The organism is Pseudomonas wenzhouensis (assembly GCF_021029445.1).
Classification (GTDB): domain Bacteria; phylum Pseudomonadota; class Gammaproteobacteria; order Pseudomonadales; family Pseudomonadaceae; genus Aquipseudomonas; species Aquipseudomonas wenzhouensis.
This window is the reverse complement of sequence record NZ_CP072610.1, coordinates 857,747-970,032: the sequence shown is the minus strand read 5'-3', so window position 1 is coordinate 970,032 and position 112,286 is coordinate 857,747. Positions and strand designations below refer to the sequence as shown.

At 63.1% G+C, this 112,286-nt stretch carries 110 protein-coding genes and 1 other RNA gene (2 of these 111 running past the window's edge); 47 read left to right on the top strand and 64 right to left on the bottom strand.

Annotated features, from left to right (window positions below):
* Nucleotides 1-124, top strand: the 3' end of a protein-coding gene (locus J7655_RS04390) for a DUF721 domain-containing protein (RefSeq protein ID WP_230926734.1). It extends 332 nt beyond the left edge of the window; the window shows 124 of its 456 coding nt (coding positions 333-456); the start codon falls outside the window, past its left edge; its stop codon occupies nt 122-124.
* Between the two features lie 154 nt (nt 125-278).
* Here J7655_RS04390 and lpxC read toward each other — a convergent pair whose 3' ends face one another.
* The 18 genes from lpxC to rsmI form a co-directional block, all read right to left on the bottom strand.
* Complete coding sequence (lpxC, locus tag J7655_RS04385; RefSeq protein ID WP_230926733.1) at nt 279-1,190, bottom strand: UDP-3-O-acyl-N-acetylglucosamine deacetylase; 912 nt, start codon at nt 1,188-1,190, stop codon at nt 279-281.
* 111 nt (nt 1,191-1,301) lie between these two features.
* Nucleotides 1,302-2,495 (bottom strand): cell division protein FtsZ, encoded by a 1,194-nt coding sequence (gene ftsZ / locus J7655_RS04380; RefSeq protein ID WP_230926732.1) that lies wholly within the window; start codon nt 2,493-2,495, stop codon nt 1,302-1,304.
* Nucleotides 2,496-2,540: 45 nt separating this feature from the next.
* On the bottom strand, nt 2,541-3,788 hold the full coding sequence (ftsA, locus tag J7655_RS04375) for a cell division protein FtsA (RefSeq protein WP_230926731.1): 1,248 nt from the start codon (nt 3,786-3,788) through the stop codon (nt 2,541-2,543).
* A 15-nt stretch (nt 3,789-3,803) separates the two neighbouring features.
* Nucleotides 3,804-4,670 carry a cell division protein FtsQ/DivIB gene (locus J7655_RS04370; RefSeq protein WP_230926730.1) on the bottom strand — a complete coding sequence of 289 codons (867 nt, stop codon included), beginning with the start codon at nt 4,668-4,670 and terminating at the stop codon, nt 3,804-3,806.
* Between the two features lie 3 nt (nt 4,671-4,673).
* The gene (locus J7655_RS04365) at nt 4,674-5,615 is read right to left on the bottom strand and encodes a D-alanine--D-alanine ligase (protein WP_230926729.1); all 942 of its coding nucleotides are present in this window, start codon (nt 5,613-5,615) and stop codon (nt 4,674-4,676) included.
* Complete coding sequence (gene murC / locus J7655_RS04360) at nt 5,612-7,012, bottom strand: UDP-N-acetylmuramate--L-alanine ligase (protein WP_230927667.1); 1,401 nt, start codon at nt 7,010-7,012, stop codon at nt 5,612-5,614. The genes J7655_RS04365 and murC overlap by 4 nt, the downstream gene beginning before the upstream one ends.
* 34 nt (nt 7,013-7,046) lie before the next feature.
* On the bottom strand, nt 7,047-8,117 hold the full coding sequence (gene murG, locus J7655_RS04355; protein WP_230926728.1) for an undecaprenyldiphospho-muramoylpentapeptide beta-N-acetylglucosaminyltransferase: 1,071 nt from the start codon (nt 8,115-8,117) through the stop codon (nt 7,047-7,049).
* Nucleotides 8,107-9,327 (bottom strand): putative lipid II flippase FtsW, encoded by a 1,221-nt coding sequence (ftsW, locus tag J7655_RS04350; RefSeq protein WP_230926727.1) that lies wholly within the window; start codon nt 9,325-9,327, stop codon nt 8,107-8,109. The genes murG and ftsW overlap by 11 nt, the downstream gene beginning before the upstream one ends.
* On the bottom strand, nt 9,321-10,670 hold the full coding sequence (gene murD / locus J7655_RS04345) for a UDP-N-acetylmuramoyl-L-alanine--D-glutamate ligase (protein WP_230926726.1): 1,350 nt from the start codon (nt 10,668-10,670) through the stop codon (nt 9,321-9,323). The genes ftsW and murD overlap by 7 nt, the downstream gene beginning before the upstream one ends.
* A 6-nt stretch (nt 10,671-10,676) precedes the next feature.
* The gene (gene mraY / locus J7655_RS04340) at nt 10,677-11,759 is read right to left on the bottom strand and encodes a phospho-N-acetylmuramoyl-pentapeptide-transferase (RefSeq protein ID WP_230926725.1); all 1,083 of its coding nucleotides are present in this window, start codon (nt 11,757-11,759) and stop codon (nt 10,677-10,679) included.
* Nucleotides 11,760-13,130, bottom strand: a complete 1,371-nt coding sequence (locus J7655_RS04335; protein ID WP_230926724.1) for a UDP-N-acetylmuramoyl-tripeptide--D-alanyl-D-alanine ligase — start codon at nt 13,128-13,130, stop codon at nt 11,760-11,762. It lies immediately after the preceding gene.
* Nucleotides 13,123-14,586: a UDP-N-acetylmuramoyl-L-alanyl-D-glutamate--2,6-diaminopimelate ligase gene (locus tag J7655_RS04330; protein ID WP_230926723.1), complete on the bottom strand. Its 1,464-nt coding sequence runs from the start codon at nt 14,584-14,586 to the stop codon at nt 13,123-13,125. The genes J7655_RS04335 and J7655_RS04330 overlap by 8 nt, the downstream gene beginning before the upstream one ends.
* The gene (locus J7655_RS04325; RefSeq protein WP_230926722.1) at nt 14,586-16,313 is read right to left on the bottom strand and encodes a peptidoglycan D,D-transpeptidase FtsI family protein; all 1,728 of its coding nucleotides are present in this window, start codon (nt 16,311-16,313) and stop codon (nt 14,586-14,588) included. Before J7655_RS04325 ends, J7655_RS04330 begins: the two co-directional genes overlap by 1 nt.
* Nucleotides 16,310-16,603 (bottom strand): cell division protein FtsL, encoded by a 294-nt coding sequence (gene ftsL, locus J7655_RS04320; protein WP_230926721.1) that lies wholly within the window; start codon nt 16,601-16,603, stop codon nt 16,310-16,312. The genes J7655_RS04325 and ftsL overlap by 4 nt, the downstream gene beginning before the upstream one ends.
* Entirely contained in the window at nt 16,600-17,541 is a 942-nt protein-coding gene (gene rsmH, locus J7655_RS04315) for a 16S rRNA (cytosine(1402)-N(4))-methyltransferase RsmH (RefSeq protein ID WP_230926720.1), read from the bottom strand. Before rsmH ends, ftsL begins: the two co-directional genes overlap by 4 nt.
* A gap of 2 nt (nt 17,542-17,543) precedes the next feature.
* Entirely contained in the window at nt 17,544-17,999 is a 456-nt protein-coding gene (mraZ, locus tag J7655_RS04310) for a division/cell wall cluster transcriptional repressor MraZ (RefSeq protein WP_230926719.1), read from the bottom strand.
* Nucleotides 18,000-18,307: 308 nt separating this feature from the next.
* An RNA gene (gene rnpB / locus J7655_RS04305) (RNase P RNA component class A) lies at nt 18,308-18,655 on the bottom strand.
* A gap of 255 nt (nt 18,656-18,910) precedes the next feature.
* Nucleotides 18,911-19,810, bottom strand: coding sequence for a 16S rRNA (cytidine(1402)-2'-O)-methyltransferase (gene rsmI, locus J7655_RS04300; RefSeq protein WP_108233542.1), 900 nt, complete (start codon nt 19,808-19,810; stop codon nt 18,911-18,913).
* 89 nt (nt 19,811-19,899) lie between these two features.
* Here rsmI and J7655_RS04295 point away from each other — a divergent pair, with 89 nt between their 5' ends.
* Genes J7655_RS04295 through J7655_RS04280 form a run of 4 tightly spaced genes read left to right on the top strand, consistent with a single transcriptional unit; the run spans nt 19,900 to nt 23,213 of the window.
* Nucleotides 19,900-21,708 carry a penicillin-binding protein activator gene (locus tag J7655_RS04295; RefSeq protein WP_230926718.1) on the top strand — a complete coding sequence of 603 codons (1,809 nt, stop codon included), beginning with the start codon at nt 19,900-19,902 and terminating at the stop codon, nt 21,706-21,708.
* Nucleotides 21,705-22,064, top strand: a complete 360-nt coding sequence (locus tag J7655_RS04290) for a YraN family protein (protein WP_074855477.1) — start codon at nt 21,705-21,707, stop codon at nt 22,062-22,064. Before J7655_RS04295 ends, J7655_RS04290 begins: the two co-directional genes overlap by 4 nt.
* A gap of 25 nt (nt 22,065-22,089) precedes the next feature.
* Nucleotides 22,090-22,683 (top strand): phosphoheptose isomerase, encoded by a 594-nt coding sequence (locus J7655_RS04285; RefSeq protein ID WP_230926717.1) that lies wholly within the window; start codon nt 22,090-22,092, stop codon nt 22,681-22,683.
* Nucleotides 22,680-23,213, top strand: coding sequence for a BON domain-containing protein (locus J7655_RS04280; protein ID WP_230926716.1), 534 nt, complete (start codon nt 22,680-22,682; stop codon nt 23,211-23,213). The genes J7655_RS04285 and J7655_RS04280 overlap by 4 nt, the downstream gene beginning before the upstream one ends.
* 135 nt (nt 23,214-23,348) lie before the next feature.
* Here J7655_RS04280 and J7655_RS04275 read toward each other — a convergent pair whose 3' ends face one another.
* From J7655_RS04275 to rplM, 8 genes are all read right to left on the bottom strand, one after another.
* The gene (locus J7655_RS04275) at nt 23,349-24,773 is read right to left on the bottom strand and encodes an IS1182 family transposase (protein ID WP_230926715.1); all 1,425 of its coding nucleotides are present in this window, start codon (nt 24,771-24,773) and stop codon (nt 23,349-23,351) included.
* 116 nt (nt 24,774-24,889) lie between these two features.
* Complete coding sequence (locus J7655_RS04270) at nt 24,890-25,303, bottom strand: ClpXP protease specificity-enhancing factor (RefSeq protein ID WP_230926714.1); 414 nt, start codon at nt 25,301-25,303, stop codon at nt 24,890-24,892.
* Between the two features lie 13 nt (nt 25,304-25,316).
* The gene (locus J7655_RS04265) at nt 25,317-25,934 is read right to left on the bottom strand and encodes a glutathione S-transferase N-terminal domain-containing protein (protein ID WP_147810573.1); all 618 of its coding nucleotides are present in this window, start codon (nt 25,932-25,934) and stop codon (nt 25,317-25,319) included.
* A gap of 159 nt (nt 25,935-26,093) precedes the next feature.
* The gene (locus tag J7655_RS04260) at nt 26,094-26,873 is read right to left on the bottom strand and encodes a cytochrome c1 (protein ID WP_230926713.1); all 780 of its coding nucleotides are present in this window, start codon (nt 26,871-26,873) and stop codon (nt 26,094-26,096) included.
* Nucleotides 26,873-28,084 (bottom strand): cytochrome b, encoded by a 1,212-nt coding sequence (locus J7655_RS04255; RefSeq protein ID WP_003459296.1) that lies wholly within the window; start codon nt 28,082-28,084, stop codon nt 26,873-26,875. Before J7655_RS04255 ends, J7655_RS04260 begins: the two co-directional genes overlap by 1 nt.
* Complete coding sequence (petA, locus tag J7655_RS04250; protein ID WP_108233539.1) at nt 28,084-28,677, bottom strand: ubiquinol-cytochrome c reductase iron-sulfur subunit; 594 nt, start codon at nt 28,675-28,677, stop codon at nt 28,084-28,086. The genes J7655_RS04255 and petA overlap by 1 nt, the downstream gene beginning before the upstream one ends.
* Before the next feature lie 255 nt (nt 28,678-28,932).
* On the bottom strand, nt 28,933-29,325 hold the full coding sequence (gene rpsI, locus J7655_RS04245) for a 30S ribosomal protein S9 (RefSeq protein WP_108233538.1): 393 nt from the start codon (nt 29,323-29,325) through the stop codon (nt 28,933-28,935).
* Between the two features lie 14 nt (nt 29,326-29,339).
* Entirely contained in the window at nt 29,340-29,768 is a 429-nt protein-coding gene (gene rplM / locus J7655_RS04240) for a 50S ribosomal protein L13 (protein ID WP_147810575.1), read from the bottom strand.
* 247 nt (nt 29,769-30,015) lie between these two features.
* Here rplM and J7655_RS04235 point away from each other — a divergent pair, with 247 nt between their 5' ends.
* Nucleotides 30,016-31,053 carry an NADP(H)-dependent aldo-keto reductase gene (locus J7655_RS04235; RefSeq protein WP_230926712.1) on the top strand — a complete coding sequence of 346 codons (1,038 nt, stop codon included), beginning with the start codon at nt 30,016-30,018 and terminating at the stop codon, nt 31,051-31,053.
* Nucleotides 31,054-31,128: 75 nt separating this feature from the next.
* On the opposite strand, the gene J7655_RS04230 is transcribed toward J7655_RS04235, so the two are convergent.
* Entirely contained in the window at nt 31,129-32,268 is a 1,140-nt protein-coding gene (locus tag J7655_RS04230; RefSeq protein WP_230926711.1) for an acyl-CoA dehydrogenase family protein, read from the bottom strand.
* Nucleotides 32,269-32,512: 244 nt separating this feature from the next.
* Here J7655_RS04230 and J7655_RS04225 point away from each other — a divergent pair, with 244 nt between their 5' ends.
* Nucleotides 32,513-33,418, top strand: coding sequence for a GlxA family transcriptional regulator (locus J7655_RS04225; RefSeq protein WP_230927666.1), 906 nt, complete (start codon nt 32,513-32,515; stop codon nt 33,416-33,418).
* 78 nt (nt 33,419-33,496) lie between these two features.
* On the opposite strand, the gene zapE is transcribed toward J7655_RS04225, so the two are convergent.
* From zapE to J7655_RS04210, 3 genes are all read right to left on the bottom strand, one after another.
* Nucleotides 33,497-34,591, bottom strand: coding sequence for a cell division protein ZapE (gene zapE, locus J7655_RS04220; RefSeq protein ID WP_230926710.1), 1,095 nt, complete (start codon nt 34,589-34,591; stop codon nt 33,497-33,499).
* A gap of 254 nt (nt 34,592-34,845) precedes the next feature.
* Entirely contained in the window at nt 34,846-36,192 is a 1,347-nt protein-coding gene (locus J7655_RS04215) for a tryptophan--tRNA ligase (RefSeq protein WP_230926709.1), read from the bottom strand.
* A gap of 119 nt (nt 36,193-36,311) precedes the next feature.
* A complete protein-coding gene (locus J7655_RS04210) occupies nt 36,312-36,941 on the bottom strand; it encodes an alpha/beta hydrolase (protein WP_230926708.1) in 630 nt (209 codons plus the stop codon).
* Between the two features lie 121 nt (nt 36,942-37,062).
* On the opposite strand from J7655_RS04210, the gene J7655_RS04205 reads away from it, so the two are divergent.
* Complete coding sequence (locus J7655_RS04205; RefSeq protein WP_104728237.1) at nt 37,063-37,494, top strand: Z-ring associated ZapG family protein; 432 nt, start codon at nt 37,063-37,065, stop codon at nt 37,492-37,494.
* Between the two features lie 242 nt (nt 37,495-37,736).
* On the opposite strand, the gene cysN is transcribed toward J7655_RS04205, so the two are convergent.
* The 3 genes from cysN to J7655_RS04190 all read right to left on the bottom strand — a co-directional run bounded on the left by cysN (nt 37,737) and on the right by J7655_RS04190 (nt 41,453).
* Nucleotides 37,737-39,632: a sulfate adenylyltransferase subunit CysN gene (gene cysN / locus J7655_RS04200; RefSeq protein ID WP_230926707.1), complete on the bottom strand. Its 1,896-nt coding sequence runs from the start codon at nt 39,630-39,632 to the stop codon at nt 37,737-37,739.
* Nucleotides 39,633-39,644: 12 nt separating this feature from the next.
* Nucleotides 39,645-40,562: a sulfate adenylyltransferase subunit CysD gene (gene cysD, locus J7655_RS04195; protein ID WP_230926706.1), complete on the bottom strand. Its 918-nt coding sequence runs from the start codon at nt 40,560-40,562 to the stop codon at nt 39,645-39,647.
* Nucleotides 40,563-40,694: 132 nt separating this feature from the next.
* A complete protein-coding gene (locus J7655_RS04190; protein WP_230926705.1) occupies nt 40,695-41,453 on the bottom strand; it encodes a Nif3-like dinuclear metal center hexameric protein in 759 nt (252 codons plus the stop codon).
* 110 nt (nt 41,454-41,563) lie between these two features.
* Here J7655_RS04190 and algW point away from each other — a divergent pair, with 110 nt between their 5' ends.
* Nucleotides 41,564-42,709, top strand: a complete 1,146-nt coding sequence (gene algW, locus J7655_RS04185) for a Do family serine endopeptidase AlgW (RefSeq protein WP_230926704.1) — start codon at nt 41,564-41,566, stop codon at nt 42,707-42,709.
* A 47-nt stretch (nt 42,710-42,756) separates the two neighbouring features.
* On the opposite strand, the gene hisC is transcribed toward algW, so the two are convergent.
* From hisC to J7655_RS04135, 10 genes are all read right to left on the bottom strand, one after another.
* A complete protein-coding gene (gene hisC, locus J7655_RS04180; RefSeq protein ID WP_230926703.1) occupies nt 42,757-43,815 on the bottom strand; it encodes a histidinol-phosphate transaminase in 1,059 nt (352 codons plus the stop codon).
* Between the two features lie 127 nt (nt 43,816-43,942).
* The gene (hisD, locus tag J7655_RS04175; RefSeq protein WP_230926702.1) at nt 43,943-45,250 is read right to left on the bottom strand and encodes a histidinol dehydrogenase; all 1,308 of its coding nucleotides are present in this window, start codon (nt 45,248-45,250) and stop codon (nt 43,943-43,945) included.
* A 122-nt stretch (nt 45,251-45,372) separates the two neighbouring features.
* The gene (gene hisG, locus J7655_RS04170; protein WP_147810588.1) at nt 45,373-46,008 is read right to left on the bottom strand and encodes an ATP phosphoribosyltransferase; all 636 of its coding nucleotides are present in this window, start codon (nt 46,006-46,008) and stop codon (nt 45,373-45,375) included.
* Between the two features lie 63 nt (nt 46,009-46,071).
* On the bottom strand, nt 46,072-47,337 hold the full coding sequence (murA, locus tag J7655_RS04165) for a UDP-N-acetylglucosamine 1-carboxyvinyltransferase (RefSeq protein WP_230926701.1): 1,266 nt from the start codon (nt 47,335-47,337) through the stop codon (nt 46,072-46,074).
* 22 nt (nt 47,338-47,359) lie between these two features.
* The gene (locus tag J7655_RS04160) at nt 47,360-47,599 is read right to left on the bottom strand and encodes a BolA family protein (RefSeq protein WP_220802712.1); all 240 of its coding nucleotides are present in this window, start codon (nt 47,597-47,599) and stop codon (nt 47,360-47,362) included.
* 118 nt (nt 47,600-47,717) lie between these two features.
* Nucleotides 47,718-48,026 carry an STAS domain-containing protein gene (locus tag J7655_RS04155; RefSeq protein ID WP_230926700.1) on the bottom strand — a complete coding sequence of 103 codons (309 nt, stop codon included), beginning with the start codon at nt 48,024-48,026 and terminating at the stop codon, nt 47,718-47,720.
* Nucleotides 48,023-48,655 carry an MlaC/ttg2D family ABC transporter substrate-binding protein gene (locus J7655_RS04150; RefSeq protein ID WP_230926699.1) on the bottom strand — a complete coding sequence of 211 codons (633 nt, stop codon included), beginning with the start codon at nt 48,653-48,655 and terminating at the stop codon, nt 48,023-48,025. Before J7655_RS04150 ends, J7655_RS04155 begins: the two co-directional genes overlap by 4 nt.
* Nucleotides 48,656-48,669: 14 nt before the next feature.
* Complete coding sequence (gene mlaD / locus J7655_RS04145; RefSeq protein ID WP_013714108.1) at nt 48,670-49,140, bottom strand: outer membrane lipid asymmetry maintenance protein MlaD; 471 nt, start codon at nt 49,138-49,140, stop codon at nt 48,670-48,672.
* Nucleotides 49,140-49,937, bottom strand: a complete 798-nt coding sequence (mlaE, locus tag J7655_RS04140) for a lipid asymmetry maintenance ABC transporter permease subunit MlaE (RefSeq protein ID WP_230926698.1) — start codon at nt 49,935-49,937, stop codon at nt 49,140-49,142. The genes mlaD and mlaE overlap by 1 nt, the downstream gene beginning before the upstream one ends.
* Nucleotides 49,937-50,746: an ATP-binding cassette domain-containing protein gene (locus J7655_RS04135; RefSeq protein ID WP_230926697.1), complete on the bottom strand. Its 810-nt coding sequence runs from the start codon at nt 50,744-50,746 to the stop codon at nt 49,937-49,939. The genes mlaE and J7655_RS04135 overlap by 1 nt, the downstream gene beginning before the upstream one ends.
* A gap of 243 nt (nt 50,747-50,989) precedes the next feature.
* On the opposite strand from J7655_RS04135, the gene J7655_RS04130 reads away from it, so the two are divergent.
* The 10 genes from J7655_RS04130 (at nt 50,990) to J7655_RS04085 (ending at nt 58,014) form a co-directional block, all read left to right on the top strand.
* Entirely contained in the window at nt 50,990-51,964 is a 975-nt protein-coding gene (locus tag J7655_RS04130; RefSeq protein ID WP_230926696.1) for a KpsF/GutQ family sugar-phosphate isomerase, read from the top strand.
* Nucleotides 51,964-52,485, top strand: coding sequence for a KdsC family phosphatase (locus tag J7655_RS04125; protein WP_230926695.1), 522 nt, complete (start codon nt 51,964-51,966; stop codon nt 52,483-52,485). The genes J7655_RS04130 and J7655_RS04125 overlap by 1 nt, the downstream gene beginning before the upstream one ends.
* 8 nt (nt 52,486-52,493) lie before the next feature.
* Nucleotides 52,494-53,060 carry an LPS export ABC transporter periplasmic protein LptC gene (lptC, locus tag J7655_RS04120; RefSeq protein WP_230926694.1) on the top strand — a complete coding sequence of 189 codons (567 nt, stop codon included), beginning with the start codon at nt 52,494-52,496 and terminating at the stop codon, nt 53,058-53,060.
* Nucleotides 53,047-53,586, top strand: a complete 540-nt coding sequence (lptA, locus tag J7655_RS04115; RefSeq protein ID WP_230926693.1) for a lipopolysaccharide transport periplasmic protein LptA — start codon at nt 53,047-53,049, stop codon at nt 53,584-53,586. The genes lptC and lptA overlap by 14 nt, the downstream gene beginning before the upstream one ends.
* Nucleotides 53,586-54,311, top strand: coding sequence for an LPS export ABC transporter ATP-binding protein (gene lptB / locus J7655_RS04110; protein ID WP_230926692.1), 726 nt, complete (start codon nt 53,586-53,588; stop codon nt 54,309-54,311). The genes lptA and lptB overlap by 1 nt, the downstream gene beginning before the upstream one ends.
* A 177-nt stretch (nt 54,312-54,488) precedes the next feature.
* On the top strand, nt 54,489-55,982 hold the full coding sequence (locus tag J7655_RS04105; protein WP_230926691.1) for an RNA polymerase factor sigma-54: 1,494 nt from the start codon (nt 54,489-54,491) through the stop codon (nt 55,980-55,982).
* Between the two features lie 99 nt (nt 55,983-56,081).
* Nucleotides 56,082-56,390: a ribosome hibernation-promoting factor, HPF/YfiA family gene (gene hpf, locus J7655_RS04100; RefSeq protein WP_230926690.1), complete on the top strand. Its 309-nt coding sequence runs from the start codon at nt 56,082-56,084 to the stop codon at nt 56,388-56,390.
* Nucleotides 56,391-56,402: 12 nt separating this feature from the next.
* Nucleotides 56,403-56,867, top strand: coding sequence for a PTS IIA-like nitrogen regulatory protein PtsN (gene ptsN / locus J7655_RS04095; protein ID WP_230926689.1), 465 nt, complete (start codon nt 56,403-56,405; stop codon nt 56,865-56,867).
* A 2-nt stretch (nt 56,868-56,869) separates the two neighbouring features.
* Entirely contained in the window at nt 56,870-57,727 is an 858-nt protein-coding gene (rapZ, locus tag J7655_RS04090) for an RNase adapter RapZ (protein WP_230926688.1), read from the top strand.
* A gap of 14 nt (nt 57,728-57,741) precedes the next feature.
* Entirely contained in the window at nt 57,742-58,014 is a 273-nt protein-coding gene (locus tag J7655_RS04085; RefSeq protein ID WP_230926687.1) for an HPr family phosphocarrier protein, read from the top strand.
* A gap of 42 nt (nt 58,015-58,056) precedes the next feature.
* Here the strand turns inward: J7655_RS04085 and pmbA are convergent, their stop codons facing one another.
* Nucleotides 58,057-59,403, bottom strand: a complete 1,347-nt coding sequence (gene pmbA / locus J7655_RS04080; protein ID WP_230926686.1) for a metalloprotease PmbA — start codon at nt 59,401-59,403, stop codon at nt 58,057-58,059.
* Between the two features lie 128 nt (nt 59,404-59,531).
* Here pmbA and yjgA point away from each other — a divergent pair, with 128 nt between their 5' ends.
* A complete protein-coding gene (gene yjgA, locus J7655_RS04075) occupies nt 59,532-60,050 on the top strand; it encodes a ribosome biogenesis factor YjgA (RefSeq protein WP_230926685.1) in 519 nt (172 codons plus the stop codon).
* A gap of 21 nt (nt 60,051-60,071) precedes the next feature.
* On the opposite strand, the gene tldD is transcribed toward yjgA, so the two are convergent.
* The 8 genes from tldD to mreB form a co-directional block, all read right to left on the bottom strand.
* A complete protein-coding gene (tldD, locus tag J7655_RS04070) occupies nt 60,072-61,514 on the bottom strand; it encodes a metalloprotease TldD (protein ID WP_230926684.1) in 1,443 nt (480 codons plus the stop codon).
* Between the two features lie 2 nt (nt 61,515-61,516).
* Nucleotides 61,517-62,362 (bottom strand): carbon-nitrogen hydrolase family protein, encoded by an 846-nt coding sequence (locus J7655_RS04065; RefSeq protein ID WP_230927665.1) that lies wholly within the window; start codon nt 62,360-62,362, stop codon nt 61,517-61,519.
* Between the two features lie 49 nt (nt 62,363-62,411).
* Nucleotides 62,412-66,233 (bottom strand): YhdP family protein, encoded by a 3,822-nt coding sequence (locus J7655_RS04060; protein WP_230927664.1) that lies wholly within the window; start codon nt 66,231-66,233, stop codon nt 62,412-62,414.
* Between the two features lie 17 nt (nt 66,234-66,250).
* Nucleotides 66,251-67,708, bottom strand: coding sequence for a ribonuclease G (gene rng / locus J7655_RS04055; RefSeq protein ID WP_230926683.1), 1,458 nt, complete (start codon nt 67,706-67,708; stop codon nt 66,251-66,253).
* A gap of 46 nt (nt 67,709-67,754) precedes the next feature.
* Complete coding sequence (locus J7655_RS04050; RefSeq protein ID WP_230926682.1) at nt 67,755-68,351, bottom strand: Maf family protein; 597 nt, start codon at nt 68,349-68,351, stop codon at nt 67,755-67,757.
* A gap of 49 nt (nt 68,352-68,400) precedes the next feature.
* Complete coding sequence (gene mreD / locus J7655_RS04045) at nt 68,401-68,889, bottom strand: rod shape-determining protein MreD (protein ID WP_230926681.1); 489 nt, start codon at nt 68,887-68,889, stop codon at nt 68,401-68,403.
* Nucleotides 68,889-69,845 carry a rod shape-determining protein MreC gene (mreC, locus tag J7655_RS04040; RefSeq protein ID WP_322939821.1) on the bottom strand — a complete coding sequence of 319 codons (957 nt, stop codon included), beginning with the start codon at nt 69,843-69,845 and terminating at the stop codon, nt 68,889-68,891. Before mreC ends, mreD begins: the two co-directional genes overlap by 1 nt.
* A gap of 149 nt (nt 69,846-69,994) precedes the next feature.
* Nucleotides 69,995-71,032 carry a rod shape-determining protein MreB gene (gene mreB / locus J7655_RS04035; RefSeq protein WP_045734124.1) on the bottom strand — a complete coding sequence of 346 codons (1,038 nt, stop codon included), beginning with the start codon at nt 71,030-71,032 and terminating at the stop codon, nt 69,995-69,997.
* Between the two features lie 225 nt (nt 71,033-71,257).
* Here mreB and gatC point away from each other — a divergent pair, with 225 nt between their 5' ends.
* The 6 genes from gatC to J7655_RS04005 all read left to right on the top strand — a co-directional run bounded on the left by gatC (nt 71,258) and on the right by J7655_RS04005 (nt 76,635).
* The gene (gene gatC, locus J7655_RS04030; RefSeq protein WP_045734123.1) at nt 71,258-71,545 is read left to right on the top strand and encodes an Asp-tRNA(Asn)/Glu-tRNA(Gln) amidotransferase subunit GatC; all 288 of its coding nucleotides are present in this window, start codon (nt 71,258-71,260) and stop codon (nt 71,543-71,545) included.
* 15 nt (nt 71,546-71,560) lie between these two features.
* Nucleotides 71,561-73,012, top strand: a complete 1,452-nt coding sequence (gene gatA, locus J7655_RS04025; protein WP_230926680.1) for an Asp-tRNA(Asn)/Glu-tRNA(Gln) amidotransferase subunit GatA — start codon at nt 71,561-71,563, stop codon at nt 73,010-73,012.
* A gap of 118 nt (nt 73,013-73,130) precedes the next feature.
* The gene (gene gatB / locus J7655_RS04020) at nt 73,131-74,579 is read left to right on the top strand and encodes an Asp-tRNA(Asn)/Glu-tRNA(Gln) amidotransferase subunit GatB (protein WP_230926679.1); all 1,449 of its coding nucleotides are present in this window, start codon (nt 73,131-73,133) and stop codon (nt 74,577-74,579) included.
* Between the two features lie 61 nt (nt 74,580-74,640).
* Entirely contained in the window at nt 74,641-75,063 is a 423-nt protein-coding gene (locus J7655_RS04015; RefSeq protein WP_230926678.1) for a septal ring lytic transglycosylase RlpA family protein, read from the top strand.
* Nucleotides 75,064-75,154: 91 nt separating this feature from the next.
* The gene (locus tag J7655_RS04010) at nt 75,155-76,249 is read left to right on the top strand and encodes a calcium/sodium antiporter (protein WP_230926677.1); all 1,095 of its coding nucleotides are present in this window, start codon (nt 75,155-75,157) and stop codon (nt 76,247-76,249) included.
* Nucleotides 76,250-76,251: 2 nt separating this feature from the next.
* The gene (locus tag J7655_RS04005) at nt 76,252-76,635 is read left to right on the top strand and encodes a carboxymuconolactone decarboxylase family protein (RefSeq protein WP_230926676.1); all 384 of its coding nucleotides are present in this window, start codon (nt 76,252-76,254) and stop codon (nt 76,633-76,635) included.
* A 47-nt stretch (nt 76,636-76,682) separates the two neighbouring features.
* On the opposite strand, the gene J7655_RS04000 is transcribed toward J7655_RS04005, so the two are convergent.
* The 3 genes from J7655_RS04000 to J7655_RS03990 form a co-directional block, all read right to left on the bottom strand.
* Complete coding sequence (locus tag J7655_RS04000; protein ID WP_230926675.1) at nt 76,683-77,624, bottom strand: AEC family transporter; 942 nt, start codon at nt 77,622-77,624, stop codon at nt 76,683-76,685.
* A 255-nt stretch (nt 77,625-77,879) separates the two neighbouring features.
* Nucleotides 77,880-78,440 carry a response regulator transcription factor gene (locus tag J7655_RS03995; protein WP_230926674.1) on the bottom strand — a complete coding sequence of 187 codons (561 nt, stop codon included), beginning with the start codon at nt 78,438-78,440 and terminating at the stop codon, nt 77,880-77,882.
* 14 nt (nt 78,441-78,454) lie between these two features.
* On the bottom strand, nt 78,455-79,708 hold the full coding sequence (locus J7655_RS03990; RefSeq protein WP_230926673.1) for an ATP-binding protein: 1,254 nt from the start codon (nt 79,706-79,708) through the stop codon (nt 78,455-78,457).
* Between the two features lie 186 nt (nt 79,709-79,894).
* Here J7655_RS03990 and J7655_RS03985 point away from each other — a divergent pair, with 186 nt between their 5' ends.
* From J7655_RS03985 to J7655_RS03960, 6 genes are all read left to right on the top strand, one after another.
* Entirely contained in the window at nt 79,895-80,608 is a 714-nt protein-coding gene (locus tag J7655_RS03985) for an SIMPL domain-containing protein (RefSeq protein WP_230926672.1), read from the top strand.
* Between the two features lie 224 nt (nt 80,609-80,832).
* A complete protein-coding gene (locus tag J7655_RS03980) occupies nt 80,833-82,431 on the top strand; it encodes an ABC transporter substrate-binding protein (protein WP_230927662.1) in 1,599 nt (532 codons plus the stop codon).
* Nucleotides 82,432-82,552: 121 nt separating this feature from the next.
* Entirely contained in the window at nt 82,553-83,563 is a 1,011-nt protein-coding gene (locus J7655_RS03975; protein WP_230926671.1) for an ABC transporter permease subunit, read from the top strand.
* 117 nt (nt 83,564-83,680) lie between these two features.
* The gene (locus tag J7655_RS03970; RefSeq protein WP_230926670.1) at nt 83,681-84,583 is read left to right on the top strand and encodes an ABC transporter permease subunit; all 903 of its coding nucleotides are present in this window, start codon (nt 83,681-83,683) and stop codon (nt 84,581-84,583) included.
* A gap of 10 nt (nt 84,584-84,593) precedes the next feature.
* Nucleotides 84,594-85,568: an ABC transporter ATP-binding protein gene (locus J7655_RS03965; RefSeq protein ID WP_230926669.1), complete on the top strand. Its 975-nt coding sequence runs from the start codon at nt 84,594-84,596 to the stop codon at nt 85,566-85,568.
* Complete coding sequence (locus J7655_RS03960; protein ID WP_230926668.1) at nt 85,568-86,539, top strand: peptide ABC transporter ATP-binding protein; 972 nt, start codon at nt 85,568-85,570, stop codon at nt 86,537-86,539. Before J7655_RS03965 ends, J7655_RS03960 begins: the two co-directional genes overlap by 1 nt.
* Before the next feature lie 257 nt (nt 86,540-86,796).
* On the opposite strand, the gene J7655_RS03955 is transcribed toward J7655_RS03960, so the two are convergent.
* Nucleotides 86,797-87,969: an HD domain-containing phosphohydrolase gene (locus J7655_RS03955; RefSeq protein ID WP_230927661.1), complete on the bottom strand. Its 1,173-nt coding sequence runs from the start codon at nt 87,967-87,969 to the stop codon at nt 86,797-86,799.
* A 172-nt stretch (nt 87,970-88,141) separates the two neighbouring features.
* Here J7655_RS03955 and ada point away from each other — a divergent pair, with 172 nt between their 5' ends.
* From ada to trmA, 3 genes are all read left to right on the top strand, one after another.
* Nucleotides 88,142-89,170, top strand: a complete 1,029-nt coding sequence (gene ada / locus J7655_RS03950) for a bifunctional DNA-binding transcriptional regulator/O6-methylguanine-DNA methyltransferase Ada (RefSeq protein ID WP_230926667.1) — start codon at nt 88,142-88,144, stop codon at nt 89,168-89,170.
* A gap of 229 nt (nt 89,171-89,399) precedes the next feature.
* On the top strand, nt 89,400-90,692 hold the full coding sequence (locus tag J7655_RS03945; protein ID WP_230926666.1) for an NCS2 family permease: 1,293 nt from the start codon (nt 89,400-89,402) through the stop codon (nt 90,690-90,692).
* 299 nt (nt 90,693-90,991) lie between these two features.
* A complete protein-coding gene (trmA, locus tag J7655_RS03940) occupies nt 90,992-92,080 on the top strand; it encodes a tRNA (uridine(54)-C5)-methyltransferase TrmA (RefSeq protein ID WP_230926665.1) in 1,089 nt (362 codons plus the stop codon).
* A gap of 74 nt (nt 92,081-92,154) precedes the next feature.
* Here trmA and J7655_RS03935 read toward each other — a convergent pair whose 3' ends face one another.
* Nucleotides 92,155-92,538, bottom strand: a complete 384-nt coding sequence (locus J7655_RS03935) for a DUF4345 family protein (RefSeq protein WP_230926664.1) — start codon at nt 92,536-92,538, stop codon at nt 92,155-92,157.
* A gap of 125 nt (nt 92,539-92,663) precedes the next feature.
* Between J7655_RS03935 and J7655_RS03930 the strand changes: the two genes are divergently transcribed.
* Nucleotides 92,664-93,098: a DUF411 domain-containing protein gene (locus J7655_RS03930; protein WP_230926663.1), complete on the top strand. Its 435-nt coding sequence runs from the start codon at nt 92,664-92,666 to the stop codon at nt 93,096-93,098.
* A 6-nt stretch (nt 93,099-93,104) separates the two neighbouring features.
* On the opposite strand, the gene J7655_RS03925 is transcribed toward J7655_RS03930, so the two are convergent.
* The gene (locus J7655_RS03925; protein ID WP_230926662.1) at nt 93,105-94,274 is read right to left on the bottom strand and encodes a Bcr/CflA family multidrug efflux MFS transporter; all 1,170 of its coding nucleotides are present in this window, start codon (nt 94,272-94,274) and stop codon (nt 93,105-93,107) included.
* A 217-nt stretch (nt 94,275-94,491) separates the two neighbouring features.
* Here J7655_RS03925 and J7655_RS03920 point away from each other — a divergent pair, with 217 nt between their 5' ends.
* The gene (locus tag J7655_RS03920; RefSeq protein ID WP_147812382.1) at nt 94,492-95,124 is read left to right on the top strand and encodes a TetR family transcriptional regulator; all 633 of its coding nucleotides are present in this window, start codon (nt 94,492-94,494) and stop codon (nt 95,122-95,124) included.
* Nucleotides 95,125-95,132: 8 nt separating this feature from the next.
* Here J7655_RS03920 and J7655_RS03915 read toward each other — a convergent pair whose 3' ends face one another.
* Nucleotides 95,133-95,330, bottom strand: a complete 198-nt coding sequence (locus tag J7655_RS03915) for a heavy-metal-associated domain-containing protein (RefSeq protein ID WP_147812383.1) — start codon at nt 95,328-95,330, stop codon at nt 95,133-95,135.
* A 113-nt stretch (nt 95,331-95,443) separates the two neighbouring features.
* Here J7655_RS03915 and J7655_RS03910 point away from each other — a divergent pair, with 113 nt between their 5' ends.
* The 3 genes from J7655_RS03910 (at nt 95,444) to cueR (ending at nt 98,699) form a co-directional block, all read left to right on the top strand.
* A complete protein-coding gene (locus tag J7655_RS03910; RefSeq protein WP_230926661.1) occupies nt 95,444-95,836 on the top strand; it encodes a hypothetical protein in 393 nt (130 codons plus the stop codon).
* A gap of 65 nt (nt 95,837-95,901) precedes the next feature.
* Nucleotides 95,902-98,271 (top strand): heavy metal translocating P-type ATPase, encoded by a 2,370-nt coding sequence (locus tag J7655_RS03905; RefSeq protein WP_230926660.1) that lies wholly within the window; start codon nt 95,902-95,904, stop codon nt 98,269-98,271.
* Complete coding sequence (cueR, locus tag J7655_RS03900) at nt 98,268-98,699, top strand: Cu(I)-responsive transcriptional regulator (RefSeq protein ID WP_230926659.1); 432 nt, start codon at nt 98,268-98,270, stop codon at nt 98,697-98,699. Before J7655_RS03905 ends, cueR begins: the two co-directional genes overlap by 4 nt.
* A gap of 85 nt (nt 98,700-98,784) precedes the next feature.
* On the opposite strand, the gene J7655_RS03895 is transcribed toward cueR, so the two are convergent.
* Together J7655_RS03895 and J7655_RS03890 are read right to left on the bottom strand one after the other, a co-directional pair.
* Nucleotides 98,785-99,672, bottom strand: a complete 888-nt coding sequence (locus tag J7655_RS03895) for a PA4780 family RIO1-like protein kinase (protein WP_230926658.1) — start codon at nt 99,670-99,672, stop codon at nt 98,785-98,787.
* Nucleotides 99,673-99,801: 129 nt separating this feature from the next.
* On the bottom strand, nt 99,802-100,689 hold the full coding sequence (locus tag J7655_RS03890; protein WP_230926657.1) for a LysR family transcriptional regulator: 888 nt from the start codon (nt 100,687-100,689) through the stop codon (nt 99,802-99,804).
* A gap of 97 nt (nt 100,690-100,786) precedes the next feature.
* Between J7655_RS03890 and J7655_RS03885 the strand changes: the two genes are divergently transcribed.
* From J7655_RS03885 to J7655_RS03855, 7 genes are all read left to right on the top strand, one after another.
* Nucleotides 100,787-101,428 carry an NAD(P)-dependent oxidoreductase gene (locus tag J7655_RS03885; RefSeq protein ID WP_230926656.1) on the top strand — a complete coding sequence of 214 codons (642 nt, stop codon included), beginning with the start codon at nt 100,787-100,789 and terminating at the stop codon, nt 101,426-101,428.
* A 53-nt stretch (nt 101,429-101,481) separates the two neighbouring features.
* Nucleotides 101,482-101,772 (top strand): DUF2218 domain-containing protein, encoded by a 291-nt coding sequence (locus J7655_RS03880; RefSeq protein ID WP_230926655.1) that lies wholly within the window; start codon nt 101,482-101,484, stop codon nt 101,770-101,772.
* A gap of 400 nt (nt 101,773-102,172) precedes the next feature.
* On the top strand, nt 102,173-104,404 hold the full coding sequence (locus J7655_RS03875; RefSeq protein WP_230926654.1) for a TonB-dependent receptor domain-containing protein: 2,232 nt from the start codon (nt 102,173-102,175) through the stop codon (nt 104,402-104,404).
* Nucleotides 104,405-104,546: 142 nt separating this feature from the next.
* Nucleotides 104,547-105,146, top strand: coding sequence for a PepSY-associated TM helix domain-containing protein (locus tag J7655_RS03870; RefSeq protein WP_230926653.1), 600 nt, complete (start codon nt 104,547-104,549; stop codon nt 105,144-105,146).
* Nucleotides 105,147-105,156: 10 nt separating this feature from the next.
* The gene (locus J7655_RS03865; protein WP_230926652.1) at nt 105,157-105,669 is read left to right on the top strand and encodes a DUF2271 domain-containing protein; all 513 of its coding nucleotides are present in this window, start codon (nt 105,157-105,159) and stop codon (nt 105,667-105,669) included.
* A gap of 10 nt (nt 105,670-105,679) precedes the next feature.
* Nucleotides 105,680-106,552: a DUF4198 domain-containing protein gene (locus J7655_RS03860; RefSeq protein ID WP_230926651.1), complete on the top strand. Its 873-nt coding sequence runs from the start codon at nt 105,680-105,682 to the stop codon at nt 106,550-106,552.
* A gap of 146 nt (nt 106,553-106,698) precedes the next feature.
* Nucleotides 106,699-108,270, top strand: coding sequence for a sulfite reductase subunit alpha (locus J7655_RS03855; protein WP_230926650.1), 1,572 nt, complete (start codon nt 106,699-106,701; stop codon nt 108,268-108,270).
* Nucleotides 108,271-108,378: 108 nt separating this feature from the next.
* Here J7655_RS03855 and J7655_RS03850 read toward each other — a convergent pair whose 3' ends face one another.
* From J7655_RS03850 to J7655_RS03840, 3 genes are all read right to left on the bottom strand, one after another.
* Nucleotides 108,379-110,589 carry a TonB-dependent receptor gene (locus J7655_RS03850; RefSeq protein WP_230926649.1) on the bottom strand — a complete coding sequence of 737 codons (2,211 nt, stop codon included), beginning with the start codon at nt 110,587-110,589 and terminating at the stop codon, nt 108,379-108,381.
* Between the two features lie 216 nt (nt 110,590-110,805).
* Complete coding sequence (locus J7655_RS03845; protein ID WP_230926648.1) at nt 110,806-111,918, bottom strand: alpha-hydroxy acid oxidase; 1,113 nt, start codon at nt 111,916-111,918, stop codon at nt 110,806-110,808.
* 82 nt (nt 111,919-112,000) lie between these two features.
* Nucleotides 112,001-112,286: the 3' end of a Fe2+-dependent dioxygenase gene (locus J7655_RS03840; protein ID WP_230926647.1), read on the bottom strand. Its footprint extends 395 nt past the window's final position; the window shows 286 of its 681 coding nt (coding positions 396-681); its start codon lies beyond the right edge, outside the window — the gene reads right to left on this strand; its stop codon occupies nt 112,001-112,003.

Sequence of the window (112,286 nt, the reverse complement as noted above, 5' to 3'; positions counted from 1 at the left end):
TCGCACCTTGCACCTCTCCGACAGCGCCGCACATAGCATCCAGGCCACCGCCGAAGGCATCAGCGACCCCAGACTACGCGCCGCACTTGAGCGCCTGGCCAGCCACACTCGCAAGGACGAATGACGCCTCGTCCGTTCGTCGGCAAAGGTCATCCGGGCACGACCAGCAGAAAAACGTCGCCGGAGAACCGTCTCAACGCAGCACGCCATGGCTGCAGCAAGACATAAAAAAGGCCACCCGAAGGTGGCCTAAAATTGAAGCAGGAAAGAGAGTAGGTTTACACCGCCGCAACCGGACGCATGTAAGAGATCGGCGCGAGGTTGGCGTCTTCGAAGGTCACCATTTCCCAGGCATCGGCCTGCTCGATCAGGGTACGCAGCAAACGGTTGTTCAATGCGTGACCGGACTTGAAGCCCTTGAACTCGCCGATCAGGCTATTGCCCAGCAGGTACAGGTCACCGATGGCATCGAGAATCTTGTGTTTGACGAATTCGTCCTCGTAACGCAGGCCGTCTTCATTGAGCACGCGATACTCGTCGACCACGATGGCGTTTTCCACACTGCCACCAAGCGCCAGGTTCTGTGAACGCAGGAACTCGATGTCACGCATGAAGCCGAAGGTGCGGGCCCGGCTGACTTCCTTGACGAAAGACGTGCTGGAGAAATCCACACTGGCGCTCTGCGTGCGATTGCGGAACACGGGGTGATCGAAGTCGATCTCGAAGCTCACCTTGAAACCGTCGAAAGGCACGAAGGTGGCGCGCTTGTCGCCCTCCTCCACCGTCACCTCACGCAGGATACGGATGAACTTCTTCGGCGCTTCCTGCTCCTGCAGGCCAGCGGATTGAATCAGGAATACAAAGGGACCAGCGCTGCCATCCATGATCGGCACTTCGGACGCGGAGAGCTCAACGTAGGCGTTATCGATGCCCAGGCCAGCCATGGCCGAAAGCAGGTGCTCTACCGTGTCCACCTTGACGTCGCCATTGATCAACGTGGTCGACATGGTGGTTTCACCGACATTCCCGGCCAGTGCGCGGATTTCCACGACAGGATCGAGGTCGGTGCGACGAAACACGATACCGGTGTCCACCGGAGCCGGCTTCAGGGTCAGGTAAACCTTTTCCCCCGAATGCAGGCCAACGCCGGTGGCACGGATGATGTTCTTCAGGGTGCGTTGTCTGATCATGGCTTGGCCGCTATATCGCTAGTTGCGAACTGTTTTCAACAATGGTCGGAAATAATAGCAGAACCGACCTTTGCTGAACACCAATCACCCATATACTCCTGATAAATTCCATCAATCAGCCTGGCGACGCAGGAACGCCGGAATATCCAGGTAATCGAGATCGTCCTGGGTATTGAGCTTGGCTGCAGTGGCCGCGCCGCCATGGCTCTGACGCTGCACGGTCGGGCGTTCGTAGTCCTTGTAGTTGACCGACTGCTCGCTGCGCGCAGGCGCGGCAGGCTGCTGGGCAACCGACTGAGTGACGGCGACCTGTACGGTGTTGTCGACCACCTTGACCGGTTTTTCCATGCGCGCACCCAGGCCGGTAGCGACCACGGTGACGTGCAGTTCGTCGCGCATGTCGGCGTCGATCACGGTGCCGACCTTGACGGTGGCCTGATCGGAGGCGAACTGCTCGATGATGTTACCCACGTCGGAGTATTCACCCAGCGACAGATCGGGACCTGCGGTGATGTTCACCAGGATGCCGCGCGCGCCCTGCAGGTTGACGTCTTCCAGCAGCGGGTTGCGGATGGCCGCCTCGGTCGCTTCACGCGCACGGTTCGGACCGCTGGCGCAGCCGGTGCCCATCATGGCCATGCCCATTTCGCTCATCACGGTTTTCACGTCGGCGAAGTCGACGTTGATCATGCCCGGACGCTTGATGATGTCGGAGATACCGCGTACGGCACCGGCCAGTACGTCGTCAGCCTTGGCGAAGGCAGACAGCAGGCTGGCGTCCTTGCCGAGGATGGTCAGCAGTTTTTCGTTGGGGATGGTGATCAGCGAGTCGACGCTCTCGGCCAATGCACGGATGCCTTCATCGGCGATGACCATGCGCTTCTTGCCTTCGAACGGGAACGGACGGGTGACCACGGCCACGGTGAGGATACCCAGTTCCTTAGCCACTTCGGCGATCACCGGAGCAGCGCCGGTACCGGTGCCACCGCCCATACCGGTGGTGATGAACACCATGTCGGTGCCGGCCAGCACTTCGGCGATACGCTCACGGTCTTCCAGCGCGGCCTGACGACCGACTTCGGGATTGGCGCCAGCACCCAGGCCCTTGGTCACGCCCGGGCCGAGCTGCAGCACGGTGCGCGCACCGATGTTCTTCAGCGCCTGCGCATCGGTGTTGGCGCAGATGAACTCGACGCCCTCGATGTTGCTGACGGCCATGTGATTGACTGCGTTACCGCCGCCACCACCGACACCAATGACCTTGATCACTGCGCTTTGTGGAATGTTGTCTACTAGTTCGAACATGATCCCTCTCCTTCCTTTCTAGTTGTGTAACGCCTACCGCAAAATTCAGAAATTGCCTTGTACCCAACGCTTGATGCGTTCGAGTACCGGGGGTTTGCTCTCGTCCTGATAAGGACTGCCCACCGACATGGAAATGCCGTCGTTCTGCTTCTGCAGCCCGTACATCAGCAGCCCCACACCGGTGGAATAAATCGGGTTGCGCACGACGTCGCCCATGCCCTTGACGCTATGCGGCACACCAAGGCGTACCGGCATATGAAAGATTTCCTCGGCCAGTTCGACCGCGCCTTCCATCTTCGCCGTACCGCCGGTCATGACGATCCCGGCCGGAATCAGATCTTCGTAGCCACTGCGACGCAGCTCGGCCTGTACCAGGGTAAACAGCTCGTCGTAGCGCGGCTCGACCACCTCGGCCAGGGACTGGCGCGACAGGTCGCGCGGCGGACGATCACCGACGCTCGGCACCTTGATGGTTTCACCGGCACCGGCCAGCTTGGCCAGGGCGCAGGCGTAGCGAATCTTGATTTCCTCGGCGTACTGGGTCGGCGTACGCAGGGCCATGGCGATATCGTTGGTGACCTGATCACCGGCAATCGGGATCACCGCCGTGTGACGAATCGCACCTTCGGTGAAGATGGCGATATCGGTGGTGCCACCGCCGATGTCCACCAGGCACACGCCCAGCTCTTTCTCGTCCTCGGTCAGTACCGAATAGGCCGAGGCCAGCTGTTCGAGGATGATGTCGTCGACTTCCAGGCCGCAGCGGCGCACGCATTTCTCGATGTTCTGCGCCGCATTCACGGCGCAGGTGACCACGTGCACCTTGGCTTCCAGGCGCACGCCGGACATGCCCAGCGGCTCGCGCACGCCTTCCTGGTTGTCGATCACGTAATCCTGCGCCAGGGTGTGCAGCACGCGCTGGTCTGCCGGAATCGCCACGGCCTGCGCGGCGTCGAGCACGCGCTCGATATCGGCCGGGCTCACTTCACGATCACGGATGGCGACGATGCCGTGGCTGTTCAGGCTGCGGATGTGATTGCCGGCCACGCCAACGAATGCCGAATGGATGCGGCAACCGGCCATCAGTTGCGCTTCTTCCACGGCACGCTGGATCGAAGCCACGGTGGACTCGATATTGACCACCACGCCCTTCTTCAGCCCGCGCGACGGATGGGTACCGATGCCGACGATTTCCAGCTGGCCGTCGGCCGTCACCTCGCCCACCAGCGCCACCACCTTGGAGGTGCCGATGTCCAGGCCAACGATCATCTTGCCGCTCTGCGCGCTATTCATTAGTCCAGCCTCTCCTCAATTCACTTTCTGCTCGGCCGCAGCCGGCTCCACCGGCTCACGCCAGGCCACGGCCAGGCCGTTGGCATAACGCAGGTCGATGCGCGCGATGTTCGCGCTCTGATCGATCAGTTCCCGCTCATAGATGGCGGCGAAACGACGCATTTTTTCCACCACGTGATCACGTCCCAGCAGGATGTCGATGCGCTGGCCGCTGGCGTTCTCGGTGGCCGAGAGGAACCAGCTGCCGCGCTCGCGCAACTGCAGCCCGACCACGGTAAAGCCCATCGGCCGCAGCAACTGGCTGAGCATCTGGTATTGCTGCATCACCTTGGGCTGCGCACGCTGAGGACCATAGAGCTGCGGCAGGTGCTGATAGTTGTCCAGCTCCTGCGGGGCGAAGGCCTGGCCCTGGTTGTTGAGCAGCGCCTCGTCGCCCCAACGAGCAATGGGCAGCTGTTCTTCCAGGCGTACGTCAATCTGATCCGGCCAGACGCGACGCACTTCGGCATGGGCAATCCAGGGCATACGCTCCAGTTCTTCACGCATGCCGCGCAGATCGACGCTGAAAAAACTCGCCTCGATAAATGGCGCGATGCGCCGCTGCACTGCCTGCTGGCTGATATAGGCCAGGTCGCCCTGCACGCTGATGCGTGCAATCGGGCGGTCGGCATAGGGCAGCAGACGCTGCGCACCTTCATAGGCGCCGAAACCCAGAGCGACCAGCAGCAACGGCCAAAGCAAACGGCCTACCCAGGAGAAATCAGCCTTGGGCAAACGCAGGCGCATCGGCTCCTTGGCCACCAGACGGCTGGCGCCACGCGGCGCGGGCTTGCCGCGCAGCGGAGCCCTCAGCGTGTCCTGATGACGCAGAGCGATGCTCATCGCTTAACCCCTCGCCTCGACGCTGTCAGCCAGGATCGCCAGCACCAGTTGCTGGAAATCCAGGCCGGCAGCACGCGCAGCCATTGGCACCAGGCTGTGATCGGTCATGCCCGGTACCGTGTTCACTTCCAGCAGCCAGAACTGGCCGTTGGCATCTTGCATCACATCGGCGCGCGCCCAGCCCTGAGTGCCCACGGCCTCGCAGGCACGCGCGATCAGCTCTTTCAGTTCCGCCTCTTTCTCGGCCGAGAGGCCGCAGGGGATGCGGTACTGGGTGTCATCGGCCAGATACTTGGCGTCGTAGTCGTAGAAGGTGTGCGGGGTGCCGAGGCCAATGGGCGGCAGCACCTCGCCACGCAGCACGGCGATGGTGTATTCGAGGCCGGCGATCCACTGTTCGACCAGCACCTGGCTGTCGTAGCGTGCGGCGTCCTGCCAGGCAGCGATCAGCGCCTCGACGCTGTCGACCTTGGCCATGCCGATGCTTGAGCCTTCATGCGCCGGTTTGACGATCAGCGGGAAGCCCAATTCGGCAGCTGCCGCTTCGCAGTCGGCCTGCGAAGTCAGCACGGCATGACGCGGCGTCGGCAGGCCAAGGCTGTGCCAGACCTGTTTGGTGCGCAGCTTGTCCATCGCCAGCGCCGAGGCGAGGATGCCGCTGCCGGTGTAGGGAATGCCGGCGCACTCGAGCAGCCCCTGCATGGAGCCATCCTCGCCACCACGGCCGTGCAGCACGATGAAGGCACGGTCGATCTTCTCGCTGTTCAGGCGCTGCAGGAAATCATCCCCCACGTCGATGCCGAAGGCGTCCACGCCAGCCGCCTGCAGGGCGCTGAGCACGGCATTACCGGATTTCAGCGACACCTCGCGCTCGGCGCTCTTGCCACCGAACAGTACGGCGACGCGACCGAAAGCCTTGGGATCGAGGGTACTGTGCAAACTCATTTCGACTCCCCCACGAACAGCGGGTGTTTGATCAGTTGCGGTGCCACCGCGCCGATATCGCCCGCGCCCTGGCACAGCAGGATGTCGCCGGCACGCAGCAGCGGTTTGAGCAGCGGCGCCAGATCGGCGCCACGCTCGACGTAGATCGGGTCGAGCTGGCCACGCTGGCGGATGCTGTGGCACAGCTGGCGGCTGTCGGCGCCGGGAATCGGCTCTTCGCCGGCCGGGTAGACCTCCACCAGCAGCAGTACATTGGCTTCACCCAGCACCTGCACGAAGTCGTCGTACAGATCGCGGGTGCGGCTGTAGCGGTGCGGCTGGTAGACCATCACCAGACGACGCTCCGGCCAGCCGCCACGCACGGCTTTGATCACGGCAGCGACTTCGCGCGGGTGATGGCCGTAGTCGTCGACCAGCATCACGCTGCCATCGTCCACCGGCAGTTCGCCGTAGACCTGGAAGCGCCGACCGACACCCTGGAAGCCCGACAGGCCGCTGACGATGGCGGCATCGTCGATGCCTTCGTCGGTGGCGATGGCGATGGTCGCCAGGGCATTGAGGACGTTGTGGTTGCCCGGCATGTTCACCGACACGTCGAGCGGCTCGCAGTCCGGGCGCAGTACGGTGAAGTAGGTGCGCATGCCTTCCTGACGCACGTTGATCGCGCGCACGTCGGCATCCTCGGCAAAGCCGTAGGTCACGGTCGGGCGGCCGACCTGCGGCAGCAGCTCGCGCACCACCGGGTCATCCACGCAGAGCACGGCCAGGCCGTAGAACGGCAGGTTGTGCAGGAACTCGATGAAGGTCTTCTTCAGTCGGTTGAAGTCGCCGCCATAGGTGCTCATGTGGTCGGCGTCGATATTGGTGACCACCGAAACCATCGGCTGCAGGTGCAGGAAGCTGGCGTCGCTCTCGTCGGCTTCGGCGATCAGGAAGCGGCTGGAGCCGAGCTGGGCATTGGTGCCGGCAGCGTTCAGGCGGCCACCGATGACGAAGGTCGGATCAAGGCCGCCAGCGGCGAACACCGAGGCCAGCAGGCTGGTGGTGGTGGTCTTGCCATGGGTGCCGGCCACGGCGATGCCGTGGCGGTAGCGCATCAGCTCGGCGAGCATCTCGGCACGTGGCACCACCGGGATACGACGCTCCAGCGCAGTGGCGACCTCCGGGTTGCTGGTGTTGACGGCGCTGGATACCACCAGCACGTCAGCCTGCTCGGCGTTCTCCGCACGGTGACCGATAAAAATGGTCGCACCGAAGTTTTCCAGGCGCTCGGTCACAGCCGAGGCCTTGAGGTCGGAGCCGGAGACTTCGTAACCCAGGTTGAGCAGCACCTCGGCGATGCCGCACATGCCCACGCCGCCGATACCGACGAAGTGAATACGGCGGATACGGCGCATGCGCCGCACTTCGGCCTTGACCGCAGCGGGAGACTTAGCCACGCATCACCTCCTGGCAAATGTCGACCACCGTGCGGGTGGCATCAGGCTTGGCCAGGCGACGCGCGGTGGCGCCCATGACGTTGAGTTTTTCCAGGTGCATCAGAACCTCGGTAAGCTGCGCGGCAAGCGTGGCCGCGTCAGTGGCATGTTGCGCAAGCAGGACGGCAGCGCCCTCCTTCGCCAGGTATTCGGCATTGCGGCTCTGGTGGTCGTCGATCGCGTGCGGCAGCGGCACCAGGAACGACGGCAGACCGGCTGCGGCCAGCTCGCTGACGGTCAGCGCACCGGCACGGCACACCACCAGATCGGCCCAGCCATAGGCGCGCGCCATATCCTTGATGAACGGCGCGACCTCGGCTTCGACCGCAGCTTCGCGATAACGCTCCGCAGTGATCTCGGCATGTTGTTTACCGGCCTGGTGGAACACCTGTGGGCGCAACTCGGCAGGGATTTGCTGCAGCGCCGCCGGCAGCAGTTTGTTCAGCGGCTCGGCGCCCAGGCTGCCGCCGAGGACCAGCAATTTCGGCTTGCGCCCGGCCAGCGGCTCGCGCGAGGTTTCCAGGAACAGCTCCTCACGCACCGGGTTGCCGGTGGTGCGGCGCTTGTCGGAAGCCGCGAAGGTGTTCGGGAAGGCTTCGCAGATGCGCGTGGCAATACGCGACAGCAGGCGATTGGCAGTGCCGGCCACGGCGTTTTGTTCATGGATGATCAACGGCACGCCAGCCAGGCGCGCAGCCAGGCCGCCAGGCCCGGTGACATAACCGCCCATGCCCAGCACGCACACCGGCTGCAGCTCACGCACGATACGCCGCGCCTGCAGCAGCGAACGCAGCAACTGGAATGGCGCCTTGAGCAGGGACAGCTTGCCCTTGCCACGCAGGCCGCTGACGTTGATCAGATGCAGCGGTAAACCGGCCTGAGGCACCAGCTCGTTCTCGATGCCACGCGGCGTGCCCAGCCAGTGCACGGCGTAACCGCGTGCCTGGAATTCACGCGCGCAGGCCAGCGCCGGGAATACGTGACCGCCGGTGCCGCCGGCCATGATCAGCACATTACCGCGCATGGGCGACCTCCTTGCTCGGCTCGGCGAAATCCGCTTCGCTGAACTCGATATCCTCGTTACCCAACACGTTGCGCCGCTCCCATTCGATACGCAGCAGCAGCGCCAGGCTGACGCAGCAGATCACCAGCGACGAGCCGCCGTAGCTGAGGAATGGCAGGGTCAGCCCCTTGGTCGGCAGCAGGCCGGTGTTCACGCCGATATTGATCAGGAACTGACCGATCCACAGGAAGGACAGGCCATAGGCGACGTAGGCGGAGAAGAACTGCTTGGCCTTTTCCGCCCACAGGCCGATATACAGACCACGCACGCAGACGAAAACGAACAGCCCCAAAGTGGTCAGCGCACCGACCAGCCCCAGCTCCTCGGCCAGTACCGAAAAAACGAAGTCGGTGTGCGCTTCCGGCAGGTAGAACTGCTTCTGGATGCTGTTGCCCAGGCCAACGCCAAACCATTCACCGCGACCAAAGGCAATCAGCGCCTGGGTCAGTTGGTAACCAGCGCCATATTGATCGGCCCAGGGGTCGGTAAAGGTGATCAGACGCTGCAGGCGATATTCCTGGGTCTGTACCAGAACGAACACGGCACCGACCGCCAGCGCCACCATCAAACCGAAGCGCAGCATGCCGACGCCGCCGAGGAACAGCATGGCCATGGCCGAGCCCATCATCACCACGGTGGCACCGAAGTCCGGCTCCAACAGCAGCAGACCGGCCATCGGCAGCAACACCACAAAGGGTTTGAAGAAGCCCATCCAGCTCTCGCGCACCTCTTCCTGACGGCGCACCAGATAACCGGCCAGGTAGACCACGACGAACACCTTGGCGATTTCCGACGGCTGCACGTTGAACGCGCCGAAGCCGATCCAGCGTCGCGCACCGTTGACCTCGCGGCCGATACCGGGGATCAGCACCAACACCAGCAGACCGAACGCCGCCAGCAGGAGCATCCAGCCATAACGCTGCCAGAAACTCATCGGGATCATCAGCACGACACCGGCAGCACCCAGGCCGATGACCAGGTAAATCAGATGGCGAATCATGTGGTACAGCGGATTACCGGACAGCGCCGCCGCCACTTCCGAGGAAGCCGAGGTGATCATCACCAGGCCCAGGCCGAGCAGAGCGAGACAGCCGGCCAGCATCGGGAAATCGACATCGAAGCCGCGCCCGAGCAGCGGCGAAGGCCGAACGTGGAGGAAGTCCGTCAACATGACAAACCTCCCACCGCCTGGGCGAACAGACGCCCGCGCTCTTCGAAGTTCTTGAACATATCCAGGCTGGCGCAGGCCGGCGACAGCAGCACGGCATCACCCGCCTCGGCCAGTTCGCTGCAGCGCTGCACCGCCTCGTCCAGGGTTTGCACGCGCACCAGCGGCGCCGCATCACCCAAGGCCTCGGCCAGGCGCTCGGCATCACGACCGAGCAGCACCACGGCGCGGCAGAAGCGTGCCACCGGCGCCTTGAGCGCGGAGAAGTCGGCGCCCTTGCCATCGCCACCGGCGATCAACACCAGCTTGCCGGCAATATCGCCACCCAGGCCGTCGATAGCCGCCAGCGCCGCGCCGACATTGGTGGCCTTGGAATCGTCGTAGTAGTTCACACCGGCGCGCTCACCGACCCACTGGCAACGATGCGGCAGCCCGGCGAACTGGCGCAGGGTGGCCAGCATGGCGTCCATCGGCAGGCCCACGGCATGACCGAGCGCCAGCGCCGCCAGGGCGTTGGACTGGTTGTGCGCGCCACGGATCTTCAGTTCGCTCACCGGCAGCAGCGCCTCGAAGCGAAACGCCAGGGATTTCTCGCCATTCTCTTCGAGCAGACCGAAGCGTTTGAAATCTGGTTTGCCCAGGCCGAATTCCCAGCAGGTCACCTGATCTGCAATCAAAGGGCGCGACAGCGCGTCGTCGCGGTTGATCACCACCTGGCGGGCGCCACGGAAAATCCGGTGCTTGGCCAGGTGATAGGCCGGCAGCCCGCTGTAGCGATCCATGTGGTCTTCGCTGATGTTCAGACAGGTGGCCACTTCGGCATTGAGCTGATCGGTGGTTTCCAGCTGGAAGCTGGACAGCTCCAGCACGTACAGCTCGACGTCGTCCGCCAGCAGATCCAGTGCCGGCGTACCGAGGTTGCCGCCCACGGCGACACGCTTACCGGCGGCGGCCGCCATCTCGCCGACCAGGGTGGTGACGGTGCTCTTGGCGTTGGAGCCGGTGATGGCGATGATCGGCGCCTTGGCGTGACGGGCGAACAGGTCGATATCGCCGGACAGCTTCACCCCGCGCGCAGCCGCTGCCGCCAACGCCGGAGTGGCCACGGCCAGGCCCGGGCTCACGTACAGCTCCGAGGCGCGGCAGAGGAACTCCACGTCCAGCTCGCCACAACGCACTTCCACCTGCGGGTAGTCACGCTTGAGCGTCTCCAGCTCCGGCGGGTTCGCGCGCGTATCGGCCACGGCGAAGCGCACGCCCTGCTGCGCCAGGAAGCGCACCAGGGACATGCCGCTCTTGCCGAGGCCGACAACGATGCGGAACTGGTCGGAAGCGATCAGGGTCACGCTCAATTACCTCAGTTTCAGGGTGGCCAGGCCGATCAGCACGAGAATCACGGTGATGATCCAGAAACGGACGATCACACGCGGCTCGGGCCAGCCCTTGAGTTCGAAATGGTGGTGAATCGGCGCCATGCGGAACACACGCTTGCCGGTCAGCTTGAAGCTGGCCACCTGGATCATCACCGACAGGGTTTCCATGACGAACACGCCGCCCATGATGAACAGCACGATTTCCTGGCGAACGATCACGGCGATGGTGCCCAGCGCAGCACCAAGCGCCAGCGCGCCGACGTCGCCCATGAACACCTGCGCCGGATAGGTGTTGAACCACAGAAAGCCCAGACCGGCACCGACCAGCGCAGCGCAGAACACGATCAGCTCACCGGAGCCCGGCACGTACGGAATCAGCAGGTATTCGGCGAAGTTCACGTTGCCCGACAGGTAGCAGAAGATGCCCAGCGCACCACCGACCATCACGGTCGGCAGAATGGCCAGACCGTCGAGACCGTCGGTGAGGTTCACCGCATTGCTGGTGCCGACGATAACGAAGTAGGTCAGCACCACGAAGCCGACGCCCAGGGGAATGGCGACATCCTTGAGCAGCGGCACGATCAGGGTGGTCTCCACCGGGCTCTGCGCCGTCATATAAAGGAAGACCGCCGCTGCCAGGCCGAACACCGACTGCCAGAAATACTTCCAGCGGCTCGGCAGGCCGCGCGAGTTCTTCTCGATCACCTTGCGGTAGTCGTCGACCCAGCCGATGGCGCCGAATGCCAGGGTCACGGCCAGCACCACCCACACGTAACGGTTGGACAGGTCGGCCCAGAGCAGGGTGCTGACGGCGATGGCGGTGAGAATCAGCGCACCGCCCATGGTCGGCGTGCCCTTCTTCGACAGGTGCGATTGCGGGCCATCGTTACGCACCGACTGGCCGATCTGGCGCACCTGCAGGGTGCGGATCATCCACGGGCCGAGCCACAGCGACAGCGCCAGGGCGGTAAGCACGCCGAGAATGCCGCGCAGGGTCAGGTACTGAAAGACCGCGAAGCCCTTGTGGAACTGTTGCAGGTACTCCGCCAGCAGCAGCAGCATTTAGTGATTCTCCCCAGCTACGTCGCACAGCGCTGCCACGACCTTGTCCATGGCGGCGCTGCGTGAACCCTTGATTAGTAGTGTGCTGCCGGCCTGTTCGGCACGAAGCGCGGCGATCAGCTCGGCATGGTCGACGAAATGACGCCCCTTGGCGCCGAACTCCTCGACCGCGAAGCGCATCAGCGGGCCAACGGCATACAGTGCGTCGACCTTGCCGGCGGCATGACGGCCAACATCGCGATGGCCCTGCTCGGCCCACTCGCCCAGCTCGCCCATGTCTCCGAGCACCAGAACGGTGCGCCCGGAAAAGCCGGCGAGTATATCCACCGCAGCGCACATGGCTACAGGATTGGCGTTGTAACTGTCATCGATCACCCGCACGCCATTCGGCGCCAGTTGCGCGACAGCACGGCCCTTGACCGGTTGCAGATTTTGCAAGCCTTCGACCATGGCAGACAGCGGCATGCCCAGCGCATGAGCGGCAGCGCAGGCCGCCAGGGCATTGGCGACGTTGTGCTCACCGAGCAGATTGAGCTGGATATGCGCACTGCCAAGCGGGCTGCGCAGGGTGAAGCCCTGGCAGCCGCCCGCATCACGGGCCAGATCGCTGCCGTGGAAATCGGCGCGGGTGTCGCGCAGGGCGAAGCTGAGCACCTTGCGTCCGGCGGCGCGGCGCTGCCAGGTAAGGAAGGCCTTGTCATCCAGATTGAGCACGGCCACGCCATCGTTCGGCAGACCTTCGAGAATCTCGCCCTTAGCTTCGATGATTTTCTCCGGGCCGCCGAACTCACCGACATGGGCATTGCCGGCATTGGTGATGATCGCCACCTGCGGCCGGGTCAGGCTGACGGTGTAGGCGATCTCGCCGACATGGTTGGCGCCCAGCTCGATCACCCCGGCGCGATGCTCAGGCGCCAGCTCCAGCAGGGTCAGCGGCGCGCCAAGATCGTTATTGAGGTTGCCGCGCGTGGCCAGCACCGCGCCGTTCAGGGCGGCGCGCAGAATGGACGCGAGCATTTCCTTGACGCTGGTCTTGCCACTGGAGCCGGTCACGGCAGCCAGCGGGCCGGTAAAGGCCTGACGATTGAGCGCGCCCAGCTGACCGAGCGCCAGACGCGTGTCAGCCACCAGCAACTGCGGCAACGGTGCATTGGCCACCTCACGCTCGACCAGCGCGGCAACGGCGCCCTTGGCAGCGACGTCGGCCAGATAATCATGACCGTCGAACCGCGGCCCGGTGAGCGCCACGAACAGTTGCCCGGCAGCGATGGTACGGCTGTCGGTGCCAACGGCGGAGAACGCCACATCGGCACCGATCAGGCGCGCACTGAGGTCGGCGGCGACGTCGCTGAGCAGCCAGGATTTAAGCATGCGTGGCCTCCCAGGCCGCCAGGGCCTTGCTTGCTTCGATCAGATCGGAGAACGGCTGACGCACGCCCATGATTTCCTGGTAATCCTCGTGCCCCTTGCCAGCCAGTACCAGCACATCGGCGGGCTCGGCCTGAGCGATCAGCCGGGCGATGGCATCGCCACGACCGTGAATGAACTGCACCTGCTCCGGCGCCGTGAAACCAGCACGAATATCGGCAACGATCTGCGCCGGCTCTTCCGTGCGCGGATTGTCATCGGTCACCCAAACCAGATCCGCCAGACGTTCGGCCACCGCAGCCATCAGCGGGCGCTTGCCGCGATCACGGTCACCACCACAGCCGAACAGGCAAATCAGGCGCCCTTCGACGTGCGGCCGCATGGCTTCGAGCACTTTTTCCAGCGCATCGGGGGTGTGCGCGTAGTCGACCACCACCAGCGGCTTGTCGCCGCCACCGAGACGCTGCATGCGGCCCGCTGGCCCCTGCAGTTGCGGCAGCACCTTGAGAATCTCGTCGAGGGCGTAATCCATCCCCAGCAGCGCACCAACCACCGCCAGCAGGTTGCTCAGATTGAAACGACCGAGCAGATTGCTGCGCAGCATGCCTTCGCCACGCGGCGTCACCAGGCGTGCACGCACGCCGTGATCATCGAACTGCGCATCGCGGCAATAAAGGAAGGCACTGGCATCGCTGAGGCTGTAGCCGATCAGGCGCGACTCGTGCGCCTGCGCAGCCAGCTCACGACCGAAGGCATCATCGAGGTTGACCACCCGGCAACGCAGGTTCGGCCAGGCGAACAGCTTGGCCTTGGCTGCGCCATAGGCCTGCATGCTGCCGTGGTAATCGAGGTGATCGCGCGACAGGTTGGTGAATACCGCCACGTCGAACTCCAGCGCGGCGACGCGCCCCTGATCCAGACCATGGGAGGACACTTCCATGGCCACAGCGCGCGCACCAGCCTGCTTGAGCGAGGCCAGGGTGGCCTGCACCCCGACCGGATCGGGTGTGGTGTGCTTACCCTGCTCCAGCGCGCCATGGAAACCGGTACCCAGGGTACCGACGATGCCACAACGCTGACCGAGCAGATCCAGCGCCTGCGCCAGCAACTGGCTGACACTGGTCTTGCCGTTGGTGCCGGTGACACCGATCAGATGCAATGCGCGGCTTGGCTCACCATAGAAGCGCCCGGCGATGGCTGAAAGCTGTCCGGCCAGCCCCTTGACCGGCACCAGCACAGCACTTTCAGCATGCATGGGCGCAGCGCCTTCGGCTTCAAAGGCGACAGCGGCAGCACCGCGAGCAATGGCATCGGCGATATGCACGCGACCATCCTGCTGAGTACCTGGTACGGCCAAAAACAGATCACCCGGACGCACCTTGCGGCTGTCCAGAGTCAGTTCCCGAATCAGCACACTGCTCTCGGCAGCGGGCAACAGTTGATTGAGTGGCATGGGCATCAGTTACGCCCTCCCTGGCCAGCGACAGCCATCTTCTGCTCGGGCGGCGGCAGATTGTCAGGCGCAATGTTCATCAAACGCAGCGAACCGGCCATCACCCGGCTGAATACCGGTGCGGAAATCAGGCCGCCGTAGTAGGCGCCCTTGCCTGGCTCGTCGATCACCACGACCAGCGCGATGCGCGGGTCCTGCGCCGGGGCGAAACCGGCGAACAGCGAGCGATAGGAATTGCTCTGGTAGCCCTTGGCCCCGGCATTGGTCTTGCGCGCGGTGCCACTCTTGCCGGCGACGTGGTAACCCGGCACCTGCGCGCGGAACACCCCGCGCGGCGCCTCGACCACCTGCTGCAGCATGCCCTGCAGGGTCTTGGCGACATCGGCCGACATGACCTGCATGGCGCCCGGCTTGCTGTCCACACGAATCATCGACAGCGGCGTCATGTTGCCGCCGTTGGCCAAGGCGGCGTAGGCATGAGCCAACTGCACAGCTGTCACCGAAAGACCATAGCCGTAGGACAGCGTGGCGGTTTCTGCCTGTCGCCACTGACGATGGTTGGGCAGATTGCCAACCCGCTCGCCCGGAAAACCAAGACCGGTGTCACGGCCGAAGCCGAGGTTGCTCAGTACCTGATGGATATTCTCGCCACCCACGTCGAAGGCGATCTTGCTCATGCCGACGTTACTGGAGTTGATCAGAATGCCGGTCAGATCCAGCGCGGGGCCTTGCGTACGGGAAACGTCGCGAATGCTGTAACGACCAATCTGCAACGTACCGTTGCCGACCTGAACGATATCGCTGGGCTTCCAGCGGCCGGTCTCCAGGGCAGCGGCCATCGACAGCGGCTTGATGGTCGAGCCGGGTTCGAAGACGTCGATCATGGCACGGTTGCGCATGGCCGCCGGGGTCAGGTTGCGACGGTTGTTCGGGTTGTAGGTGGGATGGTTGACCATCGCCAACACCTCGCCGCTCTTCACGTCGACCATCACCAGGCTGCCGGCCTTGGCGTCGTTCTCCAGCAGCGCATTACGCAGCTCGCGATGGGCCAGGTACTGTAGACGCAGATCAATGGACAACGCCAAGGCCTTGCCGGCCTTGGCGTTCTGCGCAACCTGTACATCCTTGATCAGCTTGCCACGCCGATCCTTGAGCACCTGGCGCTTGCCGGGTACACCGGCCAGCCAATCCTCGTAAGCCAGCTCCATACCTTCGCGACCGCGGTCGTCGATGTCGGTGAAGCCGACAACATGAGCGGCGACCTCGCCAGCCGGGTAGAAACGGCGAAATTCCTCGATGGCATAAACGCCCGGCACCTTGAGATCCAGCACGCTCTGTCCCTTGTCGGGGGTCAGACCACGCACCAGATACATGAACTCACGGTCCTTGTTCTGCTCCAGGCGCGCAGCGAAGCTGGCCGGATCCTGACCGAGCGCCGCAGCCAGCACTGGCCACTGCTGACGCCCCGCCTGCAGCTCCTTGCCATTGGCCCACAGCGTAGTGACCGGCGTGCTGACGGCCAGCGGCTCGCCATTGCGGTCGGTGATCAGGCCACGGTGCGCCGGAATCGGGATATGCCGCACGCTGCGGGCATCGCCATGGGCCTTGAGGAAGTCATGGTCGAGCACCTGCAGGTCGAGCATGCGCCAGGCGATGGCACCGACCATCAGCGCCAGCAACACCAGCACCAGGCGGAAGCGCCAGGGATAGAGTGCGCCTTCGAGCCCGATCATGGACGCACCATGCGCACGGCGGCGGGGTCGGGAATGTGCATCTTCAACTGCTCAGTGGCCAGCGCCTCAATGCGGTTGTGCGCGGTCCAGGTACTTTGCTCGAGAATCAGCCGCCCCCACTCGGCCTGCGCCTTGTCGCGCACGCTCAGCTCACCGTACAGCTCATTGAGCAGTTGGCGATTCCAGTGCGCACTGTAAGACACCGCCACGGCGGAAATCAGAATGGCAATGAACAACAGCAGCATCAGAAAGCTGCCGCTGGGCATGGATTTGATCAGCCGGCGGCTCACCGCAACTTCTCCGCGATGCGCATCACCGCGCTGCGCGAGCGCGGATTGGCCTTGAGCTCGGCCTCACCGGCATAGACCGGCTTGCCGATCAGCTTCAGGCGCGGCTCGAAGGCTTTCGGAATGATCGGCAGGTCACGCGGCAGCTTGTCCGCCTCGCCCTTGGCCTGACGCTTCATGAACTGTTTGACGATGCGATCTTCCAGCGAGTGGAAGCTGATCACCACCAGGCGACCACCGACCTCGAGCGTTTCCAGGGCCGCGTCGAGGCCGCGCTCGAGATCACCCAGCTCGTTATTGATAAAGATGCGGATACCCTGGAAAGCACGGGTCGCCGGATTCTTGCCCTTTTCCCAGGCGGGGTTGGCCTCGGTCAGTACCTTGGCCAGATCGGCCGTGCGGGTGAACGGCTGCTCGGTACGGCGCTGCACCACGGCGCGCGCCATGCGCTTGGCGAAACGCTCTTCGCCGTAATCCTTCATTACGCGGGCGATTTCATCCTCGGTCGCCGTGGCAATCCACTCTGCCGCGCTCATGCCGGCATCGGGATTCATGCGCATGTCCAGCGGGCCGTCATTGAGAAAGCTGAAGCCACGCTCGGGGTCGTCCAGTTGCGGCGACGACACACCAAGATCCAGCAGAATGCCGGCGACCTGACCGGAAATGCCGCGGACAACAGCCTCATCGCCAAGTTCCGCAAAACTGCGCTGCACAACGACAAAGCGGCCGTCTTCGGCCGCCAATGCTTCCCCGGTGGCTATCGCCAGGGGATCTTTGTCGAACCCCAACAACCGCCCGCCGGGCCCGAGCTTCTGCAGGATCAGCCGGCTGTGCCCGCCACGCCCGAAGGTGCCATCCATGTAGCAGCCATCCGCGCGCACAGCCAGCCCCTCGACAGCTTCGTCGAGCAGCACGGTGATATGGCGGAAACTATCGGTCATGGTCACAGGATCAGATCACGCAGGTCATCGGAAAGGGCGCCGGGCTGTTTGATGGCAGCCAGATCGGCTTCGGCTACGGCATTCCAGGCATCTTCATCCCAGAGTTGAAACTTGTTCAGCTGACCGACGAGCATCGCTCGCTTGTCCAGCTTGGCGTACTCGCGCAAGCGCGGCGGCACCAGAAAGCGACCACTGGCATCCAGCTCGAGATCGACTGCATTACCAATCAGCAGTCGCTGCAGGCGGCGGTTCTCTTCACGAAAGGAGGCCAGCTCGCGCAGTTTGTTCTCGATCAGCTCCCACTCGGCCAGGGGATACACGCACAGACAGGGGTCAACGGCGTCGATGGTCACGATGAGCTGGCCATTGCAACGCGAAACGAGCTCGTCACGATACCGACTCGGCATCGCGAGGCGCCCTTTGGCGTCGAGACTGATGGCGTTAGCTCCGCGAAACACGGCTGCGCTTCCCCTGTAATTAGCTATCCATGCCCAAAAAAACCCACTTCATGCCACTTCTTACCACTTGCGCACACTATAGGAACGCATGCGCCCCACCGTCAAGGCGCCCGGAAAGGGAAAAATCCTTACAGGACGGAGATTTAGCGCACAAAAGCGAGGAGGAAAGAGATGCCTGAGCCGACTTTCAGCGGATAAATTCGAGCCATTGCAGCGAGCTAAAATCCGAACTTAAAGTGATTTGTTAAGAGTAAGATTTTTTTGGTATCAGACGAGCGGGGAATAGAAGGGTATAGCGAGGAAGAAAGGAGGAGAGTCGATCTGTAAGCCGGGTTCTGTCGAGGACAGTCATTCCTCTACGGCGTACATCACTGCACGCCTTTAGCAACCTACCCGGTTCCAGCGCGGGCCACGCCGATGGAACCCTATTTGGTCTTGCTCCGGGTGGAGTTTACCGTGCCACGAACTGTTGCCAGTCGCGCGGTGCGCTCTTACCGCACCCTTTCACCCTTACCGGCGCCGAAACGCTTAGGCGGTTATTTTCTGTGGCACTTTCCGTAGGCTCACGCCTCCCAGACGTTATCTGGCACCCTGCCCTATGGAGCCCGGACTTTCCTCCCCCTTCTTGCGAAGGCAGCGACTGTCCGATCGACTCTCCGCCGGCAAGGTTAACAAAGCCGCAAGCCGCAAGCTACCGGCGGCAAGAAAAAGCAGCCTGGCGCGCCTAATGTCGATCAGATAAGGCCACCAAAGCGGCCTTTCGTGGGAGCCCCGCCCCGGGGCGAAGCTTGTCAATTGCGCATCGCCCTGGTTCGCGGCGAGGCGCCGCTCCTACGCACTGACAGCGTCGACGCTTAACAGGCTGGCATTAGCCCAGCGCGCCCTCTGCAGAGCTCGCTCCTGCGACAACCTCACCCCTTGCGTTCCAGCGCCACCTGATAAAGCACATTCTTGCGCACCCCGGTGATCTCCGCAGCCAAGGCTGCCGCACGCTTGAGCGGCATTTCCGACAGCAACAGATCGAGCACGCGCAATGCCTCGGCGCTGACCGCCTCCTCACCTTCCGGCGCCTGCCAACCTGCCACCAGCACCACGCACTCGCCGCGCTGCTGATTACTGTCTGCCGCGACCCACTCGCACAGCTCGGCCAACGGCAACCCCTGCAGGGTCTCGAAGGTCTTGGTCAACTCACGCGCCAACAAGGCAGGGCGATCATCGCCAAATACCTCGCGCATGTCCTGCAGGCATTCGAGAATCCGGTGCGGCGCTTCGTAGAAAATCAGCGTGCGCGGTTCTTCGCGCACTTGCTCCAGGCGCGCACGACGCCCCGCCGCCTTGGCCGGCAGAAAGCCTTCGAAGATGAATCGATCCGACGGCAGGCCAGCAGCCGAGAGCGCCGCGATCAGTGCGCAGGCCCCCGGTACCGGCACCACGGCGAAACCGGCCGCACGCGCCTGACGCACCAGGTGATAGCCCGGATCGGAGATCAGCGGCGTACCCGCATCGGAAATCAGCGCAACATCCTCCCCGGCCTGCAACCGCGCCAGAAAACGACCGCCCTGATCGCGCTCGTTGTGCTCGTGACAAGCCGCCAGCGGCGTCTGGATGCCAAAGTGCTGCAGCAGGCGCGCCGAGTGCCGGGTGTCCTCAGCGGCGATCAGCGCCACCTCGCGCAGAATCCGCAGGGCCCGCGCGCTGATGTCGTCCAGGTTGCCAATGGGCGTAGCGACCACATAAAGGCTGCCTGGCTGGACACTTGCGACGGCGGGCTGACTCACTGGAAACACCTCGTTAATTGAAAGAGTGCTCATTCTAGCCGGTTCCGCCCCGGCGGCATCGCACGGATGTCGCCCCTTGGGTACAATCGCCGCTCGTTTTGCTCAAGTATCAGGATGAACCGATGATCGCTAGCCTGCGCCCTCTTTCTGCTCTGTTTCTGGCCGGCCTGCTCGCTGCCTGTGCCAGCTCGCCCTCCAACAACCTGGGCCAGCTGCCACGTACGCCACAAGCCAGCATCGAACAGATGCTCCAGCAGGCTGTCGAGAGCAAACCGGAGCAGGCCGCCCTGCTGCGCCTCTCTGCCGCCGACCAGAGCTACCAGCAAAATGACGTGGCCCGCGCCAGCCGCATTCTCGAGCAGATCGATATCGCCAGCCTGCAACCCGCGCAACAGATTTTCACCAGCACCCTGAAAGCCGAACTGGCCATGGCGCGCAAGCAGCCCAAGAGCGCACTGAAAGCCCTGCAGCACCCCAGCCTCGAGCGCCTGGGTGAGCTGCCGGTCGAGCAACAGATTCGTACCCAACTGGTGCGTGCCCGTGCCCTGGAGGCCGATGGTCAGACCCTCGCCGCCGCACGCGAGCGCGTGTTCATCGCCCCGCTGCTGAGTGGCCAGGTCGCGCACGACAACCACGAAAACATCTGGACACTGGTATCCAGCCTGCCCGCGCAAACCTCGGCCGGCGCCGACAGCGACCTGGCCGGCTGGCTGGACTTGGCCCAACTGACCAAAAGCAGCGCCACGCTCGAACAGCAGCAAGCCGCCATCGATCAGTGGATTGCGCAAAATCCGCAACACCCGGCCGCCGAGCAACTGCCTGAAGCGCTGGGCAAGCTGCGCGAGCTGGCCAGCCAGCCGCTGACCCGTGTCGCCCTGCTGCTGCCGCAGGAAGGCCAGCTGGCCAGCGTTGCCCGCGCCCTGCGCGACGGTTTCCTCGCCGCCCATTACGAAGCTCAGCAGGCCGGACAGAACCCGCCGGACATCAAGCTGTATGACAGCTCGCGCATCGGCTCGCTGGACGCCTTCTACCAGCAAGCGCAGGCCGACGGCGTGCAGCTGGTAGTCGGCCCGCTGGAAAAGCCCCTAGTCAAGCAGCTCAGCGAGCGCGAGCAACTGCCTATCACCACCCTGGCCCTGAATTACAGCGACGCTGGCCAGGAAGGCCCGGCACAACTGTTCCAGTTCGGCCTGGCTGCCGAGGACGAAGCACGCGAAGTGGCACGCCGCGCCTGGAGCGATGGCATGCGTCGCGCCGTGGCCCTGGTGCCGCGCGGCGACTGGGGCGACCGCGTACTGGACGCCTTCCGTCAAAGCTGGCAGGCGCAGGGCGGTACCCTGATCGCGGCCGAGCATGTCGACCAGCCGGTGGAGCTGGCGCGGCAGATCGCCGACTTGTTCCAACTGCGCGAAAGCGAGGCCCGCGCCGGCCGCCTGCAAAACACCCTGGGCACCAGCCTGGACGCACAACCGGCGCGGCGCCAGGACGTCGACTTCATCTTCCTCGCCGCCACCCCACAACAGGCCCAGCAGATTAAGCCGACCCTGGCGTTCCAGTACGCCGGCGACGTGCCCGTGTACGCCACCTCGCACCTGTTCACCGGCGCCCACAGCCAGGCCCAGTACCAGGATCTCGAAGGTATTCGTTTCTGCGAAACCCCCTGGTTGCTCGACACCCACGCGCCGCTGCGCCAGGAAGTCAGCAACCAGTGGCCGCAAGCGGGCGGCAGCCTCGGCCGCCTGTATGCCATGGGTGTCGACGCCTACCGCCTGGCACCACGCCTGGGCCAGCTCAAGGCGCTGCCGGAGTCGCGCATCGACGGCCTGTCCGGCAGCCTCAGCCTCAACGCCACGCAGCGCATCGAACGCCAACTGCCCTGGGCCGAGTTCCGTGGCGGCCAGGTTCAGCGCCTCCCCGACAGCATCAATTGAGCGCACACAACGACCTGGGCCGTGCCGCCGAACAGGCGGCACGGCAACACCTGGAACGGAATGGCCTGCGCCTGATCGAACAGAACTGGAGCTGTCGCCGTGGCGAGCTCGATCTGGTCATGCTCGACGGCGATACAGTAGTATTCGTCGAAGTCCGCGCCCGTCGCCACAGCGCCTGGGGCGGTGCCCTGGAGAGCATCGATGCACGCAAGCGTGGCAAGCTGGTGATCGCCGCCGAGCTCTTCCTCCAGCAGCACTCGCGCTGGACCCGCCACCCCTGCCGCTTCGATGTGGTCGCCATCAGCACTGACGGCGCCGCTCGCCTCGACTGGATCAAGAACGCCTTCGATGCCTGACGGCCGTACATTCAAGGTTTAACCGATGGACATGCAATCCCGAATCCACCAGCTCTTCCAAGCCAGCATCGACACCAAGCAGCAGGCCATGGAAGTCCTGGCCCCCTACATCGAGCACGCCAGCCTGGTGATGGTGCAGGCCCTGCTCAACGAGGGCAAGATTCTCTCCTGCGGCAACGGCGGCTCCGCCGGGGGTGCCCAGCACTTCTCCTCCGAACTGCTCAACCGCTTCGAGCGCGAGCGCCCGAGCCTGCCGGCCATCGCCCTGACCACCGACAGCTCGACCATTACCTCGATTGCCAACGACTACAGCTACAACGAAATCTTCTCCAAGCAGATCCGCGCACTGGGTCAGCCAGGCGACGTACTGCTGGCCATTTCCACCAGCGGCAACTCAGCGAATGTCATTCAGGCCATTCAGGCTGCACATGATCGCGAAATGACCGTCGTGGCCCTCAGCGGCCGTGACGGCGGCGGCATGGCCTCGCTGCTGCTACCGGAAGATGTCGAGATCCGCGTTCCAGCCAAAGTTACCGCACGCATTCAGGAGGTCCACCTGCTGACCATCCACTGCCTCTGCGACCTGATAGACAGTCAATTGTTTGGGAGTGAAGAATGAAGCGTTCCGCCCTGATTCTGGCCGCCCTGGCCGTTACCCTGACTCTGGCAGGCTGTGGCAGCCGCAGCATCGGCAACAAGATCGATGACCAGTTCCTTGGCCCGGAGGTTGCGTCGCGCATCAGCAATGCGCACGCCGACCTGTCCAGTCCGACTTCGCGCATCGTGGTCACCAGCTATAACGGCGTGATCCTGCTCGCCGGACAGACTCCGCGCAGCGAGCTCAAGGATCGCGCGGCGCAAACCGCGCGCGGCGTACAGGGCGTGAAGAAGGTCTATAACGAACTGCAGGTACAACAGCCGGCGTCCTTGCTGGCACGCAGCAACGACTCGCTGCTGACCACCAAGATCAAGGCACAGATGATCGCTGACAGCAGCGTACCGAGCGCACGGATCAAGGTCGTCACCGAAAACGGCATCGTCTACCTGCTCGGCCTGGTCACCCGCGAAGAAGCCAACGCCGCCACCCGCGTGGTTCAAAGCGTATCCGGGGTGCAGAAGGTCATCCGCCTGTTCGAATACACCAACTAAGCCACAAGCCATAAGCAAAACGGGCGCCCAGCAGGCTGTGTGAAAACGCTCTGAACTGAACCGGTTCAATACAAACGCCTCGATTGATTCGGGGCGTCTGTGTTTTTACTGATGCAATGATGCAAAGTGCAGCGTTCAGGTCAGTAGCTCGATCATGCGGCGCGCCCCGAGTACCGAAATAGCACGTTTGAGGTTGTAGGCTTGCACGGCCATCGCCATCTCAGCTCTCACCCCGCTGAAATGGCGCACTAGAAAACGACCGTTGCCCAGAATCCATTGTTTGAGATTGCCAAAAGGGTGCTCGACGATTGCTCGTCGCCGTCCCATCATCTCAGGGTGAGTTTCGAGTCGTTTCTCCATCCGCGCGAACGCCTCTTCGTTGGGATGGCGGCTGATATGACGCCGTTGGGCCTGTGTGCACTTGGCTTTTAATGGGCAGTTCCCGCAGTCCTCGGCACGGGCTGCGTAAAGGCGAGTGCCACGATTGAGCTGTTTGAGCGACAGGGTCTTACCCGCAGGACATTGGAAACTGTCGGTCGCAGGATCGTAAGTGAAGTCCTGACGCACAAACAGCGTGCCGCCGCCCTGGTTGTTGGGCGCGCGATTCACGGGGACGAAAGCCGTAATGCCCGCTTCTTCGCAGGCCTGAAACTGCGCCCCGTTGGAATAACCAGCATCAGCCGTGACCGTCAGCTCAGGCTGCTGCAGAACCGCCTGAGTCGCTTTGGCCATCGGCTCCAACTGCTGGTTGTCGGTGCAGTCACTGGTCACTTCGTGATGCACGATCAGGCCATGCTCGGCATCGACAGCGCTCTGCACGTTGTAGGCCACGCAAGGGCTCTTGCCTGAGCAGCGCATCTTCTTGGCATCCGCTTCGCCTTCGACGAACTGTTCCAGGCCCTGCGCCTCCATCAGCGCTTGTACGGTCAAGTTATCGCCATGGCGATCCTGTAGCTGGCGTAGCGCCTGTTTCACCGCTGCCCGGTCAATCGTCTCTTGCGCGTCTTGTGCATCACCCTCATCAAGCTGGGCCAGGTACTGGGCAATGTGTTTTTCCAGCTTCGCTTGTTGACGCTTGAGCTTCTCCACGCTCAGGTGCTTGCGCAGCGAAGCTACCGCTTGGAACTTGCTGCCATCGATGGCCACCAGCTCCCCACTGATCAAGCTCGCCTGGCGACAGAACTGGACGAAAGCCTTGCAAGTCGCCTGAAAGGCCATGCTGTTGTCTTTGCGAAAATCCGCGATGGTCTTGAAGTCCGGCGCCAGACGACCCAGCAACCACATCACCTCGATATTGCGCTGGCACTCCGCCTCCAATCGACGAGAGGAGCGAATGCGCTGGAAGTAGCCATATAGGTATAGCTTGAGCAAATCAGCTGGATCGTAGCCAGGGCGCCCAGTCTTGAGCGGCTCAGCCTTGCTGAACCCCAGTACCTTCAGATCCAGACGAGCCACATAGGCCTCGATGACTCGAACTAGATGATCCTCAGGAACCAGCTCTTCCAATGTCGGCGGAAACAGGCTGCTTTGTTGCCGATCTTCACCTTGGATATAGCCCATAAACGACAATGCCCCTATCGACCGATAGAGGCATTGTCTTCACCTTGCACTCAGACTGCTAGGTTTTCACACAGTCTGCCAGGGCGCCCGTTTTCTTTTGTGCTGTTGCCTGATGCCTATTTGACCACTTTCAGACTCGGCGGACCGCTGGGTCGCGACGACTCACCACCCCCAGGCCCGTCATCATCCGGCTCCGGCTCTTGAGGGCCGCTGGCCACGGAGGGTTCCATGTCAAAGACCATACCCTGGCCATTTTCCCGTGCGTAAATCGCCAAAATAGCAGCAGCCGGGATGTAGAGCGTATGCGCAACACCGCCGAAACGCCCTTCGAAGCTCACCGCCTGGTTATCCATATGCAGATGACGCACGGCGCTGGGCGAGGTATTGAGCACGATCTGGCCGTCACTGGCGAAACCCGGCGGCACTTGCACCCCGGGATACTCGGCATTGACCAGCAAATGCGGGGTGCAGTCGTTGTCGACGATCCATTCGTAAAGGGCACGCACCAGATAGGGACGACTGGAATTCATGACTTCCTCCTTCTCAGCGCATCGCGCGCTCGGCAGCGGAAAGACTGGCCTGAAAGGCCTCTCGGGCGAACTGGCGCTCCATGTAGTCGAGAAGCGGCTTGGCCGGACGCGGCAGCTCGATAGCCAATAGCGGCAAACGCCAGAGTATGGGCAATAGACAGCAATCGACCAGGCTCAATTCATCACTGAGAAAGAACGCCTTGTCAGCGAACAGCGGCGACACCCCCGTCAGGCTTTCGCGCAGCTCCTTGCGCGCCAGCTGACGCTCGGCCTCCTTGCTGCGCTTGTCGAGTATGCGATCGACCAGCGCGCACCAGTCACGCTGAATACGGTGCATCAGCAGACGGCTGTTGGCACGCGCCACCGGATACACGGGCAACAGGGGCGGATGCGGATAGCGCTCGTCCAGGTACTCCATGACTACGGTCGACTCGTACAGCGCCAGATCGCGATCGACCAACGTCGGCACGCTGCCATAGGGATTGGCTTCAGCCAGCTTGGGCGGACAACGCCCCTGCTCGACATCGACGATCTCGACGCTGACACCTTTCTCGGCGAGCACCAGACGCACGCGATGGGAATAGTGGTCGGCGGGGTCGGAGTAGCAGGTCAACCTGTTGGTCACCGCCATGGCGATCCTCCTCGCTTTTTTGATTATCCGGAAACAGGAAAAATTGCCGGAGCAATTCTTTCGTTACAGACGACGACGCCCAGGGCAATCGCCGGAAATGGCAGGACTGAAGCACCTGCGCGCCCCTCAGGGCGCGCAGGTTGCAGCAGCTTTGACGACTTAGTGAACGTCCTTCCAATACTCACGCTTGAGCAGGTAGGCGAACACGAAGAAGAACGCCAGGTACAACAGCACGTAGGTGCCGATGCGCTGGGACTTCAGCTTGACCGGGTTGGCCGAGTAGGCCAGGAAGGTCACCAGGTTCTTGATCTTCTCATCGAACTCGGCCTCGCTCAGCGTGCCGGTGTTCGGTTCGATGGTCAGCTGATCACAGGCTTCATGTGTGATCGGCGTGCCGGTGAGCGGATCGAACTGCTTCTTGCCGTTCTCCACCACCTGGACCTGCTTGCAGCCGATAACCTGCTTACCCTGCAGGGCGACCAACACGTTCGGCATGCCCACATTGGGGAATACCTTGTTGTTGGCACCCAGCGGACGCGAAGGATCATCGTAGAAGGTACGCAGATAGGTATACAGCCAGTCGTTGCCACGCACACGAGCAACCAGGGTCAGATCGGGCGGAGCCGCACCGAACCAGGCCTTGGCGTCGTCAGGACGCATGCCGATCTTCATGTGATCGCCAATCTTGGCGTCGTTGAAGACCATATTCTCCAGCATGATTTCGTGCGGGATGCCGAGGTCATCGGCAACGCGCTCGTAACGCTGGTACTGGGCAGCATGGCAGCCCATGCAGTAGTTGGCAAAGGTACGCGCGCCGTCCTGCAGGGCAGCCTTGTCGCGCAGATCGATGTCCACTTTATCCAGCGGATAATTGCTCACGGCGCCCATGGCCAGAGCCGGCAGCGCAGCGAAAACAAATGCAGCAAAGAGCTTTTTCATCAGCCAGTCACCCTTTCCGGAACCGGTTTGGTCTTCTCCATCCTGGTGTAGAACGGCATCAGGATGAAGTACGCGAAGTACAGGAAGGTGCACACCTGCGACAGCAGGGTACGACCCGGGGTCGGCGCCAGCACACCCAGCACGCCCAGGATGACGAAGGAGATGCAGAAGATCACCAGCCAGATCTTGCTCATCCAACCCTTGTAGCGCATCGACCTGACCGGGCTACGGTCGAGCCACGGCAGCACGAACAGCACGGCGATGGCAGCACCCATGGCCACGACGCCCAGCAGCTTGTCCGGTACCGCACGCAGAATCGCGTAGAACGGGGTGAAGTACCAAACCGGGGCAATGTGATCAGGTGTCTTGAACGGGTTGGCCGCTTCGAAGTTCGGCTTCTCGAGGAAGTAACCGCCCATTTCCGGGAAGAAGAACACCACAAAGCAGAACACGAACAGGAAGACCACGACACCGACGATGTCTTTCACGGTGTAGTACGGATGGAACGCGATACCGTCGAGCGGTACGCCGTTTTCGTCCTTGTACTTCTTGATGTCGACGCCGTCCGGGTTGTTCGAGCCGACTTCATGCAGTGCCAGGATGTGCAGCACGACCAGGCCGAGCAGAACGATCGGCAGGGCGATTACGTGCAGGGCGAAGAAGCGGTTCAGGGTGATCCCGGAGATCAGGTAGTCACCACGGATCCACTGGGTCAGGTCGTCACCGATGACCGGAATGGCACCGAACAGCGAGATGATCACCTGGGCGCCCCAGTAGGACATCTGGCCCCACGGCAGCAGGTAGCCCATGAAGGCTTCAGCCATCAGCACCAAGTAGATCAGCATGCCGAAGATCCACACCAGCTCACGCGGCTTCTGGTAGGAGCCATAGAGCAGGCCACGGAACATGTGCAGGTAGACCACCACGAAGAACGCCGAGGCGCCAGTGGAGTGCAGGTAGCGCAGGATCCAGCCGTACTCGACATCGCGCATGATGTATTCGACGGAGGCGAACGCGCCTTCAGCCGAAGGCTCGAAGCTCATGGTCAGCCAGATACCGGTAACGATCTGGTTGACCAGCACCAGCAAGGCCAGCGAGCCGAAGAAGTAGAAGAAGTTGAAGTTCTTCGGAGCGTAGTATTTGGAGAGATGGTCTTCCCACATCTTGGTGGCGGGGAAGCGCGCATCCACCCATTCCATGAATTTGCTCATCAGGCGTTCTCCTGGTCCACACCGACGACGATGATGTCATCCGTCTCGTAGCTGTACGGCGGCACCGGCAGGTTCAGCGGCGCCGGCTGTGCCTTGTAGACACGCCCAGCCATGTCGTAGCGCGAACCGTGGCAAGGGCAGAAGTAGCCACCTACCCAGTCCGGCCCCAGATCGGCAGGCGCCACTTCCGGACGGAAGGACGGCGCACAACCCAGGTGAGTACACAGGCCTACCAGCACCAGCAACTCGGGCTTGATCGAGCGAGTTTTCTTGTCCACGTACTCAGGCTGCACGGAAGCAGCAGACTCAGGATCGGCGACACTGCCTTCGATCTTGGTCAGATTGGCAAGAATTTCCTCAGTACGGCGCACGATGAACACCGGCTGACCGCGCCACTCAGCAACCATCTGCTGACCTGCTTCGATCTTGCTGACGTTCACCTTCACCGGTGCACCGGCCGCCTTGGCCCTGGCACTGGGGAACCATGACCCCACGAACGGAGTCGCAGCACCTACCGCCCCTGCTGCACCCACCACGGAGGTGGCTGCAACTAGGAAGCGACGCCGGCCTGCATTCACGCCGTCATTGCTCATTCAGTCGTCTCCCATCAGCTTTGTGGCCTGTTGTTCAGGCCTCTACTAAGTAAAAATCGGGCCGCGCAAAAAATTCGCCAAATGGTAAAGAAAAGCCCCTTTTCTGACAAGGTAATTACCTGCCAGGTAAGCCGCGAAAGCCTTGCCGCACGCGGCTTACATATATGCGGCACGTTGTCGCAGCACTTTGCCCGCCCCATAAAAAACGCCCAGCTCCGTAAGGAAACTGGGCGCTTTTGGGAAGCGTAGTCGCGATTAACGCTTCGAGTACTGCGGACGCTTACGCGCTTTGCGCAGACCGACTTTCTTACGCTCGACTTCACGGGCATCACGAGTGACGTAACCGGCCTTACGCAGCGGGCTGCGCAGGGTCTCGTCATACTCGATCAGAGCGCGAGTGATGCCGTGGCGAATAGCGCCGGCCTGACCGCTGACACCACCACCGGCAACGGTGACGAAGATGTCGAACTTCTCGGTGGTCTCGGTCAGCTCCAGCGGCTGACGCACGACCATGCGAGCAGTTTCACGACCGAAGAAGGAATCCAGGGCGCGATTGTTGATCGAAATGTTACCAGTACCCGGACGCAGGAAAACGCGCGCGGTTGCGGTCTTGCGACGGCCAGTGCCGTAGTTTTGAGTCGCCGACATAATGAACTATTCCGTTAAATCTTCAGTTCTTGGGGCTGCTGAGCGGTGTGCGGGTGAGCGGCACCCTTGTACACCTTCAGCTTACGGTACATGTCGCGACCCAGCGGGTTCTTCGGCAGCATGCCTTTGACCGCAGTCTCGATCACGCGCTCAGGCGCACGAGCAATCAACTTCTCGAAGTTGATTTCTTTGATGCCGCCCGGGAAACCGGAGTGGGAGTAGTACATCTTGTCGCTGGTCTTGGCACCGGTCACGCGCACCTGCTCGGCGTTGATCACGACGATGTAGTCACCGGTGTCAACGTGAGGAGTGTACTCAGGCTTGTGCTTGCCACGCAGACGGCTCGCGATTTCAGTGGCCAGACGACCCAGGGTCTGACCAGCAGCATCAACGACGAACCAGTCGCGCTTTACTGTTTCTGGTTTAGCAGTAAAAGTTTTCATTCTTTATAGCCTCAGGGGCCGCCCAGCAAAAATAGACGGCGGATCTTACTGAATAGTGCGTACTTTGACAAGTCAAAGGCAGCCGCATACGGACGCTATCGGGGGCTCGGGTCAGCGCGTCCACAATACGGCAAGATTCTTCGGCAGGCGGCGCATCACTTCCACCGCAGAAAGAGGTGCCGGATTATCCGGATTGCGAAAAAAATTTCAACCTGCTTGTATGGCTCTTTTGCCAAAGGAGTACCTCATGGAATACCGCAAGCTAGGCCGAACCGGACTCGATGTCAGCGCCCTGTGCCTGGGCACCATGACCTGGGGTGAGCAGAACAGCGAGTGCGAAGGCCATGCCCAGATCGAGCGGGCCAAGGTCAGCGGCGTCAATTTCATCGATACCGCCGAGATGTACCCGGTGCCGCCGCGCGCCGAGACCTACAGCAAGACCGAGCAAATCATCGGCAGCTACTTCAGACAGCACGGCGACCGCGCCGACTGGATTCTGGCCAGCAAGATCGCCGGCCCCGGCAATGGCATCAGCCATATCCGCGATGGCCAGCTGAAATTCAACCGCCAGCACATCGTCGCCGCTCTGGATGCCAGCCTGAAACGCCTGCAGACCGACTGGATCGACCTGTACCAGTTGCACTGGCCGGAGCGCCCGACCAATTTCTTCGGCCAGCTCGACTACAAGCACAAGGATGTCGAGTTCACGCCCCTGGAGGAAACCCTGGAAGTGCTCGACGAGCAGGTCAAGGCCGGCAAGATCCGCCATATCGGCCTGTCCAACGAAACCCCGTGGGGCACCATGAAGTTCCTGCAACTGGCCGAGAGCCGTGGCTGGCCGCGCGCCGTGTCGATCCAGAACCCCTACAACCTGCTAAACCGCAGCTTCGAGGTGGGCCTGGCGGAAGTGGCGATTCGCGAACAGTGCGGCCTGCTGGCCTACTCACCGCTGGCCTTCGGCATGCTCAGCGGCAAGTACGAAGGCGGCGCCCGCCCGGCCGGCGCGCGCATCAGCCTGTTCAGCCGCTTCGCCCGCTACACCAACCCACAAGCCGAAGCTGCCTGCTCACGCTACGTCGCCCTGGCCCGCGAACACGGCCTGGATCCCGCGCAGATGGCCCTGGCCTTCGTCACCGCGCAGCCTTTCGTGACCAGCAACATCATCGGCGCCACCAGCCTGGAGCAACTGGACAGCAACCTGGCCAGCGCCGGGCTGAAGCTTTCCGAAGAAGTGCTCGCCGGTATCGAGGCGATTCACAAGGCGCAACCCAACCCGGCGCCCTGACGCACCACGTAGGGTGTGCCGTGCGCACCGCCAAGCACCTCAGCGTTGCAGGCGCGCACAGCGCCCCCTACGGATTTACACCAGCGAACGAGCGATGATCTCCTTCATGATCTCGTTGGTGCCGGCGTAGATGCGTTGCACCCGCGCATCGGCCCAGGCCCGCGCCACCGGATACTCCCACATGTAGCCGTAACCGCCGTGCAGCTGCACGCATTCATCAAGCACCTTGCACTGCAGATCGGTGCTCCAGTACTTGATCATCGCCGCAGTCGGCACATCCAGCTTGCCCTGCAGGTGCAGCTCCAGGCAGCGATCGATGAAAATGCGGCCAACCTGAATCTCCGTTGCCATCTCAGCCAGCTTGAAGCGGGTGTTCTGGAAATCCGCCACGGCCTTGCCAAAGGCCTTGCGCTCGCGGGTGTAGTCGAGTGTCCACTGCAGCGCCGCTTCGGCCGAGGCCAGGGCACCGATGCCCACGGTCAGGCGCTCTTGCGGCAACTCCTGCATCAGGTAGGCGAAGCCCATCCCTGGCTGCCCCAGCAGATTTTCTTTGGGTACGCGCACGTCCTGGAAAAACAGCTCGGAGGTGTCCTGCGCCTTCATGCCGACCTTTTCCAGGCGCTTGCCCTTGGAAAATCCGGTGGTATTGGCCTCGACCAGGAACAGGCTGGTGCCTTTGGCGCCAGCCTTGGGATCGGTCTTGGCCACGACGATCACCAGATCGGCCAGCCAGCCGTTGGTGATGAAGGTCTTCGAGCCGTTGATCACGTATTCGTCGCCATCGAGCACGGCGGTGGTCTTCACGCCCTGCAGGTCGGAGCCGGCACCCGGTTCGGTCATGGCGATGGCGGTGACCATCTCGCCGCTCACCAACTTGGGCAGGTAATGTTGCTTCTGCGCCTCGCTGCCGTAATGCAGGATGTAGGGCGCAACGATATCCGAGTGCAGGGAAAATCCAATGCCGGTCAGACCCAGGCGGCCGATCTCCTCGATCACCACGGTGCTGTAGAGGAAATCAGCCGCCATACCGCCATACGCCTCGGGAATATGCGAACAGAGCATGCCGGCCTCGCCCGCCTTGTTCCACAGCGCACGGTCGACATGGCCGTCCTTCTCCCACTGCTGGTGATAAGGCACGGCCTCCTGCTCGAGAAACTTGCGCACGCTATCGCGGAACAGTTCGTGATCGGAGCTGAATAGGGTTCTGGGAATCATGGCGCTACCTGTGTCTGATGGTCGAAAAAGCAGACTTCGACTTTAGCCAAGCAAACGCTTGGTCACACTGGACACAAGCGCCAAAAAATATGACGATCCAGCCGCTGCATGACCACTACGCCTTGAACAAGAATAATTACTTATGGTTATCCCACAGCCGCGCACGACTTTGCGCCGCGTCAGTATTCTCGCCACCGATGGCGTGTTCGCATCCACCCTGCTGCAGGCCAAGGACTTCTTCCACATGGCCGGCATTCGCCATGCCAAACAGCAGGGCCTGGGCCTTGAGCCGCCGTTCGAGATCCACCTGGTCAGCCCCGACGGCCAGCCAGTCAACAGCTTCAGCAATGTACGCCTGCCGGTAGACGGCGGGCTGGATAGCTGCGACGTAATCATCCTGCCGGCTTTCTGGGACGACTTCGATGCCCTCAGCCGCCGTTATCCACAGGTACTGGACTGGCTCAGGCGCCAGCACGCCAGCGGTACGGCGATCTGCGGCGAGGCCAGCGGCGTATTCTGGATGGCCGAAGCCGGCCTGCTCGACGGCAAGGAAGCGACCACCTACTGGCGCTTCTTCCGCGAGTTTGCCGAGCGCTTCCCCAAGGTATTGCTCAATCAGGACAAGCACCTGTCCGATGCCGACAATCTGTATTGCGCGGGCGGCGTCACGTCGGCCTGCGACCTGTATATCTACCTGATCGAGCGTTACTGCGGCGCCGGCGTGGCCCAGGGCGTGGCGCGCGACATTCTCTACGAAGTGCAGCGCAGCTACACGCCCGGACGAATTGGCTTCGGCGGCCAGAAACTGCATCAGGACGTCACCGTGCTGCAGATCCAGCATTGGCTGGAGGAGCACTATGCCGACAAGTTCCGCTTCGAGGACGTGGCGCGCGAACATGGCATGAGCATTCGTAATTTCATGCGCCGTTTCCAGGGGGCGACCGGCGACAAACCGCTGCACTACCTGCAGCGCCTGCGCATCGAGACGGCAAAGAGCCTGCTCTCCTCAACGCGCAAGAGCATCAAGACCATCAGCTACGAAGTCGGTTATGACGACGCCAGCTTCTTCGCCCGCCTGTTCCGCCAGCACACCGAGCTGTCGCCGAACCAGTATCGCCGGCAGTTCCAGCAGAAGGATTACCAGGACTGAGCGCAACGCGCCGGGCTGACTGCCCCCGGAAACGCACAAGGCGACCTCGCAGGTCGCCTTGTGCGTATCACTGCACCGTCAGGGCCGGTGCGGGCGCGAAAGGAACTCGTGTGATTGCATCTCCAGCAGGCGGCTCAGCGTACGCTGGAACTCGAAACTCAGACGACCGCCGGTATACAGATCCTTGAGCTCCACTTCGGCAGAGATGATCAGCTTGACGTTACGGTCGTAGAACTCGTCCACCAGATTGATGAAGCGCCGCGCCATGTCGTCCTTGGCCACGCTCATCTGCTCGACATTGGCCAGGATCACCGCGTGGAAGATCTTGCCCAGTTCAATGTAGTCGTTCTGGCTGCGCGGCCCATCGCACAGCTCGCGGAACTCGAACCAGGCCACGTCTTCGCACACGCGCACGGCATTGATTGCGCGGTTCTCGATCATCAGCGCCTCGTTCTCCACCATATGGGTGCAGTCCGGCAGCAGGCTCTGGAAGCTCTTGCGCAGGCTCTCGTCGGCCTCAGGGCCGAGCGGGAAGTGGAACAGCTCAGCCTGCTCCAGCGCACGCAGACGATAGTCGACGCCGCTGTCGACGTTGACGATATCGGTGTGCTGCTTGAGCAGGGCGATGGCCGGCAGGAAGCGGGCGCGCTGCAAACCGTCCTTGTACAGGCCGTCCGGCACGATGTTGGAAGTCGCGACGAGCGATACGCCGTTCTTGAACAGCTCCTCCAGCAGGGTGGCGAGGATCATCGCGTCGGTGATGTCGCTGACGAAGAACTCGTCGAAGCAGATCACCCGCGCCTCGTCGGCGAAACGCTTGCCGATGATGGTCAGCGGGTTCTTCTCACCCTTGAGGGTCTTCATTTCCTCGTGCACACGCTTCATGAAGCGGTGAAAGTGCGTACGCATCTTCTGCTCGAACGGCAGCGCATCGAAGAAGGTGTCAACCAGGTAGGTCTTGCCACGCCCCACCCCGCCCCAGAAATACAGGCCCTTGACCGGCCCTTGCGGCTTCTTGCCGAACAGCTTGCCCATCAGGCCGGTTTTGCCCTGGTCACGCGCAATCAAATCGTCATACAGACGCTGCAAGTGGCGGACGGCATTTTCCTGGGCCGCATCATGGAAGAAGTCGGGCCGCTTGAGATCGGCCTGATAACGCTCGAGAGGAGTCATGATTCGTTAGAGCCTGTTCAAAGTCTGCTGCGCGTCGGGCCTGCTGCGTTAGAAACACTCTGGAACGCCAGCCCGGTCGAATGCTCATGTACACCATGTACACTCCGCTTCCTCGCCTGTTTCTGCCTTGCATGCCTCTAGCTCGCGAGCCTTTCAAAAGGCTCTCGGCCGGCAAGTAAAAACGGGGGCGTCACTTTAGCGACGCCCCCGCTGCTTGGCAATCTGCCTGTAGCCCGGATGCAATCCGGGCTACTTCACTCCTGCGGCGCCAGCGCCTCACGCAGGCGGGCGATGGCATCTTCCAGCGCCTGGCCATCAGTGAACTCGGGACTGCTCGCAACGCTTTCACCGTCGACCCAGACCGAGAAACTCAGACCTTCGGCGCGCACATCCAGCGGCTCGCCAGATTGCAGACGCTTGTTGGCCATGCCGGCCGACTTGCCATCGGCGAAGGATTTCGACAGCAGCAATTGCTCGCCATCGGCGTCGAGCAGGCGGAAGCGGAAGCTGCCGTCGTCGTCACGGAAGCTGACAAAGCGTGCGCTCTTGGCGGCTTTCTTCTTCTCGCTGGTAGCGACCTGCACCTGCTCGCGGAACGAGCGCAGGCCCACCGCCTCACGCAGCTCACCGAGGAACGGCGTAGCGATCTTGCGTGCCTTTACCGCGCCCGCAAGGAGAATGTCCTCCAGATCGGCCGGCCGAGCGATCAGCGTGTTGTAGCGCTCGCGCGCCTCGCCCAGGGTGTCTTCGAGCAGTTGGTACAGGCGATTCTTCGCCTCGCCCCAGGCCAGGCCGCCTTCCAGCTCGGCGCGGAACTCGGCCTGCTGCGACTGGCTGGCGAAGGCCTGGTACAGGGTAAACAGGTGCGAGCCTTCGGCATCCTTGGGCTCACCCGGCAGTTTGGAGTCGGTGACGATGCGCGCCACGGCGTCCTTGAGCTGCTTGGCAGTGCCGAACAGCGGGATGGTGTTGTCGTAGCTCTTGCTCATCTTGCGCCCGTCGAGGCCGGGCAGCGTGGCCACTTCCTCCTCGATCACCACCTCGGGCAGGACGAACAGGTCCTTGCCCTTGCCGAACAGGTGGTTGAAGCGCTGGCCGATGTCGCGCGCCATCTCCACGTGCTGGATCTGGTCACGGCCGACCGGCACCTTCTGCGCGTTGAACATGAGGATGTCCGCCGCCATCAGCACCGGGTAGCTGAACAGGCCCATGGTCACGCCGGCGTCCGGGTCTTCACCGGCTTCGACGTTCTTGTCCACCGAGGCCTTGTAGGCGTGGGCGCGGTTGAGCAGGCCCTTGCCGGCGACGCAGGTCAGCAGCCAGCACAGCTCGGGAATCTCGGGAATATCGGACTGGCGGTAGAAGGTCGCCTTGTCGGTGTCCAGGCCCAGCGCCAGCCAGGTGGCGGCGATCTCCAGACGTGAGCGCTGAATACGCGCCGGGTCATCGCACTTGATCAGCGCATGGTAGTCGGCAAGGAAGTAGAACGAGTCCATCTGCGGATCGCGACTAGCCGCGATGGCCGGACGGATGGCGCCGGCGTAGTTGCCCAGGTGCGGCGTGCCGGTGGTGGTGATACCAGTAAGAATACGGGTGGTCATAGTAATTCGCTTGTCTTGCTGCAATGACGTGGCAGGCCTTCATTTGCCGTCACTCCCGCGAAGGCGGGAGCCTAGGTGCTGCGGCCCTCTGGATTCCCGCCTGCGCGGGAATGACGGTTTTATAGACGCGGCAGAAGAAGTTCCTTCAGATCCGTCAGCTTGCCGTGAAAAAAGTGACCGCATTCTGCCACTTTCAGCAGCTCATGGGCACGCCCGAGATTGGCCGACCAGCCGTACACGGCCTGCGCCTCGATCACCTCGTCCGCATCGGGCTGGATCACCACCAGCGGGCACTGGCTGGCCGGCGGCACATCGGCCGTTAGACGATGCACCGCAGGTGCCACCATGAACAGCTTGCTCGGCACCTGACCCAAGGCTTCCAGGCGCGCCCCCAGCGCAGCGGCAACGAAACCGCCGAAGGAAAAGCCCAACAACGTGACGGGCAGGTTCGGGTATTCCTCCTTGAGCCAGGCGGCGACGGCTTCGGCGTCGTCCACTTCGCCGATGCCCATATCGTGGCTGCCGGCACTGGCGCCCACACCGCGATAATTGAAACGCAATGTGTGATAGCCACAATCGCGCGCTGTGCGCTGCAGGGTGCTCACCACCTTGTTGAGCATGGTGCCACCCTGTACCGGATTGGGATGGCAGAGCAACGCCACACCACGTGCATCAGGCACTTCCAGCAGCAGGGCTTCGAGTTGACCCAACGGGCCTTGAATGAAAAGAGGGGTTTCGCGACTGAGCAACACTGAACTCCGTGACCCCGCAACGGGTCGACTCGTCTAGCAAACTGCCTGTGCGGTAAACGTATACAGCACAGGTTCGAGCCGCTAACGTAAAGCAAAGCCGTTTTGAGAGGAAGGACTCGTGGAACAGACCGTAACAGCCTGGTTGATACCCGCCCTGACCCTGGTGGTCGGCATCGCCGTGGGCTTTGTGCTCGCCCGCCTGGCTCCCAATGCCGCGCCCAGCCGGACGCAGCGGCAGATGGATGAAATGCAGGCACGCTTCGAGGCCTACCAGAACGAAGTGGTGACCCACTTCAACACCACCGCCAGCCTGGTGAAGAAACTCACCCAGAGCTACCAGGACGTGCAGGAGCACCTGTCCGACGGCGCCAACCGCCTGGCCCTGGACGAACTGACCCGTCAACGCCTGCTGGCCACCCTGAACAGTACCGAAGCCGGCGAAAAGCGTGAGCGCCTGACCCCGCCGAAGAACTACGAAATGCCCAAGGACTACGCGCCGAAAAGCGATGGCCCGGGCATGCTGGACGAGAGCTACGGGTTGAAGAAGTAATCCGCCAGCCAGAAATACCGAGCCCCGCGATTGCGGGGCTTTTTATTGGGCAACAATCGTAGCCTGGGTTGAGCACAGCGAAACCCGGGGGTCGGCTGATGGGTTTCGCGATGCTCTACCCATCCTACGACCCTTTTATTGGGTAGCAATTGCAGGAGCCGCCGGCGCCTTGCGAAGCCAGAGCCACCTCACAAACGAAAAGCCCCGCATCACTGCAGGGCTTCTCGTTCAGCGCAAGAACGTCAGATAGCGCCGCGACTACGCAGCAGATCCAGCACCGCCTTGACACCCTCTTCGACCGACTGCGTCTGGGTATCGATCACCAGATCGGCATCCAGCGGCACGTCGTAGGGGAAGCTTTCGCCCGGGATATTGTCACCCCCTGCGGCATACAGCCCCTGCGGGTCGCGCTCGGCGCAGATCTGCGGCGAAGCCTGGACGTAGACGGTGACCAGACGCTCGCTGCCGATCAGCGCTCTGGCCTGCTCGCGACCTTCGGCATCCGGAGCGACGAAGGCGGCCAGGGCGATCAGCCCGGCCTCGTTGAACTGACGCGCGACGTGCGCGGCACGACGCCAGTTCTCGGCGCGTCCGGCGCGATCCTGCGGCAGGCCCTTGTTCAGGTCGTGGCGCAGGTTCTGGCCATCGAGCACGTACACCGCACGGCCCATGTCAAACAGCTTGCGCTCGACCGCATAGGCCAGGGTGCTCTTGCCAGCGCCGGACAGGCCGCTGAACAGCACGGTGGCCGGCTGCTGGCCAAAGCGCGAGGCACGCTCCTCGGTCGATACGTGCGCCAGACGGCCATGCTGACCGCCGCCATGGCTAACCGGATCGGCGATGATCATGCCAGCGCCGACGGTGCCATTGGTCAGGCGGTCAATGACGATAAAGGCGCCAGTGGTGCGGTTGTACTCGTAGCCATCCAGAGCAATCGGCGCATCCAGGGCGACCTTGACCCGGCCAATCTCGTTGAGTTTCAGCTCGCTGGCAGCGCCCTGCTCCAGGGTGTTCACGTCGACGCGATGGACGATGCTCGGGATCGAGCCCGGCACGTAGCTGGTGGCGCGTTTGATGTCGTATTTCTTGCCCGGCAGCATCGGATCTTCGCCCATCCACACCAGCATGGCCTCGAAGCTGTCGCTGACCTGCGGACGGTTGTCGGCGTGCACCAGCATGTCGCCACGGGACACGTCGATCTCGTCTTCCAGGGTCAGGGTAATGGCCTGGCCCGGGCCGGCGTGCCCCAGCTCGCCCTCGAAGGTGACGATGGATTTGACCCGGCTGCTCTTGCCCGACGGCAAAGCCAGCACTTCATCGCCCTTGCGCACGATGCCACTGGCCAGAGTGCCGGCGAAACCGCGGAAGTTCAGGTTCGGACGGTTGACGTACTGCACCGGGAAGCGCAGGTCGTCGAAATTGCGGTCGCCCGCCACTTCGACGCTCTCGAGAATTTCCATCAGCGACTGCCCGGTGTACCAGGGCGAGCGCTCGGACTTGTTGACCACGTTGTCGCCCTTGAGCGCCGACATCGGCACGAACTCGAGGGTGGTCGGGCGCAGGCCGATCTTCTCGGCGAAGGCCAGGTAGTCGGCCTTGATCTGCTCGAACACGCCCTGATCGAAGTCCTTCAGGTCCATCTTGTTGACGGCGACGACGATGTGCTTGATGCCCAGCAGCGAGGCGATAAAGCTGTGCCGGCGGGTCTGGGTCTGCACGCCGTAACGAGCGTCGATCAGGATGATGGCCAGGTCGCAGGTCGAAGCGCCGGTGGCCATGTTGCGCGTGTACTGCTCATGGCCGGGGGTGTCAGCGATGATGAACTTGCGCTTGGCGGTGCTGAAGTAACGGTAGGCCACATCGATGGTGATGCCCTGCTCGCGCTCGGCCTGCAGGCCGTCGACCAGCAGTGCCAGGTCGATGTCATCGCCGGTGGTGCCGACCTTCTTCGAGTCCTTGGTGATGGCCTCAAGATGATCCTCATAGATCATCTTGGAATCATGCAGCAGGCGGCCGATCAGCGTGCTCTTGCCGTCATCGACGTTGCCGCAGGTGAGAAAGCGCAGCAGTTCCTTGCGCTCGTGCTGGGCCAGGTAAGCGAGAATGTCCTGGCTGATCAAATCGGATTGGTGACTCATGGTGCGCGATCCTCAGAAATAGCCCTGACGTTTCTTCTCTTCCATCGAACCCGCCTGGTCGTGGTCGATGACCCGGCCCTGGCGTTCGCTGGTCTTGGTCAGGAGCATCTCCTGGATGATTTCCGGCAGCGTGGTGGCGGTGGATTCCACCGCACCGGTCAGCGGGTAGCAGCCGAGGGTACGGAAGCGCACCATCTTCTTGGTGATCCGGGCTTTCTCTTCGTCCGACAGGTGCTCGAGGATGCGCTCGTCGTCGATCATGATCAGCGTGCCGTTCTTCTCGATCACTTCGCGCTCGGCAGCGAAGTACAGCGGCACGATCGGGATCTGTTCCAAGTAGATGTATTGCCAGATGTCCAGCTCGGTCCAGTTGGACAGCGGGAAGACGCGGATCGACTCGCCCTTCTTGACCTTGCCGTTGTACACGCTCCACAGCTCGGGGCGCTGGTTCTTCGGATCCCAGCGGTGCTTGCTGTCACGGAAGGAATACACGCGTTCCTTGGCACGGGATTTTTCTTCATCACGACGCGCACCGCCGAAAGCGGCATCGAAGCCGTACTTGTCCAGCGCCTGCTTGAGACCTTCGGTCTTCATCACGTCGGTGTGCTTGGCACTGCCGTAGGTGAAGGGGTTCATGCCCTGCGCCACACCATCGGGGTTGATGTGGGTCAGCAACTCCAGGCCATATTCACTGACCATCTTCTCGCGGAAGCGGTACATCTCCTGGAACTTCCAGCGGGTATCGACGTGCAGCACCGGGAACGGCAGCTTGCCAGGGAAGAACGCCTTACGGGCCAGATGCAGCATCACGGCGGAGTCCTTGCCGATGGAATAGAGCATCACCGGGTTGTCGAATTCGGCGGCCACTTCACGAATGATGTGGATGCTTTCCGCCTCCAGCTGCTTCAGATGGGTCAATTTGTCGAGCATGGCTACTCACGGTTTGCTGTTATGGGGCCGGCGGGCCGTGGACGAGCGCGCACTCTATCACAGCGTCTGCTTATACTCAGGGCGCCGGTTAGACCGAAACGATCTAGCATTATACCTGCCCGTTCGGGCGATTCAGATCGGATTCGGGCAGTCGATGAACAGGTGTTCGAGGGCGAAACGCCGTGCCAGATAATCACCCAGCGCCTGCACGCCGTAGCGCTCGGTGGCGTGATGACCGGCAGCGATGAAGCTCAAGCCATTCTCACGCGCGCTGTGGAAGGTCTGCTCGGAGGCTTCACCGGTCAGGTACAGGTCGACCCCGGCGGCAATCGCCTGGTCGATATAGCCCTGGCCGCCGCCCGTGCACCAGCCAACGCGGCGGATCAGCCCGTCTCCCGCAACCAGCAGCGGCTCGCGCCCGAGCACCTGCTGGATGTGCCGGGCAAAATCGGCGGCGCTCACCGGCTCGGCCAGTGAGCCGACAAGGCCAACGGTACGCGGGTTTTCCGGCTCCAGCGGGCCTTCGACGACGATGCCGAGTTGACGTGCAAGCTGCACGTTGTTGCCCACCTCGGGGTGCACATCCAGCGGCAGGTGATAGGCCAGCAGGCTGATGTCATGCGCCAGCAGCGCTTTCAGGCGACGCTGCTTCATGCCGGTGACGCAGGGGTTTTCGCCATTCCAGAAGTAGCCGTGATGCACCAGCAGCACATCGGCCTTGGCGTCGATGGCGGCCTCGATCAATGCCTGGCTCGCGGTAACGCCGCTGACGATACGGCTGACCTGCGGGCGCCCCTCGACCTGCAGGCCATTGGGGCAGTAGTCACTGATACGCGACGCATTAAGAAAGGCGTCAGCTTCTTCCACTAGGGTGGGCAGGGCAATGGCCATGAAGATTCCTCACAAGCTTTTGCGGGCCGCTGCCTAATTGGCGAGCACCTCACTATAATGCGCCACCTTAAGGGCCGGAATTGGCCCCCGCAACCCTCAGGATTGTCCCGATGCCCCAGGCACTGCGTTTTCTCGGTTGGCCGCTGCTGGTCGGTGTACTCATCGCCCTGCTGCTGATCCAGCGCTACCCGCAATGGGTCGGCCTGCCCAGCCAGGACGTGCAGTTGGTGCAGGCGCCGATCTACAGTCGCCTGCAGGAAGGCCCGGTATCCTATGCCGAGGCTGTCGATACCGCCTCCCCCGCCGTGGCCAACCTGTACACCACCAAACTGGTGAGCAAGCCCGCCCATCCGCTGTTCGAAGACCCCGCCTTCCGCCGTTTCTTCGGTGACAACCTGCCGCGTCAACAGCGCATGGAGTCCAGCCTCGGCTCGGCGGTACTGATGAGCAAGGAAGGCTACCTGCTGACCAACAACCACGTGGTCAGTGGTGCCGACCAGATCGTCGTAGCCCTCAAGGACGGCCGTGAAACCCTGGCACGGGTGATTGGCAGCGACCCGGAAACCGACCTGGCCGTCTTGAAGATCGACCTGCCCAACCTGCCGGCGATTACCCTCGGGCGCTCAGACAGCATCCGCATCGGCGACGTCAGCCTGGCCATCGGCAACCCCTTCGGCGTCGGCCAGACCGTGACCATGGGCATCATCAGCGCCACCGGGCGCAACCAGCTGGGCCTCAACACCTACGAAGACTTCATCCAGACCGATGCCGCGATCAACCCCGGCAACTCCGGCGGCGCGTTGGTCGATGCGCATGGCAATCTGGTGGGCATCAATACCGCGATCTTCTCCAAGTCCGGCGGCTCACAGGGCATCGGCTTCGCCATCCCGGTAAAACTGGCGCTGGAGGTGATGCGCGCGATCATCGAGCACGGCCAGGTAATTCGCGGCTACCTCGGTGTCGAAGTGCAACCGCTGACGCCGGAGCTGGCCGAATCCTTCGGTCTCGATGGACGCCCCGGCATCGTCGTGGCGGGGGTCTATCGCGATGGTCCGGCGCAGAAAGCCGGCCTGCAGCCGGGCGATCTGATCCTCAGCATAGATGGTGAAGCGGCCAGCGACGGCCGACGCTCGATGAATCAGGTAGCACGCACCAAGCCCGGCGACAAGATTCGCATCGAGGTGCTACGCAACGGCAAGACACTGAGCCTGACCGCCGAGATCGGCATCCGCCCGCCTGCCAACAGCAACAACTGAAACGCCAGGCATGAAAAAGCCGGCCTGATCGGGCCGGCTTTGCATGTTCACACGCCAAGAGCCTTCAGCGTATCCAACAGCGCCTGGTTTTGCTCCGGCGTGCCGATGGTGATGCGCAGGAACTGCGCGATACGCTGCTGCTTGAAGTGACGCACGATCACCCCCTGCTCGCGCAGGCCTGCCGCCAGAGTGGCCGCATCCTTGCCCGGATGACGGGCGAAGACGAAGTTCGCCGCCGAAGGCAGCACCTCGAAGCCCAGCCCCTGCAGACCGGCGACCACCGCCTCACGGCTGTCGATCACCTGCTGGCAGGTTTTCTCGAAATAAGCGCGATCCTCGAACGCCGCCGCCGCACCGGCAATGGCGATGCGATCGAGCGGGTAGGAGTTGAAGCTGTTCTTGATCCGCTCCAGCGCCTCGATCAGCTCCGGGTGGCCGACCGCGATACCGACACGCAACCCGGCCAGCGAACGCGACTTGGACAAGGTCTGGGTGACCAGCAGGTTGGGGTATTTGTCGACCAGGGCGATTGCCGTCTGACCGCCGAAGTCGACATAAGCCTCGTCCACCAGCACCACGGAATCCGGGCTGTTCTGCAACAGACGCTCGATGGCGTCGAGCGGCAGCAGGCAGCCGGTCGGCGCATTGGGGTTGGGGAAGATGATGCCGCCATTGGGCCGGGCATAGTCCTCGACACGAATCTGGAACTGCTCGTCCAGCGCCACCTGCTGGTACTCGATGCCATAGAGGCCGCAGTAAACCGGATAGAAGCTGTAGCTGATATCCGGGAACAACAGCGGCGCGTCATGCTGAAACAAGCCGTAGAAAGCATGCGCCAGCACCTCGTCGGAACCGTTGCCGACGAATACCTGGGCAGTGCTCACACCATAGTAATCGGCGACAGCCTGCTTGAGTCGGTCGCCATTGGGATCCGGGTACAGGCGCAGGTTGTCATTCACCTCCGCCTGCATCGCGGCGATGGCCTTGGGCGACGGGCCGTAGGGGTTCTCATTGGTATTGAGCTTGACCAGCTTGCTCAGTTTGGGTTGCTCACCCGGCACATAGGGCACCAGGTCCTTGACGAAGGGGCTCCAGAATTTGCTCATCTGCCCTTCTCTCCTCGAAATGCGTGACATGGGCGATGGATATCGCTTCGCTCAATCAGCGAGACGCGATCCCGTAGGGTGCGCCGTGCGCACCAAAACATTCAAAGGGTGCGCAACGCCCCCGGCCTTACTTGATCCGGTACTCAGCGCTGCGCGCATGCGCGGTCAGCGACTCGCCACGAGCCAGTACCGAGGCGCTCTTGCCAAGCTCCGACGCGCCCTCCGGCGAACAGAAGATGATCGACGAACGCTTCTGGAAGTCGTACACCCCCAGCGGCGAGGAGAACCGCGCAGTGCCCGACGTCGGCAGCACGTGGTTCGGGCCGGCCACGTAGTCGCCCAAGGCTTCTGCGGTGTAGCGGCCCATGAAGATCGCACCGGCGTGGCGAATCTGCGGCAGCCAGGCTTCCGGGTCAGCCACCGACAGCTCCAGATGCTCGGGGGCGATGCGGTTGGATACCTCGATGGCCTGCGCCATGTCGGCCACCTGAATCAGTGCGCCACGACCTTCCAGCGAGGTACGGATGATCTCGGCACGCTCCATGGTCGGCAGCAGCTTGGCGATGCTTTCGGCGACGCGGTCGAGGAAGGCGGCATCCGGGCTGACCAGGATCGACTGGGCGTCTTCGTCGTGCTCGGCTTGGGAGAACAGATCCATGGCGATCCAGTCCGGATCGGTCTGGCCGTCACAGACCACCAGAATTTCCGACGGCCCGGCGATCATGTCGATACCCACCTTGCCGAACACATGGCGCTTGGCGGTAGCCACATAGATGTTGCCGGGGCCGACGATCTTGTCCACCGGCGGCACGCTCTCGGTGCCATAGGCCAGGGCGGCAACCGCCTGGGCGCCACCGATGGTGAACACACGGTCGACACCGGCGATGGCGGCGGCAGCGAGGACGATCTCGTTGATCTCGCCACGCGGCGTCGGCACCACCATCACCACCTCGGGTACGCCGGCGACCTTGGCCGGAATGGCGTTCATCAGCACCGAGGACGGGTAGGACGCCTTGCCGCCCGGCACGTAGAGGCCGGCGCGATCCAGCGGGGTGACCTTCTGCCCCAGCACGGTACCGTCGGCCTCGCTGTAGCGCCAGGAATCCTGCTTCTGCTGCTCGTGGTAGCTGCGCACGCGCTCGGCGGCGACTTCCAGCGCCTGGCGCTGCTCGGCGCTGATGCGGGTCAGGGCCAGTTCCAGACGCTCGCGTGGCAGGATCAGGTCGGCCATGGAAGCGACCTCTAGACCATCGAAACGCTGGGTGTATTCGACCAGAGCAGCGTCGCCGCGCTCGCGCACAGCCTGGATGATTTCCAGCACACGCTGGTTGACGCCATCGTCAGACACACTCTCCCAGCTCAGCAGATGATCCAGGTGTCGGGCGAAGTCCTGTTCAGCGGCGTTGAGTCGGCGAATAGCAATGGGAGCGGTCATGGCAAAGCCTCGTGTAAGGGTAAATTTCAGGCGCCGCTAGAGTAGCAAGCCCACCGTGCGGGCACCTGAGAATTTGGCTATGACACGGATAGGCTGCCGCGACCCAAAGTCGCGGTAAGGAGTCAGCCCTGGTGTCGCGCCTCGATGGCGCTACGCAGGGTGTCGATCAGGGACTGGATGCGCGCATGCTGCATCTTCATCGACGCCTTGTTGACGATCAGCCGCGAGCTGATGGTGGCAATCAGTTCCTGCGGCTCCAGACCGTTGGCGCGCAGGGTGTTGCCCGTGTCGACCACGTCGATGATCTTGTCGGCCAGGCCCACCAGCGGCGCCAGCTCCATCGAGCCGTAGAGCTTGATGATATCGACCTGACGACCCTGCTCGGCGTAGTAGCGCTTGGCGACGTTGACGAACTTGGTGGCCACGCGCAGGCGCCCTTTCGGCTCCGGTGCACCGACCTTGCCAGCCGTCATCAGCTTGCACTTGGCGATCTGCAGATCCAGCGGCTCGTAGATACCCTGGCCACCGTACTCCATCAGCACGTCCTTGCCCGCCACGCCGAGGTCGGCCGCGCCATGCTCGACGTAAGTGGGCACGTCGGTGGCGCGCACGATCAGCAGGCGCACATCATCCTGAGTGGTCGGGATGATCAGCTTGCGGCTCTTGTCCGGGTTCTCGGTCGGCTCGATACCCGCTGCGGCCAGCAACGGCAGGGTGTCATCGAGAATACGGCCTTTGGACAGGGCAATGGTCAGCATGAAACGGTTTCCTTGAACGGAAGCGGCCGCCCCCGAGAGAGACGGCCATAAGGCTGTGGAGACTTAACCCGGAACGCGGCGGATCTTGGCGCCCAACAGCTGCAGTTTTTCCTCGATGCACTCGTAACCACGGTCGATGTGGTAGATGCGGTCGATCAGCGTATCGCCTTCGGCCACCAGCGCAGCCAGCACCAGGCTCGCCGAGGCGCGCAGGTCAGTCGCCATCACCGGCGCGCCCTTGAGCTTCTCGACGCCGGTCACCACAGCCGTGTTGCCTTCGACCAGAATATTGGCGCCCATGCGCAGCATCTCGTAGACGTGCATGAAGCGGTTCTCGAACACGGTTTCGATGATGGTGCCGGTGCCTTCGGCCACCGCGTTCAGGGCGATGAACTGCGCCTGCATGTCGGTGGGGAACGCCGGATAGGGAGCGGTGCGCAGATTGACGGCCTTCGGGCGCTTGCCCTTCATGTCCAGCTCGATCCAGTCCGGCCCGGTGGTGATTTCGGCGCCTGCCTCCTGCAGCTTGGCCAGCACGGCCTCCAGGGTCGACGGATCAGCGTCCTTGACCTTGACCCGACCACCGGTAACGGCAGCGGCCACCAGGTAGGTGCCGGTCTCGATACGGTCGGGCATGACGTTGAAGCGCGCGCCATGCAGGCGTTCGACGCCGTCGATGATGATGGTATCGGTACCCGCGCCTTGGATCTTCGCACCCATGGCGATCAGGCAGTTGGCCAGGTCGACCACCTCAGGCTCGCGCGCGGCGTTTTCCAGCACGCTGCGGCCCTTGGCCAGGGTTGCGGCCATCATGATGTTCTCGGTGCCGGTCACGCTGACCACGTCGAAGAAGAAGTGCGCACCGCGCAGACCACCTTCGGGCGCCTTGGCCTTGATGTAGCCACCTTCAACATCGATGATCGCGCCCATGGCCTCGAGGCCACGGATGTGCAGGTCGACCGGACGTGAACCGATGGCGCAGCCGCCCGGCAGCGCCACTTCGGCTTCACCGAAGCGCGCGACCATCGGGCCGAGCACCAGGATCGAGGCGCGCATGGTCTTGACCAGCTCATACGGCGCGACCAGGGTCTTGATCGCACGCGCATCGACTTCCACCGCCAGCTTCTCGTCGATCACCGGCTCGATGCCCATGCGCCCGAACAGCTCGATCATGGTGGTGATGTCGTGCAGGTGCGGCAGGTTGCAGATGGTCACGGGCTCGTCGCCCAGCAAGGTGGCCGCAAGAATCGGCAGCGCAGAGTTCTTCGCACCGGAAATGCGGATTTCGCCATCGAGGCGAACGCCGCCGGTAATGATCAGTTTATCCATAGGAATCTCGTCGCCCGCAGGCTCAGGAACGCGCGGCCCAGTCGGCCCGGCTGAAGAATTTCATGGTTACCGCATGGATGCTGCCATCGGCGATCCAGGCATTGAGGTGGGCGTAGATCTGCTGCTGACGCTTGACCGGGCTGAGGGCGGCCAGCTCGTCGCTGATCAGGTTGAGCTGAAAGTTGCAGCCTTCGCCTTCGACTTCCACCTGGGTGTTCGGGAGTTTTTCCTCTAGGAGGCTTTTTACTTCTGCAGCCTGCATGCTCGACCTCGACTGACGCATTCGGGCTACCAGCGCCCGCGGGTCGGCCATCATACAAAAAAGCCTCCCGCCTGCGAACCCCGCCAGCAGCGGCAGTGACGCAACGACGGAAGGCACTTCACGCTTGCAGCGGCAACAATTCCAGCAGACCGCTGAACTGGGCAATCTCGCGCATGTCGTCGGGCAAGCCACTGATGCTCAGCTCGCGCCCGGCCTTGCGCGCATCGCGCATGAACGCCAGCAGCAGCGCCAGACCGACACTGCTGGATTTCTCTACCGCAGTGCAATCGAGCACCAGGTGTGCCGTGCTACTGCCTGCAATCAGGCGCGCACCCTGCTCACGCAGTTGCGGGCCGGTGCTGTAATCCAGCACGCCGCTGAGCTGCAATTGCCCGGAAGCGCGCTCGCTGATGCTCGCCTGACTCACGACTCGCCCCGAGCCTGACGGGCACGAGCCACGGTATCGGCCCAGGTGTCGATGACCTTGTCCAGGTCATTGCGATTGGCCTGCATCGACTGGGCGAACTGATCACGGAACAGCTTGCCGACATTGATGCCGTTGATCACCACATTGCGCAGCTTCCAGCCGCCATCGATCGACACCATGGTGTAGGACAGCGGATAGACCACGCCCTTGCCGTCACGAATTTCCATGCCGACCGAAGTACGCTCACCCTCGGCACGACCGCTGGCTGGCAGCACGCGAATGTCCTGGTTGTTGTACTCGAGCAGAGCATTGCCATAGAACTGCATCAGGCTGCGCTTGAAATTCTCCTGGAAGCGGGTCATCTGCTCGGGCGAAGCCTGACGCGAATAGCGCACGGTCATCACACCCCGGGAAATACCGTCGACATCGACCACAGGGCCGAGAATCTCGTTGAGCGAGTCATAAAAGGCATTGGGGTTGTTGCGGTACTGCTCCTTGTTGGCCCTGAGGTCAGCCAACAGGGTATCGGTGGTCTGCTGCACCACATCGTGGGCGCTCGGCGCCGCAACAGCCAGCAGCGGTAGAGTGGCCAGCAACGCCAGCAGGGAATTACGCACGGTCTTGAACATGCCAGGAGCCCTCATCAATTGGCTTCATCTTTATTGACCGAATTGAGCAGGAATTTGCCAATCAGGTCTTCCAGCACCAGCGAGGACTGCGTGTCGTGGATGGTGCTGCCATCCTTGAGCACCTCCTCGTCACCACCCACGCTGATGCCGATGTATTTCTCGCCGAGCAAGCCTGCGGTCAGGATCGACGCAGTGGAATCCTCAGGCAGGTTATTGACGTTGCCATCGAGCTCCAGGGTCACCCGCCCCATGTAACTGTCACGATCCAGATCGATCGCCGTGACCTTGCCGATGCTTACGCCGGCCATGGTCACCTTGGCGCGCACGGTCAACCCGGCGATGTTGTCGAAATAGGCGTAGACCTTGTAGGTATCGCCAGCACTGCCGACGCTCAGGCCACTGACGCGCAGGGCCAGCAGCAGCAGGGCCAGCACACCGGCCATGAGGAACAGGCCGACACCAATCTCCAGCGTGCGGTTTTGCATCAGAAGTCTCCAAACATCAAAGCGGTCAGAATGAAATCCAGGCCCAGCACGGCCAACGAGGCGTACACCACGGTGCGCGTGGTCGCGCGGCTGATGCCCTCGGAAGTGGGTTCGCAGTCGTAGCCCTGGAACACGGCGATCCAGGTCACTACGAAGGCGAAGACGACGCTCTTGATCAGGCCATTGAGCACATCGTCATAGAAGGAAACACTGTTCTGCATGTTGGCCCAGAACGAGCCCTCATAGACCCCCAGCCAGTCCACGGCGACCATGGCCGCCCCCCAGATGCCGACCACACAAAAGATCATCGATAGCAGCGGCATGGAGATGAAGCCCGCCCACAGCCGCGGCGCGACAATGTATTTGAGCGGGTCGACGCCAATCATCTCCAGGCTGGAGAGCTGCTCGGTGGACTTCATGTTGCCGATCTCGGCCGTCAGCGCCGAGCCGGCGCGGCCGGCGAACAGCAGCGCGGTCACCACCGGCCCAAGCTCACGCAAGAGCGTCAGCGCGACCATCTGCCCGACCGCCTGCTCGGAACCGTAGCTGACCAGAATGTTGTAGCCCTGCAGGGCCAGCACCATGCCGATGAAGATGCCGGAAACGACGATGATCGCCAGCGACATCACGCCAACCGCGAACAGCTGCTTGATCAGCAGTTGCAAAGGCTTGCCGGCACGACTGCGACCGAGCAGCGCTCCGCCCAGGAACAGTACCGAACGCCCCAGCGTCGCGACCACATCGATACCCGCACGACCGAACAGCCGCAGCCGTTCGAGCGGTGAAATTCTGCGCATCACCCTCTCCCCAACAGATCTTCGCGGTAGTCCGGCGCTGGAAAATGAAAGGGCACCGGACCATCCGGCGTACCCTTCATGAACTGACGGATACGCGGATTATCCGACTCCATCAGCTCGGCCGGCGTGCCATGCCCCAGTACCTGCGCATCACCGACCACGTAAATGTAGTCAGCGATGCTGGCGGTTTCAGCCAGGTCATGAGAGACCACCACACTGGTGATCCCCAACGCATCGTTGAGCAGACGGATCAGGCGCACCAGAACGCCCATAGCGATGGGATCCTGCCCTACGAACGGCTCGTCATACAGCAGGATCTGCGGATCCATCGCGATGGCGCGGGCCAACGCGACACGACGCTTCATACCCCCGGAAAGCTCGTCCGGCATCAGTTCCAGCGCCCCACGCAGACCAACGGCCTGCAATTTCATCAGGACGATGTCGCGAATCATTTCTTCGGGGAGTTTGGTGTGCACACGCAGCGGGAACGCCACGTTCTCGAACACGTCGAGGTCGGTGAACAGCGCACCGCTCTGAAACAGCACGCCCATCTGCTTGCGCATGTCGAACAGCTCATCACGCGATAGCTTAGGCAGGCTGACACCGCCGACGCGAACATCGCCAGCAGAGGGCCGCAACTCGGCAGCGATCAGGCGCAACAAGGTGGTCTTGCCGCAGCCGGACGGCCCCATGATGCCGGTGACCTTGCCGCGCGGGATGCGGATGTCGACCTTGTCGAAAATCGACCGCGCGCCACGCTGAAAGCTCACGCCCTGCAACTCGATCGCGTACTCGTGCTCGGCGCTCATCTGAACTCCTTGAAAATCAGGCCTTCCTTGCAGACGCTGCCTCCAGAAGCAAGGACACGCGCCAGCCAGAGGGGCCAAAATGGCCGCGAACTATAGCACTGGCCGGACACGCCACCCAATAGCGCCAGGGCGCAACGTTCAGACTTGCGACAGTTTCGACAGTACCCGGACGAGTCAAAGGTGAGCACTGCAAGCATTTCCCGTTATAATCGTCGCCTTTTTCGCCCTCCAGACTGACCCAGCATGAACCAGACCCGCGACCTGATCGACTCTGCACAACGCACCATTCGCCTCGAAATCGAAGCCGTGCAGGAGCTGCTGCCACGCATCGACGCCGACTTCGTCAAAGCCTGCGAGCTGATTTTGAACTGCAAGGGCCGCGTCGTCGTGGTCGGCATGGGCAAGTCCGGGCATATCGGCAACAAGATCGCCGCGACCCTGGCCAGCACCGGCACCACCTCGTTCTTCGTTCATCCGGCCGAAGCCAGCCATGGCGACATGGGCATGATCACCAAGGACGACATCGTCCTGGCCCTGTCCAACTCCGGCAGCACCGCCGAGATCATCACCCTGCTGCCGCTGATCAAACGCCTCGGTATCCGCCTGATCAGCATGACCGGTAATCCGGATTCACCGCTGGCCAAGGCCGCCGAGGTCAATCTCGATGCTCGCGTCCCGCAGGAAGCCTGCCCGCTCAACCTGGCACCGACCTCCTCGACCACGGCCAGCCTGGTACTTGGCGACGCCCTGGCCATTGCCCTGCTCGAAGCGCGCGGTTTCACTGCCGAAGACTTTGCTTTCTCTCACCCGGGCGGCGCCCTTGGCCGACGCCTGCTGCTCAAGGTGGAGAACGTGATGCATGCCGGCGACGCCCTGCCACGCGTACATCGTGGTACCAGCCTGCGCGACGCCCTGCTGGAAATGACCCAGAAAGGCCTGGGCATGACCGTGGTACTGGAGACGGATGGCCGCCTGGCCGGTATCTTCACTGACGGCGATCTGCGTCGCACCCTGGACAGGGGCATCGACGCACGCCAGGCCCTGATCGATGAAGTCATGACCCCTCATGGCAAGACCGCCCGCGCGGAAATGCTCGCCGCCGAAGCCCTGAAAATCATGGAAGACAACAAGATCAACGCACTGGTGGTGGTCGACGACCTGGACAACCCGGTCGGCGCCCTCAATATGCATGACCTGCTGCGCGCCGGAGTAATGTGATGAACGACCTGCTGCAACGTGCCCGCGCCGTGAAACTGGCGATTTTCGACATCGATGGCGTACTTACCGATGGTCGCCTGTACTTTCTCGAAGACGGCAGCGAATTCAAAACCTTCAACACCCTCGATGGCCACGGCATCAAGATGTTGATCGCCTCGGGCGTGCGCACCGCCATCATCAGCGGGCGCAAGACCCCGGTGGTGGAGCGTCGCGCCAACAACCTGGGCATCCAGCATCTGTTTCAGGGCCGCGAGGACAAACTCGTGGTTCTCGACGGCCTGCTCGCCGAACTCGGCCTAAGCTATACAGAGGTTGCCTACCTTGGCGATGATCTGCCGGATCTTCCGGTGATTCGCCGGGTCGGATTGGGCATGGCCGTGGCCAGCGCCGACAGCTTCGTGCGTCAGCACGCCCATGGCGTCACCCAGGCTCGCGGCGGCGACGGCGCGGCACGGGAGTTCTGCGAACTGATCATGCGCGCCCAGGGCACACTGGATGCGGCCCAAGCCGCCTACCTGTAGAGAACAGCATGCCGCGTAAAATCACCAACACCCTGATCCTTGCTCTGATTGCCGTCGTGGTGGCCGCTCTCGGTTACTGGAATCTGGCCCCGGATACCGACCGCCAGGCGCGCCAGAACGCCAATGACAACGTCGTCGACTTTTACGTCGTGGGCGCACGCACCGTGCAGTTTCAGGATGACGGCGCCCTGCATTACCGCATGACGGCGGACAAGCTCGAACACGTCAAGAGCACCGACATCACGCTGGTCGAAAAGCCCAAGCTGGATCTCTATCGCGGCAGCGAACTGCCCTGGAATGTCACCAGCCAGCGTGCCGAAGTCTCGCCTGGCGGCGTCGAGGTAGAACTGATCGATGATGTGCGCATCGCCCGTACCGATGCCAAGAACCGCCCGACCATCATCACCAGCAACCGCATGACCGTAATTCCTGACAAGGAATATGCGCAGACCGAGCAAGCCGTTAGAATCGTCGCGGCCAACGGGGTGACCACGGCACAAGGAATGAAAGCGTACTTGAATGACGGCCGGATGATCCTGCCGTCCAACGTAAGAGGCCAGCATGAGGTTCGTTAATACCCTCCCCCTTATTCTCGCCCTCGGTGCCGCATTGGGAAGCGCGGCGGCCTGGGCACTGCCATCGGATCGCGATCAGCCGATTCGCATCCAGGCCGACAGCGCCGAACTGGATGACCGTCAAGGTGTCGCGGTTTACCGTGGCGACGTGATCATCACCCAGGGCACGCTGAAGATCACGGGTGACACCGTGACCATCACGCAGACCGCCAGTGGCGATATCGACGTATTCACTGCGGTGGGCAATCTGGCTTATTACGAGCAGAAACCAGCCGTGGACAAGGACATCGTCAAGGCTTACGGCAAGACGATCCAGTATTTTGCCAGCAACGAGCGCATCGTACTGATCGACCAGGCCAAGGTGATTCAGGAAGGCAATACCTTTGAAGGCGAGAAGATCGTCTACGACACCCGCCGCCAGATCGTCAATGCCGGCCGTGCCACGGGTGGCAATGTCAGCATGCCGCGCCCACGCATCGACATGGTTATCCAACCGAAGAACAAACCTGCGGATCAACAGCAGTAATGGCCATTCTCAAAGCCCAACACCTGGCGAAAAGCTACAAAAGCCGCCAGGTCGTGCGTGATGTCAGCCTGAGCATCGAAAGCGGCCAGATCGTCGGCCTGCTCGGCCCCAATGGCGCCGGCAAGACCACCTGCTTCTACATGATCGTCGGCCTGGTACGCGCCGATCAGGGGCGCGTGCTGATCGACGACCTGGATGTCAGCCACCAGCCCATGCATGGGCGGGCGCGCGCAGGTATCGGCTACCTGCCGCAGGAGGCTTCGATCTTCCGCAAGCTGTCAGTGGCCGACAACATCATGGCCATCCTCGAAACGCGCAAGGATCTGGATCGTGCTGGGCGCCAGGCGGAGCTGGAAAACCTGCTGCAGGAATTTCACATCCACCATATCGCTGGCAATCTGGGCATGAGCCTGTCCGGTGGTGAACGGCGCCGCGTGGAAATCGCCCGCGCGCTGGCGACCAACCCCAAGTTCATCCTGCTCGACGAACCCTTTGCCGGTGTCGACCCGATTTCGGTAGGCGATATCAAGCAGATCATCCATCACCTCAAGACCAAGGGCATTGGCATCCTGATCACCGATCACAACGTGCGCGAAACCCTGGACATCTGCGAAACCGCCTACATCGTCAACGACGGACAGCTGATCGCCGAAGGTGACGCCGAGGCCATCCTCGCCAACCAGACGGTCAAAGAGGTGTATCTGGGTCACGAGTTCCGCCTGTAGCGGATAACAGCGCGCGCTGCTGATGTTTGAAACAGCCTGCAAGTCGCCGTTGTTTCGCTACAGAAATATTGCAACCCCTAGGCAAGAACGAGAAGTTCAGGCATATAATTTGCTTCCTGGCGGCGCTTCGGCGCCCTGATGTGGAAGGCGTAACTCGCCAGTAAATTAAGGTCTGCAATGAAACCATCGCTAGTCCTCAAGATGGGCCAGCAGCTGACGATGACCCCGCAGCTGCAACAGGCTATCCGCCTCCTCCAATTGTCGACCCTGGACCTGCAACAGGAAATCCAGGAGGCACTGGAATCCAATCCCATGCTCGAGCGCCAGGAAGATGGCGACGACTTCGACAACAGTGACCCCATGGCTGATGGCGCCGAAAGCGCCACCCCAGCTCCGAGCAAGGAAGAGAGCTACCAGGAAACCGCCCCGACGGTGGATAACCTGGAAGAAGGCGAATGGGGTGAACGCATCCCCAACGAGCTGCCGGTCGATACCGCCTGGGAAGACATCTACCAGACCAGCGCCAGCAGCCTGCCCAGCAGCGACGATGACGAGTGGGACTTCACCACCCGCACCTCAAGTGGCGAAAGCCTGCACAGTCACCTGCTCTGGCAACTGAACCTGGCCCCCATGTCGGACAAGGATCGGCTGATTGCCGCTACCCTGATCGACTGCATCAACAATGACGGCTACCTTGAGGAAACCCTCGAGGAAGTGACCGAGTCCTTCGACCCGGAGCTGGATGTCGAACTGGACGAAGTGGAAGTGGTACTGCACCGCATCCAGCAGTTCGAACCTGCCGGTATCGGCGCCCGCGACCTGCGCGAGTGCCTGCTGCTGCAACTGCGCCAACTGCCCAGCAACACCCCCTGGCTCAACGAAACCCAGCGCGTGGTGAGCGATTACCTGGAGCTGCTCGGCAGCCGTGACTACGCCCAACTGATGCGCCGCAGCAAGCTCAAGGAAGACGAGCTGCGTCAGGTCATCGACCTGATCCAGCGCCTGAACCCGCGTCCGGGTTCGCAGATCGAATCCAGCGAACCGGAATACGTGGTACCCGACGTGATCGTGCGCAAGCACAATGACCGCTGGCTGGTGGAACTGAACCAGGAAGCCATGCCGCGCCTGCGCGTCAACCCACAGTACGCAGGGTTCGTCAAACGTGCCGACTCCAGCGCCGACAATACCTTCATGCGTAATCAGCTGCAGGAGGCGCGCTGGTTCATCAAGAGCCTGCAAAGCCGCAACGAAACCCTGATGAAGGTCGCCACGCAGATCGTCGAGCATCAGCGCGGCTTTCTCGACTACGGCGACGAGGCCATGAAGCCGCTGGTGCTGCATGACATCGCCGAAGCGGTAGGCATGCACGAGTCGACCATCTCGCGCGTCACCACGCAGAAATTCATGCACACCCCGCGTGGTATTTACGAGCTGAAATATTTCTTCTCCAGCCACGTCAGCACCTCCGAAGGCGGCGAATGCTCGTCTACCGCGATCCGCGCCATCATCAAAAAACTGGTTGCCGCGGAAAACGCGAAAAAGCCATTGAGTGACAGCAAGATCGCTGGTTTACTGGAGGCACAAGGCATCCAGGTCGCACGCCGGACAGTAGCCAAGTACCGTGAATCTCTCGGTATTGCGCCCTCCAGCGAACGCAAACGCCTGATGTGAGCAAGATCGACTGATCGCCCCGGCGAACAGGCCACAGTGTTCCGGTGGTGGGTCTGACCCAGACCCATCTCTTACACAAGGCAACAAGGAGAAAGCGGTATGCAAGTCAACATCAGTGGACATCAGCTGGATGTGACCGACGCCCTGCGTGACTACATCGGCGAGAAACTCGGCCGACTGGAACGCCACTTCGACAAGATCACCAACGTTCAGGTGATAATGGAGGTCGAAAAACTCAAGCAGAAGATCGAAGCCACCCTGCATATTGCCGGTGGTGAAGTCGTCGCCAATGCCGAACATCAGGACATGTACGCAGCCATCGACCTGCTGGCCGATAAACTCGACCGTCAACTCATCAAGCACAAGGAAAAGCAGCTCGAACGCCTGCAAGGCGCCACGGCCCGCTGACATTCCCCATCCATGATCCGACTTGAAAACATCCTGACCCCCGGCCGTTCCCTGGTGAACGTGCCGGGTGGCAGCAAGAAACGCGTACTCGAACAGATTGCCAACCTGGTTGCCCGCGACCTGCCCGACCTGGATACCCAGGATATCTTCGAAAGCCTCATCGCCCGCGAGAAGCTCGGTTCCACCGGCTTCGGCAACGGCATCGCCATTCCGCATTGCCGCCTGGCTGGCTGCAGTGCACCCATCAGCGCTGTCCTGCATCTGGATGCTGCCGTCGACTTCGATGCCATTGACGGTGCGCCAGTGGATCTGCTGTTCGTCCTGCTGGTGCCGGAAGCGGCAACCGATGCGCACCTCGAGTTGCTGCGGCAGATCGCCAGCATGCTCGATCGCCAAGATGTGCGCGAACGTCTACGTCAGGCCAGCAGCGGCGAAGAGCTTTATCAGGTCGTCGTAGACATTCAGAACGGTCACTGAACATGCGCCTGATCATCGTCAGCGGCCGCTCCGGCTCGGGCAAGAGCACCGCCCTCGATGTACTCGAAGACAACGGTTTCTACTGCATCGATAACCTGCCAGCCGGCTTGCTGCCGGATCTGGCCGGGCGTTTCCTGCCGCACAGCGACATGCTGTTGCCGCAGGTGGCCGTTTCCATCGATGCGCGCAACCTGCTGAGCCAGCTCAAGCGCTTTCCGGAATTGCTCGAAGAAGTGCGTACACGCAACATTCGCTGCGATGTGCTCTACCTCGACGCCGAAGACGAAACCCTGCTCAAGCGTTTTTCCGAAACACGCAGACGCCATCCGCTGACCAACGACAATCGCTCGCTGGCAGAAGCCATCGCTTATGAAAGCCAGCTGTTGGCGCCAATCACCGACCGTGCCGACCTGAAGATCGACACCACCCGGCTGAACCTCTACCAACTGCGCGACACCCTCAAGCTGCGCCTGCTGGGTCAGGAACAGACTGGCACGGCCTTTCTTGTCGAGTCCTTCGGCTTCAAGCGCGGCATGCCGGTCGACGCCGACCTGGTGTTCGATGCACGCTGCCTGCCCAACCCGTACTGGAAGCCTGAGTTGCGCGACTATTCCGGCTTGGATCAACCCGTGGTCGACTACCTGGCCGCACAGCCGGAGGTCGAGGAGATGTATCAGGACATCCTCGCCTATCTGGAAAAATGGCTACCGCGCTTTGCCGCCAGCAACCGCGCCTACGTCACCATTGCCATTGGCTGCACCGGCGGCCATCACCGCTCGGTGTACCTGGCCAATCGCCTGAGCCAGGCACTCAAAGCCCCGCTGAAGAGCGTCCAGGTACGTCACCGCGATCTCAGCTAAGGAAGTCCGCCGCGATGCCCGCACGCGAAATCACCATCATCAACAAGCTTGGCCTGCACGCACGCGCCGCCGCGAAACTGGTCGGCCTGGCAAGCACATTTCCCTGCCAGGTTCGTATCGGACGCAGTGCTGACAGCCTGGTGGACGGCAAAAGCATCATGGCAGTGATGATGCTGGCCGCTGGCAAGGGCACAACCGTGCACCTGCTGACCGAGGGTGAGCAGGACGAAGAAGCGATGACCGCGCTGGTTGGACTGATCGAGAACTACTTCGACGAAGGCGAGTAAAACCAGGGCCACCCAGCGATGGCCCTGTGATGACTGCCGCCTTCAACTGCCCGCGACAGTCATTTTCTCGATCAGCACCGAGCCGGTGCAGATATTGCCGCGCCGCTCCAGGTCGCGACCGACCGCAACGATCTGGCGGAACATGTCGCGCAGGTTGCCGGCGATGGTCACCTCCTGCACCGGAAACTGGATCTCGCCGTTCTCCACCCAAAAACCCGCCGCGCCGCGCGAGTAATCGCCGGTGACCAGATTCAGCCCCTGCCCCATCAGCTCGGTCACCAGCAAACCACGGCCCATACGGCGAAGCAGCGCCTGTTGGTCTTCATCGCCATGGGTGACGAACAGGTTATGCACGCCGCCGGCATTGGCGGTGCTCGGCAAACCCAGCTTGCGCCCGGAATAGGTGCCAAGCACGTAGGACACCAATTCGCCCTTGTCCACGAAGGGTTTCGCGTAGGTGGCCAGGCCATCACCATCGAAAGTGGCACTGCCCAGTGCGCGTGGCAGATGTGGGCGCTCGTCGAGGCTCAGCCACTCGGGGAACAGGCGCTGACCCAGCGCCCCTTCGAGAAACGAGGACTGGCGATACAGATTGCCCCCCGAGATCGCCGCCAGTAGATGGCTGAACAATCCACCGGCCAGCTCGGCAGCGAACAGTACCGGCACTTCGCAGGTTGGCACCGGCCGTGCGCCCAGGCGGCTGACAGCGCGCTCGGCGGTGCGCTGGCCAATGCCCACGGGATCGGCCAGCAGGTCACCCTGACGATTGACGTCATACCAGTAGTCGCGCTGCATCTGCCCTTCACCTTCGGCAATCATCACGCAACTCAGACTGTGGCGGGTACTGGCGTAACCACCGATGAACCCGTGGCTGTTGCCATACACTCGGCAACCCTGGTGGGTGTTGAGGCTGGTGCCATCGGCGTTCTTGATCCGCTTATCAGCGGCGAACGCGGCGGCTTCACAGGCCAGCGCCTGCTCGACGGCCTGCTCCGGAGTGATCGACCAGGGGTGATAGAGATCCAGCTCCGGCAGCTCGCGGGCCATCAGCGCAGCATCGGCGAGGCCGGCGCACTCATCCTCGCTGGTGTGTTTGGCAATCGCCAGGGCCGCAGCCACCGTCTCGCGAATGGCCTCGATGCCAGTAGCCGAGGTGCTGGCCGAGCCCTTGCGCTGGCCCACGTAGAGGGTGATGCCGAAACCCTGATCGCGATTGAACTCGACAGTTTCCACCTCGCCCTGGCGCACCGTGGTGGACAGCCCCTGCGCGGCCGAAACGGCTACCTCGCAGGCACTGGCGCCCTGGCGCCTGGCCTCGGCAAGAATCGCCTCGACCTGCTCTTGCAGTGCAGGCAAGGCCTGCGGCCCGATACGTTCTACTTCACTCATAACCACTCCCGATTCTCTTGGCGCAGGCACTAGTGGTAAACACTCAAGGCCTGCTCTCGACCGCCCGCCCACAGGCCGACCGTCACGGTTACTGCTATCATGGCGGCGTTTCCCTCTGGACCCACCCCATGTCTGATTCCTACGACGACTTCTCCCTGGAGAAGAGCAAATCCCAGGTCAAACGCGAACTGCATGCCCTGCAGGAGCTTGGCGAGCGACTGACCACGCTCAAGGCGGATCTGCTGGCCAAGATGCCGCTGACCGATGCCCTGCGCCGCGCCCTTGCCGAAGCGCCGAAACATACTGCCAACGCCGCCCGCAAACGCCACATCCAGTTCATCGGCAAGCTGATGCGTGAACAGGATGTCGACGCGATCGTTGCCATGCTCGACCAGGTAGACAGCTCCACCCGCGAGTACAACGAACGCTTCCACGCGCTCGAACGCTGGCGCGACCGCCTGATCGCAGAGGGCGACAGCGCGCTGGAGAGCTTCGTCGAGCTCTACCCCGACGCTGACGTCCAGCACCTGCGTGGCCTGGTGCGTCATGCGCAGCACGAAGCGGCGCGCAACAAGCCACCAGCCGCGGCGCGCAAGGTGTTCAAGTACATCCGTGAGCTTGACGAAATCCAGCGCGGCCTGCGCTAGACATCGTCATACCGGCGCGACTCACGCGCCGGTACCACCTACGGTGATCGCGTCGATCTTCAGCGTCGGCTGGCCGACGCCTACCGGCACCGACTGCCCATCCTTGCCGCAGGTGCCGACGCCGCTGTCCAGGGCCAGGTCATTGCCGACCATGGACACCCGGCTCATGGCCTCCGGGCCATTGCCGATCAGCGTGGCGCCCTTGACCGGCGCAGTGATCTTGCCGTCCTCGATCAGGTAGGCCTCGCTGGTGGAAAAGACGAACTTGCCGCTGGTGATGTCCACCTGACCGCCGCCAAGGTTGGCGCAGTAGATGCCCTTCTTCACAGAGCGGATGATTTCCTCCGGGTCGCTTTCGCCCGCCAGCATGTAGGTGTTGGTCATGCGCGGCATCGGCAGGTGCGCGTACGACTCGCGACGGCCGTTGCCGGTGGCGGCCACGCCCATCAGGCGCGCGTTGAGCTTGTCCTGCATGTAGCCCTTGAGCATGCCATTCTCGATCAGCGTGGTGCACTGGGTCGGCGTGCCTTCGTCGTCGACGCTGAGCGAGCCACGCCGTCCGGCCAGGGTGCCGTCGTCGACGATGGTGCACAGGCTGGACGCAACCTTCTGCCCGACCTGGCCGCTGTAGGCTGAGCTGCCCTTGCGGTTGAAGTCGCCTTCCAGGCCGTGGCCGACCGCTTCATGCAGCAGCACACCGGACCAGCCGGCGCCCATCACCACCGGCATGCTGCCGGCAGGCGCGGCGATGGCTTCGAGGTTGACCAGCGCCTGGCGCAGCGCCTCGCGGGCATAGCCCATGGCGCGGTCTTCTTCGAGGAAATAGCGATAGTCGGTACGCCCGCCGCCGCCGTGACCACCGCGCTCGCGGCGACCATTCTGCTCGACGATGACGCTGACATTGAAGCGCACCAGCGGACGGATATCGGCACTCAGGCTGCCATCATGCGCGGCCACCAGAATGCGATCCCAGACGCCGGCCAGGCTCACGGTGACCTGTTTGATGCGCGGATCGAGCGCACGCGTGGCGCGGTCGATACGCTGCAGCAATTCGACCTTCTCGGCGCGGCCCATCACGTCCAGCGGATTGCCTTCGGCATACAACTGGGTCACCTGCGGGCTGACGAACGCCTGCACGCGGCCCTGCTGGCCGGCGCGCGAGATCGAACGTGCAGCCTGTGCGGCCTGGGTCAGGGCAGCGAGGCTGATGGCATTGCTGTAGGCAAAACCGGTTTTCTCACCGGACTGGGCGCGCACGCCAACGCCCTGATCGAGGTTGAAACTGCCCTCCTTGACGATGCCATCTTCCAGCACCCAGGTTTCCGACACCTGGCTCTGAAAATACAGATCGGCGGCATCGATGCCAGGCCCTGCGACTTCGCCCAGCATACTGCCGAGGCTATCGAGGGTCAGATTACCGGGAGCCAGCAGATGCTCGCTGACGGATTGCAACATCGTATTCATGGTCACTCCACATGCGGACGCAGGACGTCCGGCAAGACAAATCGGCGGTGCTGCTGCACCGGCATACGTTGACGAATGGCGGCCTGCTCCGCGGCATCACGGGCAGTCAGCAGAGCACCCTCGCCCTGGTCCTGTTCGACCACTACCTTACCCCAGGGGTCGATGATCGCCGAATGGCCAAAGGTCATGCGCTGCCCCGGGTGCTCGCCGCCCTGGCCGGCGGCCAGCACATAGCACTGGGTTTCGATGGCACGGGCGCGGGTCAGCACCTGCCAATGCGCCGCGCCGGTCACGGCGGTGAACGCCGCCGGCACGCTGATCAGCTCGGCGCCGGCTTCACGCAGCGCAGCGAACAGCTCGGGGAAGCGCAGGTCATAACAGACGCTCAGGCCCAGACGCCCGACCGGCGTATCCGCCACCACGACGCGCTGGCCATGAGCGAAATCATCCGACTCACGATAACGGCCACGGTTGTCGGCCACCTCGACGTCGAACAGATGCAGCTTGTCATAACGGGCCACGCGCTCGCCCTGATCGTCGATCAGTAGTGAACAGGCGTGCGGCTTGCCTTCGGCATCATCATCCGGCGGCAGCGGCAAGGTGCCGGCCACTATCCATAAGCTGAGGTCACGCGCAGCACGTTTCAACCAGGGCAGGATCGGCCCCTCGCCCAAGGCCTCGGCCCGGCCGATGGCGGCCAGATCAGCACGGCCCATGGCGGCGAAGTTCTCGGGCAGCACGGCAAGGCGCGCGCCGCCCTGGGCTGCGCGCTCCAGCATGCGCCGCGCCAGGCGCAGGTTGGTTTGCACGTCGTCCTGACTGACCATCTGGATTACAGCGAGGTTCATGGCGGTACTCATCAGTTCTCGTTGTGACAGCCTACGCCAAGACGCACCGTCATTGCGGCTTTTCGAAAGGCTTGTCGAAGCTGATATCCGGTTCCTGCAGCGGGCCCTTGACGTCGTACTGCACGCTGGCGAAACGCGCGACCTTGTCACCCAGCAACTTGTCGGCCACGAACAACGCCCCGCCAATGGCCGGCGCGCCGACAATCAGTGCTGCCAGTGGCAAGTTGTTGGTCACCGGCAGGGTCACCAACAACTTGGCGTCGATGCGCTCATCGCGCATGTCCAGATTGCCATTGAGCTCCAGGTTGCTCGACGGCCCCGTCAGGGTGATCGGCTCCCGGGTGACGAACAGACCATTGGTGGCCTGCAGGTTGCCCTTGACCCGGTCGTAACTCAGCCCCTTGCCCAGCAGGTCGGAGAAGTCCAGACGCAGACGCCGGCCAATCGAGTTGAAGTTGAGCAGGCCGAATACCCGCAACGCCTGGGCCGAGCCCTGCACTTCGACGAACTGGCCCTTACGTAGCGAAGGATCGAGATTGCCGGAAAAACGCCTGAGCGAGAACCACGCCGGAGAGCCGGGCCAGGTGGCATCGGCGTCTACCCGGAAACTTTCGCTGGTAACGCTGGGGGCATAATCCCAGGCTTGCAGAATGTCGCCGAGATCCTTGCCCTGTAGGCGCCCCTTGTACCAGCTTTGGGTGTTGCCAGGCGTGCCTCGCCAGCCACCACTACCACCAATCTTCAGCCCCTGCAGATCGAGGTCGAGTTCATCGAAACGCACGCCCTGCGCCTCGGGCCTGACCTTGAGCGACCAGGCGCCCAGCACCTTGTCGCCACGCTGTACACGCTGAATACGGATATCCATGGCCGGCAGCGTGCCGGGATCGAAATCGGCCAGGGGATCAGGCGCATCGACGACCTTCGCCGCTTCAGCGTCCGGCGCCGGCAGGCGTACATACTGCAGGTCGATGGCAATCGGCGTGTCCGCACCATCGGCCAACAGCACACGCCCGGCGGCCAACTCGCTGTCGATCTGCAAGGCCCAGGCCTGGTCTTCTCGCGCCAGGCCAAGCGTCAGTTGCTCGACCTCCTGACCAAAACCACGGAAGCGTCCGACATCCAGCCGCACACTGCGCAGCAGGCGCTGGCTATCAGCATCCACCTTGACCGGATGATTGCTGCCGAGTTGCTTCCAGGCATCGAGATCCAGTTCGTCCAAGCGCCCGCGCACGCGCAGCCCCTGGCCAGGCGGCAACCCCGCCGGGGCACCACCGAGCACCAGTTCACCCCGACCGTCGGCCAGCGCGCCAGGAGGTGCGGCCAGATTCAGGCTAGCCAGATCGCCATACTCGGCCCAGTAGCGGCGCTCGCGACCGGCCAGGGTCATGCGCCAGCTGGCATCCCGCGCCTGCTGCGCCGTCTTGCCGAAGGGGGCTGGTAGCTCGACCGCCACACCACGCAGGTTGGAGTCGACACGTAATTGACTGTCATCGCCATCGAGCGTCAGGCGCAGGCGATACGGCAGCACGCCGCTGACCGGCATTTTCTGCGGTCCGCCCAGCCATTGGCTGAGGGTTTCGACCTGCACCTGGCCACGCAGATCGAAACGTGTAAGCGCCTTGCCACGCGCACCCTCGGCGCTGATCTTGCCGCGTACCGGGCGCCCGAAGACCTCGGCACGCACATCCGGCGCACTCAAGCCAGCGGCGCTGTTGAAGCGAAATGCCCCCTGCAGGTTACTCAGTTGCAGATCGGGATTGGCCAGCTTGAGACTCGCGCCCTCGGTGGCGAAATCCACGACCACAACAGGTGGCACCCCTTTTTGCAGCGGAATATCCAGTTGCAGGCGACCGGCCAGCGGGCCGTCGCCCTGCCAGCCAGCGAAGAGCTCCTGTGTCCCCAGTGGCGCTTCCTGCAACAGCTTGATGGCGTCGGGCAGGCTGCTCTGTACATCGCCGTCGAGCTGCAGGCGCGGCGCCTTGCCATCATGCAACAAGGGGATGTTGGCGGTCACGTCACTGACCTGGCTTTGCAGCAGGCGCCCATTCTGCAGGCGCACGCGTACTGCATCGTCCTCGATCAACACCTCGCCCACACCCTCCCGCAGCGAAGGCCAGCCCGGTTGAAAGGCCAGCTCGGCATCCTTGACCTTGAAAAACAGGCTGATGCTGCGCGCGCCGAGCTCTGCACCCTTGCTCAATGACCCCTGATACTGAAAGTAGCCTTGCTCGACATGGCCGCCGCGAATCGCCGTCTTCAACCACTGGTCAAGCTCGCGGCTCATCCCCGGTGAGCGGCTCGGTAAGTACTTCTCGGTATAGGCCGCGTCACCATCACGCAGCCCGACGCGCAGATCCATGTAGTCCTCTGCCTCGGGGTCGCGCAGCAGACGGATCAGCATGTCACCGGCGATCTGCCCCTCCTCGCCATCAAGGCGCATATAGGGGCTGTACAGGGTCAGGCCGGTTTCGCTCCAGTCCCAACTCAAGCGCGCCTGAGCATGGCGATAGCGCCAGGGTTTGGGGAACAGTTGATCCAGGTGCAGGGCGAAATCCTCGGTATTGAGGCGCAACTCACCTTTGAACAGGTTGCCCGAGGCACTGCCGGTGACATTCTCCACGGCCGGCGCGCCGTGATAGGCCCGTATCCCCACCCTGTCCAGATTGGCGGCGAACTGCAGGCGCTCTGCACCTTCACGTTGCGGGTAGTAGTCGAGCAGCAGGTTGTTGACCGCACCGACCGGCGCCAGCGCGACCAGTACATCGCGTGCAGTTTCGGGCATCGGCAGCAACGCCTGCACCAAGGGTGCCCATGCGGCGAGATCGAGGCGGTCGGCCGTCAGCGCCCAGCGCTCGTCAGCCTCACCCGTGTCACTCTGTTTCAGCTTCAGGTGCAGCTCACCAATGCGCTGTTCGCCATGGCTCAGGGCCAGGGAATCGATCTGCGCACGCACACCCTGCTCGTCTTGCTCGAAGAAGGCATTGAACGCCACATCCCTGAGCGTCACTGGAGCCCGCTCAGCCTGACCACCCACCAGCTCGGGGGCATGCAGGCGCAAGGCCCCCTTGTGCAGGGCCAGACCACGACCCTGCAGCCACAGCTCACCGCCGGCCTGCAGGTGCTGCGCCTGCCAGTCGCCAAGCAGCGATTTTGGCAGCCAGGCCGCCCAGTCACTCTGCGGCAAGCTCAAATAGAGTTCGGACTCGGCCTCGCGCCAACTCTCAGGCTGCATCCGTGTGCGCAAGCGCAGCGCCACCGGTTGACCGTCGGGCAGCAGCAAGCGGCCGTCGAGGCGCTGGCTGTTACTGCCGTAACGCAAGCTCAGATTGACGTAGCTGAGCAACAGCGGCGCCTGATCGAGCGGCTGCAGCACCACACGACTGTCGAGCAGACTGATGCGGTGCACGATCTGCAACTGCTCCAGTAGCTGTCCGACATTCAACTCGGGACCGCTGCGTTGTGGCATCCCTTGCAACTGCCAGCCACCTTCGGCGTTCTGCTGCACGTTCAGCTGCAGACCATCGAACTGCAGGTGGGCGATGCGCGGTTGGCGTGCCAGCAGGCTGCCACCCACGTCCGGCACCAGTCGCACGCGCTCCAGGCTCAGGCCTTCCTCCTCGCTACCCAGACGCACATCGTGCGCCTCCAGCACCGGGGCAAACCCCTGCCAGCGCCCCTCGAGACGGCCGATGCGCACCGGCACGCCCAACTGCGCACTGGCGCGATCCTCCAGCTCGAGGCGGTATTCGGCCACCAGCGGTACCAGTTCACGACCCAGGCTGACGTACAGCGCCGCCAGCACCAGCAAGGCGGCGCACAGCCCCAGCCCCCAGCGCAGCAGCGCCGAGAACAGGCGCGCCAGGGTATTTATCCGGGTGCTGGCGGTGCTCAGAGCAGCACCACGTCGTACTGTTCCTGGGAATACATGGTTTCCACCTGGAACTTGATGGTACGTCCGATAAAGGCTTCCAGATCGGCGACGTTGCCCGACTCTTCATCGAGCAGGCGATCGACCACCTTCTGGTTGGCCAGCACGCGATAGCTTTCCGCCTGGTAGGCGCGGGCTTCGCGCAGAATCTCGCGGAAGATCTCGTAGCAGATGGTCTCCGGCGTCTTCAACTTGCCGCGCCCCTGACAGGCACTGCACGGCTCGCAGAGAATCTGCTCGAGGCTCTCGCGTGTGCGCTTGCGGGTCATCTGCACCAGACCAAGCTCGGTGATGCCAATAATGTTGGTCTTGGCATGATCGCGTTCGAGCTGCTTTTCCAGGGTGCGCAGCACCTGGCGCTGATGCTCCTCGTCTTCCATGTCGATGAAGTCGATGATGATGATGCCGCCCAGGTTGCGCAGGCGCAGCTGGCGGGCAATGGCCGTGGCCGCTTCCAGATTGGTCTTGAAGATGGTCTCTTCCAGCGTGCGATGGCCGACGAAGGCGCCCGTATTGACGTCAATGGTGCTCATCGCTTCGGCGGGGTCGACCACCAGATAGCCGCCGGATTTCAGCGGTACCTTGCGTTCCAGTGCGCGCTGGATTTCGTCCTCGACGCCATACAGGTCGAAGATGGGCCGTTCGCCTGGATAGTGCTCCAGCCTGTCGGCAATCTCCGGCATCAGCTCGGCAACGAACTGGGTGATTTTCTGGAAGGTTTCCCGCGAGTCCACGCGAATCTTCTCGGTGCGCGGGCTGACCAGGTCGCGCAGGGTGCGCAGTGCCAGGGACAGATCCTCGTAGATCACCACCGGCGCCTTGGCATGCTGGATCTGCGCACCGATCTGATCCCAAAGGCGGCGCAGATAGCGGATATCGATCAGAATTTCATCAGCGCCCGCACCCTCGGCGGCAGTGCGCAGGATGAAGCCGCCGGCTTCCTCGATGCCCTCGGCGGCGACGCAATCGGCGACCACCTGCTTGAGGCGGTCGCGCTCGGTCTCGTCTTCGATCTTCAGCGAAATCCCGACATGACTGGTACGCGGCATGTACACCAGGTAACGCGAGGGAATCGACAGCTGGGTGGTCAGGCGCGCGCCCTTGCTGCCGATGGGATCCTTGGTCACCTGCACCACCAGGCTCTGCCCTTCGTGCACCAGGGCGCTGATCGGCTCGACCGCAGCCCCCTCACGGGTGGAGATTTCCGAAGCATGGATGAACGCCGCCCGCTCCAGGCCGATATCGACGAAGGCCGCCTGCATGCCGGGCAACACACGCACCACCTTGCCCTTGTAGATATTGCCGACGATGCCGCGCTTCTGCGTGCGCTCGACGTGCACTTCCTGCAGCACGCCGTTTTCCACCACCGCCACGCGCGACTCCATCGGCGTGATATTGATCAGAATCTCTTCGCTCATGCATCCATCCCGCTGGATTCAATGCCCGCTCAGCAGGGCAGATAGTTTATTTCGCGGCCTGTTGTTGCCAGCAGGCGATACCGAAATCACCGAGTAACTGCGCCGTCTCACACAATGGCAGCCCGACCACGGCCGAATAGCTGCCTTCGAGACGACTGACGAATACTGCCGCCAATCCCTGAATACCATAACCGCCCGCTTTGTCGGCGGGCTCGCCACTGGCCCAATAGGCAGCAATTTCGGCATCGCCGAGGTGACGAAAGGTTACTTCGCTGCACACCACCTGCGCCGCTTCACGCTGCGCGCTGACCAGGGCTACGGCCGTCATCACCTGATGAGTGCGCCCCGAGAGCCCGCGCAACATGCGACTGCAGTCGGCGAAATCCTGCGGTTTACCGAGTATCTGCCCCTCGAGCACTACGGCGGTATCCGCGCCCAGCACCACGGCGTCGGCAGATTCGTCCAACGCGAGCAGCGCAGCACGCGCCTTTTCCCGCGCCAGACGCTCTACATAGGCTGTCGCAGGCTCGTCTGGCAAGGGCGTTTCATCTATCGAGGCGATTTGCGTGACGCAGGGCACGGCGATCTGAGCCAGCAATTCACGGCGACGGGGCGAGGCGGAAGCCAGAAACAGCGTGGCCATGCGGGTATCTCCTATGAGCGACCGCAGCCAGCCATGCGCCTGGCTGCGCTCAGTTGACGTTGAGGCGCAGGTGCAGGCTGCGCAGAATGGCGCAGATCCAGGGCCATAGCAGGGCACTGACCAGTGCCGGCAAGACGAAGGCCAACGTCGGCGGACGGCTGCCGGTCAGGGCGTTGAGCCACAGTTGCACCAGCTGCGCCAGGCCGAAGACCACCATCAGCACCATGCTCTGCTGCCACATGGGAAACATGCGCAAACGCTGATGCAGGCTCAGCACCAGAAAGGTGATCAGGGTCAGAATCAGCGCATTCTGCCCCAGCAAGGTGCCGAACAGCACATCCTGGGCAAGGCCCAGAACCCAAGCCGTGGTCATACCGACGCGATGCGGCAGGGCCAGCACCCAGTAGGTCAGAATCGAGGCAACCCACAGCGGACGGCCCATTTGCATGAACTCGGGCAGCGGCGAAACGCTGAGCAACAAGCCGAGCGCCAGGCTCAGCCAGATCACCCAGCCGTTACGGGGCTGTATACCAGCCATCAGTTGCTCTCCTCTGCGGGGGCGTCTGCGGCCGGTGCATCAGTGGCCGGCTGAGCATTGCCAAGCGCCTGCTCGGCTTCGCGGTCAGCGGCCTCCTGAGCCTCGGCCGAATCGTTGGCACGCTGCTCGGGCGTGCGCCGGTCGGAGAACACCAGCAGCAGGTAACGGCTGCGATTGAGCGCGGCCGTGGGGACGGCGCGAACGATGGCAAAAGGCTGGCCGGAGTCGTGAATCACTTCCTTGACCGTCGCTACCGGATAGCCGGCCGGGAAGCGCTGGCCCATGCCCGAGCTGACCAACAGATCGCCTTCCTTGATATCAGCGGTGTCGGCGACATGACGCAACTCCAGACGCTCGGGGTTGCCGGTGCCGACGGCGATGGCGCGCAGGCCGTTGCGGTTGACCTGCACCGGAATGCTGTGGGTGTTGTCGGTCAGCAACAGCACGCGCGAGGTGTAGGGCATGATCTCGACCACCTGGCCCATCAGTCCGCGCGCATCGAGCACCGGCTGACCAAGGAACACGCCATCCTTCTCGCCCTTGTCGATCAGGATGCGGTGGGTATAGGGGTTGGGGTCGACGCCGATCAGTTCGCTGACCAGCACCTCTTCGTCCACCAGCGCAGCCGAGTTGAGCAGCTCGCGCAGGCGTACGTTCTGCTCGGTGAGCGCGGCCAGCTTTTGCAGACGCCGTTGCAGCAGCAGCGCCTCGGCCTTGAGCTTCTCGTTTTCGGCCATCAACTCGCTGCGCGAGGAGATCTGCTGGGTCGCTCCGTCCCAGACGCGCACAGGCGCATCGGCCAACCAGTAGAAAGGCGTGAGCACCAGGCCCATCTGGCTGCGCAGCGGCTTGAGCGTCTCGAAACGGGCATCGACCACCATCAGCACCGCCGACAACACGGCGAATACCAACAGACGAATGCCCAGCGAGGGGCCTTTGGCGAAGAGCGGCTTAATGACCTGCTCCTTGTGCGCCACGGGGGCGAAAAGCACGCGGATTCATGCGAAGGGCGAACCGGTCAAACGAAGAGTGGGCCGAGTGTACTGCAATGCTCGAATATGCGCGTGCCGCCCGGAGGCGGCACGGCGGACACGCGGGGTGAACCTTACTCGGTGGAGAGCAGATCCATGGCGTGGCGATCCATCATTTCCAGGGCCTTGCCGCCGCCACGGGCGACGCAGGTCAGCGGGTCTTCGGCGACGATCACCGGCAGGCCGGTTTCCTGCGAGAGCAGCTTGTCCAGGTCACGCAGCAGTGCGCCACCACCGGTCAGCACCAGGCCGCGCTCGGCAATGTCCGAGGCCAGCTCGGGCGGCGACTGCTCCAGCGCGCTCTTGACCGCCTGCACGATGGTCGCCAGGGATTCCTGCAGCGCCTCGAGCACTTCATTGGAATTCAGGGTGAAACTGCGCGGTACGCCTTCAGCCAGGTTACGGCCGCGCACGTCGACTTCGCGGATCTCGCCACCCGGGTAGGCAGTACCGATTTCCTGCTTGATACGTTCGGCCGTGCCTTCACCGATCAGCGAACCGTAGTTGCGGCGCACGTAGGTGATGATGGCTTCGTCGAAGCGGTCGCCGCCGACGCGAACGGACTCGGCATAGACCACGCCATTCAGGGAAATCAGGGCGATCTCGGTGGTACCGCCGCCGATATCGACGACCATCGAGCCACGGGCTTCCTCGACCGGCAAGCCGGCGCCGATGGCAGCGGCCATTGGTTCTTCGATCAGGAACACTTCGCGGGCACCGGCGCCGAGCGCCGATTCACGAATGGCGCGACGCTCGACCTGAGTCGACTTGCACGGCACGCAGATCAGCACGCGCGGCGACGGCTGCAGGAAGCTGTTCTCGTGAACCTTGTTGATGAAGTACTGCAGCATCTTTTCGCAGACGCTGAAGTCGGCAATCACACCGTCTTTCATCGGGCGGATGGCGGAGATATTGCCAGGCGTACGACCGAGCATGCGCTTGGCATCGGTGCCGACAGCCACGACGCTCTTCTGGTTGCCGTGGGTACGGATGGCGACCACGGACGGCTCGTTCAGGACGATACCGCGCTCGCGCACATAAATAAGGGTATTGGCAGTGCCCAGATCGATCGACAGATCGCTGGAAAACATGCCACGCAGTTTCTTGAACATTAGGAAGGGACCCTAGGCAACGCGTGGGTGAAGGCCAGGCGCGCAAAACGCGCAGGTAAAAAGTGCGGCAAACTCTAACAACGGCAGGGATTTTGAGCAAGGCGGCAATATGGTAGATTGCCTGTTTTTCCGGGCCTTGTAGCTGCACATCGCGGCCTTTGACCGCTGGCTCGCGACATCCGTTCCCTGCAGCCCTTCTGTCACACTTCCACTGGAGAACCCCCGATGGCGCTTGAACGCTCCGAGGTGGAAAAAATCGCCCACCTGGCCCGCCTGGGTCTGAATGACGGCGATATTCCGCAAACCACCGAGACCCTGAACAGTATTCTCGGCCTGATCGATCAGATGCAGGCGGTCGATACCCAGGGCGTCGAACCCCTGGCCCACCCGCTGGAAGCGACCCAGCGCCTGCGTGCCGACGTGGTCACCGAGCGCAACCAGCGCGACGCCTACCAGGCCATCGCCCCGGCCGTGGAAAGCGGCCTGTACCTGGTTCCCAAAGTCATCGAGTAAGGAAAGCCTTCCGCCATGCATCAATTGACCCTGGCCGAGATCGCCCGCGCACTCGCCGACAAGCAATTCTCCGCTGAAGAGCTGACCCAGAGCCTGCTGGCGCGCATCAATCAGCTCGACCCGCAGCTCAACAGCTTCATCACCGTCACTGAAGATTTGGCCATCGCACAGGCCAAGGCCGCTGACGCCCGCCGCGCTGCCGGCGAAAACAGCCCGCTGCTCGGCGCCCCGATCGCCCACAAGGACCTGTTCTGCACCGAAGGCGTGCTGACCAGTTGCGCCTCGAAGATCCTCACCGGCTTCAAGGCGCCCTACGACGCCACCGTGGTCGAGAAGCTGGCCGCCGCGGGCACTATCACCCTCGGCAAGCTGAACATGGATGAATTCGCCATGGGCTCGGCCAACGAATCCAGCCACTACGGCCCGGTGAAAAACCCCTGGGATCTGACCCGCGTACCGGGCGGCTCGTCGGGTGGCTCGGCAGCCGCCGTCGCCGCACGCCTGCTGCCGGCCGCCACCGGCACCGACACCGGCGGCTCGATCCGCCAGCCGGCGGCACTGACCAACCTCACCGGCATCAAGCCCACCTACGGTCGCGTCTCGCGCTGGGGCATGATCGCCTACGCCTCCAGCCTCGATCAGGGCGGCCCGCTGGCCCGCACCGCCGAGGATTGCGCCCTGCTGCTCGGCGCCATGGCCGGTTTCGATGCCAAGGATTCGACCAGCGTCGACCAGCCAGTCGATGATTACCTGGCAGCGCTGGCCCAGCCGTTGGCCGGTCTGCGCATCGGCCTGCCCAAGGAATACTTCGGCACCGGCCTGGATGCACGCATCGGTGAGAAGGTGATGGCCGTGGTCGAGGAGCTGAAAAAGCTCGGCGCCACCGTCAAGGACATCTCGCTGCCGAACATGCAGCACGCTATTCCCGCCTACTACGTGATCGCGCCGGCCGAGGCCAGCTCCAACCTGTCGCGTTTCGACGGCGTGCGCTTCGGCTACCGCTGCGAGAACCCGAAAGACCTGCAGGATCTGTACAAGCGCTCGCGCGGCGAGGGCTTCGGCGCCGAGGTCAAACGCCGGATCATGGTCGGCACCTACGCGCTCTCCGCCGGCTACTACGATGCCTACTACATCAAGGCACAGCAGATTCGCCGGCTGATCAAGAACGACTTCGTCGCCGCCTTCAAGGAGGTCGACGTGATCCTCGGCCCGACCACGCCGAACCTGGCCTGGAAACTCGGCGAGAAGAATGCCGACCCGGTGTCCGCCTACCTGGAAGACATCTACACCATCACCGCCAACCTGGCCGGCATCCCCGGCCTGTCGATGCCGGCCGGCTTCGTCGACGGCCTGCCGGTGGGTGTGCAGTTGCTCGGCAACTACTTCCAGGAAGGTCGTCTGCTCAACGTCGCGCACCAGTACCAGCAGGTCAGCGACTGGCATAAACACGCACCCAAAGACTTCTGAGCCATGGCGTAGCCATGCGCCCCATTCCCCTCTCCCGCCGGGAGAGGGTGGCGCGAAGCGCCGGGTGAGGGCCGCACCGCACAGACCGCACGCCATACAGGATTGAGGAACACTAACGATGCAATGGGAAACCGTGATCGGGCTCGAGATTCACGCTCAGCTCAGCACCCAGTCGAAGATTTTCTCGGCCAGCGCCACCACCTTTGGCGCCGAGCCCAACACCCAGGCCAGCCTGGTCGACCTCGGCATGCCCGGCACCCTGCCGGTGCTGAATGCCGAAGCCGTGCGCATGGCCTGCCAGTTCGGTCTGGCGATCAACGCCGAGATCGCCGAGCGTAACGTCTTCGCGCGCAAGAACTACTTCTACCCGGATCTGCCCAAGGGCTACCAGACCAGCCAGATGGATCAACCCATCGTCGGCAAGGGCTTCCTCGACATCACCCTGGAAGACGGCAGCGTCAAGCGCATCGGCATCACCCGCGCGCACCTGGAAGAAGACGCCGGCAAGAGCCTGCACGAAGACTTCCAGGGCATGAGCGGCATCGACCTCAACCGCGCCGGCACCCCGCTGCTGGAAATCGTTTCCGAGCCGGACATCCGCTCGGCCAAGGAAGCCGTGGCCTACGTCAAGGCCATCCACGCGCTGGTGCGTTACCTGGGCATCTGCGACGGCAACATGGCCGAAGGTTCGCTGCGCTGCGACTGCAACGTGTCGGTACGCCCGAAGGGCCAGGCCGAGTTCGGCACCCGTGCCGAGATCAAGAACGTCAACTCGTTCCGCTTCATCGAAAAAGCCATCAACCATGAAGTACAGCGCCAGATCGAGCTGATCGAGGACGGCGGCAAGGTGGTGCAGGAAACCCGCCTGTACGATCCGAATAAGGATCAGACCCGCTCCATGCGCAGCAAGGAAGAAGCCAACGACTACCGTTACTTCCCCTGCCCGGACCTGCTGCCGGTGGTGATCGAGCGCAGCTTCCTCGACGAGCTGCGCGCCGGCCTGCCCGAGCTGCCGCCGCAGAAGCGCGAGCGCTTCGAAAGCCAGTTCGGCCTGTCCAGCTACGACGCCAGTGTGCTCAGCGCCAGTCGTGAGCTGGCCGACTACTTCGAAGCGGTCTGCCAGACCTGCGGCGACGCCAAGCTGTCGGCCAACTGGGTGATGGGCGAGCTGTCCAGCCTGCTCAACAAGGACGGCCTGGAGATCGAACAGTCGCCGGTATCCGCCGAGCAACTGGGTGGCATGATCCTGCGCATCAAGGACAATACCATCAGCGGCAAGATCGCCAAGATGGTCTTCGAAGCCCTGGCGGCCGGTGAAGGCGCCAGCGCCGATGAGATCATCGAGAAGAAAGGTCTCAAGCAGGTCACCGATTCCGGCGCCATCGAAGCCATGCTCGACGAAGTGCTGGCCGCCAACGCCGAGCAGGTCGAACAATACCGCGCCAACGATGAAGCCAAGCGCGGCAAGATGTTCGGCTTCTTTGTCGGCCAGGCCATGAAAGCCTCCAAGGGCAAGGCCAACCCGGGGCAAGTGAACGAACTGCTGAAGAAGAAGCTCGAAGGCTGAGCCTGGAACAAATGAAACGACGCCGGGCCTGCCCGGCGTCTTTTTATCTGGAGAAAACACGATGATGATCCGTAGCCCGGATGCAATCCGGGAATCGACAACACCCCGGACTGCATCCGGGCTACCGGCGTTTGCTCTGTTAGGCGCGCTCGCCCTGCTTGGCGGCTGCTCCACCTTCGGCGGCGGCTCGGACAGCAGCGAAACCGGCAAGGCCTCCTACTACGGTGATCGTCACCACGGCCAGCGCACCGCCAGCGGCGAGCGTTTCGATCAGCACGCGCTGACCGCCGCGCATCGCAGCCTGCCCTTCGGCACGCGGGTACGGGTGACCAACCTGAACAACGAGCGCAGCGTGGTGCTGCGCATCAACGACCGTGGCCCCTTCGTGCGCGGGCGCATCATCGACGTTTCCCGTGCTGCAGCGGTACGCCTGGACATGCTACGCGCCGGCGTGGTGCCGGTACGGGTCGAAAGACTGGACTGACCAACAATTGGCAACAAAATCTTTCTGCAGCCTCTAGCGGCCAACAATGCCATCGCTACACTAGCCGCACTTTTTCTGGAGCTACCCTGCAATGACTCTGATGACCTTCGTTTACCTGATCGCAGGCCTGGTGCTGCTGGTCGCTGGCGCCGAAGTGCTGGTACGCGGTGCAGCCAAACTGGCCGCGCAATTCGGCATCCCGCCACTGATCATTGGCCTGACGGTGGTGGCATTCGGCACCAGTGCCCCGGAAACCGCCGTGAGCGTGCAGGCGGCCCTGGATGGCAGTGGCGATCTGGCCATCGGTAATGTCGTTGGCAGCAATATCGCCAACGTCCTGCTGATTCTCGGCATGACTGCATTGGTGGCGCCACTGATCGTCTCGCGCCAGCTGATTCGCCTCGACGTACCGATCATGATCGGCGCCAGCCTGCTCACCTTCGGTCTGGCCTGGGATGGCTCGCTGAGCCGCCTCGACGGCGCCTTGCTGTTCGCCGGCGTAGTGGCTTATACCGGTTTCCTGATCTACAGCGCGCGCAAGGACAAGGGCGGCGACGATGACGAATTTGCCAAGGAGTTCGGCCTCGACGAAGCGCCCAAGCCCTATGCCTGGGCCATCAATCTGGGCCTGATCATCGCTGGCCTGGTGCTGCTGGTTACCGGCTCGAACTTCCTGGTCGAAGGCGCCGTGACACTGGCACGGGCACTGGGCATTTCCGAGCTGGTCATCGGTTTGACCGTGGTTGCGGTCGGCACCTCGTTGCCGGAGTTGGCCACCTCGATTCTCGCCGCCATCAAGGGGGAGCGCGATATCGCCGTGGGCAATATCGTCGGCAGCAACATTTTCAACCTGCTCTGCGTGCTGGGCCTGGCCTCGCTGGTCTCGCCGGCCGCCATTTCGGTGTCGCCCAATGCCCTGGCGTTCGATTTCCCGGTCATGATTGCCGTCGCCGTTGCCTGCCTGCCGATCTTCTTCGCCGGTTACCGCATCAACCGTTGGGAAGGTCTGCTGTTTCTGGCGTATTACGTGGCCTACACCCTCTACCTGATTCTGTCTTCCACTGGGCGCCCCTTCGCTGACGTGATGGGCGAGGCCATGCTGGGTTACGTGCTGCCATTGACCGCCGTCACCCTGGTGGTCATTGCCGCACGCGCCTGGCGCAAACAGCGTGGCGAGCCGGTGTGACGATGAGCGAGAACCACGATCGCGGCCTGCAAGTACGGCGTGAGGTGATGGGCGACGCCTTCGTCGACCGCGCCCTGGGCAATGCCAACGAGTTCACCCAACCCTTGCAGGACTTCGTCAACGAACACGCCTGGGGCGGCGTCTGGACGCGTAGCGGCCTGCCGCGCGCAACCCGCAGCCTGATCACCCTGGCGGCGCTGACCGCACTGAAATGCCCGCAGGAACTCAAGGGCCATGTGCGCGGCGCGCTGAACAATGGCTGCACCGTCGAGGAAATCCGCGAAACCCTGCTGCACTGCGCGGTGTATGCCGGCGTACCGGCCAGCATCGACGCCTTCCGCGCCGCGCAGGAAGTGATCGAGGAATACCAGCGCAACGCTTCGTAGGAGCCGGCTTGCCGACGATCGCTTAATCGCCGGCAAGCCAAACCGCGCTAGATCCAGCTCCCCCACTGCAGCAGCAACAACCCGACATTGGTGGTGACCACCGCCACCAGGGTGGTGATGACGATAATGGCCGCTGCCAGCTCATGATTGGCACCCACCGCGCGGGCCATGACGAAACTGGCCGCTGCGGTCGGGCTGGCGAAGTAGAGAAACAGGATCGCCAGATCCGCCCCGCGAAAGCCGAACAGCCAGGCGCCCAAGGTCGCGATCAGCGGCAACCAGACCATCTTCATCAGACTGGCGCCGATGGCCACGCCACTGCTGCGCCGCAATGACGCCAGACTCAGGGTGCCGCCAATGCAGATCAGCGCCAGAGGCAGAGTCATCTGCGCGAAATACCCGGCCGAGGTCATCAGCCAGGCCGGCAGCGGAACCTGCCAATAGGCGAAGGGAATGGCCAGCAGGACGCCAATGATCAGTGGATTGATCAGGATGCTTTTGGCGATGGCCAGCGGCCCGGTCTTGGCACCCGGGCTGTAGATCGCCAGGACGATGGCCGAGAGCACGTTATAGCAGAGGATCACCACCCCACCGAGCACCGCGCCGAGCGACAGCCCGTAGTCGCCATAGAGGCTGGTGGCCAGTGCCAGACCGATGATGCCGTTATTGCCACGAAAAGAGCCCTGGGTGTAGATGCCACGCTCGGCATGCGGGACGCGCCAGATCGCCCAGCCCCAGGCCAGCAGGAAGCAGACCAGGGTGGCGGCGACGAAGAACAGCAGCAGCGCCGGCTGCAATGCCGCGCTCAGATCAGCCCGGACGATGCCGAGGAACAGCAGGGTCGGCATGGTGCCGCGAAATACCAGGCTCGAGGCGGTATCGATAAAGGCGTTGTCGATCCAGTGCAGGCGCTTGAGCGCCACGCCGAGAAACAGCATGGCGAACACCGGCGCGGTGATGGCGAGGGTTTGCTGGACGACGGCGAGCATGAAAGCACCGAAGGGGTTGTCTGACGACCTATGTTAGCTGGCTAAGCATCCTTCGGCCATGGGCAACAGCCGCGCAGTTGTAGGGTGGGCCGGGCGGCGATCCGCTTTAGCCCACGTGACCCCGAGTTGATGAGCTCAGCCCCATCCTACGGCCTGAGCCCCCCTGGTGGTGGGCTAAAGCCCACCCTACGGCACTACGGTCTGAGCATCCCTCGTGGGCTGAAGCCCACCCTACGCTACTGCGTATGCGGAGGCTCAGCGGCGCACTGGGCGCTTTTGCAATTTGCGCTGCAGGGTGCGGCGGTGCATGCCCAGGGCGCGAGCGGTGGCGGAGATGTTGCCCTCGTGCTCGGCCAGCACGCGCTGGATATGCTCCCACTGCAGGCGATCGACCGACATCGGGTTCTCCGGCACCAGGCTGTCCAGGTCGGCATGCTGGGACAGCAGTGCGGTCAGTACATCATCGGCATCGGCTGGCTTGCACAGGTAGTTGGCGGCGCCACGCTTGATCGCCTCCACGGCGGTGGCAATGCTCGAATAACCGGTGAGGATCACCACACGCATCTCGGCGTCCAGCTCCAATAGCTTGGGCAGCAGCACCAGGCCGGAGTCGCCTTCCATCTTCAAATCGACCACGGCGTAGTCCGGCAGATCCTCCTTGGCCAGGGCCAGGCCTTCATCGGCGCAGGAGGCAATGGACACACGCAGACCACGGCGGCTCATGGCCCGCGCCATGACGCGGATGAAGGTGGGATCATCGTCGACCAGCAGCAGGTGGGGCTGCTCTTCACCGTCGAACAGGGATTCTTCGCTCATGCTGGTTTTCCTTGTCAGGCCACGCCATAGGCTCGCGGCAACTTCAATTCGGTGAGGGTGCCGCCTTCTTCATGGTTATACAGCTTAACCGTGCCACCGGCACGGGTCACGCTGGCCTGGCTGAGAAACAGCCCCAGACCAAAGCCCTTGCCCTTGGTGGTGAAGAACGGCCGACCCAGTTGTTCGGCGATGGCCAGTGGCACCCCCGCGCCATGATCACGAATGCTCAGGCGCAGCCACTGGTGATCCCAGTCCAGACGGATATCGAGCTTGTCAGGGCAGGCATCGGCAGCGTTATTGAGCAAATTCAGCAGTGCCTGGGTGAGATCGGCCGGCGGCATGATGCGCGGCGGCGTGCCACGCCCCAGGCACTGGTAGCGGTAGCTGGCCTCGGGGCGCATCAGGTGCCAGCGATTGAGGGTGGTTTCCAGCCACTCGACACAGGACTGCTCCACCACCGCCTGACGCCGGTCGTTCTCGGCGGCGCGCACCAGTTGCTGCAGGGTGAACTTGCACAGTTTCACCTGCTCCTGCAGCAAGGCCAGGTCATCCTGCAGCGCCGGTTTGTCGCGATATTCCTGGCGCAGCTCCTTGAGCAGCACGCTCATGGTGCCCAGCGGCGTGCCCAGTTCATGGGCGGCACCAGCGGCCTGAGTGGCCACGGCCAGCAGTTGCTGGTCACGCAGGCTTTCCTCACGCCGTTCGGCGCGCAGCTCGTCCTGGCGCCGCAGCTCCTCGGCCATCTTGGCGACGAAGAAGGTGATCAGCGCCGCAGACAGGGCGAAACTCAGCCACATGCCGTAGACCAGCAGGCTCTCACGTGCAGCCGGCAACTCGAGCGGGTGCGTCCACACCAGCAGCAGGGTGTAACCGGCCAGCGCCAGGCCCGCGAGGACGATGGTGAACATCCACGGCAGGGTCGCTGCGGCGATGGTCAGCGGCACCAGGTAATAGGACACGAAGGGGTTGGTCGAGCCCCCCGAGTAATACAGCAGTACGCTGTGAATGATCAGGTCACAGGCCAGTTGTACGGCATATTCCACCTCGGTCACCGGCCAAGGCCCACGCAGGCGCAACGCGGTGCCCAGGCACAACAGCAGGGAAATGCCGAGGGTGACCGACAACTGCAACCAGGGCAGCGGTAGCATGCCGGACTTGTAGGCGAGCCCGACCGAGCCAGCCTGAGCGGCCAGCACCAGAATACGGATAAGCGTCAGTCGCCAGAGGTTCTGGCGACTGGCAGAAAGCAGCTGAACGGGTTCGAGCATGGCGACTCCAATGGTTGCGCCGAGTATAACCAAGCCTGCTGCGGCCTTGCGCCGCTGCGGCAACCGGACGCATACCTCAACAACGCCCTGGATGAAAAAAGTTGTAGCGGCGTTAACCCGGATCGCGACTCGCCTTCGTCTACCCTCGGGAAACGGCCATCAGGCCATCGAAAAAGGAACTGCACCATGCGCACCATGACCCGTATCGCCACCGCCCTCGCCCTCACCGCTGCCAGCCTGGCCAGCACCGGCCTGCTGGCCGCCGAGGCGCGCTACAACCAGATCGCCCTGCGCGCCGAGGTCAATCAGGAAGTGGCACACGATCTGATGCACGTCACCCTCTACAGCGAATCGCAGAATGCCGACCCGGCCAAGCTGGCCGCCGAGATCACCAATACCCTGAACAAGACGCTGGAGCAGGCGCGTCAGGTCAAGGGCGTAGCGGTCAAGCTGGGCAGCCGCCACAGCTACCCGGTCTACGATGACAAGGGGCAGACGATCAGCGCCTGGCGTGAACGCGCCGAGGTGCGCCTGGAAAGCGCCGACTTCGCCCGGCTTTCCGCCCTGACTGGTGAATTGCTGCAATCGATGAAGATGGCCGGCATGAATTTCAGCATCGCCACCGACACCCGCAAGACCCGCGAAGACGCCATGCTCAAGGACGCCGTCAACGCCTTCAAGGCACGCGCACAACTGGCCACCGAAGCGCTAGGCGGTAAGAGCTACAAGCTGGTCAGCCTGAACCTCAATACGGGCGGTTTCCAGCCGCCAATGGCCATGCGCAACGTCGAGGCCAAGGGCATGGCGATGATGGACGCAGCCGCCACGCCGCAGATCGAGGCCGGCACCAGCCAGGTCACGGTGAGTGCCGATGGCGTCATCGAAGTGCAGATGCCCTGAAGCGCGCTTCGCAACAAAGCAACGCCGTTCTCGATTGATAACGGCGTTTCGCCATCTTTTCGCTGCAGTTTTTCATAAATGCGACAGCAAGTTACAACGCTGTAGCGCTAACCATTTTGCGTATGATGTAACGCTTGCCTCGGGCACAAGGCCTGCATAGTTTCGGCGGTGGTCTTCACAAGAGGCTCCTCAGGGATCACAACCACAACAACGATGAGGTCATGATGCGCAAGAACGCCACTATCCAGGCTTTGCTTACCGCTGGTCTGCTCGCCAGCGCTCCTTTCGCCAGCGCCGCCAACCTGGTGTTCTGTTCCGAGGGCAGCCCTGCGGGCTTCGACCCCGGCCTGTACACCACCGGCACCGATTTCGACGCAGCCGCGGAAACCATCTTCAACCGCCTGACCCAATTCGAGCGCGGCGGTACCAAGGTCGAACCTGGCCTAGCGCAAAGCTGGGAGGTCTCCGATGACGGCCTGACCTACACCTTGAAGCTGCGCCCCGGGGTGAAGTTCCACACCACCGAGTACTTCACGCCCAGCCGCACCTTCAACGCCGACGACGTGCTGTTCACCTTCGAGCGCATGCTCGACAAGGACCACTCGTTCCGCAAGGCCTACCCCAGCGAGTTCCCCTACTTCACCGACATGGGCATGGACAGCAACATCGCCAAGCTGGAAAAGCTCGATGACATGACCGTGCGTTTCACCCTCAACGACGTGGACGCTGCCTTCGTGCAGAACCTGGCGATGAGTTTTGCCTCGATCCAGTCCGCCGAATACGCCGACCAGTTGCTCAAGGCCGGCAAGGCCGCCGACATCAACCAGAAGCCCATCGGCACCGGCCCCTTCGTGTTCAGCCGTTACCAGAAGGACGCGGTGATCCGCTACAAGGGCAACAAGGATTACTGGAAGCCTGAAGACGTGAAGATCGATAACCTGATCTTCGCCATCAACACCGACGCCTCGGTGCGCATGCAGAAACTCAAGGCCGGCGAATGCCACGTCACCCTGTTCCCGCGCCCGGCCGATATCGCCTCGCTGCAACAGGATGCCAACCTGCAGATGCCCGAGCAGGCAGGTTTCAACGTCGGCTATATCGCCTACAACGTCACCCATCCGCCGTTCGACAAGCTGGAAGTACGCCAGGCACTGGACATGGCAGTGAACAAGCAGGCCATCCTCAACGCCGTCTACCAGGACGCGGGGCAACTGGCGGTCAATGGCATGCCACCGACCCAGTGGTCGTATAACGAGGACATCAAGGATCCGGCCTTCGACCCGGAAAAAGCCAAGGAGCTGCTCAAAGCCGCAGGCGTCCAGGAAGGCACCGAGATCACCCTCTGGGCCATGCCGGTGCAGCGCCCGTACAACCCCAATGCCAAGCAGATCGCCGAAATGCTGCAGGCCGACTGGGCCAAGATCGGCATCAAGGCACGCATCGTCAGCTACGAATGGGGCGAATACCTCAAGCGCGCCAAGGCCGGCGAGCACGACGCCATGCTGATTGGCTGGAGCGGCGACAACGGCGACCCGGACAACTGGCTCGGCACCCTCTACGGCTGCGACGCGGTCGACGGCAACAACTTCTCCAAGTGGTGCTTCGAGGACTACGACAAGCTGGTCAAGGCCGCCAAGCGCACCACCGACGTGGCCGAACGTACCGAGCTGTACAAGCAGGCCCAGGTGATCCTCAAGCGTGAGGTGCCGATCACCCCGTTGGCGCACTCCACCGTGTACCAGCCGATGCGCAAGGAGGTGCGTGACTTCCGCATCAGCCCCTTCGCGCTGAACGCCTTCTACGGCGTAAGCATCGGCAAGTGATGGCAGGGCGGCGTGTCTGCGGACACGCCGCTTATGGTCACCGCCGGCCCCATCCGTTACGACAACAGCACCGGGCCACGCAGTCCGGTGCCTGCTTCCAGCCATGGAGTAATACCGCCTGATGCTGTCCTTCATCGCCAGACGCCTGGGGCTGTTGATCCCCACCTTCTTCGGCGTCACCCTGCTGACGTTCGCGCTGATCCGCCTGATCCCCGGTGACCCGGTGGAGGTGATGATGGGCGAGCGCCGCGTCGACCCGGAAATGCACGCTCAGGCCATGGAGCGCCTGGGGCTGAACAAGCCCCTGTATGCGCAGTATTTCGACTACATCGGTCAGCTCGCCAGCGGCAATCTGGGCGAGTCACTGCGCTCGCGTGAAAGCGTGTGGAAAGAGTTTCTCACCCTGTTTCCCGCCACCGTCGAACTGGCACTGGCTGCCCTGCTGTTCGCCGGCACCCTGGGCGTGATCGCCGGGGTAATCGCCGCCCTCAAGCGTGGTTCGCTGTTCGACCACGGGGTGATGGGCATCTCGCTGACCGGCTATTCCATGCCGATCTTCTGGTGGGGCCTGCTGCTGATCATGTTCTTCTCGGTGGGCCTGGGCTGGACACCGGTCTCCGGGCGCATCGACCTGCTCTACGACATTCCGCCGGTGACCGGTTTCATGCTCATCGACACCTTGCTCGCCGACGAGCCCGGCGCCTTCACCGATGCCCTGCGCCACCTGATCCTGCCGGCTGTCGTGCTCGGCACCATCCCGCTGGCGGTGATCGCGCGGATGACTCGCTCGGCCATGCTCGAAGTGCTGCGCGAGGACTACATCCGCACCGCGCGGGCCAAGGGTTTGTCGCCGGCACGCGTGGTCTTCGTGCATGGTCTGCGCAACGCACTGATCCCGGTGCTGACGGTGTTCGGCCTGCAGGTCGGCGCCCTGCTGGCCGGCGCGGTACTGACCGAAACCATCTTCTCCTGGCCGGGTATCGGCAAATGGCTGATCGAAGCCATCGGCGCCCGCGACTACCCGGTGGTGCAGAACGGCATCCTGCTGATCGCCTGCCTGGTGATCCTGGTCAACTTCATCGTGGACATCCTCTATGGCCTGGCCAATCCACGTATTCGCCATCAGAAGTAAGGAAGGCGTGATGAATCGACAGACCCTAGGGTGTCGCGGGGCCGCCCAGGCCGTGCGCACCAATAGCGGCGACCAACCATCGGTGCGCACAGCGCACCCTACCCAGGGGGCACGCCCATGACTGCAGCCACCAGCCTCGATCAGAGCCTGCTCTACCCCTCGCCGCTGAAGGAATTCTGGCAAGCCTTCAGCCATAACAAGGGCGCGGTCGCCGGCCTGGCGTTCATGCTGCTGATGGTGTTCTGCGCGCTGTTCGCCCCCTGGGTCGCACCACATGACCCGAGCGAGCAGTACCGCGACTTCCTGCTCACCCCGCCGGTGTGGCTGGACGGTGGCCAATGGCAATTTTTGCTCGGCACCGACGAGCTGGGCCGCGACCTGCTTTCGCGCCTGATCTTTGGCGCACGCCTGTCGCTGCTGATCGGCCTGGCGTCTGTGCTGCTGTCGCTGATTCCCGGCATCCTCCTGGGCCTGGTCGCCGGCTTTTTCCCGCGCCTACTCGGCCCCGGCATCATGCGCCTGATGGACATCATGCTGGCGTTGCCGTCGCTGCTGTTGGCGGTAGCCATCGTCGCCATCCTCGGCCCTGGGCTGATCAACACCATCTTCGCCATCGCCATCGTCTCGCTGCCGTCCTACGTGCGCCTGACCCGCGCAGCGGTGATGGGCGAGCTGAACCGCGACTACGTCACTGCCGCGCAACTGGCCGGTGCCAGCCTGCCCCGACTGATGTTCATCACCGTGCTGCCCAACTGCATGGCACCGTTGATCGTGCAGGCTACCCTGAGCTTTTCCTCGGCGATTCTCGACGCCGCCGCGCTGGGCTTTCTCGGCCTCGGCGTACAGCCGCCGACACCCGAGTGGGGCACCATGCTGGCCTCGGCGCGCGACTACATCGAACGTGCCTGGTGGGTGGTGACGCTGCCCGGCCTGGCGATTCTGCTCAGCGTGCTGGCGATCAACCTGATGGGCGACGGCCTGCGCGATGCGCTCGATCCGAAACTCAAGAATGCGCAGTGAGGAGCCAGCAATGAGCCTGTTAAATATCCGCAACCTCTGCGTACGCTTCGGCAGCGCCGCTGCCGTGCCGGTGGTCGATGGTCTCGACCTGTCCGTGGAAAAGGGCGAAGTGCTGGCCATCGTCGGAGAGTCCGGTTCGGGCAAGTCGGTGACCATGATGGCGCTGATGGGCCTGATCGATGCCCCCGGTATCGTCCAGGCCGACTGCATGCAGTTCGACGGCACCGACATGCTGCGCCTGAAAGGCCGCCAGCGCCGGCATATCGTCGGCAAAGACCTGGCCATGGTCTTTCAGGATCCGATGACCGCGCTCAACCCCAGCTACACCGTGGGCTTCCAGATCGAGGAAGTGCTGCGCCAGCACCTTGGTCTGAAGGGCAAGGCGGCGCGGGTACGTGCCCTGGAACTACTGGAACGGGTGGAAATCCCTGGCGCTGCCAGCCGCCTCGATGCCTACCCGCACCAGCTTTCCGGCGGCATGAGTCAGCGCGTGGCGATCGCCATGGCGATTGCCGCCGAACCCAAGCTGCTGATCGCCGACGAGCCGACCACCGCGCTGGACGTGACCATCCAGGCGCAGATCATGGAGCTGCTGCTGGATCTGCAGCGCGATCAGGGCATGGCCCTGGTGCTGATCACTCACGATTTGGCCGTGGTCGCCGAAACCGCTCAGCGCGTGTGCGTGATGTACGCCGGCCAGGCGGTGGAACTGGGCCAGGTGCCGACCTTGTTCGATGCCCCCAGCCATCCCTATACCGAAGCGCTGCTCAAAGCCATCCCGGAACACAGCGCAGGCGCCAGCCGCCTGGCCACCCTGCCGGGCATCGTGCCGGGCCGCTATGACCGTCCACTGGGTTGCCTGCTGTCGCCGCGCTGCCCCTATGTGCAGCCACGTTGCCGTGACGAGCGGCCAGCGCTGGATGCACACGACCGTGGCGCCGCACGCTGCTTTTTTCCTCTTCACCCTACGGCGGAGGTGGCCTGATGAGTACCGTACTTCAAGCCCGTGAGCTGACCCGTCACTACAGCGTTTCGCGTGGCCTGTTCCAACCGGCAGCCACGGTGCAGGCCCTCAATGGCGTGTCCTTCAGTCTGCAGGCTGGCAAAACCCTGGCGGTGGTCGGCGAGTCCGGCTGCGGCAAGTCGACCCTGGCCCGCGCCCTGACCCTGATCGAAGAACCCAGCGCCGGTAGCCTGCAGATCGCCGGGCGCGAGGTAACCGGCGCCAGCAAAGCCGAGCGCAAGCAGTTGCGCCGCGACGTGCAGATGGTGTTCCAGAACCCCTACGCCTCACTCAACCCACGGCAGAAGATCGGCGATCAACTGGCCGAGCCGCTGCTGATCAACACCGAGCTGTCGCGCGCCGAACGCCGCGACAGGGTTCAGGCGATGATGCAGCAGGTGGGGCTGCGCCCCGAACACTATGCGCGCTACCCGCACATGTTCTCCGGTGGTCAGCGCCAGCGCATCGCCCTGGCCCGCGCCATGATGCTGCAGCCCAAGGTGCTGGTGGCAGACGAGCCGACCTCGGCGCTGGACGTGTCGATCCAGGCGCAGGTGCTCAACCTGTTCATGGACCTGCAGGAGCAGTTCGCCACCGGCTACGTGTTCATCTCGCACAACCTGGCGGTGGTGCGCCATGTCGCCGACGACGTGTTGGTGATGTACCTCGGGCGCCCGGTGGAAATGGGCCCGGCCACAGCGCTCTACGCCCGCCCACTGCACCCCTACACCCGCGCCCTGCTGTCAGCGACACCGGCGATTCACCCTGATCCGGACAAGCCTCGACTGAAAATCAGCGGTGAGTTGCCCAACCCGCTGAATCCGCCATCCGGCTGCGCCTTCCACAAGCGCTGCCCGCATGTCGACGAACGCTGCCGGGGCGAACGCCCCGAACTGCGCCTGATCGATGCACGGCAGGTGGCCTGCCATCATGTCGAACGCATCGCCGACTGACCCCTGCGATGGCCACGCAGGTCGCTAGCGTCTCGTCAACATGGAGTATCGGTTCAGCGCCCGGCTTCGTGGGAGGGGCTTTAGCCGCGACGCTTTTAGCGCATTCAAATTCGCTCGCGGCTGAAGCCCCCCCACGGTTCAAGGCAGCGACAGATCATTCGTGTCGCGACACTAGGGTGCCGTGGGCCGAATCGGTCGTGCACGGCAGACGCGGTGCAGCGGTGCGCATAGCGCACCCTGCACGAGCTGGCACTACGTCAGGGCGCCGGCGGCAGGGTCAGCTCGATGCTTTCTGCCAGCGAGTCTTCCAGGCGCTGCAACTCGACACCGACGGCGGCAGCGTCATCGGCCAGGGTTGCGGCGATCTGCAGGAACTCCGCCGTCACTTCGACGAAAGCCAGCACCACCATGGGATCGAAGCGCGTGCCGCTGGCGGCGCAGATCCGCGAAACGGCCTGTTCCGGGCTGATCGACGGCAGATAGGCATGCTGACAGGTCAGCTCTTCGAAGTATCCGACCAGCGCCATCAGCCGTGCCGACAGTGGAATCTGCTCACCACTCAGCCCCTGCGGATAGCCCTGACCATCCCAGCGCTCATGCTGGCTGTAGACGATGTCCTTGGCGTCAGAGAGAAAGTCGGTGATGCTGCCCAGCTTGCGCTCGGCACGTTCGAGCGCATCCCGCCCAGCGATCACACCCTCGCGCAGCAGGCGCAGGTCATTTTCGTCCGGCTCGCCATGGCTGAGCAGCACCCGATCAGGCAGGGTCAGCCGGTCGATCACATGCAGCCTGGCCGACTTGCCCAACTGGGCAATACGCGTCCCGCTCAACGACGCTGACAAGGCCGGCTGCTGCCGTGCAAACGCAGCAGCCAGGCAGGTCATATAGCGTTCGATACGTTCCAGACGACGGCTGCGCGGGTTGTCGCGCATCACGGCAACGCTGGCCATGGCCTCGATGGTGACATCCTGCAGGCGCTGGATATCGCGCGTGCGCCGCTTGACCTCGAGTTCGAGGTATTCGCTCTTGTCACGCAGGTAGTCGGTAGCGGCCTTGAGCTGCAGTTGCGCCCGCACGCGGGCGAGTACGATGGGCGGGCTGACCGGCTTGGTGATGTAGTCGGCGGCGCCGAGGTCGAAGCCCAGTTGCTCGTCGGCAACATCGCTGCGCCCGGTCACCAGAATCAGTGGGATATGACGGGTTTGAGGGTCGCCGCAGAGCTTGCGGCACAGTGCATAGTCATCCTGCCAGCCAAGCAGGATCAGATCCGGTTGCGGTTGCGCCCTGGCCGCCTGCAGTGCCTCATCATTGCCAACCAGGCTCACCTGATAACGATCAGCCAGCAGCGCCCCCAGGCGCTGGCGCGCATCCACGGCATCGTCCACCACCAGAATCAGTTCCTGCTCCGGCCTATCGAGCATCCCGCGCATGGCGATCTCCTTCGGCATCTGCCTACTCATCATTAAAGGTGCTGAGTGCTGTTTATGCTCAGGCCCTCGGACAAATGACCCGATCCGGGGTTTGAAAGTGCAATACGGATTGGCAGCTCGACAGGCGCAACCGACAATCGGTGCTGTCATCCTCACCAGAAAGGTTCGCCTCATGCTCGACCAGGCACGCTGCTGGCAAGCCGTCTGCGAGCGCGACGCGGCGTTCGACGGGCGTTTCGTCTTCGCTGTCGGCAGCACGGGTATCTATTGCCGGCCCAGTTGCCCGGCGCGGCGACCACGGCGCGATAACGTCAGCTTTCACCTTGACGCAGCCAGCGCCGAGACAGCCGGCTTTCGCCCGTGCAAACGCTGCTCGCCGCAAGGCCAGAGCCCGGCGCAGCAGCTCGATGCGCTGGTCGCCGCAGCCTGTGACCTGCTCAGCGGCGAACAACGCCTGACCCTGCCCCAGCTGGCGGCACGCATCGGTCTGTCAGCCTCGCACCTGGCCCGTGCATTCAAGGCGCGCACGGGCATGACGCCCAATGCCTGGGCCGCCGCCCTGCGCCGGCAACGCCTGGAAACCCATCTGCCACAGGCAGCCAGCGTGCTCGACGCAGCGCTGGTCGCCGGCTATGGCGGCACCCGCGCCCTCTATGCCCAGCCACAGGCCATGAGCCCGGCCCGCCGCCGCCAGCAGGGCGCTGGGGAACGCCTGCGCTATACCATTGCCCCCTGCCCACTCGGCCAGGTGCTGCTGGCCGCCAGCGACAAGGGCGTTTGTGCGCTGCTGTTCGGCGCTGAGCCAATGGCCCTACGCGAAGAGCTGCAGCAGCGCTTTGCCGCAGCACAGCTCGAAGAGGATGCCGCAGGCCTGCGTGACTGGCTGCAGCAGGTGCTGGAGCAACTCGCAGAACCGCAGCGCGCTGCCCATCTGCCACTGGACAGACGCGGCACGGCGTTTCAGCTGCGCGTCTGGCAAGCGCTGCAGAATATTCCCTGCGCAGAGACGCGCAGCTATGCCGAACTGGCCGAGCAACTGCACAGCCACCCGCGTGCGGTGGCGCGCGCCTGCGCCAGCAATGCCATCGCCCTGCTGCTGCCGTGCCACCGCGTGGTGGCCCGTGATGGAAGCCTCAGTGGCTATCGCTGGGGGCTGCAGCGCAAGCAGCAGTTACTGGCGCGCGAAAGCGAGGATCACTGAGCCCGTCAGGTGCCCTGGCCTGCTCGTAGCGACATGCCCGACACAGCCAGGGCAAAACTGTCTACCCGGTCATGAAAAGGCCGAAAAGACCATAAATTCACCCGGCAAAACCTTGCTGGTATGATGCGCGGCTTTTGCGAAATCGAGCCATTTTTCCAGCTCATGCGGACGAATGTGCTTTGCTTTCTGCAGACCAATTTCGGCGCGTTCGCGCCTCGGGGGAGCCACCATGCTGGAAAGACTGTTCCAACTCAACGCCCACAACACCACGGTGCGCACCGAGGTTCTGGCCGGGGTCACCACTTTCCTGACCATGGCCTACATCCTCTTCGTCAACCCCAACATGCTGGCCGAGACGGGTATGGATCATGGCGCGGTGTTCGTCGCCACCTGCCTGGCCGCCGCCATCGGCTCGCTGGTGATGGGCCTGTTGGCCAACTACCCGATCGCCCTGGCGCCGGGCATGGGCCTCAACGCCTTCTTCACCTACACCGTGGTGATGACCATGGGCTACAGCTGGCAGACCGCCCTGGGCGCGGTGTTCCTCTCCGGCGCGATCTTCTTCCTGCTGTCGATCTTCAAGATCCGCGAGTGGATCATCAACAGCATCCCATTGGCCCTGCGCGCCGGTATCGCCGCCGGTATCGGCCTGTTCCTGGCGATCATCGCGCTGAAGAACGCCGGCATCGTGGTGGATAACCCGGCCACCCTGGTCGGCCTCGGCGACCTGAGCACCGGCGGCGCGCTGCTGGCCTGCCTGGGCTTTTTCGTCATCGCCGCGCTGGCCTATCGCAAGGTCACCGGCGCCGTGATGATCGGCATTCTGCTGGTCACCGGCCTGTCCATCGCCCTGGGCCTGTCGGAAATGCCGAGCGTGGTCTCGATGCCACCGTCGCTGATGCCGACCCTGTTACAGCTGGATATCGCCGGCGCACTGGATATCGGCCTGATCAGCGTGATCTTCGCCTTCCTCTTCGTCGACCTGTTCGACACGGCCGGCACCCTGGTCGGCGTGGCGCAAAAGGCTGACCTGCTGGACAAGGACGGCAAGATGCCGCGCCTGGGCCGCGCTCTGCTGGCCGACAGCACCGCGACCATGGCCGGTGCCGCGTTGGGCACCAGCACCACAACCAGCTACATCGAATCGGCGGCTGGCATCAGCGCCGGCGGGCGTACCGGCCTGACCGCCTGCGTGGTCGCCGCGCTGTTTCTGCTCAGCCTGTTCTTCGCCCCGCTGGCCGGCTCGGTGCCGGCCTACGCCACCGCCCCGGCGCTGCTGTTCGTCGCCGTACTGATGATGAGCAGCCTGGCGCAGATCGACTGGGACGACCTCACCGTCGCCGCCCCGGTGGTGGTCGCTGCCCTGGCCATGCCGCTGACCTTCTCCATCGCCAACGGCATCGCCTTCGGCTTCATCGCCTGGACGGCGGTCAAGGTACTGGCCGGCCGCTGGCGCGAGCTGAACCCGGCGATGTGGGTGCTCTCGGCGCTGTTCATCGTCAAGCTGGCCTACTTCGCCTGATCAGCACACAAGGTAGGCGGCAATAGGTGTAGGGTGGACATCGCTTTTCGTGTCCACCAATACCTTCTCTCCGGGCACACAACCGGTGGATGAAAAAGCGTCATCCACTCTACGACCTGAAGTGTTATCGGTGGGCTAAAGCCCACCCTACGCGGCCTGAGTCATGATCGTTCCCACGCTCCGCGTGGGAACGCCTCCCCGGACGCTCCGCGTCCCGCACACCAATCATCGCCAGCCGGGCACGGCAGCATCGCCTCCGCTACAATGGCGCCCCGTTTTCCTGCCCGCATGAGTGACCGATGAGCCGCCCCGCATTCGACCCCGCCACCTACGACGCCCAACTCGCCGAGAAGAAGGCCCGCCTGGTCGAACTGCTGGCGCCCTTCGCCGCGCCGGAGCCGGAGATATTCGACTCGCCACGCGAGCACTACCGCATGCGCGCCGAATTTCGCCTGTGGCGTGAGGATGGCCAACGCCACTATGCGATGTTCGCCCCAGGCGACAAGCACACGCCGATCCTGCTCGACGATTTCCCCATCGCCAGCCTGCGTATCAATGAACTGATGCCGCGCCTACGTGCCGCCTGGCAGGCCAGCGAGGCGCTGTCGTTCAAGCTGTTCCAAGTCGAGTTTCTCACCACCCTGGCCGGCGATGCCTTGATCACCCTGGCCTACCACCGCCCGCTGGACGAAGCCTGGCAGGCCGAGGCGGAGAAACTGGCCGCCGAACTGAACGTCAGCCTGGTGGGACGCTCTCGCGGTCAGCGCCTGGTGATCGGTCGTGACTACGTGGAAGAGGCACTGAGCGTAGCCGGACGCACGTTCCGCTATCGCCAACCGGAAGGCGCCTTCACTCAGCCCAACGGTCGGGTCTGCGAGAAGATGCTGGGCTGGGCCCATGACGTACTCGGCAAGCGCGACGACGATCTGCTGGAGCTGTACTGCGGCAACGGTAACTTCACCCTGCCGCTGGCCACCCGCGTACGCAAGGTGCTCGCCACCGAGATCAGCAAGACCTCGGTCAACGCCGCCCTGGCCAACCTGGCTGACAACGGCGTGAACAACGTCGAACTGGTGCGCCTGTCCGCCGAGGAACTGACCCAGGCACTGAACGAGGTGCGCCCATTCCGCCGCCTGGCCGGCATTGACCTGAAAAGCTATGACTTCGGCAGCGTATTCGTCGACCCGCCGCGCGCGGGCATGGACCCGGACACCTGCGAGTTGACCCGACGTTTCCAGCGCATCCTGTACATCTCCTGCAACCCGGAAACCCTGGCCGCCAACATCGCCCAGCTCAGCGACACCCACAAGGTGACGCGCAGCGCACTGTTCGACCAGTTCCCCTACACCCACCATATGGAAGCGGGTGTGCTGCTAGAACGGCGCTGAGCCGTCCCTCGTAGCCCGGATGCAATCCGGGGTTTGCCTGCTGCCCAGTTCCCGGATTGCATCCGGGCTACAGCTCAGTGTGACACGCCGCGCAACGCCCACCAGGCCAAAGCGGCCGAGAGCACCTCGAGCAGCAGCGCGTAGAGATTGAAGGTCTGCTGCGCGCCGCCATCCAGCCACAGCCCGGCGAAGCGTGCCAGCGCCAGCACGCTGTACAGCAACACCAGCAGAAGCAGCGCCGGGCGCAACAGATCCAGACGCAGCAGCGCCATCGCCAGGTAGGCTGCAAGCCCCAGTTGCAGCCCTCCGTAATAGGCACGCACTTCCGTGACAGCAGCGCTGCCCATCAGCAGTGCGCCGCTGAAGCTGGCCATTTCCTCGGGACGGATGAAATACGCCAGCCCCAGCGCAGTCAGGGCCACGATCTGGATCGACAGGATGATTCGGGCAAACAGCATCGGCAGATTCCTGATCATCAAGGCATGGCCAGCATAGGCGTACCTGATCGCGACGCATAGTCGCAGGCACTTGGGCCGTGCCGGTAGCGGCGCTATGCTCAGCACTCAATCATCCGGAGCCTGCCATGCGTCGTTCCCTGCTCGCCCTCTGCCTCTTCACCAGCCTGGCCAATGCCAGCGAGCCCCCGAGCATCGATGTTCACCGCGATGCCAACTGCGGCTGCTGCAAGGACTGGATCAGTCACTTGCAGGACAACGGTTTCACCGTCAACGATCACGTCGAGACCGATATGCGTGCCGTCAAACAACGACTGGGCGTGCCGCCGCGTCTGGCTTCGTGCCACACCGGGGTGATCGACGGCAAGTTCGTCGAAGGCCACGTCCCGGCTGCTGACATTCTCAAGCTGCGCGAGCGTGTCGACCTGATTGGCGCCGCCGTACCCGGCATGCCCATGGGCTCGCCGGGCATGGAATACGGCGACCGTGTCGATCCCTATCAGGTGATTGGTCTGGACAAGCAGCAGCAGGATGTCGTGCTCAGCGACTACCCTGGCAACTGACGCGACTCAGACCACGAAACGCCTGCACCACCAGACCATGGCACAGGCACCGGCGCCGCACAGGGCAATCACCAGCGCCATGGGTACTGCCGAACCATCATGCAGCCAAGCCACCAGCGCCGAGGCGCTGGCCGCCACGCTGAATTGCATGCTGCCCAGCAGCCCCGAGGCACTGCCGGCATGACGCCCCTGCCCGGCCATGGCGCAGGCCGTGGCATTGGGCAGCACGCAGCCCAGACAGGCCACGCAGATGAACAACGGAACCATCAGCGGCCACAGTTGAGCTGGCTGCATCCAGGCCAGCACCAGCAGGCTCAGGGCGCTGAGCAGATACACCAGGACCATGCGCTGCAACCACAGCACCGGGCCACCGCGCCGCACCAGGCGCGCATTGACCTGCGCCATGATCACGAAGCCCGCCGCATTGGTGCCGAACAGCCAGCCGTAGTGCTCGGCCGGCACGCCGTACAGTTCGATGAACACGAAGGGCGAGCCGGCGATGTAGGCGAACATCCCGGCCATGGCGACACCGCCAACCAGGCTGTAGCCCATGAACGGAGCATTGCCGAGCAAGGCGCGGTACTGGCCGAAAGCCCCACTCAGCGGTGCCGGCTGCAGATGCTGCGGGCGCGTCTCCGGCAGCCCGAACATCACGGCCAGCAGACACAGCCCGGAGAAAATCGCCAGGCTGTGAAATATCCATGGCCAGCCCAGGGTATTGAGCAACAGGCCGCCTCCCAGAGGCGCCAGGATCGGCGCCAGGCCCATCACCAGCACCAATTGCGAAAAGACCTTGGCAGAGGCCAACGGATCGCACAGATCACGCACCACCGCACGGGTGATCACCATCCCGGCGCAGCCACCCAGCGCCTGAACGAAACGCGCCACGATCAGCCATTCCAGGCTCGGCGCCAGCGCACAGGCCAGCGATGCCGCCGTGAACAGTGTCACGCCTACCAGCAACGGCACACGCCGACCGAAGCGGTCGGCCAGCGGGCCATAGAACAACTGGCCGATGGCGATGCCGACGAAATAGGCCGCCAGCGACAGCTGCACATGCTCGACGTCGGTGGCGAACTGCTGCGCCAGAGCCGGGAAGCTCGGGAGATAGAAATCGATGGCCAGCGGGCCAAAGGCGCACAGCGCGCCAAGAATCAGAAGGGTACGCAGGTTCATGAGCATTCCGGGCCATTTGTTAGCTGGCTAATCATCTCACTGTTCGCGCCGCCCACGAAAGGCCAGCCAGTGCAACGCACTGTACCTGCGATTCCGCCAAAGTCTTGCGGCTCCGGCTCGGGGACATCGCGCCGGTAAAACAGGGTAGCCACCAGCAAGCGGGACAAAGTCGGTAAACTCGGCAGCCTCTGAGCCCAGTTTCAACACCCGGATCACCATGCGCAGAACCAAAGAAGACGCGGAGAAAACCCGCCACGCCATCCTCGCGGCAGCCGAACAGCTGTTCCTCGAACGCGGGGTCGCCCACACCAGCCTGGAGCATATTGCCCGGCATGCCGGTGTGACGCGCGGCGCGGTTTACTGGCACTTCCAGAACAAGGCCCACCTGTTCCACGAAATGCTCAATCAGGTACGCCTGCCGCTGGAACCCCTGGCCGAGCGACTGGCAGCCGCCGATGGCCTGTCATCGCTGCAACTGCTGCGCGACCTGTGCATCGAGGCCATGGCCAACCTGGTACTGGACGAGCAGCGCCGGCGCATCCTCACCGTGCTGCTGCGCCGTTGCGAGTTCACCGAAGAGCTGCGCGAGGCCGAGGAACGGCACGAGACCTTCGTCAATCAATTCATCGACCTGTGCGAACAGCAGTTCGCCTTGCCCACGGTGCAACCCTACCTGCAAGCAGGTATCAGCCCGCGCCTGGCCTCTCGTACGTTGCATGCGTTGCTCGTCGGCCTGTTCAGCGACTGGCTGCGTGATCCCCATCTGTTCGACGCGCAAACCGACACGCCGGCCATGATCGACAGCTGCTTTCGCGGCCTGCTGAAGCAATGGCCCTGGGTCGAGTCGTAGCGCTACGGTTAGACAGGCGCAACCTCATACCCCTCCTCACGGATCGCCGCCTGTATCTGCGCAGCATCCAGGACGCTTTCGACAGATACCCGCCCTGCGGCCAGATCGACTTCGACCCTGGCCGCCTGATCCAGCGCCTGGATCGCCTGAGTCACGGCGCGTACGCAATGGCCGCACGACATTCCACTGACCTTGAACTGCTGCATGTGCACACTCCTTGAAAGACGGGATGATGGGTGTAGTCTTGACCTTGCCACGATGGCAAGGTCAAGCCCTTACCGCCTGTCATTCGCCTGGTTTGCCCATGAGGACCCTCGCCATGCGCCCACTCCGTATCGCTCTTGCCCTGCTGTTGGCGCCCCTGGCTCAGGCCGAATCGCTGGCACCACTGCCCTCGACCAGCCAGGGTGAAGGCTACGCGGTGCTGATCGTCTCACGCGAACGCCTGGAGGTGGCCACCACCTGCGAGGTCGCGCTGTACCTGCATGACCAGATGGCCGCACGCCTGCATCAGGGCCAGTCGGTGTCCTTCAACCTGCCGCCAGGCAAGGTGTCGTTACGCCTGGGCCTGACTGGCAGCGGCCGCTGCCAGGACGGCATCACCCAGCTCACCGGGCAGTCACTGGAGCTGCTGGCCGGCGAAGTACGCCGATACCGCATCGCCATGGGCAGCGACGGTCTGCGCCTGCACGCAGCGCCTGCGCTGAACTGAAGGCTTGACCTTGCCATGGGGTCAAGGTTGATCCTGTCGCCATGCCTGCCATTAGAGAGCCTGCCATGATCACCTACGACCTGCCGATTCAGGGGATGACCTGCGCCAGTTGCGCCGGTCGTGTCGAGCGCGCGCTGGGCAAATTGCCGCAGGTGAACAGTGTCAGCGTCAACCTGGCCAATGAGCAGGCACGCATCGAAGCGCCTGCCGGGAGCCTTCCGCAGCTGATCGCCACCATCGAAGGTGCCGGCTACAGCGTACCCAGCCAGCCCCTGGAAGTGAGCATCGAGGGCATGACCTGCGCCAGTTGCGTCGGCCGTATCGAGCGCGCGCTGAGCAAACTGCCGGGTGTCAGCCAGGTCGCCGTCAACCTCGCCGACGAGAAGGCGCGCCTGCAGGTACTCGCCGGGTTCGACCCACAGCAGGCGGTGAAAGCCGTCACGGCCGCCGGCTACCGGGCACAGCTGCTCGGCGAACGTCCAGCGAACGATCAGGCCCAGCGTCGCTTGTACCGTGAACGTCTGACCCTGCTGATGGCCATCGCCCTAACCCTGCCACTGGTGCTGCCGATGCTGGTCGAGCCCTTCGGCCTGCACTGGATGTTGCCGGCCTGGGCGCAGTGTCTGCTCGCCACGCCGGTGCAGTTCATCTTCGGCGCACGCTTCTACCGCGCCGCCTGGCAGGCGCTGAAGGCCCGTGCCGGCAACATGGATCAACTGGTGGCCATAGGCACCAGCGCCGGTTACGGCCTGAGCCTGTACCAATGGGCCACGACACCAGCCGGGCAGATGCCGCATCTGTACTTCGAAGCCTCGGCCGTGATCATCAGCCTGATCCTCCTCGGCAAGTACCTGGAAAGCCGCGCCAAACGCCAGACCACCAGCGCCATTCGTGCTCTGCAGGCACTGCGCCCGGACCACGCGGTGCGCCTCGTCGACGGCCGCGAGGAGCGCGTCGGCATCGACGCCCTGGCGCTGGGCGACTGCATTGTGGTCAAGCCTGGTGAACGCTTCCCGGTCGACGGTCAGGTGCTCGAAGGCCACAGCCACGCCGACGAAGCGCTGATCAGCGGTGAGAGCCTGCCGGTGGCCAAGCAGCCCGGCGATAAGGTCACCGCTGGCGCCATCAACGGCGAAGGCCGCCTGCTGGTCGAGACTACCGCCCTGGGTGCCGAGACCGTACTGTCACGCATCATCCGTCTGGTCGAGGATGCCCAGGCAGCCAAGGCGCCGATCCAGAAGCTGGTAGACAAGGTCAGCCAGGTGTTCGTCCCCGCCGTACTGCTCATCGCACTGGCCACACTGCTGGGCTGGCTGGCGCTCGGCGCATCCTTGGAAAACGCCCTGCTCAACGCCGTCGCCGTACTGGTGATTGCCTGCCCCTGCGCCCTTGGTCTGGCCACACCGACCGCGATCATGGCCGGCACTGGCGTCGCCGCACGCCATGGCATCCTGATCAAGGACGCCGAAGCGCTGGAAGTGGCGCATGCCGTGCAGCACATCGCGTTCGACAAGACCGGCACCCTTACCGAAGGCAAACCGCGCATCGTCCATATTGGCCTGGGCGAGGCCAGCGAGGACGAATTGCTGCGCCTGGCCGGCGGCCTGCAGCAGGGCAGCGAGCACCCGCTGGCCAAGGCCGTATTGCAGCGCTGCGCCGACCAGCACATTGCCCTGCCAGCACTGAGCGACAGTCGCGCGCTGGCCGGTCGGGGGATAGCTGGCAGTGTCGAGGGTCGTAGCCTGCAACTGGGCAGCAGCCGCCTATTGGAAGAAAACCAATTGCAGGCGGGGGATCTGGCCGAATCCGCCCGCACCTGGGAGGCCGAGGGCCGTACCCTGTCCTGGCTGATCGAAACCGGTGACGCCCCTCGCCTGCTCGGCCTGCTGGCATTCGGTGATCAGCTCAAGGAAGGTGCGGCCGACGCCATCACCGAACTGCGTGCACAGGGCATCACCAGCCACCTGATCAGTGGCGACAACCAGGGCAGCGTGGCAGCAGTCGCCAGCGTACTGGGCATCGACCAACCTCACGCGCAGGTACTGCCGGCCGACAAGGCCCGCCTGGTTGGCGAACTGCGCAAGCAGGGCACCGTGGCCATGGTGGGCGACGGCATCAACGACGCGCCAGCGCTGGCTGCCGCGGACGTTGGCATCGCCATGGGCGGCGGCACAGATGCCGCCATGCACGCGGCCGGCATCACCCTGATGCGCGGCGACCCGCGTCTGGTGCCGGCAGCACTGGATATCAGCCGGCGCACCTACGCCAAGATTCGCCAGAACCTGTTCTGGGCCTTCATCTACAACCTGATTGGGATCCCGCTGGCCGCCGCCGGCCTGCTCAACCCGATGTTCGCCGGCGCCGCCATGGCCCTGTCCAGCGTCAGCGTGGTGAGCAATGCCCTGCTGCTCAATCGCTGGAGGCCACGCGCATGAACATCGGCCAAGCTGCCAAGCACACCGGCCTCAGCGCCAAGATGATTCGTTATTACGAGTCCATCGACCTGCTGCCCCATGCCGGGCGGTCGGAGAGTGGTTATCGGCAGTACAACACGGATGATCTGCATCGTCTGGCGTTCATCAGGCGCGCGCGGGATCTGGGGTTTTCTTTGGAGCAAGTCGGCAAGCTGCTGGCCTTATGGCAGGACAAGCAGCGCGCCAGTGCTGATGTAAAAGCACTGGCCGAAGAGCACATCGCCGAATTGGAGCGCAAGATTGCCGAGATGACGGCCTTGCGCGATACGCTGGTGGAGCTGGCGAACAGTTGTCAGGGCAACGACCGGCCAGACTGCCCGATCCTCAAAGGCATCGAGCAGAGCGTGAGCTGCGGCGCATCGAAATGCGCGCATGGAGGCTCCGTGTAGCCCGGATGCACTCCGGGGGAGGCTGCGAAAACCGCCCCGGATTTCATCCGGGCTACGGCAAGGCGCAGCCCCCGATAATCGCAGCTCAGCGCATCCAGGGCGGGATCGGTTCGGCGTCCTTGGGTTCGTCTTCGGCGTTGAGCAGCGCCTGTTTCTTTGCTTCCTCAGCCAGTGCAGCCTTGATTTCGCGCATCACCGCATCGATATCGGCGGCGTCTTCCGGTTCGGCGAACTCGCCAGTCAGCTGCGTGTCCGGCGTCAGCTTGCCGGCCTCGTAGAGTGCCCACATTTCCTTGGCATACTTGGTGTATCTCAGCTCCGGGGCGAACTGGCCGAAGTATTCGGCCATGTTGCGCACGTCGCGTTCGAGCATGCTGAAGGCGTGGTTGTTGGCAGCAGCGTCCACGGCTTGCGGCAGGTCGATGATCACCGGGCCTTCAGGGCCGAGCAGCACGTTGAATTCCGACAGATCGCCGTGCACCAGGCCGGCGCAGAGCATCTTGACGATCTCCTGGATCATGAAGGCGTGGAACTCACGGGCATCGTCCGGGTGCAGGTCGACGTCATTGAGCCGTGGCGCAACATCGCCCTCGCCGTCGCCCACCAGCTCCATCAGCAGTACGCCGTCGAGAAAGTCGTAGGGTTTGGGCACTCGCACGCCGGCATTGGCCAAACGGAACAACGCAGCGACCTCGGCATTCTGCCAGGCGCTTTCCTGTTCCTTGCGCCCGTACTTGCTGCCCTTGGCCATGGCCCGCGCCTGGCGACTGCCGCGTACCTTGCGGCCTTCCTGGTATTCGGAAGCCTGGCGGAAGCTGCGTTTGTTGGCTTCCTTGTAGACCTTGGCGCAGCGCAATTCATCGCCACAGCGCACCACATAGACCGCTGCTTCCTTACCGCTCATCAGTGGTCGCAGCACCTCATCCACCAGGCCGTCTTCGACCAGGGGTTCAATACGTTTGGGCGTCTTCATCGGTGTGGATCACGGATCCTGTCTGGCCAAGGGAATATTGCTGTGCATCCTCGCACAGCCAGACACCTGTTCAAAGGCTCCCGAGGCAGATGCCGGTAGATAGCGGCACAGATTGCACGAGGCAGCACATCAGGCACTCAGCAGATGCCGCCTGAGCGCCTCCATGGCATAACGCACCTTGGCCGGCTGAGCATCGCGCCTTGGCGTGACAAGATAGAGGCCGATGGGCTCCAGGCGCCAGTCTGGCAGCAAGGGCAGCAGCTCACCGCGACCGAGCAGATCACGAATCTCCGGCTCGGGCTGCAGCGACACGCCCATCCCCGCCAAGGTGAACTGCCGCGCAGCCAGGATGTTGTTGCAACTGATGCGCGTCTCCAGGCGCAGGCGTTGCTGCGCACCTGCTGGCCCCTGCAGGGTCAGGTGCTGGCTGCGCTCATGCCGCAGGCCTATCCAGTCGAGCCTGAGCAGCTGCTCCGGTGCCACGGGCATACCGCTACGTGCCAGATAGGCCGGAGCAGCGCATGGCAGCATGCGCCAGTCGGTGACATGACGGGCAATGAGACTGGAGTCTTCCTGCAGGCCGACGCGAATGGCCAGGTCGATGCGCGACTCGATCAGATCGATCTGCTCATCCTGAAAGAACAGGCTCAGGCTCAGCCCCGGATGAGCACTGAGCAAGGGTGCCAGCGCCTCGCACAACAGCGGCCCGGAAAAGCCAACCGGTGCGGCGACGCGCAACTCCCCCACCGGCGCATCACGCTGTTCGGCCAGGCGCTGTTCGGCCTGCTGAGCCAGTTCGACGATCTGCCGGCAGCTCTCGTAGAAGGTCGCGCCGGCTTCGGTCAGGGTCAGCTTGCGGGTGGTGCGATGCAGCAGGGTAACGCCGGTGGCCTCTTCGAGCCGGCGAACCTGCTGGCTGACCGCCGAGGCCGTCATGCCCAGGGCTTCGGCAGCGCCAACCATCGAGCCCCTGGCCACCACCGTGGCGAACAGCGCCATACGCTTGAGCTGCTCCATTATGAAGTCTCACTTAATTATCCAAGTGCATAAGGCCACTTTTTCTCGTGTTTATCCAGCAGCGATGATGTATCCACCTTCACTGCACGAGGTCTCCATGAAAATCGCCCTGATCGGTGCCACAGGCTACGTCGGCACACCGCTACTGGACGAGGCGCTGAATCGTGGCCATCAGGTCAGCGCTCTGGTGCGTCATCCACACAAACTGGCCGCACACCCTCAGCTCAACCCCGTACAAGCTGACGTACACAACAGCGCCACACTGAGCGAACAGCTCAATGGGCATGACGTGGTGATAAGCGCCTTCAACCCGGGTTGGGGCGTGGCGGACATCCGTGAGCAGTTCATCGCGGGTAGCCGCTCGATCATCGCCGCGAGCAAGCAGGCCGGCATCAGGCGTCTGCTGGTGGTCGGTGGCGCTGGCAGCCTGTACGTCGCGCCTGGCGTTCAATTGATCGATACGCCTGATTTCCCCGCCGAGTACAAGGAAGGCGCCGAGGGCGCACGCCAGGTGCTGAACATCCTGCGTGACGAACAGGCGCTGGAGTGGACCTTTGTCTCCCCCGCTGCCCTGCTGGTTCCAGGCCCATGTACCGGCAAGTTCCGCCTGGGCCGTGATGAGTTGCTGAGCAATGGCGATGAGCCGGGCAGCATTTCGGTCGCCGACCTCGCCGTGGCAATGCTCGACGAAACCGAGCAGCCGCAACACATCCGTCAGCGTTTTACCCTGGCGTACTGAACGCCGCTGACGCGGCGTACTCACAGCACAATCATCTTCCGAGAGGTTTCCTCATGACTTCATTCAGCAGCACGGCCTTCGTGGCAACCGACACCCCGGCCCGCTATATCAGCCGACTGTGCAAACACTTCGCGCACAAGATCCCGGTCAGCTTCGACGAGCATCAGGGCAACATCACGTTCACTTCAGGCCTGGCCACCCTCAAGGCAGAAAATCAGGGATTGCGCCTGCAGGTACAAAGCGACAACAGCGAAGACCTGCAGCGCCTGCAGGGTATCGTCGGCAGTCACTTCGAACGCTTCGTCTGGCAGGAAGAGCTGACCCTGGACTGGCAAGCCTGCTAGGAAACACTGCAAAAGCCGTCATGCCGGGACCGACGGGCACCGGGCTCCCGCTTTCGCGGGCGTGACGGTTGAGGGTGTTTCACAACCCGCCTGACCGCGATAGATCCGCCACCACGAACCCTTGACCGAGCGCCACGCCCACTCACGGCCGGACAGCGTACAAGCCTCCTGTCGACAGCAACTCATGCAGGCCAGAAACAGACGCAAAGCCCTTCAAATCATCAAGAATCAGTCGCATTTACAAAATTTACACCTCCCCGCAAGCCAGCATTCACGGCACTTGCGGAGCAATTCCAGGTTTCTCGATATCATCCGCAATTGAACCTTATATGCAAATCACTATCATCCCGGCCGTTCGCAAGTCTTACGACTGCACCCCCTTACTGCCAGGAGTAGATCGATGCCCGCTCTCAATTCCCGCACCGCATTGGCCAGCGCCATTGCCTTGGCCGCCAGCTTCGGCGCCCAGGCCAACGAGCCTATCGCCCTTGGCGATGTGGTCGTCAGCGCCTCCGGCTTCGAGCAGAAGATCACCGAAGCCCCCGCCAGCATCAGCGTGATCAGCCGCGAGGAATTGCAGCAGAAGCGCTACAGCAACCTGGCACAGGCACTGGAAGATGTGGAAGGCATCGACGTGCGCCAGGGCACGGGCAAGACTGGTGGTCTGAATATCAGCATTCGCGGCCTGCCCAGCGACTACACCCTGATTCTGATTGACGGCCGTCGGCAGAACACCGCCGGTAATGTCACGCCCAATGGCTTCAACGAAACCGCTACCAGCTTCATGCCGCCCATGTCCGCTATCGAGCGCATCGAGGTCATTCGCGGGCCGATGTCGACCCTGTACGGCTCCGATGCCATGGGCGGCGTAGTCAATATCATCACGCGCAAGGTCGCCCAGGAATGGGGAGCAAGCCTGAGCCTGGATCATACGTTCCAGGAAAACCGCGATTACGGCGAGGCAAGCAGTACCAGCCTCTACGCCAGCGGCCCACTGGTCGAAGGTCTACTGGGGCTCGCCGTACGTGGCAGCCTGTATGACCGGGGCGAATCCGATCTGCAGTTCGATGACAACAGCACTGTCAGTAAACGCGGTGCATCGCCCGTCGAAGGCCGTAATACAACCTTCGGTACGCGCCTGACGCTAACCCCGAACGAATCCAATGATTTCGCCCTCGACTTCGAACGTGGCCGTCAGGTCTACAACAACGATAACTGTCAGTTGGGCAATCTCGATGGCAAGAACGGCGGCAGCGCAACCGATGGCTGTACCACCAATGCGCCTTTGCGAGCCAATGGCTACAAGGATGAACTGCGCTTCGAACGCGATCAGATCGCCCTCAGCCATACCGGGCGTTTGAGTTTCGGCACCCTGGAAAGCAGCGTCACCCACAACACCACGGAAACCTTGGGCCGCACCATTCCAGGTAACCCGATTGGTAACGCCTACACCGGTTTCCCGTCGATCATCATCGGTGACGACCGCAAGCTGAAGTCAACCGACCTGGTTGTCGATAGCAAGCTGGTCGCCCCGCTGGGGGAATCTCACATCGCAACCATCGGCGCCCAGTGGTGGGACGCCAAGGTCACCGACAGCATCGCGGATAAGGATTTCCAGCAAACGTCCTGGGCGCTGTTCGCCGAAGATGAGTGGCGCCTGCGTGAAGACCTGGCACTGACTCTGGGCGCGCGCTACGAGGATCATGAAGCCTTTGGTGGCCATATCAGCCCGCGCGCCTACCTGGTGTGGAACACAACGGACACCTGGACCCTGAAGGGCGGCGTAAGCCGTGGCTACAAGACCCCGACACTCAACCAGTTGCATGACGGCATCAATGGTGTAACGGGCCAGGGTTCGACAATCACTATCGGTAGCCCCGACCTTGATCCGGAAATCACCACCAACACCGAGATCGGTGCGTACTACGACAACCTTTCCGACTTCAACGCCAACGTCACCCTGTTCCATAACAAGTTCAAGGACAAGATCGATGACGGCACCCCGCTGGCCAACTGTTTCTACACGGCGAATCCGAATCAGCCAGGCTGCGTAAGCTACGGCTCGGGCTTCACTCAGGAGAACTTCGCCCAGAGCGTGAATATCGGCGAAGCCGTCACCCGGGGTGTCGAGGTTGCAGGCCGCTGGGAGTTCGCCCCTGCCTGGGCATTGGCCGTCAACTACACCTACACCGACAGCGAGCAGAAAAGTGGCATCAACAAGGGCGCGCCACTCACCAACACCCCCGAGCATATGGCTCACGCTCGCCTGAGCTGGGCAGCCAATGACCGCCTGACACTGTGGTTCAAAGGCGAATATCGCGGCGAACGCGCTCGCTTTACTGATCGCTACGAGAACCTGACTGCCGCAAACCAGACCCTGTTCGACGCAGTCGGTGATCTGAAAGCCTATGAGGTCTTCCACCTCGGCGGCTCCTTCAAGGCCTCGCAGAACGTGACCTTCAGCGCCACGATCTACAACCTGTTCGACCGGGACTTCACCAGCGGCAGCTACTACACCACCAACACCGGCACCACCGGCTGGGCCTCGGACTATACGCAGATCGCGCAGTCCACCAGTGGCACCCTCGAGGAAGGTCGCCGTCTCTGGCTGTCGACGGTTATCGAGTTCTGATGCCATGCCGCCGCTCCATCCGGAGCGGCGGCTTCACTGGTGAACGTCATCGGCAGACGAACGCATAGCCCTTGCCAATAAGAACCAGCCTCAGAAACACCCGGAATAGAATCCCCGCCTCCTTCTTTCGAGCACGCTGCACATGCCCCGACTCCCCTGGCTCGGCACCCTGCGCCAATGGCACTGGATCAGTTCCGCGCTCTGCCTGGCCGGCATGCTGCTGTTCGCCATCACCGGCATCACCCTCAACCACGCCGGGCAGATCGAAGCCCGCCCGCAGGTACAGCAGCGGCAGGCGCAACTGCCCGCCGAGTTGCAGGCGCAGTTGCTGCAGCAAACGCCCAATCAGGGTTTGCCGCTGGCCTTGCGTCAATGGCTGGAGCAGAGCCTGCAAGTGCGCCTCGACGGGCGTAGCGCCGAGTGGTCGGATGGCGAGCTGTATATCGCCCTGCCGCGCCCAGGTGGCGACGCCTGGCTGAGCCTCGATCTGCACTCCGGCGAGCTGGAATACGAAGCCACCGACCGTGGCTGGATCGCTTACTTCAACGACCTGCACAAGGGCCGCCATACCGGCACGGCCTGGAGCTGGCTCATCGATATCTTCGCCGCAGTCTGCGTGTTGTTCAGCCTCACTGGCCTGCTGCTCCTGCACCGCCATGCCGGCAGCCGCCCCTCGACCTGGCCACTCACGGGTCTGGGCCTGTTGCTGCCGCTGCTGCTGGCGCTTGTTTTCATCCATTGACGAGGTGGCCATGTCCAGACCCTTGTTGTTCGCCTTTACCAGCCTGCTCAGCGCCCCGCTGCTGGCGGCACAGATGACCGTCGAGGTCGAGATCCCGCGCCTGCAGGTCGCCGAATACCACCGCCCCTATGTGGCCGTCTGGCTGGAGGATGCGGGCAACCGTCACGCCGCCGATCTGACGGTGTGGTACGACATGAAGATGAAGGATGCCGAGGGCGAGAAATGGCTCAAGGATCTGCGCCAGTGGTGGCGCCGCAGCGGGCGCAACCTGGACATGCCGGTCGATGGCATCAGCGGCGCCACCCGCGCCGTAGGCAAGCACAGCCTGAGCTTCGCCAGCGACAGCCCGCAGTTGCAGAACCTGGCGGCGGGTGAATACCAACTGGTCGTAGAGGCTGCACGCGAAGTGGGCGGCCGCGAACTGCTGCGTGTGCCGTTCACCTGGCCGCCGCAGCAGCGCAACCAGGCCAGCGCCCAGGGCCAGCACGAGCTGGGCGCCATCACCCTCGAACTCACCCCATAAGGAAATCACCATGAACAAGACCTGCAAATGGGCCGCACTGACCCTGGCCCTGTGCCTGCCTTTCTCCGCTCAGGCGCACCGCGCCTGGATGCTGCCCTCGGCCACCGTACTGTCCGGTGAGGAGCCGTGGATCACCGTCGACGCCGCCGTCTCCAATGATCTGTTCTACTTCGAGCACTTCCCGCTGCGTATCGCCGGTGTCGGCGCAATGGATCAAGCACCGGCCGGTGGGCCACCCGGCATGCGTCTGCGCCCGGCCGCGCAACTGCAGATCCAGGCACCGGACGGCAGCCTGCTGCAACCGCAAAATGGCCATATCGGCCGCTACCGCAGCAGCTTCGACCTACCCCTTTCACAGAAGGGCACCTACAAGCTGAGCATCACCAACCACGGCCTGTTCGCCTCCTACAAGGAGAACGGCCAACAGCGGCGCTGGATGGGCAGCGCCGAGGCCCTGGCCAAGGAAATCCCGGCGGCCGCCGAAGAGTTGCAGGTCAGCCAGACCTCCAGTCGTATGGAAGTCTTCGTCACCTCCGGCAAAACCACCGACACCGTGCTGTCCACCACCGGCAAGGGTCTGGAACTGCAGCCGGTGACCCACCCCAATGACCTGTTCGCGGGCGAAGCGGCCGAGTTCATCCTGCTGCTCGACGGCAAGCCTGCCGCTGATGTGGCAGTGAGTGTGATCCCCGGCGGCAACCGCTATCGCGACCAGCTCGGCGAGATCGAATTGAAGAGCGATGCCCAGGGCCGTGTCAGCATCACCTGGCCCGAGGCCGGCATGTACTGGCTGGAAGCCGAGCTGGAAAGCGACCAGGCACAGGCGCCCGCCACCCGCCGCCGCGCCAGCTACAGCGCAACCCTCGAAGTGCTCGCCCCCTGAGCCAATGCGCCCCCTTCGCACATGACCAGGGGGCGCATCCTGCACACCTGCGGCAACCATTGCGGGTATGCAGCCACCGTAGCCCGGATGCAATCCGGGAATGAGCACCACGCCCCTCCTGAATTGCAGCCGCACCACGGATCATCATGACGCCCCAACTCGCCCCCTTCCTGCAGCGCTACTGGCCCGCACTTGCCTGCCTGAGCCTGGCCGCCCTGCTGTTCTGGCTGCAGCCGCCACGGCACATCAGCGCCGCGCTGGCCGTGCTCGCCTGGCTAGGGATCTGCGTGCGAAGCTGGCGTCCCCGCTCCGCCTGCGCCGTCCCCGTCAGCGAGACAGGCGAGCCCTTGTTCGTCGCCTACGCCAGCCAGAGCGGCCAGGCGCGGGCATTTGCCGAGCTGAGCGCCGAACAACTGCGCAGCGCCGGCATCGCTGCACAGGCACTGCCCTGCGATGCCCTGCGCGCCGAACGCCTGGCCTCCAGCAGCCGCCTGCTACTGATAGCCAGCACCTACGGCGAAGGCGAGGCGCCGGATCACGCGGCGCGCTGGCTGCGTGAGCTCGACCAGGCCCAACCGGACCTGAGCCGGCTCGACTTCGCCCTGCTCGGCCTGGGGGATCGCCAATATCGGCATTTCTGTGGTTTTGCTAGGCAACTGGACCAGCGACTGCAAGGCCTCGGCGCGAATCCCCTGTTCGACCGCCTGGAAGCCGACCGTGGCGACCCGGCCGTGCTGCGTCAGTGGCAGCAGCAACTCGGCGTGCTGGCTGGCGGGCAGCACTTCGCCGCTTGGCAGGCAGCCGATTACCAGCCCTGGCAACTGCTCGCACGTCACTGTATGAACCCCACCAGCCAAGGGCGCCCCGCGTTCCACCTGCGCTTGCAGCCAACAGACTACATGCCGGCCTGGCAAGCCGGCGATATCGCCGAAGTCGCCCCCTGCCAGCCGACCGAGCGAGTCGAGGCGTTGCTGCGCACGCTCCAGCTCGATGGCCAGCTACGCCTTGGCGATGGCCAATCCCTGAGCGCACAACTGGCTCGCCGGCAATTGCCGGATGACCTGCAAAGCCTGCGCGGCCTGGATGCCGAAGCCGTGCTGCAAACGCTGCCCCTGCTGGCGCATCGTGACTACTCCATCGCCTCGCTGCCTGATGACGGCGCGCTGGAATTGCTGGTGCGCCTGCTGCAGGACGCCAAAGGCCAGCCCGGCCTGGGTTCCGGCTGGCTGTGCCAATACGCGCCCATCGGCGGGGCTGTCGAGCTGCGTATTCGCAGCAACCCGAGCTTTCACCTGCCGACAGCCAGCGGCCCGCTGATCCTGATCGGCAACGGCACCGGCCTGGCCGGCCTGCGCGCCCACCTGCGCGAGCGTGAGCGCCTGGGCCAGCATGGCCACTGGTTGCTGTTCGGCGAACGCAACGCCGCCTGCGACCTGTTCTTCGCCGACGAGCTACGCACCTGGCAGCGCAGCGGCCACATCAGCCGTCTCGACCTGGCGTTTTCCCGCGATCAGGCGCAAGCGGTCTACGTACAGCACCTGCTGCGCGACGCTGCTGATGAGCTGCGCGCCTGGATCGAACGTGGCGCCAGCCTGCTGCTGTGCGGCAGCCTGCAAGGCATGGGCGAAGAGGTCGATGCGCTGCTGCACGGATTGCTCGGCCAGCAGCAGGTGACGGCCTTGCGCGAAGCCGGACGTTACCGGCGCGACCTTTACTAGTCTGCTGTCCTTCAAGACACGACGCGGACAAGATATTGCGCCAAACACTCAGACAAGAACGCCCCGAACCAGTCGGGGCGTGTTGTCTCAGGACGCGCGGCCTCAGCCTCAGAAGCTGTAGGTCGCCGACAGAATGGCCGAGCGACCATCACCGTATTCGATAGCGGACGAACGCGCCGAGGTGCCTGGCGTTTGGCGCACGCGCTCGACGTAGTCCTCATCGAAGAGGTTGTTGAGGTTCAGCTGCAGATCCAGGTTTTCATTGACCGCATAGCCGACCATGGCGTTATGCAGCCAGTACGCGTCGAGCTTGGCGCTGCCACTGGAGCTGACATTACGTTCGCTAACGTAACGTGCGCCATAACCCAGGGACCATCCGGCGGGTAGCTCGTAGACCGTCCACAGGTTGAACGAACGCGGCGGCGTATTGGCCAACGCCTGCCCCTCGCGCGCGATCCCGGCGGCTGTGTCCGCAGCCTTGAGGGTTTCGCTGCTCAGTACCGTGTAATTGGCAAACACATCCCACTGCTCGGTGATGTGGCCCGTCAGGCCCAGCTCGATACCTTGCACACGCTGTTCGCCGGCCAGCTGGGTGCTGCCGTCAGCCATGGTTTCTCGGGCATTGGACTTTTCCACCCGGAACAGCGCGGCATCGACCTCAAGACGCTTGTCGAGCAGTTCCCACTTGGTGCCCAGCTCCCAGGTCTTGTTCTTTTCCGGCGACAGATCGGCGGTCGCTGCCGACACTCCACCGCCCGTGGTCACCAGGAACTCGGCCGATGGATTGAACGAGGTGCCGTAGGCCACATAGATGCGCCCATTATCGGTGGGTTTGTAGACCAGGCCGGCTCGTCCACTGAGCTTTTCATCACGGGTATCAAGCGTGGTTAGCGCACCTGACGGTAGCGCCGTGCTTTCGTAGTCACCCTCGATCCAGTCGTAGCGCAGCCCCAGATTCACATCCCATTGCGGGTTCAGGGCAATGGTGTCGAAGACGTAGACAGCCTGATTGTCCAGGCGCGTCGAGGTGTCGGCAGTGAATGTCTTGTTGGCCGGGCCAGCCCAGTAACCCGGCGGATTGTCCAGCGAATAGCCGTTACCCGGATACGCGGCTGCGCCTGAGCCCAGGCCGTGGTTGTAGGTCTTCAGATCGAAGTGCTCACGCGATACCTCGACCCCGGTGGCCAGGCTGTGCAACAACCCCAAGGTCTCGAAGTCGGCGCGCAGGTTGGTCTGATTGATCAGCAACTCACTGTTGATATCACGCCCGTAAGCCTGCGGGCCGGCGGGGCGATAGTTACCTGCCGGCACACCCGTGGTGTTGACGTGAGAAGCCGAGATCACCGTATTGCGGTCGATCAGGCTGTAGCGCGTCAGATTCTGCAGGCTCAGGCTGTCGTTGAAGGTGTGCTCGAACTTGACCGTGAAGGCATCGGTCTTGATGTCGTCCTTGTCCAGATTCTTCCAACCGAAATAGGCGTCACGGTCGACACCGGCGATCTTCTTGCCATCGATTGCCGGGACACCATAATCGGGCAACTGATCATCGGTCTGATGGAAGTAACTGAGCGTCAGGCGCGTGTCCTCACTCAGCCCCAGCGCGAGCGAAGGTGCGATGCCCCAACGCTTGCGGTCGATCTGCTCACGACCGGGCACATCGTTTTCGTGTGTCATCAGGTTCAAACGGAACGCGCTGTCGACGCCGACATCCTCCAGCGTCTGATTGCTGTCGAGTGTCAGGCGATGATAGCTGTCGGTACCCAGGCTAGCGCCGAGGCGAGTGAAATCGCGCTGTACCGGCGCTTTGGTGACCTGATTGATGGAGCCACCGGTGGTCCCACTGCCGCCGAATACCGAGTTGGGCCCTTTGATCACCTCGACCGACTCGATATTGAAGGTGTCGGTACGGTTGGTCTGGGTGCTGTCGCGCAACCCGTCGATCTGCATATTGGCGTTGGCACCGAAACCACGAATATTGATGCTGTCGCCTGAACCGCCACCGCCCTCGCCTGCGGTGAAAGTGATACCCGAAACGTTCGACAAGACCTGGCGCAGACTCAACGCCTGCTGCTGCGCAATCACCTTCTGCGGTACTACCGTTACGGTTTGCGGTGTATCGAGTAAGGGGGCTGTGTACTTGACCGAAGACGACTCGCTGGTCTTGAAGCCCTCCTGGCGCTCTCCTTTGACGGTCACGCTATCGAGCTTTACCGACTCGGCAGCCATTACCGGCAGCGCAAGCGACGCAACGGCTACCCCGATAGCAGTCACTAACAGACGTTTGGCAGGCAGGGTTTGGTAGTTATTCCTGGCACTCATTCAATATGACCCATCGTTAGCTATTGATAATTATTTACAAAAAACTCACACATGACTACGCCTGAGTTTCCGCAGAGCAAGCGGCAGACAGCCCGTCGGCATTCAGCGCCGTGGGCGCAGGTATAGTATTTGTAAATATTTCAATGTCAAACAAGAATCAATATTAATTAGATTCCGCCAATGAACAGCCTGCCTCTAGCATGATCGATCCCTCGCTCAGCCACGGGGGGCACTCCAGATTGACTGGGGCGCAATTGCTTGCAGGTTCCGACAGCCTGTCAACGCCATGGCCACTTCCAGCTCGGCGCGCAGTATTTGCAGCACATGGGCGACGCCAACAGCGCCAGCCGTAGCCAGGCCATACACGTACGGCCGGCCTATCAGTACCGCATCGGCGCCCAACGCCAACGCCTTGAAGATGTCACTGCCACGCCGAATACCGCCGTCGAGCAACAGCGGCACCCGACCCTGCACGACCGCAGCGACTTCGGGCAGCACATCGATGGTTGCAGGCAGACCATCGAGTGTGCGACCGCCATGGTTGGAAACGATCAGCCCATCCATGCCCGCCGCCAGCGCCTGCTCGGCATCGACCCCGCTCATGATGCCCTTAAGCAGAATCGGCAAACGCGTCTGCTCGCGCAGCCAGGCGAGGTCGCGCCAGGTCGGCGCAGCCGCCAGCAACGGGCCGCCCAGGAGCAGGCTGCCGTTCTGCGGATCGGCCTGTGCCTGCAAGGGTCGCATCCCACGCAGATTGACTGCCTCGACACCCGCCGGCAAGGCGAAACCGGCGCGCTGCTCGCGATTGCGTACACCGTTGACCGGGGCATCCACCGTCAGCACCAGCGCCTGGTAACCGGCGCTTTCTGCTCGATGGATCAAGGCCGCAGTGAATGCGCGATCCGGCTGGATATACAGCTGGAACCAAAGCGGCGCCTGCGCCTGCGCCGCGATGGCTTCCAGCTCGACACTGGCCTGAGTGCTGACCACCATGCCGGCCCCCAACGCTGAAGCCGCAAGCACGCTGGCCAATTCACCATCAGGATGGGCGAGCTTCTGGTAGGCCACCGGTGCAAGAAAGATCGGATGATCGAAGTCCTGACCGAACAGGCGCAGGCGCGTATTGCCAGCGCTCAGGTCTTGCAGCACTCGGCTACGCAGACGCAGGCGCTCGAACGCCGCCCGGTTATCCGCCAGGGTCAGTTCATCCGCCGCGCCGCCGGCCAGATAGGCCCAGGCCTGTTCGCTCATGCGTTCGCGGGCATAAGGCTCATAGTCGGCTACGGCGGCGATGGTGGACGGGATCTGCTGCAACTTGGGCAAGGTCATGGCGATTCTCAGCGCGTTGTCATCGTCGATTCGTAGACCGGATGCAATCCGGGACATGCAGCCCAGAAAGCGCGGAGCTGGCTCACGTCTGCGTCCATTGCCGCAACAGGTTGTGGTAGATCCCGGTCAGTCGTACCAGTTCGGGACTGTCGGGTACCTGCTCACGCAGCGCCTGAATACTGTCATCCAACTCAAGCAGGACGCTGCGCTGAGGCTCCTCACGTACCAGGCTCTGCACCCAGAAGAACGCTGCCAGGCGCGCCCCCCGTGTCACCGGCTCGACCCGGTGCAGGCTGCCACTGGGATAGAGCAGCAAATGGCCAGCGGGCAACTTGGCCCGGTGACTGCCAAAATGGTCGTGAACGACC

What these genes read in the sequence shown, in the direction of transcription:
- lpxC (WP_230926733.1), bottom strand. Translation starts at nt 1,190, where the DNA reads ATGATCAGACAACGCACCCTGAAGAACATCATCCGTGCCACCGGCGTT.
- ftsZ (WP_230926732.1), bottom strand. Translation starts at nt 2,495, where the DNA reads ATGTTCGAACTAGTAGACAACATTCCACAAAGCGCAGTGATCAAGGTC.
- ftsA (WP_230926731.1), bottom strand. Translation starts at nt 3,788, where the DNA reads ATGAATAGCGCGCAGAGCGGCAAGATGATCGTTGGCCTGGACATCGGC.
- J7655_RS04370 (WP_230926730.1), bottom strand. Translation starts at nt 4,670, where the DNA reads ATGAGCATCGCTCTGCGTCATCAGGACACGCTGAGGGCTCCGCTGCGC.
- J7655_RS04365 (WP_230926729.1), bottom strand. Translation starts at nt 5,615, where the DNA reads ATGAGTTTGCACAGTACCCTCGATCCCAAGGCTTTCGGTCGCGTCGCC.
- murC (WP_230927667.1), bottom strand. Translation starts at nt 7,012, where the DNA reads ATGCGCCGTATCCGCCGTATTCACTTCGTCGGTATCGGCGGCGTGGGC.
- murG (WP_230926728.1), bottom strand. Translation starts at nt 8,117, where the DNA reads ATGCGCGGTAATGTGCTGATCATGGCCGGCGGCACCGGCGGTCACGTA.
- ftsW (WP_230926727.1), bottom strand. Translation starts at nt 9,327, where the DNA reads ATGTTGACGGACTTCCTCCACGTTCGGCCTTCGCCGCTGCTCGGGCGC.
- mraY (WP_230926725.1), bottom strand. Translation starts at nt 11,759, where the DNA reads ATGCTGCTGCTGCTGGCGGAGTACCTGCAACAGTTCCACAAGGGCTTC.
- J7655_RS04335 (WP_230926724.1), bottom strand. Translation starts at nt 13,130, where the DNA reads ATGCTTAAATCCTGGCTGCTCAGCGACGTCGCCGCCGACCTCAGTGCG.
- J7655_RS04330 (WP_230926723.1), bottom strand. Translation starts at nt 14,586, where the DNA reads ATGCCCATGCCACTCAATCAACTGTTGCCCGCTGCCGAGAGCAGTGTG.
- J7655_RS04325 (WP_230926722.1), bottom strand. Translation starts at nt 16,313, where the DNA reads ATGATCGGGCTCGAAGGCGCACTCTATCCCTGGCGCTTCCGCCTGGTG.
- rsmH (WP_230926720.1), bottom strand. Translation starts at nt 17,541, where the DNA reads ATGACCGATAGTTTCCGCCATATCACCGTGCTGCTCGACGAAGCTGTC.
- rsmI (WP_108233542.1), bottom strand. Translation starts at nt 19,810, where the DNA reads ATGAGCACTCTTTCAATTAACGAGGTGTTTCCAGTGAGTCAGCCCGCC.
- J7655_RS04295 (WP_230926718.1), top strand. Translation starts at nt 19,900, where the DNA reads ATGATCGCTAGCCTGCGCCCTCTTTCTGCTCTGTTTCTGGCCGGCCTG.
- J7655_RS04285 (WP_230926717.1), top strand. Translation starts at nt 22,090, where the DNA reads ATGGACATGCAATCCCGAATCCACCAGCTCTTCCAAGCCAGCATCGAC.
- J7655_RS04280 (WP_230926716.1), top strand. Translation starts at nt 22,680, where the DNA reads ATGAAGCGTTCCGCCCTGATTCTGGCCGCCCTGGCCGTTACCCTGACT.
- J7655_RS04275 (WP_230926715.1), bottom strand. Translation starts at nt 24,773, where the DNA reads ATGGGCTATATCCAAGGTGAAGATCGGCAACAAAGCAGCCTGTTTCCG.
- J7655_RS04270 (WP_230926714.1), bottom strand. Translation starts at nt 25,303, where the DNA reads ATGAATTCCAGTCGTCCCTATCTGGTGCGTGCCCTTTACGAATGGATC.
- J7655_RS04265 (WP_147810573.1), bottom strand. Translation starts at nt 25,934, where the DNA reads ATGGCGGTGACCAACAGGTTGACCTGCTACTCCGACCCCGCCGACCAC.
- J7655_RS04260 (WP_230926713.1), bottom strand. Translation starts at nt 26,873, where the DNA reads ATGAAAAAGCTCTTTGCTGCATTTGTTTTCGCTGCGCTGCCGGCTCTG.
- J7655_RS04255 (WP_003459296.1), bottom strand. Translation starts at nt 28,084, where the DNA reads ATGAGCAAATTCATGGAATGGGTGGATGCGCGCTTCCCCGCCACCAAG.
- petA (WP_108233539.1), bottom strand. Translation starts at nt 28,677, where the DNA reads ATGAGCAATGACGGCGTGAATGCAGGCCGGCGTCGCTTCCTAGTTGCA.
- rpsI (WP_108233538.1), bottom strand. Translation starts at nt 29,325, where the DNA reads ATGTCGGCGACTCAAAACTACGGCACTGGCCGTCGCAAGACCGCAACC.
- rplM (WP_147810575.1), bottom strand. Translation starts at nt 29,768, where the DNA reads ATGAAAACTTTTACTGCTAAACCAGAAACAGTAAAGCGCGACTGGTTC.
- J7655_RS04235 (WP_230926712.1), top strand. Translation starts at nt 30,016, where the DNA reads ATGGAATACCGCAAGCTAGGCCGAACCGGACTCGATGTCAGCGCCCTG.
- J7655_RS04230 (WP_230926711.1), bottom strand. Translation starts at nt 32,268, where the DNA reads ATGATTCCCAGAACCCTATTCAGCTCCGATCACGAACTGTTCCGCGAT.
- J7655_RS04225 (WP_230927666.1), top strand. Translation starts at nt 32,513, where the DNA reads ATGGCCGGCATTCGCCATGCCAAACAGCAGGGCCTGGGCCTTGAGCCG.
- zapE (WP_230926710.1), bottom strand. Translation starts at nt 34,591, where the DNA reads ATGACTCCTCTCGAGCGTTATCAGGCCGATCTCAAGCGGCCCGACTTC.
- J7655_RS04215 (WP_230926709.1), bottom strand. Translation starts at nt 36,192, where the DNA reads ATGACCACCCGTATTCTTACTGGTATCACCACCACCGGCACGCCGCAC.
- cysN (WP_230926707.1), bottom strand. Translation starts at nt 39,632, where the DNA reads ATGAGTCACCAATCCGATTTGATCAGCCAGGACATTCTCGCTTACCTG.
- cysD (WP_230926706.1), bottom strand. Translation starts at nt 40,562, where the DNA reads ATGCTCGACAAATTGACCCATCTGAAGCAGCTGGAGGCGGAAAGCATC.
- J7655_RS04190 (WP_230926705.1), bottom strand. Translation starts at nt 41,453, where the DNA reads ATGGCCATTGCCCTGCCCACCCTAGTGGAAGAAGCTGACGCCTTTCTT.
- algW (WP_230926704.1), top strand. Translation starts at nt 41,564, where the DNA reads ATGCCCCAGGCACTGCGTTTTCTCGGTTGGCCGCTGCTGGTCGGTGTA.
- hisC (WP_230926703.1), bottom strand. Translation starts at nt 43,815, where the DNA reads ATGAGCAAATTCTGGAGCCCCTTCGTCAAGGACCTGGTGCCCTATGTG.
- hisD (WP_230926702.1), bottom strand. Translation starts at nt 45,250, where the DNA reads ATGACCGCTCCCATTGCTATTCGCCGACTCAACGCCGCTGAACAGGAC.
- hisG (WP_147810588.1), bottom strand. Translation starts at nt 46,008, where the DNA reads ATGCTGACCATTGCCCTGTCCAAAGGCCGTATTCTCGATGACACCCTG.
- murA (WP_230926701.1), bottom strand. Translation starts at nt 47,337, where the DNA reads ATGGATAAACTGATCATTACCGGCGGCGTTCGCCTCGATGGCGAAATC.
- J7655_RS04160 (WP_220802712.1), bottom strand. Translation starts at nt 47,599, where the DNA reads ATGCAGGCTGCAGAAGTAAAAAGCCTCCTAGAGGAAAAACTCCCGAAC.
- J7655_RS04150 (WP_230926699.1), bottom strand. Translation starts at nt 48,655, where the DNA reads ATGTTCAAGACCGTGCGTAATTCCCTGCTGGCGTTGCTGGCCACTCTA.
- mlaD (WP_013714108.1), bottom strand. Translation starts at nt 49,140, where the DNA reads ATGCAAAACCGCACGCTGGAGATTGGTGTCGGCCTGTTCCTCATGGCC.
- mlaE (WP_230926698.1), bottom strand. Translation starts at nt 49,937, where the DNA reads ATGCGCAGAATTTCACCGCTCGAACGGCTGCGGCTGTTCGGTCGTGCG.
- J7655_RS04135 (WP_230926697.1), bottom strand. Translation starts at nt 50,746, where the DNA reads ATGAGCGCCGAGCACGAGTACGCGATCGAGTTGCAGGGCGTGAGCTTT.
- J7655_RS04130 (WP_230926696.1), top strand. Translation starts at nt 50,990, where the DNA reads ATGAACCAGACCCGCGACCTGATCGACTCTGCACAACGCACCATTCGC.
- J7655_RS04125 (WP_230926695.1), top strand. Translation starts at nt 51,964, where the DNA reads ATGAACGACCTGCTGCAACGTGCCCGCGCCGTGAAACTGGCGATTTTC.
- lptC (WP_230926694.1), top strand. Translation starts at nt 52,494, where the DNA reads ATGCCGCGTAAAATCACCAACACCCTGATCCTTGCTCTGATTGCCGTC.
- lptA (WP_230926693.1), top strand. Translation starts at nt 53,047, where the DNA reads ATGAGGTTCGTTAATACCCTCCCCCTTATTCTCGCCCTCGGTGCCGCA.
- lptB (WP_230926692.1), top strand. Translation starts at nt 53,586, where the DNA reads ATGGCCATTCTCAAAGCCCAACACCTGGCGAAAAGCTACAAAAGCCGC.
- J7655_RS04105 (WP_230926691.1), top strand. Translation starts at nt 54,489, where the DNA reads ATGAAACCATCGCTAGTCCTCAAGATGGGCCAGCAGCTGACGATGACC.
- hpf (WP_230926690.1), top strand. Translation starts at nt 56,082, where the DNA reads ATGCAAGTCAACATCAGTGGACATCAGCTGGATGTGACCGACGCCCTG.
- ptsN (WP_230926689.1), top strand. Translation starts at nt 56,403, where the DNA reads ATGATCCGACTTGAAAACATCCTGACCCCCGGCCGTTCCCTGGTGAAC.
- rapZ (WP_230926688.1), top strand. Translation starts at nt 56,870, where the DNA reads ATGCGCCTGATCATCGTCAGCGGCCGCTCCGGCTCGGGCAAGAGCACC.
- J7655_RS04085 (WP_230926687.1), top strand. Translation starts at nt 57,742, where the DNA reads ATGCCCGCACGCGAAATCACCATCATCAACAAGCTTGGCCTGCACGCA.
- pmbA (WP_230926686.1), bottom strand. Translation starts at nt 59,403, where the DNA reads ATGAGTGAAGTAGAACGTATCGGGCCGCAGGCCTTGCCTGCACTGCAA.
- yjgA (WP_230926685.1), top strand. Translation starts at nt 59,532, where the DNA reads ATGTCTGATTCCTACGACGACTTCTCCCTGGAGAAGAGCAAATCCCAG.
- tldD (WP_230926684.1), bottom strand. Translation starts at nt 61,514, where the DNA reads ATGAATACGATGTTGCAATCCGTCAGCGAGCATCTGCTGGCTCCCGGT.
- J7655_RS04065 (WP_230927665.1), bottom strand. Translation starts at nt 62,362, where the DNA reads ATGAACCTCGCTGTAATCCAGATGGTCAGTCAGGACGACGTGCAAACC.
- rng (WP_230926683.1), bottom strand. Translation starts at nt 67,708, where the DNA reads ATGAGCGAAGAGATTCTGATCAATATCACGCCGATGGAGTCGCGCGTG.
- J7655_RS04050 (WP_230926682.1), bottom strand. Translation starts at nt 68,351, where the DNA reads ATGGCCACGCTGTTTCTGGCTTCCGCCTCGCCCCGTCGCCGTGAATTG.
- mreD (WP_230926681.1), bottom strand. Translation starts at nt 68,889, where the DNA reads ATGGCTGGTATACAGCCCCGTAACGGCTGGGTGATCTGGCTGAGCCTG.
- mreB (WP_045734124.1), bottom strand. Translation starts at nt 71,032, where the DNA reads ATGTTCAAGAAACTGCGTGGCATGTTTTCCAGCGATCTGTCGATCGAT.
- gatC (WP_045734123.1), top strand. Translation starts at nt 71,258, where the DNA reads ATGGCGCTTGAACGCTCCGAGGTGGAAAAAATCGCCCACCTGGCCCGC.
- gatA (WP_230926680.1), top strand. Translation starts at nt 71,561, where the DNA reads ATGCATCAATTGACCCTGGCCGAGATCGCCCGCGCACTCGCCGACAAG.
- gatB (WP_230926679.1), top strand. Translation starts at nt 73,131, where the DNA reads ATGCAATGGGAAACCGTGATCGGGCTCGAGATTCACGCTCAGCTCAGC.
- J7655_RS04015 (WP_230926678.1), top strand. Translation starts at nt 74,641, where the DNA reads ATGATGATCCGTAGCCCGGATGCAATCCGGGAATCGACAACACCCCGG.
- J7655_RS04010 (WP_230926677.1), top strand. Translation starts at nt 75,155, where the DNA reads ATGACTCTGATGACCTTCGTTTACCTGATCGCAGGCCTGGTGCTGCTG.
- J7655_RS04005 (WP_230926676.1), top strand. Translation starts at nt 76,252, where the DNA reads ATGAGCGAGAACCACGATCGCGGCCTGCAAGTACGGCGTGAGGTGATG.
- J7655_RS04000 (WP_230926675.1), bottom strand. Translation starts at nt 77,624, where the DNA reads ATGCTCGCCGTCGTCCAGCAAACCCTCGCCATCACCGCGCCGGTGTTC.
- J7655_RS03995 (WP_230926674.1), bottom strand. Translation starts at nt 78,440, where the DNA reads ATGAGCGAAGAATCCCTGTTCGACGGTGAAGAGCAGCCCCACCTGCTG.
- J7655_RS03990 (WP_230926673.1), bottom strand. Translation starts at nt 79,708, where the DNA reads ATGCTCGAACCCGTTCAGCTGCTTTCTGCCAGTCGCCAGAACCTCTGG.
- J7655_RS03985 (WP_230926672.1), top strand. Translation starts at nt 79,895, where the DNA reads ATGCGCACCATGACCCGTATCGCCACCGCCCTCGCCCTCACCGCTGCC.
- J7655_RS03980 (WP_230927662.1), top strand. Translation starts at nt 80,833, where the DNA reads ATGCGCAAGAACGCCACTATCCAGGCTTTGCTTACCGCTGGTCTGCTC.
- J7655_RS03975 (WP_230926671.1), top strand. Translation starts at nt 82,553, where the DNA reads ATGCTGTCCTTCATCGCCAGACGCCTGGGGCTGTTGATCCCCACCTTC.
- J7655_RS03970 (WP_230926670.1), top strand. Translation starts at nt 83,681, where the DNA reads ATGACTGCAGCCACCAGCCTCGATCAGAGCCTGCTCTACCCCTCGCCG.
- J7655_RS03965 (WP_230926669.1), top strand. Translation starts at nt 84,594, where the DNA reads ATGAGCCTGTTAAATATCCGCAACCTCTGCGTACGCTTCGGCAGCGCC.
- J7655_RS03960 (WP_230926668.1), top strand. Translation starts at nt 85,568, where the DNA reads ATGAGTACCGTACTTCAAGCCCGTGAGCTGACCCGTCACTACAGCGTT.
- J7655_RS03955 (WP_230927661.1), bottom strand. Translation starts at nt 87,969, where the DNA reads ATGCGCGGGATGCTCGATAGGCCGGAGCAGGAACTGATTCTGGTGGTG.
- ada (WP_230926667.1), top strand. Translation starts at nt 88,142, where the DNA reads ATGCTCGACCAGGCACGCTGCTGGCAAGCCGTCTGCGAGCGCGACGCG.
- J7655_RS03945 (WP_230926666.1), top strand. Translation starts at nt 89,400, where the DNA reads ATGCTGGAAAGACTGTTCCAACTCAACGCCCACAACACCACGGTGCGC.
- trmA (WP_230926665.1), top strand. Translation starts at nt 90,992, where the DNA reads ATGAGCCGCCCCGCATTCGACCCCGCCACCTACGACGCCCAACTCGCC.
- J7655_RS03935 (WP_230926664.1), bottom strand. Translation starts at nt 92,538, where the DNA reads ATGCTGTTTGCCCGAATCATCCTGTCGATCCAGATCGTGGCCCTGACT.
- J7655_RS03930 (WP_230926663.1), top strand. Translation starts at nt 92,664, where the DNA reads ATGCGTCGTTCCCTGCTCGCCCTCTGCCTCTTCACCAGCCTGGCCAAT.
- J7655_RS03925 (WP_230926662.1), bottom strand. Translation starts at nt 94,274, where the DNA reads ATGAACCTGCGTACCCTTCTGATTCTTGGCGCGCTGTGCGCCTTTGGC.
- J7655_RS03920 (WP_147812382.1), top strand. Translation starts at nt 94,492, where the DNA reads ATGCGCAGAACCAAAGAAGACGCGGAGAAAACCCGCCACGCCATCCTC.
- J7655_RS03915 (WP_147812383.1), bottom strand. Translation starts at nt 95,330, where the DNA reads ATGCAGCAGTTCAAGGTCAGTGGAATGTCGTGCGGCCATTGCGTACGC.
- J7655_RS03910 (WP_230926661.1), top strand. Translation starts at nt 95,444, where the DNA reads ATGCGCCCACTCCGTATCGCTCTTGCCCTGCTGTTGGCGCCCCTGGCT.
- J7655_RS03905 (WP_230926660.1), top strand. Translation starts at nt 95,902, where the DNA reads ATGATCACCTACGACCTGCCGATTCAGGGGATGACCTGCGCCAGTTGC.
- cueR (WP_230926659.1), top strand. Translation starts at nt 98,268, where the DNA reads ATGAACATCGGCCAAGCTGCCAAGCACACCGGCCTCAGCGCCAAGATG.
- J7655_RS03895 (WP_230926658.1), bottom strand. Translation starts at nt 99,672, where the DNA reads ATGAAGACGCCCAAACGTATTGAACCCCTGGTCGAAGACGGCCTGGTG.
- J7655_RS03890 (WP_230926657.1), bottom strand. Translation starts at nt 100,689, where the DNA reads ATGGAGCAGCTCAAGCGTATGGCGCTGTTCGCCACGGTGGTGGCCAGG.
- J7655_RS03885 (WP_230926656.1), top strand. Translation starts at nt 100,787, where the DNA reads ATGAAAATCGCCCTGATCGGTGCCACAGGCTACGTCGGCACACCGCTA.
- J7655_RS03880 (WP_230926655.1), top strand. Translation starts at nt 101,482, where the DNA reads ATGACTTCATTCAGCAGCACGGCCTTCGTGGCAACCGACACCCCGGCC.
- J7655_RS03875 (WP_230926654.1), top strand. Translation starts at nt 102,173, where the DNA reads ATGCCCGCTCTCAATTCCCGCACCGCATTGGCCAGCGCCATTGCCTTG.
- J7655_RS03870 (WP_230926653.1), top strand. Translation starts at nt 104,547, where the DNA reads ATGCCCCGACTCCCCTGGCTCGGCACCCTGCGCCAATGGCACTGGATC.
- J7655_RS03865 (WP_230926652.1), top strand. Translation starts at nt 105,157, where the DNA reads ATGTCCAGACCCTTGTTGTTCGCCTTTACCAGCCTGCTCAGCGCCCCG.
- J7655_RS03860 (WP_230926651.1), top strand. Translation starts at nt 105,680, where the DNA reads ATGAACAAGACCTGCAAATGGGCCGCACTGACCCTGGCCCTGTGCCTG.
- J7655_RS03855 (WP_230926650.1), top strand. Translation starts at nt 106,699, where the DNA reads ATGACGCCCCAACTCGCCCCCTTCCTGCAGCGCTACTGGCCCGCACTT.
- J7655_RS03850 (WP_230926649.1), bottom strand. Translation starts at nt 110,589, where the DNA reads ATGAGTGCCAGGAATAACTACCAAACCCTGCCTGCCAAACGTCTGTTA.
- J7655_RS03845 (WP_230926648.1), bottom strand. Translation starts at nt 111,918, where the DNA reads ATGACCTTGCCCAAGTTGCAGCAGATCCCGTCCACCATCGCCGCCGTA.